Source organism: Prosthecobacter fluviatilis (assembly GCF_055388355.1).
This window is the reverse complement of the sequence record NZ_AP043782.1, coordinates 3,216,201-3,331,543: the sequence shown is the minus strand read 5'-3', so window position 1 is coordinate 3,331,543 and position 115,343 is coordinate 3,216,201. Positions and strand designations below refer to the sequence as shown.

General features: G+C 59.9%; 88 protein-coding genes, 1 tRNA gene and 1 other RNA gene (2 of these 90 cut by a window edge). 62 read left to right on the top strand and 28 right to left on the bottom strand.

Translation table 11 applies throughout. The annotated features are described in order from the left end of the window. A protein-coding gene (locus ACZ5WW_RS12795) for a heavy metal translocating P-type ATPase (protein WP_377168143.1) crosses the window boundary here: on the bottom strand, positions 1-389 show its start. 1,861 nt of this gene lie to the left of the window's left edge; 389 of the gene's 2,250 nt are visible here — the first part of the coding sequence; it begins with the start codon at positions 387-389; its stop codon lies beyond the left edge, outside the window. Positions 390-462: 73 nt separating this feature from the next. Here ACZ5WW_RS12795 and ACZ5WW_RS12790 point away from each other — a divergent pair, with 73 nt between their 5' ends. Continuing rightward, entirely contained in the window at positions 463-1,065 is a 603-nt protein-coding gene (locus ACZ5WW_RS12790) for a lysophospholipid acyltransferase family protein (RefSeq protein WP_377168141.1), read from the top strand. On the opposite strand, the gene ACZ5WW_RS12785 is transcribed toward ACZ5WW_RS12790, so the two are convergent. Genes ACZ5WW_RS12785 through ACZ5WW_RS12775 form a run of 3 tightly spaced genes read right to left on the bottom strand, consistent with a single transcriptional unit; the run spans position 1,066 to position 3,914 of the window. Then, complete coding sequence (locus ACZ5WW_RS12785) at positions 1,066-2,475, bottom strand: sulfatase (protein ID WP_377168139.1); 1,410 nt, start codon at positions 2,473-2,475, stop codon at positions 1,066-1,068. Between the two features lie 31 nt (positions 2,476-2,506). Then, positions 2,507-3,250, bottom strand: coding sequence for a GNAT family N-acetyltransferase (locus tag ACZ5WW_RS12780; protein ID WP_377168137.1), 744 nt, complete (start codon positions 3,248-3,250; stop codon positions 2,507-2,509). Positions 3,251-3,275: 25 nt separating this feature from the next. Then, positions 3,276-3,914, bottom strand: a complete 639-nt coding sequence (locus ACZ5WW_RS12775; protein WP_377168135.1) for a 3-keto-disaccharide hydrolase — start codon at positions 3,912-3,914, stop codon at positions 3,276-3,278. 138 nt (positions 3,915-4,052) lie between these two features. Between ACZ5WW_RS12775 and ahcY the strand changes: the two genes are divergently transcribed. The 4 genes from ahcY to ACZ5WW_RS12755 all read left to right on the top strand — a co-directional run bounded on the left by ahcY (position 4,053) and on the right by ACZ5WW_RS12755 (position 11,134). Further along, positions 4,053-5,456, top strand: coding sequence for an adenosylhomocysteinase (ahcY, locus tag ACZ5WW_RS12770; RefSeq protein ID WP_377168133.1), 1,404 nt, complete (start codon positions 4,053-4,055; stop codon positions 5,454-5,456). A gap of 431 nt (positions 5,457-5,887) precedes the next feature. Beyond that, on the top strand, positions 5,888-7,993 hold the full coding sequence (locus ACZ5WW_RS12765) for a PAS domain-containing sensor histidine kinase (protein WP_377168131.1): 2,106 nt from the start codon (positions 5,888-5,890) through the stop codon (positions 7,991-7,993). Then, the gene (locus tag ACZ5WW_RS12760) at positions 7,990-8,442 is read left to right on the top strand and encodes a response regulator (RefSeq protein ID WP_377168129.1); all 453 of its coding nucleotides are present in this window, start codon (positions 7,990-7,992) and stop codon (positions 8,440-8,442) included. The genes ACZ5WW_RS12765 and ACZ5WW_RS12760 overlap by 4 nt, the downstream gene beginning before the upstream one ends. Before the next feature lies 1 nt (position 8,443). After that, positions 8,444-11,134: a PAS domain S-box protein gene (locus tag ACZ5WW_RS12755; RefSeq protein WP_377168127.1), complete on the top strand. Its 2,691-nt coding sequence runs from the start codon at positions 8,444-8,446 to the stop codon at positions 11,132-11,134. A gap of 9 nt (positions 11,135-11,143) precedes the next feature. Here the strand turns inward: ACZ5WW_RS12755 and ACZ5WW_RS12750 are convergent, their stop codons facing one another. From ACZ5WW_RS12750 to ACZ5WW_RS12740, 3 genes are read right to left on the bottom strand one after another with little or no spacing between them, the layout of a single operon-like run. After that, complete coding sequence (locus ACZ5WW_RS12750; protein ID WP_377168125.1) at positions 11,144-12,220, bottom strand: zinc-binding metallopeptidase family protein; 1,077 nt, start codon at positions 12,218-12,220, stop codon at positions 11,144-11,146. A 53-nt stretch (positions 12,221-12,273) separates the two neighbouring features. After that, positions 12,274-13,815: a serine hydrolase domain-containing protein gene (locus ACZ5WW_RS12745; RefSeq protein ID WP_377168123.1), complete on the bottom strand. Its 1,542-nt coding sequence runs from the start codon at positions 13,813-13,815 to the stop codon at positions 12,274-12,276. Next, positions 13,812-14,942 (bottom strand): hypothetical protein, encoded by a 1,131-nt coding sequence (locus ACZ5WW_RS12740; protein WP_377168121.1) that lies wholly within the window; start codon positions 14,940-14,942, stop codon positions 13,812-13,814. Before ACZ5WW_RS12740 ends, ACZ5WW_RS12745 begins: the two co-directional genes overlap by 4 nt. Before the next feature lie 169 nt (positions 14,943-15,111). On the opposite strand from ACZ5WW_RS12740, the gene ACZ5WW_RS12735 reads away from it, so the two are divergent. The 11 genes from ACZ5WW_RS12735 to rpmB all read left to right on the top strand — a co-directional run bounded on the left by ACZ5WW_RS12735 (position 15,112) and on the right by rpmB (position 29,044). After that, a complete protein-coding gene (locus ACZ5WW_RS12735) occupies positions 15,112-16,728 on the top strand; it encodes a formate--tetrahydrofolate ligase (RefSeq protein WP_377168119.1) in 1,617 nt (538 codons plus the stop codon). A gap of 46 nt (positions 16,729-16,774) precedes the next feature. Further along, positions 16,775-18,895, top strand: coding sequence for an ABC transporter substrate-binding protein (locus tag ACZ5WW_RS12730; protein ID WP_377168117.1), 2,121 nt, complete (start codon positions 16,775-16,777; stop codon positions 18,893-18,895). A 62-nt stretch (positions 18,896-18,957) separates the two neighbouring features. Then, the gene (locus ACZ5WW_RS12725; RefSeq protein ID WP_377168115.1) at positions 18,958-20,205 is read left to right on the top strand and encodes an ABC transporter permease family protein; all 1,248 of its coding nucleotides are present in this window, start codon (positions 18,958-18,960) and stop codon (positions 20,203-20,205) included. Between the two features lie 4 nt (positions 20,206-20,209). Then, a complete protein-coding gene (locus ACZ5WW_RS12720; RefSeq protein WP_377168113.1) occupies positions 20,210-21,082 on the top strand; it encodes an ABC transporter ATP-binding protein in 873 nt (290 codons plus the stop codon). A 41-nt stretch (positions 21,083-21,123) separates the two neighbouring features. Next, the gene (locus ACZ5WW_RS12715) at positions 21,124-21,585 is read left to right on the top strand and encodes a hypothetical protein (RefSeq protein WP_377168111.1); all 462 of its coding nucleotides are present in this window, start codon (positions 21,124-21,126) and stop codon (positions 21,583-21,585) included. A gap of 323 nt (positions 21,586-21,908) precedes the next feature. Next, positions 21,909-24,767 carry a valine--tRNA ligase gene (locus ACZ5WW_RS12710; RefSeq protein WP_377168107.1) on the top strand — a complete coding sequence of 953 codons (2,859 nt, stop codon included), beginning with the start codon at positions 21,909-21,911 and terminating at the stop codon, positions 24,765-24,767. 114 nt (positions 24,768-24,881) lie between these two features. Beyond that, positions 24,882-25,292 (top strand): DoxX family protein, encoded by a 411-nt coding sequence (locus ACZ5WW_RS12705; protein WP_377168105.1) that lies wholly within the window; start codon positions 24,882-24,884, stop codon positions 25,290-25,292. A 103-nt stretch (positions 25,293-25,395) separates the two neighbouring features. Beyond that, positions 25,396-26,262: a carbon-nitrogen hydrolase gene (locus ACZ5WW_RS12700; RefSeq protein WP_377168103.1), complete on the top strand. Its 867-nt coding sequence runs from the start codon at positions 25,396-25,398 to the stop codon at positions 26,260-26,262. After that, complete coding sequence (locus tag ACZ5WW_RS12695) at positions 26,255-27,307, top strand: agmatine deiminase family protein (RefSeq protein WP_377168101.1); 1,053 nt, start codon at positions 26,255-26,257, stop codon at positions 27,305-27,307. The genes ACZ5WW_RS12700 and ACZ5WW_RS12695 overlap by 8 nt, the downstream gene beginning before the upstream one ends. Positions 27,308-27,454: 147 nt before the next feature. Further along, entirely contained in the window at positions 27,455-28,699 is a 1,245-nt protein-coding gene (locus ACZ5WW_RS12690) for a hypothetical protein (RefSeq protein WP_464694145.1), read from the top strand. Positions 28,700-28,780: 81 nt separating this feature from the next. Further along, positions 28,781-29,044: a 50S ribosomal protein L28 gene (rpmB, locus tag ACZ5WW_RS12685; protein WP_377168097.1), complete on the top strand. Its 264-nt coding sequence runs from the start codon at positions 28,781-28,783 to the stop codon at positions 29,042-29,044. A 61-nt stretch (positions 29,045-29,105) separates the two neighbouring features. Here rpmB and ACZ5WW_RS12680 read toward each other — a convergent pair whose 3' ends face one another. From ACZ5WW_RS12680 to ACZ5WW_RS12670, 3 genes are all read right to left on the bottom strand, one after another. Then, positions 29,106-29,699, bottom strand: a complete 594-nt coding sequence (locus ACZ5WW_RS12680; RefSeq protein ID WP_377168095.1) for a hypothetical protein — start codon at positions 29,697-29,699, stop codon at positions 29,106-29,108. 192 nt (positions 29,700-29,891) lie between these two features. Beyond that, on the bottom strand, positions 29,892-30,605 hold the full coding sequence (locus ACZ5WW_RS12675; RefSeq protein WP_377168093.1) for a hypothetical protein: 714 nt from the start codon (positions 30,603-30,605) through the stop codon (positions 29,892-29,894). A 101-nt stretch (positions 30,606-30,706) separates the two neighbouring features. Beyond that, on the bottom strand, positions 30,707-31,429 hold the full coding sequence (locus tag ACZ5WW_RS12670) for a sensor histidine kinase (RefSeq protein WP_377168091.1): 723 nt from the start codon (positions 31,427-31,429) through the stop codon (positions 30,707-30,709). A gap of 133 nt (positions 31,430-31,562) precedes the next feature. Between ACZ5WW_RS12670 and ACZ5WW_RS12665 the strand changes: the two genes are divergently transcribed. From ACZ5WW_RS12665 to ACZ5WW_RS12590, 16 genes are all read left to right on the top strand, one after another. Continuing rightward, a complete protein-coding gene (locus tag ACZ5WW_RS12665) occupies positions 31,563-32,456 on the top strand; it encodes an ABC transporter ATP-binding protein (RefSeq protein ID WP_377168089.1) in 894 nt (297 codons plus the stop codon). Beyond that, the gene (locus ACZ5WW_RS12660; protein WP_377168087.1) at positions 32,453-33,298 is read left to right on the top strand and encodes an ABC transporter permease; all 846 of its coding nucleotides are present in this window, start codon (positions 32,453-32,455) and stop codon (positions 33,296-33,298) included. Before ACZ5WW_RS12665 ends, ACZ5WW_RS12660 begins: the two co-directional genes overlap by 4 nt. Continuing rightward, entirely contained in the window at positions 33,295-34,143 is an 849-nt protein-coding gene (gene panC, locus ACZ5WW_RS12655) for a pantoate--beta-alanine ligase (protein WP_377168085.1), read from the top strand. The genes ACZ5WW_RS12660 and panC overlap by 4 nt, the downstream gene beginning before the upstream one ends. Positions 34,144-34,161: 18 nt before the next feature. Further along, the gene (locus ACZ5WW_RS12650) at positions 34,162-34,491 is read left to right on the top strand and encodes a hypothetical protein (protein WP_377168083.1); all 330 of its coding nucleotides are present in this window, start codon (positions 34,162-34,164) and stop codon (positions 34,489-34,491) included. A gap of 155 nt (positions 34,492-34,646) precedes the next feature. Then, complete coding sequence (locus ACZ5WW_RS12645; RefSeq protein WP_377168081.1) at positions 34,647-37,661, top strand: DUF1553 domain-containing protein; 3,015 nt, start codon at positions 34,647-34,649, stop codon at positions 37,659-37,661. A 98-nt stretch (positions 37,662-37,759) separates the two neighbouring features. Further along, positions 37,760-39,979, top strand: coding sequence for a copper-transporting P-type ATPase (locus tag ACZ5WW_RS12640; protein WP_377168079.1), 2,220 nt, complete (start codon positions 37,760-37,762; stop codon positions 39,977-39,979). A 238-nt stretch (positions 39,980-40,217) separates the two neighbouring features. Then, positions 40,218-42,980, top strand: a complete 2,763-nt coding sequence (locus ACZ5WW_RS12635) for a 2-oxoglutarate dehydrogenase E1 component (RefSeq protein ID WP_377168077.1) — start codon at positions 40,218-40,220, stop codon at positions 42,978-42,980. Between the two features lie 38 nt (positions 42,981-43,018). Further along, positions 43,019-44,125, top strand: a complete 1,107-nt coding sequence (sucB, locus tag ACZ5WW_RS12630; RefSeq protein ID WP_377168075.1) for a dihydrolipoyllysine-residue succinyltransferase — start codon at positions 43,019-43,021, stop codon at positions 44,123-44,125. A gap of 104 nt (positions 44,126-44,229) precedes the next feature. After that, entirely contained in the window at positions 44,230-45,099 is an 870-nt protein-coding gene (locus tag ACZ5WW_RS12625) for a DUF502 domain-containing protein (RefSeq protein ID WP_377168073.1), read from the top strand. A gap of 55 nt (positions 45,100-45,154) precedes the next feature. Then, entirely contained in the window at positions 45,155-45,592 is a 438-nt protein-coding gene (locus ACZ5WW_RS12620) for an 8-oxo-dGTP diphosphatase (RefSeq protein ID WP_377168071.1), read from the top strand. 45 nt (positions 45,593-45,637) lie between these two features. Beyond that, entirely contained in the window at positions 45,638-47,089 is a 1,452-nt protein-coding gene (locus ACZ5WW_RS12615) for a sulfatase-like hydrolase/transferase (protein ID WP_377168069.1), read from the top strand. 242 nt (positions 47,090-47,331) lie between these two features. After that, positions 47,332-47,402: transfer RNA gene (locus tag ACZ5WW_RS12610), tRNA-Gly, on the top strand. A 43-nt stretch (positions 47,403-47,445) separates the two neighbouring features. Further along, on the top strand, positions 47,446-48,006 hold the full coding sequence (locus ACZ5WW_RS12605; protein WP_377168067.1) for a hypothetical protein: 561 nt from the start codon (positions 47,446-47,448) through the stop codon (positions 48,004-48,006). 65 nt (positions 48,007-48,071) lie between these two features. Next, complete coding sequence (locus ACZ5WW_RS12600; RefSeq protein WP_377168065.1) at positions 48,072-49,274, top strand: outer membrane beta-barrel protein; 1,203 nt, start codon at positions 48,072-48,074, stop codon at positions 49,272-49,274. A gap of 117 nt (positions 49,275-49,391) precedes the next feature. Further along, positions 49,392-51,590, top strand: coding sequence for a GumC family protein (locus ACZ5WW_RS12595; RefSeq protein ID WP_377168063.1), 2,199 nt, complete (start codon positions 49,392-49,394; stop codon positions 51,588-51,590). A gap of 21 nt (positions 51,591-51,611) precedes the next feature. Next, positions 51,612-52,178 carry a polysaccharide biosynthesis/export family protein gene (locus ACZ5WW_RS12590; protein WP_377168061.1) on the top strand — a complete coding sequence of 189 codons (567 nt, stop codon included), beginning with the start codon at positions 51,612-51,614 and terminating at the stop codon, positions 52,176-52,178. Between the two features lie 87 nt (positions 52,179-52,265). Here the strand turns inward: ACZ5WW_RS12590 and ilvD (ACZ5WW_RS12585) are convergent, their stop codons facing one another. Further along, positions 52,266-53,984 carry a dihydroxy-acid dehydratase gene (gene ilvD / locus ACZ5WW_RS12585; protein ID WP_377168059.1) on the bottom strand — a complete coding sequence of 573 codons (1,719 nt, stop codon included), beginning with the start codon at positions 53,982-53,984 and terminating at the stop codon, positions 52,266-52,268. Between the two features lie 141 nt (positions 53,985-54,125). On the opposite strand from ilvD (ACZ5WW_RS12585), the gene ACZ5WW_RS12580 reads away from it, so the two are divergent. From ACZ5WW_RS12580 to ACZ5WW_RS12570, 3 genes are all read left to right on the top strand, one after another. After that, positions 54,126-54,887, top strand: a complete 762-nt coding sequence (locus ACZ5WW_RS12580; protein WP_377168057.1) for a c-type cytochrome — start codon at positions 54,126-54,128, stop codon at positions 54,885-54,887. 89 nt (positions 54,888-54,976) lie between these two features. Next, entirely contained in the window at positions 54,977-56,413 is a 1,437-nt protein-coding gene (locus ACZ5WW_RS12575; RefSeq protein ID WP_377168055.1) for a UTP--glucose-1-phosphate uridylyltransferase, read from the top strand. A gap of 46 nt (positions 56,414-56,459) precedes the next feature. After that, positions 56,460-57,335, top strand: coding sequence for a leucine-rich repeat domain-containing protein (locus tag ACZ5WW_RS12570; RefSeq protein WP_377168053.1), 876 nt, complete (start codon positions 56,460-56,462; stop codon positions 57,333-57,335). Between the two features lie 25 nt (positions 57,336-57,360). Here the strand turns inward: ACZ5WW_RS12570 and ACZ5WW_RS12565 are convergent, their stop codons facing one another. Continuing rightward, on the bottom strand, positions 57,361-58,227 hold the full coding sequence (locus ACZ5WW_RS12565) for a right-handed parallel beta-helix repeat-containing protein (RefSeq protein WP_377168051.1): 867 nt from the start codon (positions 58,225-58,227) through the stop codon (positions 57,361-57,363). A gap of 14 nt (positions 58,228-58,241) precedes the next feature. Beyond that, the gene (locus ACZ5WW_RS12560) at positions 58,242-59,606 is read right to left on the bottom strand and encodes a Gfo/Idh/MocA family oxidoreductase (RefSeq protein ID WP_377168049.1); all 1,365 of its coding nucleotides are present in this window, start codon (positions 59,604-59,606) and stop codon (positions 58,242-58,244) included. Between the two features lie 157 nt (positions 59,607-59,763). Between ACZ5WW_RS12560 and ACZ5WW_RS12555 the strand changes: the two genes are divergently transcribed. Both ACZ5WW_RS12555 and ACZ5WW_RS12550 read left to right on the top strand, forming a co-directional pair. Further along, positions 59,764-60,369 (top strand): peroxiredoxin, encoded by a 606-nt coding sequence (locus tag ACZ5WW_RS12555; protein WP_377168047.1) that lies wholly within the window; start codon positions 59,764-59,766, stop codon positions 60,367-60,369. 108 nt (positions 60,370-60,477) lie between these two features. Next, positions 60,478-61,911 carry a PhoPQ-activated protein PqaA family protein gene (locus ACZ5WW_RS12550; RefSeq protein ID WP_377168045.1) on the top strand — a complete coding sequence of 478 codons (1,434 nt, stop codon included), beginning with the start codon at positions 60,478-60,480 and terminating at the stop codon, positions 61,909-61,911. Here the strand turns inward: ACZ5WW_RS12550 and ACZ5WW_RS12545 are convergent. Further along, positions 61,807-62,598 (bottom strand): GntR family transcriptional regulator, encoded by a 792-nt coding sequence (locus ACZ5WW_RS12545; protein WP_377168043.1) that lies wholly within the window; start codon positions 62,596-62,598, stop codon positions 61,807-61,809. The two genes, ACZ5WW_RS12550 and ACZ5WW_RS12545, sit on opposite strands and share 105 nt — an antisense overlap. 79 nt (positions 62,599-62,677) lie before the next feature. Between ACZ5WW_RS12545 and deoC the strand changes: the two genes are divergently transcribed. The 8 genes from deoC to pdxA all read left to right on the top strand — a co-directional run bounded on the left by deoC (position 62,678) and on the right by pdxA (position 74,663). Further along, complete coding sequence (gene deoC / locus ACZ5WW_RS12540; protein WP_377168041.1) at positions 62,678-63,460, top strand: deoxyribose-phosphate aldolase; 783 nt, start codon at positions 62,678-62,680, stop codon at positions 63,458-63,460. Positions 63,461-63,516: 56 nt separating this feature from the next. Beyond that, complete coding sequence (locus ACZ5WW_RS12535; protein ID WP_377168039.1) at positions 63,517-63,933, top strand: BlaI/MecI/CopY family transcriptional regulator; 417 nt, start codon at positions 63,517-63,519, stop codon at positions 63,931-63,933. 6 nt (positions 63,934-63,939) lie between these two features. Then, complete coding sequence (locus ACZ5WW_RS12530) at positions 63,940-67,908, top strand: M56 family metallopeptidase (protein ID WP_377168037.1); 3,969 nt, start codon at positions 63,940-63,942, stop codon at positions 67,906-67,908. 88 nt (positions 67,909-67,996) lie between these two features. Beyond that, positions 67,997-70,960 carry a PSD1 and planctomycete cytochrome C domain-containing protein gene (locus ACZ5WW_RS12525; protein ID WP_377168035.1) on the top strand — a complete coding sequence of 988 codons (2,964 nt, stop codon included), beginning with the start codon at positions 67,997-67,999 and terminating at the stop codon, positions 70,958-70,960. Further along, positions 70,957-72,369, top strand: a complete 1,413-nt coding sequence (locus ACZ5WW_RS12520; protein ID WP_377168033.1) for a DUF1501 domain-containing protein — start codon at positions 70,957-70,959, stop codon at positions 72,367-72,369. The genes ACZ5WW_RS12525 and ACZ5WW_RS12520 overlap by 4 nt, the downstream gene beginning before the upstream one ends. Continuing rightward, positions 72,369-72,809, top strand: coding sequence for a hypothetical protein (locus tag ACZ5WW_RS12515; RefSeq protein ID WP_377168031.1), 441 nt, complete (start codon positions 72,369-72,371; stop codon positions 72,807-72,809). Before ACZ5WW_RS12520 ends, ACZ5WW_RS12515 begins: the two co-directional genes overlap by 1 nt. Further along, entirely contained in the window at positions 72,809-73,651 is an 843-nt protein-coding gene (locus tag ACZ5WW_RS12510; RefSeq protein ID WP_377168029.1) for an alpha/beta fold hydrolase, read from the top strand. Before ACZ5WW_RS12515 ends, ACZ5WW_RS12510 begins: the two co-directional genes overlap by 1 nt. Before the next feature lie 16 nt (positions 73,652-73,667). Beyond that, positions 73,668-74,663 carry a 4-hydroxythreonine-4-phosphate dehydrogenase PdxA gene (gene pdxA / locus ACZ5WW_RS12505; protein WP_377168027.1) on the top strand — a complete coding sequence of 332 codons (996 nt, stop codon included), beginning with the start codon at positions 73,668-73,670 and terminating at the stop codon, positions 74,661-74,663. 105 nt (positions 74,664-74,768) lie between these two features. On the opposite strand, the gene ilvD (ACZ5WW_RS12500) is transcribed toward pdxA, so the two are convergent. The 3 genes from ilvD (ACZ5WW_RS12500) to ACZ5WW_RS12490 all read right to left on the bottom strand — a co-directional run bounded on the left by ilvD (ACZ5WW_RS12500) (position 74,769) and on the right by ACZ5WW_RS12490 (position 79,303). After that, a complete protein-coding gene (gene ilvD / locus ACZ5WW_RS12500) occupies positions 74,769-76,445 on the bottom strand; it encodes a dihydroxy-acid dehydratase (protein ID WP_377168025.1) in 1,677 nt (558 codons plus the stop codon). Positions 76,446-76,564: 119 nt separating this feature from the next. Further along, complete coding sequence (locus ACZ5WW_RS12495; RefSeq protein WP_377168023.1) at positions 76,565-77,512, bottom strand: hypothetical protein; 948 nt, start codon at positions 77,510-77,512, stop codon at positions 76,565-76,567. Positions 77,513-78,295: 783 nt separating this feature from the next. Then, positions 78,296-79,303, bottom strand: coding sequence for a hypothetical protein (locus tag ACZ5WW_RS12490; protein WP_377168021.1), 1,008 nt, complete (start codon positions 79,301-79,303; stop codon positions 78,296-78,298). 280 nt (positions 79,304-79,583) lie between these two features. Between ACZ5WW_RS12490 and ACZ5WW_RS12485 the strand changes: the two genes are divergently transcribed. Then, entirely contained in the window at positions 79,584-80,195 is a 612-nt protein-coding gene (locus ACZ5WW_RS12485; RefSeq protein ID WP_377168019.1) for a hypothetical protein, read from the top strand. Here ACZ5WW_RS12485 and ACZ5WW_RS12480 read toward each other — a convergent pair. Beyond that, positions 80,186-81,364 carry an aminotransferase class I/II-fold pyridoxal phosphate-dependent enzyme gene (locus ACZ5WW_RS12480; RefSeq protein WP_377168017.1) on the bottom strand — a complete coding sequence of 393 codons (1,179 nt, stop codon included), beginning with the start codon at positions 81,362-81,364 and terminating at the stop codon, positions 80,186-80,188. The genes ACZ5WW_RS12485 and ACZ5WW_RS12480 overlap by 10 nt on opposite strands. A gap of 3 nt (positions 81,365-81,367) precedes the next feature. Then, positions 81,368-81,931 carry a tetratricopeptide repeat protein gene (locus ACZ5WW_RS12475; RefSeq protein WP_377168015.1) on the bottom strand — a complete coding sequence of 188 codons (564 nt, stop codon included), beginning with the start codon at positions 81,929-81,931 and terminating at the stop codon, positions 81,368-81,370. Between the two features lie 196 nt (positions 81,932-82,127). On the opposite strand from ACZ5WW_RS12475, the gene lexA reads away from it, so the two are divergent. Beyond that, positions 82,128-82,763 (top strand): transcriptional repressor LexA, encoded by a 636-nt coding sequence (gene lexA, locus ACZ5WW_RS12470; RefSeq protein ID WP_377168013.1) that lies wholly within the window; start codon positions 82,128-82,130, stop codon positions 82,761-82,763. Between the two features lie 5 nt (positions 82,764-82,768). Here the strand turns inward: lexA and ACZ5WW_RS12465 are convergent, their stop codons facing one another. Next, on the bottom strand, positions 82,769-84,247 hold the full coding sequence (locus ACZ5WW_RS12465) for a carboxypeptidase M32 (RefSeq protein WP_377168011.1): 1,479 nt from the start codon (positions 84,245-84,247) through the stop codon (positions 82,769-82,771). 116 nt (positions 84,248-84,363) lie between these two features. On the opposite strand from ACZ5WW_RS12465, the gene ACZ5WW_RS12460 reads away from it, so the two are divergent. After that, complete coding sequence (locus ACZ5WW_RS12460; protein ID WP_377168616.1) at positions 84,364-85,626, top strand: Glu/Leu/Phe/Val family dehydrogenase; 1,263 nt, start codon at positions 84,364-84,366, stop codon at positions 85,624-85,626. Between the two features lie 68 nt (positions 85,627-85,694). Here the strand turns inward: ACZ5WW_RS12460 and ACZ5WW_RS12455 are convergent, their stop codons facing one another. After that, entirely contained in the window at positions 85,695-87,710 is a 2,016-nt protein-coding gene (locus ACZ5WW_RS12455) for an ATP-dependent DNA helicase (RefSeq protein WP_377168009.1), read from the bottom strand. 62 nt (positions 87,711-87,772) lie between these two features. After that, positions 87,773-88,687, bottom strand: coding sequence for an FAD:protein FMN transferase (locus ACZ5WW_RS12450; protein ID WP_377168007.1), 915 nt, complete (start codon positions 88,685-88,687; stop codon positions 87,773-87,775). Between the two features lie 42 nt (positions 88,688-88,729). Here ACZ5WW_RS12450 and ACZ5WW_RS12445 point away from each other — a divergent pair, with 42 nt between their 5' ends. Continuing rightward, positions 88,730-89,737, top strand: a complete 1,008-nt coding sequence (locus tag ACZ5WW_RS12445; protein WP_377168005.1) for a metallophosphoesterase — start codon at positions 88,730-88,732, stop codon at positions 89,735-89,737. Here ACZ5WW_RS12445 and ACZ5WW_RS12440 read toward each other — a convergent pair whose 3' ends face one another. After that, a complete protein-coding gene (locus tag ACZ5WW_RS12440; protein WP_377168003.1) occupies positions 89,738-90,202 on the bottom strand; it encodes a hypothetical protein in 465 nt (154 codons plus the stop codon). A gap of 46 nt (positions 90,203-90,248) precedes the next feature. Between ACZ5WW_RS12440 and ACZ5WW_RS12435 the strand changes: the two genes are divergently transcribed. After that, positions 90,249-90,998 carry an FHA domain-containing protein gene (locus ACZ5WW_RS12435; protein WP_377168001.1) on the top strand — a complete coding sequence of 250 codons (750 nt, stop codon included), beginning with the start codon at positions 90,249-90,251 and terminating at the stop codon, positions 90,996-90,998. Between the two features lie 6 nt (positions 90,999-91,004). Here ACZ5WW_RS12435 and ACZ5WW_RS12430 read toward each other — a convergent pair whose 3' ends face one another. Further along, entirely contained in the window at positions 91,005-91,820 is an 816-nt protein-coding gene (locus ACZ5WW_RS12430) for a hypothetical protein (protein ID WP_377167999.1), read from the bottom strand. Positions 91,821-91,975: 155 nt separating this feature from the next. On the opposite strand from ACZ5WW_RS12430, the gene ACZ5WW_RS12425 reads away from it, so the two are divergent. The 5 genes from ACZ5WW_RS12425 to ACZ5WW_RS12405 all read left to right on the top strand — a co-directional run bounded on the left by ACZ5WW_RS12425 (position 91,976) and on the right by ACZ5WW_RS12405 (position 100,992). After that, positions 91,976-97,384, top strand: a complete 5,409-nt coding sequence (locus ACZ5WW_RS12425; RefSeq protein ID WP_377167997.1) for an FHA domain-containing protein — start codon at positions 91,976-91,978, stop codon at positions 97,382-97,384. A gap of 33 nt (positions 97,385-97,417) precedes the next feature. After that, positions 97,418-98,908: an Hsp70 family protein gene (locus tag ACZ5WW_RS12420; RefSeq protein WP_377167995.1), complete on the top strand. Its 1,491-nt coding sequence runs from the start codon at positions 97,418-97,420 to the stop codon at positions 98,906-98,908. Positions 98,909-98,935: 27 nt separating this feature from the next. Next, on the top strand, positions 98,936-99,262 hold the full coding sequence (locus tag ACZ5WW_RS12415; RefSeq protein WP_377167993.1) for a hypothetical protein: 327 nt from the start codon (positions 98,936-98,938) through the stop codon (positions 99,260-99,262). Between the two features lie 33 nt (positions 99,263-99,295). After that, entirely contained in the window at positions 99,296-100,000 is a 705-nt protein-coding gene (locus ACZ5WW_RS12410; RefSeq protein WP_377167991.1) for a pseudouridine synthase, read from the top strand. 107 nt (positions 100,001-100,107) lie between these two features. Continuing rightward, complete coding sequence (locus ACZ5WW_RS12405) at positions 100,108-100,992, top strand: polysaccharide deacetylase family protein (RefSeq protein WP_377167989.1); 885 nt, start codon at positions 100,108-100,110, stop codon at positions 100,990-100,992. A gap of 57 nt (positions 100,993-101,049) precedes the next feature. Here the strand turns inward: ACZ5WW_RS12405 and ssrS are convergent. After that, positions 101,050-101,230: non-coding RNA, 6S RNA (ssrS, locus tag ACZ5WW_RS12400), on the bottom strand. 66 nt (positions 101,231-101,296) lie between these two features. Between ssrS and ACZ5WW_RS12395 the strand changes: the two genes are divergently transcribed. Together ACZ5WW_RS12395 and ACZ5WW_RS12390 are read left to right on the top strand one after the other, a co-directional pair. After that, positions 101,297-102,520 carry a metallophosphoesterase family protein gene (locus tag ACZ5WW_RS12395; RefSeq protein WP_377167987.1) on the top strand — a complete coding sequence of 408 codons (1,224 nt, stop codon included), beginning with the start codon at positions 101,297-101,299 and terminating at the stop codon, positions 102,518-102,520. Positions 102,521-102,603: 83 nt separating this feature from the next. Further along, positions 102,604-104,937, top strand: a complete 2,334-nt coding sequence (locus ACZ5WW_RS12390; RefSeq protein WP_377167985.1) for a sialidase family protein — start codon at positions 102,604-102,606, stop codon at positions 104,935-104,937. A 26-nt stretch (positions 104,938-104,963) separates the two neighbouring features. Here the strand turns inward: ACZ5WW_RS12390 and ACZ5WW_RS12385 are convergent, their stop codons facing one another. Then, entirely contained in the window at positions 104,964-106,286 is a 1,323-nt protein-coding gene (locus ACZ5WW_RS12385; RefSeq protein ID WP_377167983.1) for an ATP-dependent 6-phosphofructokinase, read from the bottom strand. An 81-nt stretch (positions 106,287-106,367) separates the two neighbouring features. Between ACZ5WW_RS12385 and ACZ5WW_RS12380 the strand changes: the two genes are divergently transcribed. From ACZ5WW_RS12380 to ACZ5WW_RS12370, 3 genes are read left to right on the top strand one after another with little or no spacing between them, the layout of a single operon-like run. Next, positions 106,368-107,027 carry a bifunctional 4-hydroxy-2-oxoglutarate aldolase/2-dehydro-3-deoxy-phosphogluconate aldolase gene (locus ACZ5WW_RS12380; protein ID WP_377167981.1) on the top strand — a complete coding sequence of 220 codons (660 nt, stop codon included), beginning with the start codon at positions 106,368-106,370 and terminating at the stop codon, positions 107,025-107,027. Then, positions 107,024-108,055 (top strand): PfkB family carbohydrate kinase, encoded by a 1,032-nt coding sequence (locus tag ACZ5WW_RS12375; RefSeq protein ID WP_377167979.1) that lies wholly within the window; start codon positions 107,024-107,026, stop codon positions 108,053-108,055. Before ACZ5WW_RS12380 ends, ACZ5WW_RS12375 begins: the two co-directional genes overlap by 4 nt. A 19-nt stretch (positions 108,056-108,074) precedes the next feature. Then, positions 108,075-109,868: a M3 family oligoendopeptidase gene (locus ACZ5WW_RS12370; RefSeq protein WP_377167977.1), complete on the top strand. Its 1,794-nt coding sequence runs from the start codon at positions 108,075-108,077 to the stop codon at positions 109,866-109,868. Between the two features lie 13 nt (positions 109,869-109,881). On the opposite strand, the gene ACZ5WW_RS12365 is transcribed toward ACZ5WW_RS12370, so the two are convergent. Together ACZ5WW_RS12365 and ACZ5WW_RS12360 are read right to left on the bottom strand one after the other, a co-directional pair. After that, a complete protein-coding gene (locus ACZ5WW_RS12365; RefSeq protein WP_377167975.1) occupies positions 109,882-110,925 on the bottom strand; it encodes a LacI family DNA-binding transcriptional regulator in 1,044 nt (347 codons plus the stop codon). Between the two features lie 18 nt (positions 110,926-110,943). After that, positions 110,944-112,398, bottom strand: coding sequence for an aminoacyl-histidine dipeptidase (locus ACZ5WW_RS12360; protein WP_377167973.1), 1,455 nt, complete (start codon positions 112,396-112,398; stop codon positions 110,944-110,946). Between the two features lie 145 nt (positions 112,399-112,543). Here ACZ5WW_RS12360 and ACZ5WW_RS12355 point away from each other — a divergent pair, with 145 nt between their 5' ends. Both ACZ5WW_RS12355 and ACZ5WW_RS12350 read left to right on the top strand, forming a co-directional pair. Next, positions 112,544-115,192 (top strand): sialidase family protein, encoded by a 2,649-nt coding sequence (locus ACZ5WW_RS12355; protein WP_377167971.1) that lies wholly within the window; start codon positions 112,544-112,546, stop codon positions 115,190-115,192. Between the two features lie 33 nt (positions 115,193-115,225). Then, positions 115,226-115,343 carry the start of a bile acid:sodium symporter family protein gene (locus ACZ5WW_RS12350; RefSeq protein ID WP_377167969.1) on the top strand. 815 nt of this gene lie beyond the right edge of the window, so 118 of the gene's 933 nt are visible here — the first part of the coding sequence; its start codon is at positions 115,226-115,228; its stop codon lies beyond the right edge, outside the window.

The window sequence follows — 115,343 nt, the reverse complement described above, 5'->3', positions numbered from 1 at the left end:
GCGAGCGTGCGCCATTCGTCCTCGCTTTCCTGCTCGATCTCGTCGGGTTCAGGCCAGGCGAAGTCGCGCCACTTCCAGAACTTGGGTGCGGTGGGGCACGAGGGCTTGGCCAGCACAAAGGCGCCGTCTTTTTCCTGCACATCCAGCATGCCGTGGCTGGGCGTCACGTGGCCGTTTTGCCTGAGCCAGCGGGCGTCCACGGCGCGCAGGATCTCGGAGAGCTTTGCCTGCAGCATTTCGCCGTCCACATGGCCGAGCGTGGCCATTTCCACGCGTCTGGCTTCCGGATTCAGCCGGATGGACTCGACCGACGGTTCGTCCAGGAGGAAGTTCGCCAAAGCGGTCATCCACGTGGAAGCATCAGGAGGGGATGGGGTGGAATTTGGCATGTGCGAAAGAGCAGAGCATTACGAATAAGCAAGGCGCGTGACAACTTGATCTTCTTCACGCATCTTCATGCTCATGATTCGCAGTCTCATCGCGGGTTCGTTGCGCATGTTCTCGGGTTCCGTGGCCCGCTGGCAGGGCTGTGCGCCGGAGCTGGTGCAGCGGGTGTACTTTGCCAATCACACCAGCAACCTTGACGGGCCGGTACTCTGGGCCTCCCTGCCGCCGCCGATCCGGGCCGTGACGCGCCTGATCGGGGCGAAGGACTACTGGTCTGTGGGCCGGGTGCGCCCCTTTCTGGCCTGCCATGTTTTCAATGCCGTGCTGATCGAGCGCAAGAAGCCCACGCCTGATGCGAATCCGCTGGTGGAGATGGTGAATGCGCTGGGGGACCGGCACTCGCTGATCCTCTTTCCGGAAGGTGGCCGCCACTCCGGAGATGAGCCGCAGCCTTTCAAGCCGGGGCTGTATCATCTGGCAAAAAAGCGGCCGGATGTGCAACTGGTTCCGGTGTGGATGGAGAATCTGAACCGCATCCTGCCCAAGGGAGAAGTCCTGCCGGTGCCGGTGCTGGGCAGCGTGACGTTTGGCGAGCCGATCCGGCTGGAGGATGAGGAGTCGAAGCCGGACTTTCTGGTGAGGGCGCGGGAGGCGGTGATGAGACTGAGGCGGGTGTGACTACTGCGTGATCGGCGGCAGCTTCTCTGCCAGACGTGCTCGCAGTTCTTTCAGCACCCCGGCGTGCTGGGGAGCGGCAGCGAGGTTGGTGTACTCGTGGGGATCGTTGTCGTGGTCGTAGAGTTCGAGGCCATTTTTCCCTTCGTCCCATTCGGTGCAGCGCCAGCGTGAGGTGCGGATGGTGCGGCCCCAGAATTCGGCATTCTTGCCACGACGTGCCTGCGTAAAGGCCTCCTGATGGATGGAGGCGGATGGGTCGCGGAGCAGCGGGTTCAGTGAGCGGCCCTGCAGGTGCTTTGGCGCAGGAACGCCGCACAGATCGCAAAGGGTGGGATACACATCCAGCAGCTCGATGAGGCCGCGGCTTTCCTGGCCACCGGTCTTCATGCCGGGGGTGTGCATGATGAAGGGCACGCGTGCGCATTCCTCAAAGAGGCTGCGTTTGTGCCACAGGCCGTGCTCGCCGAGGTGCCAGCCGTGGTCGCTGGTGAAGATGATGATGGTGTTGTCGTCCAGGCCCATCTGCTTGATGGCATTGAGCACCCGCCCCGCCTGGGCGTCCACGTAGCTGACGCAGGCGAGGTAGGCCCGGATGGCGGCACGGCGCTGCTCCGGCGTGCAGGTGAGCGCGTAACCGGGCACCGCGCCATTGCGAGCAGGGGCGGGGATGTCTGCCTCGTCGTCGGCAGTGGCCTCGGGCAGGGTGATTTTTTCGAGGGGATAGAGATCGAAATACTTCGCTGGCGCCACGAGGGGGAGGTGCGGACGGTGGAAGCCGACGGCGAGGAAGAAAGGCTTCGTTTTGTCACGGCGGCCCAGCCAGTCGATGGCGGTTTTGGCGAAGTTGCCGTCCACGAGCTGGTCGTCGTCGCCGGGGATTTCCTGCCAGCCGAGGCCCTGTTTTTTGCCCGTCTTCACCTTGACGCTGCTCTCGCGTTTGGGCGGGTAGGGCAGTTCGTTCTTGAAAGGAGTGCCGAAGTCCCAGGCCTTGGGATCGTCCATGCTTTCGAGGCCGGAGGGCACGCCTAGGTGGAAGATCTTGCCACAGCGAGCGGTGGTGTAGCTGTTGCTGCGAAAGTGGTGGGGCAGGGTGAGGACGTCGGGGAGGTTGGTGTAGAGGTTGTCCTCGTTGTTGGTGACGCGGGTCGTATTGGGTCGCAAGCCGCTCATCATGGAGGAGCGGGAGGGGTTGCAGTGCGGGAACTGGCAGTAGGCACGGTGAAACACCACGCTGCGCTTGGCCAGCGCGTCGAGGTTCGGCGTTTTGGCCTGCGGGTGGCCGTAGCAGCCCAGAGTCGCTGCCAGATCATCCGCCATGAGCAGGAGGACATTGGGGCGTGTGTCGGCGGCCTGGGCGGAGATCAAGGCGCAGCCCAGCAGCAGCAGGAGGAGGACATGGCGGTGGTTCATGGCCTGCTGAAACTGCGGCGCGCGAGCGCATCTATCCGGCAGTTGTGCTGGCGGGCAGGGGCGGTGGCACGGGGTAGCCTGCGTCCGAAAGAAAGGAGGCAAGCTTCTGGCGGTTTTCAGGATGCAAGGATACACCTGCGACGGGATGTGCGCCGCCGTCATGGGAATACCAGAGCCCGAAGCGCCTGAAACCATAGCGCTCATAGTAGCCCACCGAGTCGGCGACTGAATAGATGTGGATAGCAAGTACAGCGCAATCAAAGCGGACCAGGCGGGCCATGAGCAGCAGGCGGCCGATGCCCTGCTTTTGAAAATCGGGATGGATCAAGCCGAAGTGCAATCCCCCGGTGCCATCTTGCAGGGCCGCACCTCCACATGCCAGGATGCGGCCATCCTTCTCAATGACGAGCATCGAACCGCCGTCTTTTTCCAGCAACGCGGCAAATTCCTGCTCCACCTCCTCCGGGAAGCGACCAGGGGCATTGAGGCGGTAGATTTCAAGGCATGACGGGCTGTCCTCCGGCTGGCAGAGGCGCACGGTGAAGCCCTGCGGCAGGGGAGCGGAGGTGAGCTTTTCCACACTGATGGCTGGCAGGACGATCGGAGGCACCAGCCAGACTTTCACGAGGGCATTGAAGACCGAGCGCTGCATCTCCGCCATGCGCCCCTCCCGCACAAAACCCTGTTGCAGCCAGCCTCCCAGCAGAGGCCGCAGAAACATATGGTAGGCGAGCACGCTGTAGATGAGCGTGAGTTGCTGGGGCCAGTCATTCATGGCTGAAAAGTGGCGAGGAAGGCAGCTACTTGAGCTCCTTGATCCGCACATTTCGGTACCAGACACGGAGGGCCTCGTCCTGGAAGGCGATGTGGCCGAGATTAGGGCGGTCGGCCATTTTCATGTCTTCCAGGGTGGTGTTGATGACTTCCTCGCCATTGAAGACGACTTTCACACTGCGACCTTTGACGGTGATGGTGTAGCGGTTCCACTCCCCGGCGGGTTTCACCATGTTTTTGGACGGACCGATGCCGTGCACGATGCCGCCGCAGTCGTGGTGGCCGGGTTTTTCGAGGCCGTAGGTGTCGAGGATCTGGACCTCAAAGCCGGTTTTCACGGGTTCCTTCATGTCGGCCACGCGCATGAAGACGCCGCTGTTGCCCTTGGCATTGATCTTGAACTCGAGATCGAGCACGAAGTCGCCGTAGAGTTTTTCGGTGGCGATGTAGGCATCGTAGCGCTGCCAGCCTTTCTCTCCCTCACGCGGATGCAGGGAAAGGCTGCCATCGGGCTCGACGAGCCAGTTGCCGGTGGTTTTCCAGCCGGTGAGGTCCTTGCCATTGAAGAGCGGGACGAAACCGGGGGCGTCGGCAGCGGGGTGGAGGTCTTCGGCGTGGAGCGAGGCGGCGAGCCCGAGGATCAGGAGGAGGGAGGCGAGTTTCATGGTGGGTGAGCAACAAACGCAGAGTCCGGGATGGATAAATCCCCGTTTGACAGCGAGGCATCCATTTGGAACATATCAACGTATCCTGATACGTTGATTCGTTCTATTTCACCCTAACCTGAACCCACGACACACCTCATGTCCGATTATAAAGTAAAAGACATCGCCCTGGCCGACTTTGGCCGTAAGGAACTCGACATCGCCGAGAGCGAAATGCCCGGCCTCATGGCCACCCGCGAGAAGTACGGCCCCAAGAAGCCCCTCGCTGGCGTCCGCATCACCGGCTCCCTGCACATGACCATCCAGACCGGCGTGCTGATCGAGACGCTGAAGGAACTGGGCGCTGATGTCCGCTGGGCTTCCTGCAACATTTTCTCCACCCAGGACCACGCTGCCGCTGCCATCGCAGCCTCCGGCACCCCTGTCTTCGCCTGGAAAGGTGAGACCCTCGAAGAGTACTGGTGGTGCACCTGGAAGGCCATCATCTTCCCCGGCGACAATGGCCCGCAGCTCATCGTCGATGACGGCGGCGACGTGACCCTCCTCATCCACAAGGGCTATGAGATGGAAAACGGCGACAAGTGGGTCGAGACCCCCTCCGACAACCACGAAGTGAAGGTCATCAAGGACCTGCTCAAGGACATCGCCAAGAACCAGCCCGGCATCTTCCACAAGATCGTCAAGGACCTCAAGGGCGTCTCCGAAGAGACCACCACGGGCGTGCATCGCCTCTATGAAATGGCCAAGGCTGGCAAGCTGCTCTTCCCCGCCATCAACGTGAACGACAGCGTCACCAAGTCCAAGTTCGACAACCTCTACGGCTGCCGCGAGTCCCTGCTGGATGGCATCAAGCGCGCCACGGACGTCATGATCGCCGGCAAGGTCGGCGTCGTCTGCGGTTACGGCGACGTGGGCAAGGGCTGCGCCGCCGCTCTCCGTGGCATGGGCGCTCAGGTCATCGTGACCGAAATCGACCCCGTCTGCGCCCTGCAGGCCGCCATGGAAGGCTACCGTGTGATGCCGATCGAGGACACCCTCGGCACCGGAGACATCTACGTCACCACGACGGGCAACAAGGACATCATCCGTCTTGAGCACATGGAGAAGATGAAGGACCAGGCCATCGTGTGCAACATCGGTCACTTCGACAACGAGATCCAGGTGGACAAGCTCAACGCCCGCACGGACGTCAAGCGCCTCAACATCAAGCCGCAGGTGGACAAGTACACCTTCCCGGCCGGCAACAGCATTTTCATGCTGGCTGAAGGCCGTCTCGTGAACCTCGGCTGCGCCACTGGCCACCCGAGCTTTGTGATGAGCAACAGCTTCACCAACCAGTGCCTGGCCCAGATCGAGCTCTGGGAAACCAAGGATTCCCGCCCTGTGGGCGTGACCGTGCTGCCCAAGAAGCTGGACGAAGAAGTGGCCCGCCTCCACCTGGCGAAGATCGGCGTGAAGCTGACCAAGCTGACCCAGGAGCAGGCCGACTACATCGGCGTGCCAGTGGAAGGCCCCTACAAGACGGACCACTACCGCTACTAAACGGAGCGATCTCTTTTCAAACCCCAAAACCTACGAGGGCGGCCAGCAATGGCCGCTCTTTTTTTGCGCCTACTCCAGTCTTTGGGTTCGCTTCCACATTCGGAGCTAGCCGACCCCTGAGTTGGAAAGCTATGCAATGGCAGCGGCAGGCGCGATAAGCCTCCCGTTTCTTCTAAGCCTTTAATTGGAATCTTTGGTGATCTCGAAATTCGCCTAAGATTGAACTGCTTTCACTTCAGTATTGCATGTTTGATTGGCTTTATGAGAATAGATGTATCTCTCATGCTGTAATAATAATCACGCGCAATCATGCGGGCAAACCCTCGATCAACATATTTAGCTCCCGAAGCCTTGTCCCGAGAAGGGCAGGCGAATTTTGGGCAATCCGTCAGGGTTGATGGTGGAGTCATGCGCAGGACCTTCTGAATCGCATGAAAACTGGGGCCACAAAGCCGAATCATGCAGGCAGCCAGAGCTTTGAAGATGGCGGTTCCAGCCGGACTGAAGAGGCTATCGCGATGCTGGCAGCAATTGTGGACTCTTCTGAAGACGCCATCATCAGCAAAAATCTGGATGGCATCGTGACGAGCTGGAATGCGGGCGCAGAAAGGCTGTTTGGCTTTACGGCAGTTGAAATGGTGGGGCGCTCGATCACACAGATCATTCCGGATGAACGCCTGCATGAGGAGCATGAAATTTTAGCGCAGATCAGGGATGGCGGGCGCATCGGGGCCTTTGAAACGGTGCGGCTGACCAAAAATGGGAGATCGGTGGATGTCTCGGTTTCTGTGTCACCCATCCGCAGCCGGCAGGGGCAGATCATCGGTGCCTCCAAGGTGGTGCGGGACATCACCCGCAACCGGGAGGCTGAGGCTGCGCTGAGGCAGAGCGAGGCGCGTTTTGCGAAGGTCTTCCGTACCAATCCGGGGGCCATGTGCGTGACGACAATCCGCGAGGGGCGGTTCATTGAGGTCAACGAGCGCTACTGCCAGATGTTCGGTTTCAAGCGGGAGGAGCTGATCGGCCAGAATGCAGTGGAACTGAAGCTGTGGGACTCTGCGGAGGAGCGAACGAGCGTGATGATCAGGCTTCTGAGACAGGGGATTGTGCGTGACCACGAAGGCCGGTTCCGCAATCGCAGCCGGGGTCTGCTGGATGCGCTGATCTCCATGGAGATGGTGGATTTTCCGGGGGAGGACGAGCGGGTGGTGATCACGATGTTTGCGGACATCACGGAGCGGAAGCGGGCGGAAGAAGAAGTCCGCCGCCTGAACGCAGAGCTGGAGCTGCGGGTGGCCGAACGCACGGCGCAGCTTGAGGCGGCGAATGCCGACCTGAGAAGCAGCCGGGCGGAGCTGAAGAGCCTCTTTGAATCTCTGCCGGGGCTGTATCTGGTGCTGACGCCGGACTTCAAGATTGTGGCCGCCAGCGATGCTTACCTGAAGGCCACGCTGACCACGCGCGAGGGCATTATCGGGCGCGGGATCTTTGAAGCCTTTCCGGATAATCCGGATGAGCCGGATGCAACGGGCGTGGCAAACCTGCGGGCCTCTTTGGAGCGCGTGCTGCAAAGCGCCGAGCCGGACACGATGGCGATCCAGAAGTATGATGTGCGCCGACCTGACGGAATCTTTGAAGATCGTTACTGGAGCCCGATCAACTCGCCTTTGGTGGGGGAGGGGCGCAGGATCAAATACATCATCCACCGTGTGGAGGATGTGACGGAGTTTGTGCGCAGCCGAGACACCGAGGCAGACAAGGATAGCAGTCTCAGCGCCCGGCTGCAGCAGATGGAGGCGGAGATTTTCCAGAGCTCGCAGAAGGTGCAGGCTGCCAATCAGCAGCTGCAGGCTGCCAACAAGGAGCTGGAGTCCTTTTCCTACTCGGTTTCGCATGACCTGCGGGCACCGCTGCGGGCCATGGACGGGTTTTCCAGAGCTGTGCTGGAGGACTTTGGCGCGCAACTTCCGCCGGACGGGCAGCGCTATTTGCAGATCATCCGATCGAGTGCGCAGCGCATGGGCAATTTGATCGATGACCTGCTGAGCTTCTCGAGACTGAGCCGTGCGGCCATGAGCTGGCGGACGATCGACACACGCGTGCTTGTGCAGGCGGTGCTGGATGAAATGAGCGGCGCGAGAGAGGGCCGACAGGTCGAGTTGCAGCTCGATGACCTTCCTACCTGCGAGGGAGATCCCGCTCTGCTCAAGCAGGTCTGGGTGAACCTGCTTTCGAATGCCTTCAAGTACACCCAGAAGCGTGAGGGCGCCGTCATCGAGATCGGCAGCACAACGGAAGAGGGCAGGCCCGTGTATTATGTGCGCGACAACGGCACCGGCTTTGACATGCGCTATGCGCACAAGCTGTTTGGCGTGTTTCAGCGGCTGCACCGTGCGGAGGACTATGACGGCACGGGGGTGGGGCTCGCCATTGTGCAGCGTGTCATTCACCGCCATGGCGGCCGTGTCTGGGCCCAGGCGGTTCCAGACCAGGGAGCGACTTTTTATTTCACACTCGGAGGAGACAACCCAAGATGAACGCCAACCAAATCATCGAAATTCTGCTGGTCGAAGACAGCCTGGAGGACCTGGAGCTGACGCAGCGTGCCTTGCGCAACGCCAACCTGGGCAATCACATTCATGTGGTGCGTGACGGCGCGGAGGCGCTGGATTTCATCTTTTGTGAGGGGGACTACATCGAGAGAAAAATCGAGGACACGCCCAAGCTCATCCTGCTGGACCTGAAGCTGCCGAAAGTGGACGGCCTGGAGGTGCTGGAGCGAATCAAGGGGGACGAGCGCACCAAGCTGATTCCAGTGGTGGTGCTGACCTCGTCTAAGGAGCAGGCAGATGTCGTCAAAAGCTACCAGCTCGGGGTCAACAGCTACATCGTCAAACCGGTGAATTTCGAGGGCTTTACCAGTGCCGTGCAGGATCTGGGCATGTACTGGCTCCTGATCAACCAACCACCCAAGCTGGAAAAGTAGCATGAGCGAGCCGCTGAACGTCCTGCTGCTGGAAGATGAACCGAATGACGCTGAACTGGTGCTGCGCGTCCTGAGACAGTCCGGCTTTGAGCCCGGCTGGCAGCGCGTGGACACAGAGCAGGGTTTTCAGGAAAAGCTCAGCTCCGGGCTGGACATCATCCTCTCCGACTATGACATGCCTTCGTTCAATGCGCCTCAGGCGCTTGAGCTTCTAAAGCAGAGTCGGCTGGACATCCCCTTTATCATCATTTCCGGCACCATCGGCGAGGATGTGGCGGTGGAAATGATGAGGAAGGGGGCCACGGATTACCTGCTCAAGGACCGCCTTGCCAGGCTGGGCATCTCCGTCCGTCAGGCGCTGGAGCAGAGCCGGTGGCGTCAGGAGCGCAACAAGTCCTCCGAAGCCGTTCTGGAATCCAAGCGCTTTCTTCAGTCCACGCTGAACGCACTCACTTCGCATATCGCGATCCTGGATGAAAATGGCACCATCATCGAAGTCAATGCCGCCTGGGACAGATTTGCCCGCGAGAATGACTTCAAAGGAGCGCGGCGGGGTGTGGGTGACAATTATCTGGAGCTTTGTGATGCCTCGACCGGGAGGTTTTCAGAAGAGGCTGCGCTGGTGGCGGCGGGCATCCGTGCCGTGATGTCCGGAGAGCGGCGGGAGTTTCAGCTGGAGTACCCCTGCCACAGTCCGCGTGAGCAGCGCTGGTTTGTGGTGCGCGTGACCCAGTTTGGCGGTGTAGGGCCGGTGCGCGTGGTGGTGGCTCATGAAAACATCACAGAGCGCAAGCTGGCTGAAGATGCGCTGCGGGAGAGCGAGGAGCGCTTTCGCCAGATTGCGGAAAACATCCAGGAGGTGTTCTGGATCAGTGACATCGAAAAAGGGAAAATATTTTACATCAGCCCTGCCTACGAGCGCATCTGGGGCCGGTCATGCGAGAGCCTGCTCAAGGCGCCCCACACTTGGCTGGAGGCGATTCATCCCGATGACCGGGAGCGTGTGCAGCATGCGGCGTTCACGCGGCAGATGGATGGGGGCTATGATGAGGAGTACCGAATTCTCCGGCCTGACGGTGAGGTGCGCTGGATCCGGGACCGTGCTTTTCCCGTGTGCAATGCTTCCCGGCAGGTGTACCGCATCGTGGGCGTGGCGCAGGACATCACCGAGCGTAAAAACGCAGGGGACCGGCTGCACGAGCAGGCATCGCTTTTGGACAAGGCGCGGGATGCCATTCTGGTGCGTCATCTTGAGCGGGGCATCACCTACTGGAACAAGAGCGCCGAGACGCTCTACGGATGGACTCTGGCAGAGGTTCGAGGGCGGCAGGCGGCAGACTTTATGTATCTGGATCTCACAGCCTACCAGCAGGCTGTTGCCACGGTGCTCAGCCAGGGGGAATGGTCCGGGGAAATCCAGCAGGTCACCAAGTCCGGGAACGCCATCCTCGTGGAGGGGCGCTGGACGCTGGTGCGTGACGAGGCTGGCCGTCCGCAGGCGGTGCTGGCCATCAACAGTGACATCACCGAAAAGAAGAAAATGGAGCAGCAGTTTCTGCGCGCGCAGCGCATGGAGAGCATCGGCACACTGGCGGGGGGTATTGCGCATGATCTCAACAACGTGCTGGCCCCTATCCTGATGTCGATCGACCTGCTGCGGCTCACCAGCCGTGACGAACGTGCGCAGGCGGTGCTCTCGACCATCGAAGCCAGCGCCAAACGCGGGGCCGACATGGTGCAGCAGATTCTGTCCTTTGCCCGTGGCGTGGAAGGCCGGCGCATGCTCATCAATGTGCGTGCCATCATCGAGGACTTGCAGCATCTGGTGCAGGACACATTTCCGAAAGACATCCGGTTCCAGGCTGAATTTGGCAGGGATCTGCCGCTCTTCTCAGGAGACCACACCCAGGTGCACCAGGTGCTGCTGAACCTCTGTGTGAACGCCCGCGACGCCATGCCCAAGGGAGGAACGCTACGTGTGGCCGCCAGCTGTCTGGAAGTGGATTCCAACTACGCCAGCATGACCCAGGACTCCAAGCCCGGGCGCTATGTCATGATCAAGGTGACGGACACCGGCGTCGGCATTCCCCAGAACCTGCTGGAGCGAATTTTCGACCCTTTTTTCACCACCAAGGACCTGGGCAAGGGCACCGGTCTCGGGCTCTCCACGGTGCTGGCCATCGTCAAAAGCCATGGCGGTTTTTTGAATGTGTACAGCGAGCCCGGCAACGGCACCACCTTCAGCGCCTGCTTTCCTGCGGCGGATGGACACGAAGACGCGCCAGCGGACACGCCGGACGACAAGCATCCACGCGGCAACGGAGAACTGATCCTCATCGTCGATGATGAAACCTCCGTGCGCACCATCACGCAGCAGACGCTGGAGCGTTTTGGCTACCGGGTCATCACGGCGGCGGATGGCACGGAGGCTGTCGCGCTTTACTCCATGCACCGGGGCGAGGTGGCTGCGGTGGTGACGGACATGATGATGCCGGTCATGGGTGGCCAGGTGACCATCCAGGTGCTGAAACGCCTGGACCCGGATGTCCGGATCATCGCCGCCAGCGGGCTTTCCAGCGAGAGCAGCTCCACGCGCGCCGAATCTCTGGGGGTGACTCACTTTCTGCTCAAGCCCTTCACGGCACAGACAATCCTGGCTGTGCTGAAGGAGGTGATCCGAGGGCGCTCATGAAAGGCCTGGTCATGCCGTGCCGGTCTTTCTGCCGTTCAAGGCCCATGTTTGCGCATAATAATGCGCGAGGCGCAGCTTCTGCGCCACGCGCACCGAAATGACAAAGGGATACAGTGCCTGCTCGCCCAGGCTGAGCGAGATCTCATTGAGCACGGTGGAGAGGCACATCCAGCGCTGCAGCCATGCGAGAAACTCGCCATCAGCGGCAGGGCTCGAAGCCAGCGTGGCTGGGAGCCTTCCGGACTCCGCCGGTAGCATGACCAGCGGAAGGGCGATGAACTGCACCTGAATGCCCAGGCATTCGCAGGTTTCCAGACCATCAACGATCTGCAGATAGTGCGACCACGTTTCCGCCCAGTCCTCCCAAGGGTGAGAGGCGGCATAAGCGGTGATGTAGTTCAGCTCCCATCCGGCAGGCGCACCGTTCGAGTAATAGGCATTGAGCGCGGCCGAGTAATCATCCCATTCGTTGCCAAAGCGTTCTCGGAAAGCGAGGCGCATGGGATCTCCCCACGCCAGCTCGGACAAATGCCGCTGCCAGAGGTAGTGCGCGCTTTCATGTCGGAAATGCCCCAGCAGGGTGCGGCTGTTTTCACCGAGCTGCTGGCGGTTGATCTGGCGGTAGGTGTCGTCCGCTTCCTCGAGGTTCAGCGTGATCACCCCGTTGAGATGCCCCGTAGTCACCGGTGTGCCCGACTGCGTGCTGACGATGTCAAACGCCAGCCCGTTTTGCGGATCGGTCTTCTTGGTCGGCAGATTCAGCCCCAGGCCCAGCAGTGTGTAGATCAGCCTTCGCTTGGCCATTTCCATGCGTGACCAGAGCATGCGGTTCCGCTCAGAGCCCAAGTTCGGGATGGTGCGGTTCATGCTGCAGGCTACGCAGAACACGGCGGCGGAGCTGGTGGGCAGCAGCCAGTTGCAGATGTTGTGCCGCACGCCGTTGTCGCAGCGTTTCATGGGGCCTCCGGGCTTGATGCCCAGCATCTTGCCTGACTGCGGATCATACCCGACAACCCCATTGCACTTCAGGCAGCGTGAACTGCCGAAGAAAAGCACATTGCCGCAGTCACAGGTGAAACGTTGCATGAAACAAACCCACCCTCGCCGTGAATCAGGGGCTTGTCATGCTCTGCTTACACTCATGCACGTCCCTTTAGCGGCGCGCGCGTATCTCTGGCCTTCGGATTCATGGCAGTGATGCTGTTGAGGAAGCTGAGTGTCACTGTGTCTCCCTCAAACACGCAGGTTACGGTGTCGCTGTGCGGAGTCTCGTAGTAGCGCCACTGCATGACGAGGGTGTGATCGTCAGTCCAGGCGGCGCCGGAGGCGATCTTGGAAGGCACGGGGGATTTTGGTTTGCCGCCGGAGATCAGGCGCGGCGGCGTGCCGGGGAAGGTGGCCTCTCCCCGGTGCCAGGATTCGAGGCCGCAGGTGATGTTCTGGCCGTCGGCGGTGAAGACGCAGGCATTCTCTTTGAAAACGAAGGAGACGGACTTGAGGCCGAGATCGTTGGCTTCGAGGGTGAACTTCTTGTCGGTGGCGGCAGGCGAGGTTTTGCGGCCTTGAGGAAGCGCGAGCTTGAGCGACTTGAGGCGGCTCAGATCGGCGGTCTTTTCGGCTTTGGCATCGATGGCGAGCACGAGATGCTTCCACACGAGGTCGAGCTGACCCTGCATGTTTTTGTTCTCGCTGGTCATGACGATGACGGCGTCCTGCTCCGGCAGCACGATGGTGAACTGGCCGAAGGCGCCGTCGCCACGGAAGGCGGTACCTCCCTGGCAGCGCCAGAACTGGTAGCCGTAACCCTGCAGCCAGTCGTTCTGCGATTTGGGACGGTCCGGCTTGTCGCCGCCGGGCTGCTGGATGTGAAACTGGGTGGCCTCCGTGATCCATGCAGCCGGCAGGAGCTGCTTGCCGTTCCACTGTCCTTTCTGCAGCAGGAACTGGCCAAACTTGGCCAGCCCCTCGGTCTGAATGCTCAGGCCCCAGCCGCCGGTGTTGATGCCGCGCGGGCAGGTCTCCCAGCGCATGCCGGTGATGCCGAGAGGCTCAAACAAACGCGGGGTGAGGTAGTCGAGGACCGTTTGGCCGGTGACCTTCTGCACGATGGCGGAGCACATGTAGGTGGCGGCGCTGTTGTACATGAACTGAGTGCCGGGCTTGTGCGCGATGTTTTGCGCCAGGAAGGTGCGCACCCAGTTCTCCTCCTTCACGCAGGCCTGAGTGGGCTCCTTCTCATTCCCGGTGGACATGGTCAGGAGATCCTGGATGCGCATGGCGGCGAGGTTTTCGCTGATCTGCGCGGGCAGGTCGTCGGGAAAGAAGGAGACGACTTTGTCATCTGCTTTCAGCTTTCCTTCGGCCACGGCGAACCCGACCGCAGTGGAAGTGAAGCTCTTGCTCATGGAGTACATCGTGTGCACGAAGTCCGGGCCGTAGGGCTTCCACCAGCCTTCGGCGATCACGTGGCCGTGCCGTAGCATCATGAAGCTGTGCAACTCAAACTTCTCGCGCGCGACAGCGTCGAGAAAATCGAGGATGCCGCTGCCGGACACACCCTGGGCCTCCGGCGTGCTGCGGGCGAGGCTGGTGGTCGTGGCTGCGGCGTAGGAGGACGGGAGCCAGAAGCTGAGGGTGGCAAGGCTGGCGTGCTGGAAAAAGGAGCGGCGTGTGTGGATCATGGAGCAGAAGCAAAAGAGCGAGTGGAAGCGGCGGGGGTGGCGCTGGCGGTCTTGACACCGCTCATCGGGTACTGAGTTACGGCCTGCCAGGCGAGCTGTTGCAGCAGGGTGTTCAGTTCCTGCGCCTGAGGTGCATCTTTCAGGGCTGCCGGCACAGGCAGCCCCACCGGACTGCGCTGATGGATGGCGGCAAAGTGGCAGTAGGTGACCAGCACGGACAGAGCTTCCCTGGGATGACCGAGATCATCTTTGAAGAGGTCCGCCTGCCGGGAGATGCCGGGTGCCTTGCCTGCGATGACGTGCTCGCGCAGCGCAAAGACGGCGTCTCCCACCGGCACGATGTACACGGCTTCCGAGCCCACGGCGGCGTTGAGAGCCGTCACCTGGGCTTCGAGCTTGGTGTTCCATTGCTCGCGCTGCATCTCACGCAGCTTGCGCAGGCTTTCCACGGTGGCGTCGTTGCGCATGGCGTTATGGAATGCCCCTGTCAGGTTGCCGTCGCGTGCGGGCCATGAGGCCTGCACCAGCACACGCAGCTTGGGGTTTTTCTCCAGGCCGAGCTTGGTGAAGTTGTCGATCCCTTCATCCGGCAGCAGCATGTGGGGAGAGAGCGTGAGCACGTCCACGCCGCCCTCTCGCAGCACTTTTTTGGCGAGGTTCTTTTCATCTGGTGCGTCCCAGTGCTGCTGCGTGCGCGAGCCGCCGATCATTTGCCGCCCGGCGTCTTGATAGCCAATACCCGCAGCCTCGGTCATCTTGGGCAGCAGGCTGGCGGTGAAGATCATGAAGCTGTGCGCGCAGACAAACACGCGCGGCCCAGGCGGCAGACCGGCGGAGGCGGGCGTGGTGTATTCTCCGGGTGTGCTGGTATTGGGGCCGCCGGATTTGGTTTTGGAGGACAGCAGCTTTTTGAGCTCCGGATGCGCCTCGACGTACTTCAGCGCCTCGTCCACGGAGAGGACGCCGTTTTTGTCGGCATCCGCATCCGGGTAGAGCTTCAGTGCCATGGCCAGCCGCGTTTCAAGGCCGCCCTTTTTGCTCATGGCCGTGGTCGCGGTTTGCGCGATCAGCCAGGTGGCGCCCAGCAGGCAGGCAATGATGATCAGAGTGCGAATGGCTGGTTTCATGTCTGTGGCATGGTGAAGACTTGGCGGGCGCTGTTTTATATCAGCGGTTGTTTGAAGACAAGACTGCGGTTCTTTTCTCCATTCTTGAGCAAGGGGAACAATCCATTTTGATTCTGGAAAAGCCTTTGCTTCATCTCAGGCCTTGCCATTCTTCACGCCTCCATCCCGCATGCATCCGGACATCTCTCCCCTCGCCGCCGCACTAGGCATTGCGCCTGAGCATCTCATTCTCCACGGACGCCAAATGGCGAAGATCAGCCTTCAGGCGCTGAAAGACAAGCCGCAGCGGGGGAGGCTGATCCTGGTCTCCGCCATTACCCCGACGCCTGCCGGAGAGGGCAAGACAACCGTCTCCATCGGTCTGGCACAGGGGCTGAAAAAGGCAGGGCAGAGCGTAGCTCTGGCGCTGCGTCAGCCCTCGATGGGGCCAGTGTTTGGCCGCAAAGGCGGCGCAACGGGGGGCGGGAAAAGCACCGTGCTGCCCGCGCACTCCATCAACCTGCACTTCACGGGGGATTTTCATGCCATCACCTGCGCTCACAACCTGCTTTCGGCCGTCATCGACAACCAGCTTTTTCTGGGTGAGACGCGGCTCTCGCCCGAGCACGTGCTCTGGAAACGTGTCATGGACATGAACGACCGTGCCCTGCGCAGTGTGCGTACCGCCGTGGGCAAGCCCACGGAGCGTGCCACGGGTTTTGACATCACCGCAGCCTCTGAAATCATGGCCATCATGTGCCTTGCTGAATCGCTTCCGGATCTGCGCCGCCGGCTTGAGCGCATCGTGGTCGGGTTTACTGCCGAAGGAGATCCTGTCTATGCCAAGGAATTCCGCGTCACGGGCGCCATGCTGGCGCTGCTGCGGGAGGCGCTGCCGCCGAATCTGGTGCAGAGCGTTGAAGGCGTTCCCGCCTTTGTGCATGGCGGACCGTTTGCCAACATCGCCCATGGCTGCAATTCCGTGCTGGCCACGCGCATGGCGCTGGCCCATGCCGACTATGCAGTGACGGAGGCCGGATTCGCGTTCGATCTCGGTGGGGAAAAATTCATGCACATCAAGTGCCGGCAGAGCGGCCTGGCCCCTGCGGCCATTGTCATCGTGGCCACGGTGCGAGCTCTCAAGATGCATGGCGGCGTGCCCTTGGACCAGCTCACTCAGACTGATACCGCCGCCTTGGAGCGGGGGCTGGAAAATCTTGCGGCGCACCTCGACAGCGCCGCCCAGTTCCAGCGTCCCGTGATCGTCGCTATCAATCAGTTTGCCAATGATCACCCTGACGAGCTTGCGCTGGTTCATGAGTTCTGCCGTTCACGGGGCGTTCCCAGCGCTACCGCCAATGTGTTTGGGGATGGGGGCTCTGGAGCCCTCCAGCTTGCCGAAAAAGTGATGGCTGCCCTCCCGCCGGAAACCCCGAAGCTGCCGTTCCTGTATCAGCCAGACGACAGCGTCGAAACCAAGCTCACCGCCATCGCCACCAAGATCTACGGAGCCGACGGCGTGGTGCTTACCGATGAAGCGAAGGCCAAGCTGGCGCTGTTTGCCCGCAGCGGTTTCGACAAACTGCCGCTTTGCATGGCCAAGACGCAGGACTCACTTTCAGACGATGCGAAAAAACGCGGGCGCCCGCGCGGCTTCGTCATCACGGTGCGTGATTTTGAAATTGCCAACGGCGCCGGATTCCTCGTCGCTCTGACTGGTACGATGATGCGCATGCCCGCCCTGCCGAAGGTGCCGGCAGCCGAGCGCATACAGGTCACGGACGACGGCATCATGAGCGGCATCTAGCGATGTCTTGCCGTCATGGGGCGCAAGCTCTAGCTTGGTACTGCGCATGATCCTGGCCCGCACGTTCATCATAGGTTTTCCGCTGCTTGTGGCAGCGGTGGCTGCGTGGGCGGTGCATGTGTCCAGACAAAGCCGCATGGACCGCAAAGGCGGGGTGGTCGTGATGCTGACACAAGGCGAGCCGGTCCTAAATCCTTTCCTCCCATTGACTGAAGTCGAACGTGAGATCACGGATCTGGTGCATGAGCCCCTCATCCGGCTGGGCTCGGACGGCACCTTGCAGCCGGCTCTCGCAGAGTTCTGGCGATGGACGCAGGACGTGACCTGCTGGTTTGCGGATGAAGCCACTGCCAAACGCGCGCAGGAGCTGGTTCAGGCCCAGATCGGTGAAAAAAACCGCTGGGCTGAGTGGCATCTCAGCTCGGCCCGCGTCCTGCAAAACCGGCTCCTGCTCAGTTTCTCGGAGCCCAACTCCGCCGGTGTCCGTCAGGCCTTTGAAGTCGTCGCCGGGCTGGACCTTAAACCGGTCGTGTTCTGGCGAATCGAGCGCCGCACTCCGCTGCGCCAGTCGTGGGACCGCTTCATGGCCGGATCCTCGCAGGCGGGACTGATCCAGCGCGTCTGGTTCGATGGGGCAAATGCTTGTGAGATCGTCGTGGCGGGGGATTCCCACCGCCTGCTTGAAGACCTGCATCGTTTCCTCGATGCCGGGGAAAAAGAACCCGCTTCCATCAATCCGCTCGCGGAAGTCGGTGCCCTGAGCGAGCCCGTGCTCGACCTCGACATCCGTCCCGGACAGCTCTGGCATGATGGCAAACCCGCGACGGCGGATGATGCCAAGGCGACCCTCGAATTCCTCCGAGCCAACGACTGGCCACTGCCAAATCGTGAAGCCCTCAGCAACATCCAGACCATCGAATCTCAGAACAAAGGTGCCCGTCTGCACGTGTCGTTCCGTCGGCGTCAGGGCACCGCTCTCTGCGTGTTCGTCAATCTGCCCATCCTGCCCGCCGCCTGGCTGCGTGCTCATCCTGCAGCGCACGAGTCTGATTTCGCGCAGCATGCACCACCGGGGGCTGGCACGCATCGCATCGCCTTGCGGGACCCTCGTTCGCTTCTGCTCAAGCCCGCGCAGGCGGACAAATCCATGCCGGGATTCTTGTTCAACTTTTCCGCCTCTCCGTTGATGACGCAGATCGGCATGCGCACTCATACCGTGGATCTGGTATGGCCTGCGGCTGATCGTACGCAATTGGAACGGCTGCGCTTCACTCCGCCTCGGCAGCGCCTGGTCGTGCTGTGGAACACCCGGCATCAAGTTTTGCAGCATGAGCGCTGCCGTGAAGCCCTTGCCTTGGCCACGGACACTGAAGAGCTCATCCGCACCCTGCCAGGGCGCCTGGGGCATGTGGATGCCAGCCTGTTCGCCCCCGGCCTCTGGTTCAGCACCCGCGCAAAAAGCCCTCCGTTTCAGCTGGAGCAGGCGCGTCACATTCTCGCTGAGGCGGGCTGGAAGCGTGATGACAAAGGTGTCGCACGCACAGTGGAGCATCCGTTCAAGTTCACGCTGCTCGTTCCCGGCAGCGACGCTCTGCACATGCGTACGGCAGACTTGCTCGTGGCCCAGTGGCGGCAGCTCGGAGCCGAAGTGAAGATCGAGCACGTCGCAGACGCACAATCTCTCTCTCAGCGTCTGCATGAGCATCGCTTTGACGCCGTGCTGCTGGATCAGCGCTTCGAGGTTTCCTGGGATCAGCTCCCATGGTGGCATTCCTCACAGGCCAAAACCGGAGGCAGCAATTTCTGCGGCATTGCGGATCCGCAGATCGACCTCATCCTCGAAGCTCTCTCTGCAGAATTCGATCCTGATCAGGTGCCCAAACGCGTGCGGGAGCTGGAATCCAGGCTGCTTCCCCTGCATCCCATGCTCACCTTGTTCACCACTCATGACGAAGCCGCCGCCATGCCGGGCCTCCGGGCGCAAGGTGCCACGGGCGGCCCTGTCTCCGGCTGGACGCTGCAAAGTCTCATGCTTCCGGCAAGGCACACGCCGCCTGCTCCAGCGCTTCAGCTCAAGCTCCGCTCCCGTGAGGAAGAGCCTGAAATCCAGCGGCCCAAAACGCCGGCGGACCCCATCAGCAAACTCCAAATGCGTCTCCCGGAATGATGAGTCTGCAGCCATTCTCATTGCCGCCGCATTGGCTGCCAGCACGCCTCCTGCTCGGCGGCATGATCCCTGCAGCTCTGATGCTGCTCTTCAAGCGCCACTTCCCGGTGGTGCCATCAGCGAGCTTCTGGGCTCGCTGTGGCTCCAGCCTCATCGTGATTGCCATCGCCCTTCTGCTGGCGCTGTGCATTGGCGTCTTCATCGGCCTGTGCGCCCGGCAAATGGGCCCGCGCATGGAGCGCTTCATCGCGCTGCTGGGCCGTGCGCTTGCGTGTGTGCCCGTGGTGGTTCTGGTCTGGGGTTTCATCAGCGGCTGGATCGGCCGCTTTGGCTGGCCGGTCGAATCCCTGATGCCGGCGCAGTTCCCGGACGGTGAGGACTCCCGGCAGGTGCTGCTCGCACACGCCCTTTGGGAGTATCTGGCTCCCGCACTTGTTCTGGCTCTGCCGCTGTGTGGTGAAATGATTCACGCCGTCATCATGAATGGCAGCGCCGTTCTGGATCTCGATTTCTCGCTGCGTGCTCGCGGTGTCCCCAAAGCATCGCGGCTGTGGCTTCATCATCTCAGCCAGTTGCGGCCCTTGCTGCGGGTGCGCCTGCAGTTCCTCTGCCTCATCGCGCCCGTTTATCTCATCATCATCGAAGACGCCCTTCACTTCATCGGCTGGGGGGAATGGATGGCCCAGAGCCTCCGTGCTGGCGATGCCCCCGGCATCGCCCTGGGATTCGTCACCGCTGGAGCCATGCTCGCGCTCCTTTGCACAGCTCTGTGCCTGCTGCCCGGCAGGCTGAAATCCACCTCCGGCTTCGTGGCCACGCTGGCATGGCAGCCATGGCTCCTCTGGGCGCTCGGCCTGCTCGCGCTGCTGCCTTCCTCCTTCATCGCATGGTTCATTCTCTGGACGGCCGTCCTCCTCTCCGGCAGCACCGGCTGGCATCAGACCTGGAATCGTATCGAGGCAGAACTGCCCGTCGAGGCTGCCCGCGTCTGTGGCGCTACAGACTCCATGATCTGGCGCACTCACATCGCGTCCGTCCTCTTTCGCATGCTCACCGCCTGGCTGTGCACCGTGCTTGCACACACCCTGCTGGCCATGGCCGCCGCCTGCGCCCTGCTACCCCGCTTGATCGATTCCTTGAGCGCGCCTCTCGCCAGACTTTACCGTCCCCTAGCCGTCGCCTCGGCGCAGTCTGCCATGCAGACCCTGGCAGATCCCACCGCGCTGCTCCAGTCCGGCGCCTGCATCGCTCTTGCCGCCTTGTGTTTGATCCAAGTCAGCCGCATCGTACAACCACGACTCTCCTCCTGAGCCCATGTCCGCCGAAGCCTCCTCCTCCAAAGACTCCTTGCTGCTCTGCATCCGCGACTTGCAGATCGAGTTCAGCCGTCATGATGCTGAACCTGCGAAGGCCGTCAAAGGCATCAATCTTGAACTCAAGAAAGGTGAGTCCATCGCTCTCGTCGGTGAGAGTGGCAGCGGCAAAAGCGCCACGGCACTTTCATTTGCCCGTCTCCTGCCCGAGCCCCCCGCCAGCATTTCTGCACGGCAGATGACGCTCAACGGTCACGAAATCCTCGAAATGAACGAGCGCGAGCTCCGAGCCATCCGCGGCAAGGAGATCGCCTACATTTTCCAGGAGCCGACGACATCGCTCAACCCGGTGCTGACCATCCGCACGCAGATCGGCGAGGCACTGGCGCTCCATCGTCCCGATGTCAGCAAGGCGGGGCGCGATGATGAAATCGTGAAGTGGCTGGACAAGGTGGGCATCGTGGACTCACGCAAGCGCCTCAACGCCTACCCCCATGAGCTCAGCGGCGGGATGCAGCAGCGCGTGATGATTGCGATGGCACTGTGTACGCAGCCAAAGCTGCTCATTGCCGACGAGCCCACCACGGCGCTGGATGTCACCATCCAGAAGCAGATCATGGACCTGTTGGCCGAGCTCCGCCGGGATCTCGACATGAGCATCATCCTCATCACACACAACCTGGGCATCATCCGCAGCGTGGTGGACCGCGTGGCCGTGATGTTTCGGGGCAAGATCGTGGAGACCGGCCCGGTGGACGAAGTCCTGCGCAATCCGAAGCACGCCTACACCAAGGCGCTGCTGGCATGTGTGCCGCGCATGGGCCCCAAGCAGCCCAGGCTGAAGTCCATCGACTACGCCGAGCTGGACGCATAATCAGCATTGCACCCCATGTGACGGTCATGTAGCCTGAAGGCATGAGATTCTGGCTCATCCTCAGTGCGGTAGCGATGCCCGTCTGTGCTCAAGTGGTGCTGCCAGCCACAGGAAAGAAGTTTGACTCCCGCACCATCAGCGGCAGTGGCGGAGTGAGTGTTGGAGCTGTCACCAGACCCCCGGCTCCGACGAAGACCCGGCTTACCTCCTACTTCATGCTCGGAGATTCCCGGCAGTGGAAAAGCACGGATGGGAAATCGCTGCTCGGCGCCATTATCATCTTTGAAGATGCGGTGATCGAATTTGACGCCGCCAATCCCGCTGCCGCCAAGGAGGCCGCAGGCAAGGCTCCTCCGCCCAAGATGCCCGAAAAGCCCACCCTCATACGCGAGGGCAAAATCCGCCTGCTGGTGAACCAGAAACCTTTGGAAGTACCGCTCACAAGGCTGAGCGCGGAGGATCGGAAGTACGTGGATGATTTGAACGCCCGGCTTCCCAAATGATCAAAGTCTGCCTGTGTTTCAACTTCATCCCGACTTCCACCATGAAACCAGCACCTATCCTGCCCCTGCTCCTGATCGCAGTCCTTTTATCGGGCTGCGGCGTTCTGTCAGACAAATCGCCGCCTAAAACTGAGCGGGAAATGGAAGAAGAGGCCCGCCGGACTCATACGGTGCCTGACAATATCCGCGATCCCCGGCCTGAAATGCCCCCGGTGGGACCGCTTTCCATGCCCATGCGCTGACCGGGCCGGCGGTTTTGTGGCGGATTGGACGCGCCTCCCCATTTGCAAAGCGGCCGCTTTCCCCCATCTTGGCCGCCCTTTATGCCCGAACTCGACAAGACCTACACGCCCGCGGAAGTCGAAGCCCGCTGGTATCAGCGCTGGCTGGATGACAAATGCTTTGAAGCCGACCCCGCTCGTGTGAGCGCGGCCCGCCCGGCCTACTCCATCGTCATCCCGCCGCCGAATGTGACGGGCATCCTCACCCTCGGCCACGTGCTGAACAACACCATCCAGGACATCCTGGCTCGCCGCGCCCGCATGCTGGGCAAGGAAGTGCTCTGGCTCCCCGGCACCGACCACGCTGGCATCGCCACGCAAAACGTCGTCGAAAAAACCCTCAAAAAGCAGGGCGTCATCAAGCACCGCGACGACCTCGGCCGCGAAGCCCTCGTCGCCAAAATCTGGGAGTGGAAGGAAAAGCACGGCGGCATCATCATCGAACAGCTCAAAAAACTCGGCGCCTCCTGCGACTGGTCCCGCGAGCGCTTCACCTTTGACGACGACTACAACGCCTGCGTCATGCGCGTGTTCGTCGATCTCTACAAAAAAGGCCTCATCTACCGTGGCAAACGCATGGTGAACTGGTGCCCCTCCTCCCTTACCGCGCTGAGTGATGAGGAGGTCGTCATGAAGCCGCAGAACGCCATCATGTACCACTTCAAAGTCGAAGTGGTCGAAGAACCCGGCACCTGGCTCACCATCGCCACCACCCGCCCCGAAGTCATTCCTGGAGACACCGCCATCGCCGTGAATCCCAAGGACGAGCGCTACACCCATCTCATCGGCAAGCACATCCGCCGTCCGCTCCCCGTCGAAAACCAGGCACTCCTCCCCATCATCGCGGATGAGCACGTCGATTTCACCTTCGGCACCGGCGTCCTCAAGGTCACCCCCGCGCACGACAAGGCCGACTTCGAAATCGGCCAGCGCCACAGCCTGCCCGTCATCGACGTCATGCACCCGAACGGCGTGCTCAATGACCTCGCTGGCAAAGACCTCGCCGGCATGGAACGCTTCGCCGCGCGCAAACGCGCCGCCGAGCTCCTCACCGAAATCGGCAGCCTCGTCAAAGAAGAGCCCTATCAAAACAACCTCGGCTTCTCCGAGCGCGCCGACGTCCCCATCGAGTCACGCCTCAGCGAGCAGTGGTTCCTCAAATACCCCAGCGTCAAAGAATCCCAGGAAGTCGTCGCCAATGGCGAGATGAAATTCCACCCCGAACGCTGGGCCAAAACCTACGACCACTGGATGACTGGCCTCCAAGACTGGTGCATCAGCCGCCAGGTCTGGTGGGGCCACCGCATTCCCGTGTGGAGCAAGACTTTCAAGAAAACTGATCAACTCACACATGGATTCGGCCCTCAAGACGAGGCATCGCTAACGCATCAGCGCCAATACTCATGGAATAATATCATTTGGGACAAGCCGTTGGAAACGCCTTGGGCAATGGGCGACAAGCCTGCTGAAATGTGTTATCTGACATGGCGTCAAGTTGACGAAGATAATGGTGTTACTGAAATCGCGACGGACTCTGAAGAAATCGGAAGACAGTTGTCGGCAATGGGCTTCACCCAGGACCCCGACGTCCTCGACACTTGGTTCTCCTCCTGGCTCTGGCCCTTCGCCACCATGGGCTGGCCGGAAAAAACCGCCACGCTCAAAGCCTTCTACCCCACCACCGACCTCGTCACCGGCCCGGACATCATCTTCTTCTGGGTCGCCCGCATGATCATGGCCGGCTTCGAATGGATGGGCGAGCTCCCCTTCAAGAACGTCTATTTCACCGGCATCATCCGCGACAAACAAGGTCGCAAAATGTCGAAGTCCCTCGGCAACTCCCCCGACCCTCTGGAGCTCATCGCCAGCTTCAGCGCAGACGCCCTCCGCTTCGGCATCATGCGCAGCGCTCCGCTGGGTCAGGACATCTGCTTCGACGAAAAGAACGTCGAGCTCGGCCGCAACTTCTGCACCAAGCTCTGGAACGCCGCCCGCTTCCGCCAGATGCAGGGTGGCGAAACCGAAACAGAGATCAGCGCCGCCCTCCTCAGCAGCGACGACAAGTGGATCCTCCTTCGCCTCAACACCGCAATCACGGAGGTCACCGCCGCCCTCGAAGACTACCGCTTCAGCGACGCCACCGCCACCCTCTACCGCTTCTTCTGGAGCGAGTACTGCGACTGGTACATCGAGGCCTCCAAAGCCGTGCTCCAAGGCACCGACGACAAACGCAAGGCCAACACGTTGGCGGTCATCGACTTCGTCCTCAGCAACACCCTGCGCCTTTTCCATCCCTTCATGCCCTTCATCACCGAAGAGCTCTGGCACGGCATGGCCTTCAATGCCGACCTGCCCGCAGACCAGGGCGGCAACAGCATCATGTTCGCCAAATGGCCCAAGCCTCTCGATGCCGATGAACTCGCCTACTTCGGCATCCTCCCCGAGGACGAAAAGACCGCGAACGACAAATACGAAGCCGTCAATCTCGGCCGCGGCCTCAAGAGCACCTTCAACATCAACAAGCGCGTCCGCTTCGTCCTCAAGCCGAACACGGAACTCCCCGCCCACGAAATCGAAGTCCTCCGCATCCTCCTCAATGCCGAGCCTCTCGATGTGGATGCCGCCTTCGCTCCCACCCAAGGCACCCCCAGCGCCCTCACCCCGCTCGGCACCCTCTTCCTCCCCCTCGATGGCCTCATCGACGTCGAAGCCGAGCGCGCCCGCATCGGCAAGGAAGTCGCCAAAGCCGAATCCGAATTGGAAAAGGTCACCGCCAAACTCGCCGACGAAAAGTTCACCTCCAAGGTTCCGCAAAAGGTGCTCGACGAGCACCAGCAGCGCAAAACCGACTGGCAGGAAAAACTGGCGAAGCTGAAGGAAATGATGGCCGCGTTGGGGTGATTTGTGTCCGCAGTGCGGGCTTCAGCCTGTTTTGAGACCAACTTTTATCTTGTCGGCAGGGCCGGGGCATGATCAAGCTCCGGCACCTATCTGCCACCCTGACCCCAAATACGTATGCTCAAGCTCCTGAAACTGCCATTCCTGCCGAAATCGACCGATTTCGGACTGCTCCTGCTGCGTGTGGCTGTCGGCCTCTCCATGCTGATGCTGCATGGTCGCGGAAAGATGATGAACTTCTCGTCCACGGTGGAAAAATTTCCTGCTTTGTTTGGACTTCCCGCGAATGTGAATCTCGGTCTGGCCGTCTTCGCTGAGGTCGTGTGCTCGGCATTGTTGATCGCTGGTCTTTTCACCCGCCTTGCGGCGCTGATGCTCGCCGTCACCATGGGAGTCGCCTTTTTCAAGGTGCATCAGGCCAGCCTGGTGGCCGGTCCTGGGTCTGGCGAGTTGGCGATGGTGTACCTTATCGCCTACGTGACGCTGCTCTTTACCGGCGCGGGTAAATTTTCCGTGGACCGCGCCTGAGTGGGGTTGGATCACACGGGCCAGGCGCACAGGCTGCCGGGCCATTTTTGTACCCATAGCTTTTCTTGCATTCATCGCGTGAGCGGTGAACGGTTCGCGTCTTATGGCAAAGGTTACCCTCGGTCTGGTGCAAAGCCGGGCCTTTTCAAGCAAGGAAGAAAGTGTGCAGCAGCATGAGCGGCTCATCCGGGATGCAGCGGCCCGTGGCGCGCAGATCGTGTGCCTGCAGGAGCTCTTCAACACCCCCTATTTCTGCATCACTCAGGACACGGAGCTGTTTAATCTGGCCGAGCCCGTTCCTGGCCCTACCACCGACCGGCTGGCCCCGCTGGCCAAGGAGCTCGGCGTCGTCATCATCGTCCCCCTCTTCGAAAAGCGCGGCCCCGGCCTCTACCACAACACGGCGGCGGTGATCGACGCCGACGGCACCGTACTGGGCAAGTACCGCAAGATGCACATTCCTCAGGACCCCGGCTTTGAGGAGAAGTTTTACTTCACCCCCGGAGACCTGGGCTACCGCGTGTGGGATACGAAGTTTGGCCGCATCGGCGTTCTGATTTGCTGGGACCAGTGGTACCCTGAGGCCGCCCGCCTCACGGCGCTGATGGGGGCGGAAATCCTCTTCTACCCCACCGCCATCGGCTGGCTGCCCAGCGAAAAGGCCGCCTTGGGAGCCGCCCAGCACTGCGCCTGGGAGACCGTGCAGCGCGGACATGCGGTGGCAAATGGCTGCTACCTGGCTGCTGTGAACCGGGTAGGAACCGAGCAGCAAAGTGAATTTTGGGGACAGAGCTTCGTTGCAAATCCGTATGGAGAAATCGTTGCAAAGGCCTCCGTGAGCGATGAAGAGATTTTGATCGTGCCATGTGACCTTTCAGCGGTGGAAGATTTCCGCCGTATCTGGCCTTTTTTCCGTGATCGTCGCATTGACACCTACGCTCCCCTGACCAAACGCTACATCGATGAGTAAAGCCTCCTATCCCCAAAACTACCGTCTGCCCGCAGAATTTGAGCCGCAGGAGGCGATCTGGCTTTCCTGGCCTTCCAACAAGGAAAGCTGCCCCAAGACCTATCATAAGCTGCAGGACAAGTTTGGTGAGATCGCCAGCGTCATTTCCCGCTACGAACGCGTGCGTATCAATGCACCGATGCTCAGCCACATGAACATCCGCCTCAGCATCGCAGACAATGAAGGCGATCTCAGCCAGGTGGATCTCTACGAGCACCCCACCAATGACGTCTGGTGCCGCGACCATGGCCCCATTTTCATCAAGCATAACGAGACTGGCAAGGTGGCCATCACCGACTGGGAATTCAACGCCTGGGGAGGCAAGTTCCCGCCGTGGGATCTGGACAACGGCATCCCAGAGAAGGCTGCGGCAGCCCTGAAGATGGAGCGTTTCACCTCGAACATGATCCTTGAAGGCGGTGCCATCGAAACCAACGGCAAAGGCACCCTCCTCACCACGGAAGCCGTGCTGCTCAATCCGAACCGCCACGGCGGCAAGCCCGGCAACAAGGCCGAGGTCGAAAAGGAACTCAAAGCCATGCTCGGCGTGAAGGACATCGTCTGGTTCAAGAAGGGCATCGAAGGCGATGACACCGACGGCCACATCGACGACATCGTGCGTTTCATCCGCGAAGACGCGGTGATCTGCATGGTCGAGCCTCGTGATTCCGACCCGAACCACCGCGTGCTCAAAGAAATTCGCGAACGTCTCGATGACGTGAAAGCTCCCGATGGAGGCAAGCTGGAGATCATTGAAATCGAGATGCCCCAGGCCATCGAAATGAAGGACTGGCGCCTCAGCCGCCTGCCGGCCAGCTACGCGAACTTCATGATCATGAACAATGCCGTGCTCGTCCCGCTCTTCGGTCACAAGAAGAAGGACGCCGCTGCGGAAGACAAGATCTCTGAGTGCTTCCCAGGCCGTGAAATCATCTCGATGATGGCCAAGGATCTCGTCACTGAAGGTGGTGCTTTCCACTGCATCAGCATGCATCAGCCGAAGTAAAACGGCTTTCATCTGCCTTGATTATTCAGCGCCGCTTAACAGTGGCGCTGAATTTTTATAAAGAACGTATAAATTTAAAAATAAACCCGTGGGTCTTTAAAAAGACTTACTTGGAGCTTATTTCCGGTTTGGTACCTTTGCCGTTGTATGACGGCTCTGCGAAATCGTGATGTCTCCATTTTTTTCCGGGTGATGGGAGGACTGTCGGCGCTCCTGCTGCTCGTGGCATGTGCTCTGCCTGAAGAGGCTTTTAAAAATTACTCTGCCGCCAACCGGGTCAGCCAGTGGAGTTCTGTGCTGGATGCTCTAGGTGGGGGGAACGTAAAACGGGCTGAGAGCGCGGGCAATACCCCGCTCTACAACGGTGCTGTGTCCATGAATGTGCCGACGCAGGCAGGTTCGATCAATGACATCGCCCGGCTGTTTGCCGGAATGGATTCTTCCTACAACCAGACAGCGGCTCTGGCTGCGCACAGGCTGCGCATGGACAGCCTGTGGGCGACCCATCAGAATGCCCGACGCGGCCCCCTGCAGGCATGGGCCAGTGAAGAGATTGGCGACATCAAAAATGCGAATGCCATGTTCTATCCCTTCAGCGGGCCTGATTTCCTCTTTGCCAGCGCCCTGTTCCCTGCGGCGGAGACCTATGTCCTCTGTGGTCTGGAACCCGCGGAACCCCTGCCACGGCTGAGTGACCTGTCCCAGGCAGAGATTGATTCGGGCCTCACCGGCCTGCGCAACGCCGTCTCAACCATCATGCAGAGCGGTTACTTCATCACCACGGAGATGCGCAGCAATCTGCAGGCCACCCGGTTCCGTGGTGTGCTCCCGCTGCTGATGGCATTCATGGCCCGCACAGGTCACACCGTGGAGTCTGTGGATACTGTGCGTCTGGATGGTGCTGGCAATGTCACGCTGTCCGGCTCTTCGGGGAACACAGGCCTCATGATCCGCTGCCGGAGTGGCTTTGGGTCATCCAAAAGGGTGTTCTATTTCCGGCAGGACCTTTCCAACAGCGGCGTGAGTGCTGGCGGCCCGTTTCTGACTTTTGTCTCCCGTCTGGGGCGGGTCCCAGTGTTCCTGAAAAGCGCCTCCTACCTCATGCATGAAAGCGGTTTTTCCAACATCCGGGATTACCTGCTGCGCCACGGCAGCGCCATCGTGCAAGATCCCTCGGGGGTACCCTACCGGGAGTTCAGCCGCTATGGGTGGAATCTCTGGCTCTATGGCAATTATCAAGGAACGTTGAGCCTTTTTCCCGGCTGCCAGCAGCCGGATCTGATCGCAGCATATTCCTCCGGTCGCTACCCCGTGAAGCCGCTGAATTTCGGCATCGGCTACCTGATGAACCCACAAACGACCAGCCTGATGGTAGGGCGGCCTGGACGATGACGGACGAAAAGCGGACTTTTGGTTGACGCCTGCCAGTCCTCGGCTAGTATCGCGACCCCAAATTTTTTCCCAGTACTCACCATGGCTACCATCTGTCAAATCACCGGCGTCGGCGTTACTCGCGGCCACCACATCCATCGCAGCGGTAAGGCCAAGAAAGAAGGCGGTATTGGTCGTCACATCACCAAGCGTGTGAAGCGTGTGATCCTGCCGAATCTGCGCAGCAAGCGTATCTTCGTTCCTGAGCTCAACAAGTTCGTGGAAGTGAAGCTGACCGCACGAGCTCTCAAGACGCTCGACAAGAACGGCGCCTACGTCACGCTGAAGAAGGCCGGCCTGATCTAATCAGGCTGAAGTTCATTTTCTCTTTTAAAGCGGGCCTCTTTCCGGGGCCCGCTTTTGTTATTTAACGATGAGGCGAGGGCACTGTCGTACCGCCGGGTATTGCTACACCTGGAACTACTGCCGAATGGGGCTGCCCAAAGAAGACGGGCAGGTTGTTGTTTGCATCCGTGTAACCCAAGGTCGGACTGTAGCTGACGCCAGGAAAGCCGTAAAAAGTGTTGCCGTTGCCCTGGGGGACATAGACGCCACCGCTGCCCGCTCCGATCGAAGTGATGCCTGGATTGCTCCAGCCGCGCGGCTGCGGTCTGCCGTGGCCGTAGTGGCCGCCGCCGAAAAAGGTTCCGATCTGCCCCAAGCCCAGCACGGGCGCAAGGCTGCGCATGTAACCACCATTGTCCTGCTGCAGGTAAACCACTGGCTGCTGCGAGGCATATTTGGCCTGCGCGGCGATCATGGCCTCAGCCAGCTTGGTGGCATGTTCACGCCGTGCCTGTGCGGCAGCCTTGCGTGATTCGGCCTGTTCTCTCTCATAGGCATCTGCTTTGACGGCGTCATATCCCAAGGCGTTGCGCATCGGTTCAGACAGGTCTGAAAACAGCACCTTCGCAACTCCCTTGCTGTGGGAGAATGACACGCCATCGGGGTCGCGCTTCATGACTTTGCAACGTTCGTAAACTTTCCCCTGAGCCGTTTCTATTGTGGTGGGTTCCGATGCAGTTGCCGCAAACGCGATCCCCAATTGAATTGTGACAATCAGAAGTGAGAACGTTTTCATAATATTTGTGGATTTGACTCCAAAATGCCGCCAATGCCATCTTTTATTGCTTCGTATAGCCGAAGTAATCTCTCAACGGTGGTGGTGCATGCCACCGAAGTAGCCGCCGCCTATGCCAATGTGGATGCCATGGCCGAGGTTCCATTGACCGCTGATGACAGGACGGTAGCTGGCTCCGTAGCACCCGCCGTAATAGGGGTAGCCACCATATGAGTAGCCGCCGTAAGGGTAACCGTAGCCATTGATGGAGTACCCTCCGTTTGAATAATACCCTCCACCGTAGTACCCCAGCGGATAGCCATAGCCTGAGTAGCTGGTACTGCCATAGGACCGACCTCCCACGGCCGGTCCAGTGATCGGTGTGCCCACCCACGCGGGTGACGGCTGGTTGCCTGCAGACGATGTGGCTGCGAGCTGCCGGGCGGTTGCCAGATAGCTTGCCTCGGCCATCTTGGCCTCCATGAGCTTTTCCTGCATGGCGATTTCCTGCTGCTTCCGGCGATCCTGCTCCGCTTTGCGCAGTGAGGCCTGCTGCTTTTGATACTCCGCTTCCGCTTTTGGGTCATAGCGGAATTCATTGTGGAGATTCTCTGGAAGATCGGCAAAAGGGATTTTGGCCGCGCCATTTCGGTGGGTGAAAGTTACCCCATCCGGATAGATGTGCATCACCTGGCACTCGTAGAAAGACCTGCCGTCACGCGTCGTGATGGTGCCGTAATTTTTGGGTGCAGCTCTGACTGGGAGCGTGCAGAGCAACAATGCGGCTAACAGAATGGAATGTTTCATGAGAGACCTCCCAAAAGGCGATGTTCATCTATGACAACGACGGCGGCCCGCCGTTGCATCTAAATTAAACGTCAAATCTCAAAAAACATTCAGCCCGAGGCTCAGACCATCGGGCAGCTCAGCCAGAAAGTGGTCGTGTTGTTCTCCGAGGCCACTCCCAGCTGGATGTTCATCTGATGGCTCAGCATCGCGGCAATCGTCAGCCCCAGGCCGAGGTGATTGCTGTTCTTGGACCCATGAAACGGACGGAAAACCTCCTGAATCTTCTCCGGGGCGATCTGCGAGCCTGTATTGCTCACGAGAATGTCCACACGGCGCTGCTCAGCGGGGGTGATCGTGCCAGGGCCGCAGATCTTCAGCGCGCAGCGTCCACCGCCTTTGGAGGCCGCTTCAGCCGCGTTTTTGAGCAGCTCGGTCAGGATGTCTTTGAACTTCGTCGGATCCACCAGGATCGGCGGCAGCCCGGCCTGCACGTCCGCTTCGAGCTGCACGCCTTCTTTCTGGAATGGCTCCATCACGGCTCCCTCAATGACGGGCAGATATTCGTTCAAGCCAAGTGACTGCGGTGTGATCTTGGCGCAGCCGCCGGCGGAGCGTATGCGCTCACTCAGATTGGTCACGCCCACGGAAGCCTCACGGATGTGCTGCATGTTTTCGCTGACACTCGGGTCCAGATCGTCCGTCATCAGAATCAGGCTGCTGAAGCCCTGGATCACGGCGAGGAGGTTGTTGAGCTTGTGGGTCAGTCCCCGAAGCAGTTCCTGATGAAAGCCTTCACTGTGTTCTTGGCCGAGATTGAGGGTCGTAGGGAAATAAAACTGCATGACGGGAGTGGGCGTGGACAGCCGGAGTAATGCAGTCGGGCGGCAGCGGTGTAAATGCGAATTTGGCGACTTCTTGTCTGCCTTGAGACTAAAAACTGGCGTCTGTGGCCGCATCTTGCCACTGTCTGTGCCCATGGCACTCCTTGAAGTACGACACCTCACCAAGCGCTGGCCCACCGGCCGTCTGGCGCTGGATGACGTGGGCTTTGAGATGCGGGAAGGGGAGATCCTCGGACTCCTGGGCCACAATGGCGCAGGTAAAAGCACCATCATGGGCATCACCCTCGGCATGGTGCGCCCGGACGCCGGGGAGGTACGCATCGGCGGCCGCAGCGTGCAGAAAGACCGCGGCGCCGCCCTGCGCCAGATCGGTGCCATCTACGAGGCCGCCTGCTTTTACGACTACCTCAGCGGCTGGCAGAACCTGCGTGTGCTCTGCTCCCTCTCCGGCTGGTGGGACGAGGCGGAGGTCAAACGCGTGGTGCAGATGGTCAATCTCAGCCGCGCCATCCATCACAAGACCGCCACCTACAGCCACGGCATGCGCCAGCGCCTCGCCCTCGCCCAGACCCTGCTGCCCCAGCCCAAGATCCTGCTGCTCGATGAGCCTACCGATGGCCTCGATCCCGAGGGCATCCGCGAGTTTCGCGAACTCATTCTCCACCTGCGCAAGCACCACGGCATGACCATCATGCTCAATTCCCACCTCCTCGGCGAAGTCGAGCAGATGTGTGACCGCTGCGTCATCCTCAAGGACGGGAAAAAAGTCTTTGAAGGTGCCGTGCCCTCGCAGGAAAAATCCCGCCGTATGTTCCAGCTCGAAACCAACGACATCGGACTCGCCCGCGAGGTGCTCTCCCGCAGCGGCGCCACGATGGACAAGCACGGCATCGTTGAGGTGCCGCTGGACATGGAGCCGCACGAACTCGTTGCGGCCCTCGTCAATGGCCGCGTGCAGGTCCACTCCTGGCAGCCGCACCGTCGCACGCTGGAGGAGCTTTACATGGGACTGTCCTCACGCTCATGACGCTCTTCCTCCAGCAGTGGTATGGCGAGCTCTTGAAGCTCTTCGCACGCCAGCGCACCTACATCGGTTTTGGCGCGTTTGTCGCGCTGGAGATCCTCATCCTCCTGCTCATCAAAAAATTTGGCATGGGGCCCATCCAAAAGGCTATCGTGGGTTCGGGCCAGAGCTTCGAGTATTATTTCTCCGCGCTTACCGTCGCCAGCACCATCATGGGCTTTGCCATCTTCCTGCTCGGCGCGCTGTTTCTCAGCCTCGTGGCCGGAGACATCGTGGCCAAGGAAGGGGAGGACGGCCACATGCGCCTGCTGCTGGCACGGCCTGTCAGCCGGTTCCGTCTGCTGCTGCTTAAATATCTCACTTGCACCGGCTATGCCTTCCTGCTGGTGCAGTTCTTTGCCTGGACCTCGTTTTTCCTCGGCCTCATTCTGCGCGGCTGGGGTGGCGGCTACTTCGCCATCGTGCCGGAGGTTTCCGTCGTGGCGTTTTATGACTGGGGTCCGGGCTTGGCGCGTTATGCGCTCAGCTCGCTCTACCTCGGTGTCAGCATGACGGTTATCAGCAGCATCGCCTTCTTCCTCTCCTGCTTCCGCATCAAGCCCGCCGCCGCCACCATCGGCGCACTCACCTATGTGCTGGTGGACTTCATCATGCGCAACAGCGGCTTCATGGAAAACTACCAGCACCTGCTGGTCACCAAGCACATGGCCGCATGGGGGCGCATCCTCGCGGAAAACATCGACTGGCCGCTTGTCTGGCGTGGCTATGCGGTGATCGTGGCCGTAAACATCACTCTCTTCACCCTGGGCTATGCCGTGTTTGAATCCAGAGACCTGAAATCATGAATGTCATCAACAACATCCGTCAGATGCGCTCGTGGAGCACCATCAACAAAGGCACCCGCTGCGTCTTCGTGCCCACCATGGGCGCGCTGCACGAAGGCCATGCCGCGCTCATCCGCGCCGCACGCGAGATCGCAGGCCCGAGCGGCAATGTGGCCGTGAGCATCTTCGTCAATCCGCTCCAGTTTGGCCCCAACGAGGATTTTTCCAAATATCCGCGCACTCTCATCGAGGACCTCTCCCTCTGCCGTGATAACGGTGCGGACATGATCTTCGCCCCCAAGGCTGAGGATCTCTACCCTGCCGACCGCAGCATCGTCATGCACGAGACCAGTCTTTCCAAGATGCTCTGTGGCGCCAGCCGTCCGGGCCACTTTGACGGCGTGTGCATGGTTGTGGCCAAGCTCTTCAACCTCGTCCAGTGCGACGACGCCGTGTTTGGCAAAAAGGACTTTCAGCAGTTCGCCATTATCCGCCGCATGGTCCGGGATCTCGACTTCAACGTCGTCCTCCACGGCATCGAAACCGTGCGCGAGGCCGACGGCCTGGCCATGAGCAGCCGCAACCGCTACCTCACGCCTGAAGAGCGCACCCAGGCTCCGGCCATCCGCACCACGCTGCTGGCCGCGCGTGACGCCTGGAAAGCCGGGGAAAGCAATCCCGCCGCCCTGCAGCAGCTCATCACTCAGCAGCTTCAGGAAAAGGCGCCGCTCGGCCGCATCGACTACGTCACCGTGGCAGACGCCGTCAGCCTTCAGCCTGTCACCGCCGAGACCGAGCATGTCGTCATCGCTGCAGCCGTCTTCTTCGGGGCCGCACGTCTCATCGACAACATCGAGCTGAAATAACCTCCGCGCATCCCATCCATGTCCGAGACTTCGCAGAGCCACAGCGATGAAGGTTACGACTTCGAGATCATCCGCCGTGTCTGGGGCCTGGCCCAGGTCATCCCTGGCAACGACCCCGAGGTCTGGCGCAAGGACGAGTTCGGCGCGTGGATCCACCGCTCCGACTACCGCAACCGCCATTCCGACTACGGCTGGGAGATCGCCGATTACGGCTACAGCCGCCGCAGCCTCGGCCTCGCCTCCCTGCGCCCCATGCAGTGGCAGAACTACCTCGATTTCATGGTGGCTGCTCGCAACCAGGCCGTCATCACCGCCGACGGGCTGCGCAACGCCCGGCGGCTTCTCTGAGCCCGGTCATGGCAAAGTAGCCTTGTTCCTGTGGAACAAGGAACCGCTCCGCTAAGGCCAGGGCTCTTAACGACAAAGAACGAACACGGCATTCGCCCGCGCCCGGGTGGACACATTCCGAAAGTCCGTCCTCCCGCTTTCGTTCATACCGCAGCATGATCCGCCTCGCCTCCATCGCGCTGCTCGCCACCGTCACTGCCCACGCCGCTGGCACCGACTTCGTCCGGGACGTCTACCCCGTCCTGCAGCGTGCCTGCTTCGAATGCCATGGCGCGGAGACACACAAGGCCGATCTGCGTTTCGACACTGCCTCCCCGCAGCACCTCAAAATCGGCGCCGATCTCCTCCGCCGTGTCGCCCTGCCCAAGGAGGACAAGGAAGCCATGCCCAAGCGCGGCGACCGCCTCACCCCCGCTGAGATCACACACCTGCGCGACTGGATCGCCGCCGGCTCCCAATGGCCCGACAAACTCGAAACCCTCAGGCACTGGAGCTACATCCCGCCTCAGCGCCCTGCTTTGCCCACAGTCAAAAACCAGGCTTGGCCCCACAACGAGATCGACCGTTTCATCCTCGCCAAACTCGAAGCCAACAATCTCACGCCTTCTTCCCCGGCTTCTCCCGAAACCCTCATCCGCCGCCTCTCCCTCGATCTCACCGGCCTCCCTCCGACTCCCACCGAAGTCACCGCCTTCGTTAAAGAGCACACTCAGAATCCAGCCACCAGCATCGAGCATCTAGTTGACCGTCTCCTCGCCTCCAAGCAGTTCGGCGTACGCTGGGCCCGCCCTTGGCTCGATCTCGCCCGTTACGCCGACTCCCATGGCTTCCAGCGCGATGACCTCCGCGAGGTCTGGGCCTGGCGCGACTGGGTGGTCGATGCGCTCAATGCCAACATGCCCTTCGATCAGTTCACGCTCGAACAAATCGCAGGCGATCTCCTCACCAATGCCACGCCGCAGCAGATCATCGCCACCGGCTTCCACCGCTGCACGCCCACCAATGTGGAGGCTGGCACAGAGCCCGAGGAAAGCCGCATTAATCAAGTCATCGACCGCGTCAACACCACTGGCGCCGTCTGGCTCGGCACCACTCTGGAATGCGCGCAGTGCCATAACCATAAATACGACCCCTTCTCCCAGCGCGACTACTACTCCCTCCTCGCCTACTACAACAACACCGAGAAAGAAGCCGAGCGCACCAATCCAGATGTCCCCGGCTCCATCCAGTTCAAAGGATCGCCGCTCAAGATCAGCGATGCCGCACGCGCCGCCCAGCGCGCACCACTGGCAGCAAAGCTCAAAGAACTCGATGCTCAGATCACAGCTCGCCAGAAGCTGCTCGCCGCCGACAAAAAGGGTGCCCCATCCCAGCCCGCAGCAGCCAGCGTGGCCGCCTCTCGTGTCAAACCCCTCAAGCCCACTGCTTTCATTACCGAGAGCGATGCCGAGTCCGAACTCCAGCCCGATGGAAGCGTGCTGCTCACCGGCCCCGTGCCTGACACAGACACCTACACTTTCGAGGCCGAGCTCAGCGCCGGAGAGATCAGCGGCCTCATGCTTGAGGCTCTTACCCATGCTTCCATTGCTGGAGAGGGGCCCGGTCGTGGCGGCGCTGCTCGGCCCAACTTCGTGCTCCACTCCTTTGAATGCACCCTCACCACACCCGACGGCAAATCACAGCCCGTCACCTTCAAAACCGCGTATGCCGACTACTCGCAGAAAGGCTACGACGTCGTTAATCTGCTCGCCAAAGGAGGGAAGGGGGCCTGGGCCATCGGCCAGCGTTTCCATGAGCCGCATTGGGCCGCCTTTGAGCTGACTCAGCCCGTCTCCGTCGCCCCAGGTTCCAAGCTCAAAATCCAGATGGCGCAGAACTACGGCAAGGGGCTCGTCATGGGCTGCCTTCGCATCTCCAGCATCACCGGAGATGTGGCATCGTGCCTGCCAGAGGTGGCGGAGCCCGCGCCTGTAGTCGCAAAAAACCGCAAAGGCAAAGCCGCTCCCGCCGCAGCCCCCAAGGACCCCGAACTCGCCCGCATCGAGAAGCAAAAAGCCGCGCTGCAAAAGCAGCTCGCCGAACTCGCCGACCCCAGCACCGAAGTCATGCGCGAGCTCCCGCAGCCACGCATGAGCACCATTTTCAAACGCGGTGTCTATACCGATCCCGCCGACCCCGTCGCCGCTGCTGTGCCTGCCATCTTCAATTCCAAGCTCAGCGGCCCCGCCAACCGCCTCACTCTCGGCAAATGGCTCGCCAGCCGTGACAACCCGCTGGCTGCACGCGTCACCGTGAATCGCTGGTGGGCCGAGCTCTTCGGCCAGGGCATCGTCACCACTCTCGAAGACTTCGGCATCAAAGGCGCACCTCCCACGCATCCCGAGCTGCTCGACTGGCTCGCCGTCGAGTTCATGGACAGCGGCTGGGACATGAAGCACCTCCTCAAAAAAGTCGTCCTCAGCGCCACCTACCAGCAGAGCTCCCATGCACCGGCAGGACTCGCTTTGCAGACAGACCCGCAAAACAGCCTCCTCTGGCATGGCCCGCGTTTCCGCCTCGATGCCGAGACCATCCGCGACAACGCGCTGGCCATCGCCGGACTGATCGATCTCAAGCAGGGTGGCCCACCGATTCGTCCACCGCAGCCCGACGGCCTCTGGCAGAAGGTGGGAGGGCAGCAGTACAACTACGTCGTCAGCCGCGGCACCGAGCAGTATCGCCGAGGCCTCTACGTCGTGCTCAAGCGCGGCTCTCCCTACCCGAGCTTCATGAACTTCGACGCCAGCGCGCGCATGGCCTGCGTCGTCCGCCGCTCCCGCAGCAACACACCGCTGCAGGCGCTCACCCTGCTCAACGATCCCGTCTATGTCGGAGCCACCAAGGCCTTCGCCAGACGCATCGTCGCCGAGGCTCCCAGCACCGACCTCGAGTCCCGCCTGAATGAGGCCTTCCGCCTCGCGCTCGCCCGGGCACCGCAGCCGCAGGAGTTGGCCGTTTTGAAGACTCTCTGGGAGACCGAGTTTGACTCCGCCAAAGCAGACACCGCATCCGTCCAGGAACTCAGCACCGGGATCGAGCTGCCTAAAAAACTGTCCCCCGCAGAATTCGCCGCCTGGTATGCTGTGGCCAGCGCCATCCTGAATCTGGACGAGTGCATCACGAAAGGCTGAACGGTAAGCCCCCTTATCCCATCCACAGCTCTGGATGAGCAGCATTCGCCAAGAATGGGCTGGTGATGCCGTTGTTTGTGCGGCTACTTATCGCTGCAATGTCCTCTCCACCTCCGACATCCTGCCCGCACTGCTCCTCGCATGAGAAGAAGCCGGCAGTTGGTGCTGTGACGGAGGACCTGCCATCCGCCGCCTACATCTGCCCCATGTGCGAGGGCGTGCGCTCGGACACACCCGGTGCCTGCCCGCACTGCGGCATGGCGCTGGAAAAAAATCCGCTCGCCCGCCGCAACGAACCCGAATGCTGCGGCGACGGCGGCGATGAAGAAGTACAGGATCTCTGGTGGCGCGTGCGCTGGAGCGCCGCCATGGCCGTGCCAGTGGTGCTCCTCTCCATGGGCATGGACCTGCCCGTCATCCGCGACATCCCTCACGAGGCCTCCGGCTGGATGCAGTTTGTGTGGGCCTCCCCGGTGGTGTTCTGGGTGGGCTGGCCGCTGATGCAGCGCTTTGTCTCCTCTCTTCGCACACTGCGGTTCAACATGTTTACGCTCATTGGCCTCGGTGTGCTGGCCGCGTGGACTTACAGCACCGTGGCGCTGGCTGTGCCGCAGTGGCTGCCGCATCAGGCCGGGCACATGGTCTTGTACTTTGAAAGCGCCGCCGTCATCACCGTGCTGGTGCTGATCGGGCAGTTGCTGGAGCTGCGTGCCCGCCGTGCCACCGGCTCAGCCATTCAGGCTCTGATGGGGCTGGCTCCCAGGACGGCCTTTCGTGTGCGGGATGGAGTCGAGACTGAGACACTTGTGGAGCAGATCCAGCCGGCCGATGTGCTGCGCATCAAGCCCGGCGCGCAGATTCCTGTGGACGGCAGCGTGCTCGAAGGCAGCTCCAGTGTGGATGAATCCATGCTCACCGGCGAGTCCATGCCGCAGGAGAAGTCGGCCGGTGCGGCAGTCATCGGCGGCACGGTCAATGGCAGCGGCACTTTCCTTATGCGTGCGGAGCGCGTGGGTGCAGATACCCTGCTGAGCCAGATCGTGGAGATGACCGCCAAGGCTCAGGCCAGCCGCGCACCCGTGCAGCGTCTCGCGGACCGCGTTTCGGCCTGGTTTGTGCCAGCCGTCGTCGGCGTGGCGCTGCTGACCTTTTTGCTTTGGTGGGCCTTTGGGCCGCAGCCCTCCTTTGCCTTTGCCGTCGTGAATGCCGTGGCGGTGCTCATCATCGCCTGTCCCTGCGCGCTCGGTCTGGCCACGCCCATGGCCGTCACCGTGGGCCTCGGGCGCGGTGCGCAGCTCGGCGTGCTCATCAAAAACGCCGAAACCCTCGAGCGCCTGCAGGACATCGACACCGTCATGCTCGACAAAACCGGCACCCTCACCGAGGGCAGGCCCTCCGTGGTGGAGATCTTCCCGCTGCCCGGTCTCTCCGCGCACGACCTCCTCGCCTGCGCCGCAGCAGTGGAGGTGCCCAGCGAGCATCCGCTTGGCACCGCCATTGTGAATGCCGCCAAAGAGCGCAGCATCCCGCTCGCCACAGTCACCGATTTCCAGTCCATCACCGGTGGCGGTGTGTTGGGCAACTTGGGCGAAAACGAGGTCTTCGTCGGCCAGGAATCCTTTCTTAAAAAGAACGGTATTTTGATCGGTGCCGAATGCCAGGCGCAGTCGCAGAAGATGCAGGCAGATGGTTGTACCGTGGTCGTCGTGGTGCTCGATGAAAAGCCCCTCGGACTCATCGCCATCAAGGACAAGATCAAGGAGTCTGCGCTGCCTGCCATCGAGGCGCTGCACGCGTTCGGCTTGAAGCTGCAGATGATCACCGGAGACCTGCAGGCCACCGCGCGACGCGTGGCCAAAGACCTGAACATCGACGAGGTGGCTGCCGAGGTCTCGCCCAATGAAAAGCTGCTCCAGGTCTATCAGGCGCGTGGAAAAGACCGCCATGTGGCTTTTGCGGGAGACGGCGTCAATGACGCGCCCGCGCTCGCTGCGGCGGATGTGGGCATCGCCATGGGCACCGGCTCGGGCGCGGCCATCCAGAGTGCCTCCGTTACGCTGGTCAAAGGAGACCTGCGTGCCCTGTACCAGGCCTTTGCCCTCAGTCGCGCCACCATGAGGGTGATCCGCCAGAACCTCCTCTTTGCCTTCCTCTACAACGGCCTCGGCATCCCCCTCGCCGCAGGCATCCTCTACCCGCTCACCGGCTGGCTCCTCAATCCTATGGTCGCCAGTGTGGCCATGTCATTGAGCAGCGTGTCTGTCATTTTAAGCAGCCTGCGCTTGAGGCAGTTCACTGAAGGCATGCCTAAAATATGAAAAGACAAAGGTTTGTGTATTTAATTTATGTAAATAGAGTAAAAATGAGAGTTTGGCGATGATTTGTGTGAGTTCGAGCTGCCGCGAGTCCTTAAGGAAAGGGCATCTCTCAAGCCCGAGACCTCTCTCAAACCGGGTAGCCCGGGCAAGGGATGGCTGAATACCCAAAAAAATGACTGGAAATGTGCCTTTCCGCATTTGCACTCGCAACGAATGGGAGCATGCTGCCCGTCCCCTCATGAGTGCTACATTGCCGTACCGCGCAAACGCGGATTTCCTCGAGTCCAAATATGTGGACTGGAAAAAAGATGCTGGTTCAGTCGAACCGCTTTGGTCATCGTTTTTTGAAGGTTTCGAACTGGGCATGGCCCGTCTTGCCGCGAAGGGCGCAGAAGCGTCCGGCGGAGACGGTGCAGCGCTCTCGGAAAAGACCCTGAATTTCCGCATGCGGGTGTCGAACGCGCTGCAAAATTTCCGCGCGCTGGGGCACACTGCAGCACATCTGGATCCGCTCGATCCCGCTGGCCCGGAAGTGCCCTCGCTGACGCTGGCCGGACTTGGATTTACCGCAGATGAGCTGGAGGAGGATGTGCAGACACATCTTTTCCGCAACGGTCAGCCGATGAAGCTCAAGGCGATGCTGGCTGAACTGCAGCGCATCTACTGTGGCAAGACAGGCTTTGAATTCATGCACATTCACCATCCTGAGGTGCGTGCGTGGCTTCTGGACCGAATCGAAGGCCGCGACCTGGATGCAAAGCCTGTGGCCCAGGATCAGATCAATGCGCTGCGCTGGCTCCTGGAGGCGGAATCTTTCGAACGCTTCCTGCACCGTCGGTTTGTGGGGCAGAAGCGCTTCTCTGTGGAAGGCGGCGAGTCGATGCTCGTAGCGCTGGAGACGCTGCTGGAGGCGCTCCCTGCAGCCGGTGGCCGGGAGATAGTGCTGGGGATGGCGCATCGCGGCCGTCTCAGCGTGCTCGCCAACTTCCTGCGCAAGCCGCTGGAGTATCTCTTCTATGAGTTCAGCGAGAACTATGTGCCGAACATGGTTTCCGGGGATGGGGATGTGAAATACCACCTGGGCTTCGAGACGGTGCGTCAAACGAGCAGCGGAGATTCGGTGGGCGTGATGCTGGCCCCGAATCCGAGCCATCTGGAGGCCGTGGACCCTGTCGTTGAAGGCATGGCGCGTGCGCGCCAGCGTGCGCTGAATGACACCAAGGACCGCAAGAAGGTGATCCCGGTGCTGATCCATGGTGATGCGGCTTTTGCCGGACAGGGACTGGTGGCGGAAGTGCTCAACCTCTCCCAGCTGCCCGGCTATCGCACGGGCGGAACGGTGCACATCATCGTGAACAATCAGATCGGCTTCACGACGATGCCGGAGGACGCACGCAGCTCCGATTATTGTACGGACGTGGCCAAGATGATTGAGGCGCCGGTGTTCCATGTGAACGGCGACTGCCCGCTGGAGGTGATGAATGCGACGCGCCTCGCGTTTGAATTCCGCCAGACCTTCGGACGTGATGTCATTATCGACATCGTGTGCTACCGCCGCCACGGCCACAACGAGACGGATGAGCCTGGATTTACGCAGCCGAACATGGCGCGCGCCATCGCTGAGCATCCATCCACGGCGACATTGTTCCGTCTGGATCTGGCAGCCACGGGCGTGCTGGACGAAGCAGGTGCGGCTGCGCTGCAGCGCGAACTGGATGATGAGCTGGAGCAGGGCGTGAAGACGCTGGCTGAACGCGACAAAGGCGAAGGCGGCAATCCCTTTGAGGGCAGCATGGCCATGCCACAGCCTGCCTATGACTACACTCCTGTCAAAACCGGGGTGAGGATGACGACGCTGCAAAGCATCGGCCAGCGGCTGCTGGAGGTGCCGGAGGAATTCAACCTGCACCCGACGATCGCGAAACGCTTCCTGGCGGCCCGTAAAAAGGCCATCGAAGCTGGTGAAGGCATTGACTGGGCCTATGCAGAGTCCCTGGCGTTTGGCTCGCTGCTCACCGAAGGCCATGGTGTGCGCCTGAGCGGTCAGGACGTTCGGCGTGGGACTTTCAGCCAGCGCCACAGCGTGTTCTATGACAGCCAGACACGCGAGCGTTACATTCCGCTGAACAATCTGGCGGCCGAGCAGGGGCGTTATTGTGTTTACAACAGCCTGCTTTCTGAAGCTGCGGTGCTGGGATTTGACTACGGCTACTCACTGCTGACCAGCAACCTGCTGGTGTGCTGGGAGGCGCAGTTCGGCGACTTTGTGAACGGTGCCCAGGTCATCATCGACCAGTTCATCGCCAGTGCCGAAAGCAAATGGCAGCGCCCGAGCCACATAACGCTGCTGCTGCCCCATGGCTACGAAGGGCAGGGGCCGGAGCATTCGAGCGCAAGGCTTGAGCGCTTCCTGCAGCTATGTGCAGGAGGCAACATGCAGGTCTGCAATTTCACCACTCCCGCACAGTACTTCCACGCGCTGCGTCGGCAGATCAAGCGCAGCACGCGCAAACCCCTGGTGGTGATGACACCGAAGAGCCTGCTGCGGCATCCGAAGTGCGTGTCCAAACTCAGCGAGATGGCGGAAGACACCACCTTCAAAGAGGTGCTGGATGACGAACATCTGCTGGCTGCCCCTGAGCGCGTGACTCGCCTGATCCTGTGCAGCGGCAAGGTGTACTACGACCTGCTGGAATTCCGCGAAGAACACAAGATCAAGAATGCGGCCATCATCCGCATCGAGCAGCTTTATCCGCTGAACTACGAGATGCTGAAGGAGATCGTGGCCAGGTACCCTCGTGCGCAGAAGAAGTGGATCTGGTGCCAGGAGGAACCGCGTAACATGGGAGCCTTCTACTACATCCGTCCGCGGCTCGAAGAACTCTCCAACCACAAGCTGCGCTACGCCGGTCGTGAGCGCAGTTCCAGCCCTGCTGCAGGTTCCAAAGCCATTCACACCCTCGAACAAGAAAACCTGGTCGAGTCGGCATTCAGCGTTTGATTCGTCCATCCCCTCCAGATTTTTCCTCCAATACCGTCATGCCCTCAGACATCAAAATACCCGCACTCGGCGAATCCGTCGCTGGTGGTCAGATTGCCAAATGGCACTTCAAAGAAGGAGACTTCGTCAAGACTGGCGACATCCTGCTGACGCTGGAAACCGACAAGGTTGCCGCTGAAGTCACCGCTGAAGCCAGTGGTGCACTGCACATTGGCAAGCAGGCGGGTGAAGACGTCGAGGTGGGCGCTGTGGTGGGTCAGATTGATGAAAGTGCTGCGGCACCTGCTGCGAAGGCTGAGGCACCGAAACCTGCCCCGGCCGCCGCTCCTGCACTCGCGCCTGCGGCGAAGGAGGCTGAGAAGCCTGCGAACGTGACAGAATTTAAAGTGGTGCCTAAGCCTGAGCCCGCACCGGCTCCTGCGCCGAAGGCAGCACCGGCCCCGGAAGGCCGGGTGACTCGCAAGAAGATGACGCCGCTGCGCAAGAAGATCGCCGACCAGCTGGTGAGCGCGCAGCGCACGGCTGCGATCCTCACGACCTTCAACGAGTGCGACATGAGCAACATCATGGCGCTGCGCTCGCAGCTTCAGGACAACTTTGTGAAAAAGAACGGCGTGAAGCTGGGCTTCATGAGCTTTTTCATCAAGGCCGTGGTCGAAGCGCTGAAGGCGGTGCCTCAGATCAACGTGCGTGTGGAAGGCGACGAGATCGTGCAGCAGCACTACTATGACATTGGCGTGGCAGTGGGTACGGAGCGCGGGCTGATCGTGCCGGTGCTGCGTGACGCGGACCAGAAGAGCTTTGCGGACCTCGAGAAAGACATTCTGGGCTACGCGGCTAAATCCAAGGAAGGCAAGATCCAGGTGAGCGACCTCACAGGCGGTGTTTTCACCATCTCCAACGGCGGTGTGTACGGCTCCCTGCTCAGCACGCCGATCATCAACCCGCCTCAGAGCGCGATCCTGGGGATGCACAGCATCCAGCAGCGTGCGGTAGTGGTGGATGGACAGGTGGTGGTGCGTCCGATGATGTACCTCGCACTGAGCTATGACCACCGTGTGGTCGATGGCAAGGAAGCGGTGACATTCCTGATCCGTGTGAAAGACTGCATCGAAAATCCTGCTCGAATGCTGGTGGGAGCTTGATTCTGCAAGAACGCAATTTTTTGCTGAACAAAGCCCCTGCCATACGTTCTGATCTCTAGATTGAAGTTGTTTAAATGGCACTTGATACCCCCAGTACTATCCCAATGCCCGAGGTGCATGCACCGAAGGGCTGGGCTGTGTGGCTGCGGAACAAGTTTCTGGCCGGTCTGGCTCTGGCTTTGCCGCTGATCATCACGTTCTGGATCTTGTTTTCGATCTATGACCTGCTGCATGCATGGAGCAAGCCTGTGCTGGCGCAGATGGTGAACTTGGTGAACGAGTTTTCAGAGGAGCCGGTGCTGGACATCGGGAACCCGAATCTGGAGAGCCTCACCAACTTCATCGGGTTCTTGTTTTCGGTGCTGGCGATACTGGGGCTCGGCTTCATGGCCACCAATGTGATCGGAGTGCACATTGTCACCGCCGTTGACAAACTTTTGCTGCGAATCCCTCTGGTTGCGGTCATTTACAAACCGCTTAAGCAGGTGATCGACGCCTTTCGGAGCCTTGGAGGCGGTGCAAAGCAAAACTTCAAACGGGTTGTGTACATCGACTATCCTGTTCCTGGCATGCGCATGATTGGTTTTGCCACAGGCCAGTATTGTGACCCCCAGACCGGCAAGGCGATGACCTGTGTCCTGCTGCCCACAGCGCCGAGCCCGATGACCGGCTTTCTGCTTGTGGTGGATTCAGACAAGCTCACGGATGCGCCGATCTCCATTGAAGAGGCGATGAAAATGATCATTTCAGGCGGGCTTGTCTCGCCTTTGAATGCCGTGGCGCCGCTGAATCAAAAAACTCTCACGACACTGGCACCTGAACCGCAGCCTGAGCCTGAATCTGTGTTTGACCTGCCTGCGGGCCTGCCAAGGGCCGAAGATTTTGACGCCGGTGACACAGAGATCCTGGCGCAATCCATGGACATCAAGAGTGGAAAGCGCTGGTTGCGCGCCCTGCCATGGAAGAAACGCTGAAAGCACAGTGATCATTGATTGGAATACATGGCAGCCGGGCGTTCGCGCCACACTGATGTTCATCATTGATGAGGCAAAGCGTCAGGTTTTGCTGATCCGCAAAAAACGCGGGCTGGGCGCCGGAAAAATCAACGGGCCTGGGGGCAAGATGGATCCTGGCGAAACCGCCGTGGAATGTGCCGTCCGTGAGACCCAGGAGGAACTTGGCGTCACAGCGCTGAATCCGGAGCATCATGGCGAGCTATGGTTTCAGTTTGTGGATGGGCTGTGCATGCATGTTGACGTCTTCGTGGCCAGCCAGCACGAGGGGGAAGCCGTCGAAACCCCTGAAGCAGTGCCGCTGTGGACCTCACTGGATGCGCTGCCGTTTAACGAGATGTGGGCTGATGATGTTCACTGGCTGGGGCAGACTCTCGTGGAGCGCCGTCACTTCATAGGGCGCTTTACTTTTGATGACGACACCATGCTTTCTCACGAAGTAAGCTGGCTGTGATTTTTTTGATTCCCGGCTGGAGGCAATCATGGATATCATGGGCCCATGAAATTTCTTTTGCTTCTGTGCGGAGTTCTCGGGATTCAACAGGCATGCGAAGCCGCGCCGGACGAGCCGCCAAACATCGTGCTGGTGATGGCGGATGATCAAGGGTGGGGAGACATGGGCTACAATGGGCATCCTCATCTGAAGACGCCGAATTTTGATGCTCTGGCGAGGGAGGGCATCCGCTTCGACGAGTTTCATGCGGCGGCGCCGGTATGCTCGCCCACACGGGGGAGTGTGATGACAGGACGCACTCCGAACCGTTATGGCTGCTTTTCCTGGGGGCATCCGCTGCGTCCGCAGGAGATCACAATCGCGGAGGCTCTGAAGACAGCAGGGTATGCGACCGGGCACTTTGGCAAATGGCACCTGGGATCTGTGCAGAAAGAAAGTCCGGTCAGCCCAGGCTCCAGCGGATTCGACGAGTGGGTCTCGTCTCCCAATTTTTTTGATCTGGATCCGGTGCTGAGTGTGCAAGGCAAGGCGGAACAGTTTCAGGGAGAAAGCTCCGACATTACCGTGGAAGCGGCGCTAAAATTTATCCGCGGGTGCGCCGGCAAAAAGCAACGCTTTCTTGCGGTGGTGTGGTTTGGCTCTCCGCATGACCCCCATCAGGCGCTCGAGTCAGACAGGGCGCCCTATTCCGGCCTGCCAGAGAAGCAGCAAAACTTCTACGGTGAGATTTCGGCCATGGATCGTGCCTTTGGCCGGCTGCGGGCGGAACTGAAGCAACTGGACCTGCGCGACAACACCCTCCTGTGGTTTTGCAGCGACAACGGCGCGCTGCCGAAAGTCGGATCTTCCGGAGGCCGCCGGGGGGGCAAAGGACAGATCTATGAAGGTGGCCTGGCGGTTCCAGCTCTTCTGGAATGGCCCGAGGTGTTTCATGAGCCCAGAGTCATCAAGGCACCATGTGTCACCTCGGACATCTATCCCACCCTTTTGGCTCTGGTGGGGGTGAGCATGGAAAAGCAGCCCCCTCTGGATGGCATAGACATCATGCCATTGCTGACCGGGCAGGAGCAAAAGCGCACGAGTCCCATAGGTTTTTGGGACTCAGGCAAAAAAGGCATCAGCACACCCTCCAAAGTTTGGATGGACGAGCTGCTGACCGCTCAAAAGAAGGGGGCGGAACCGGCTGATCCCGCTCGGGTGCTCCCTGATGCGGCAGTCATTGGCGAACCTGTCTCACTGACTGAGTTTCCTGGGCATTCTGCCTGGCTGGACTGGCCGTGGAAGCTTCACCGAATCGAAAACAAAAAGACCCATGAGGTGACCTGGGAACTGTACAACCTGCTCAGAGACCCTGACGAGAGCACCGTACTGCTCGCGGAACAGCCTGAACGGGTGCCTCAAATGCAGAAAAGTCTCGAAGATTGGCTCGAAAGCGTGGCGAGAAGCTTGAATGGCGAGGATTATCCGAGCGAAAAAGCCGCAACCAAGAACCCATGATCGCCTGAAAGGGTTTTCCGCGCTCGGCGCGAAGCCCCATGAGGGTAAAAGAAAGAGTCCTTTCTACTACAAGCTTGCCAGGTCATTATTGAGTGCTAATTAATGGACAGACTTGAAAAGCGAAAATGCTGAAAGTTAAGGATTCTGAGTTCATCAGCAATTCTGGAATTTCAAAATTTTTTCTTTAAATTCTAAAAATATCTTGCGGCAACAGGATGTTTCGTGTTACTATAACTTCAATTGCGGGTATAGCTTAGTGGTAAAGTTCCAGCCTTCCACGCTGGCCATGTGGGTTCGATTCCCACTACCCGCTCTGAGGACACGTCCACATCTGTAAATTTACCTTTATGCCGCTCATGAAAGCTGTCCCTTTTTCTCGCCTTGCGAGCTCTTGCGCCTGTCTTTTCATTTTGGCTGTATCCTCTGCTTCGGCTCAGTCGGCATCAAACTGCAGCGAAATTTCGAATGATGTGCGTGTCGCTGTAGAAAAAGATCCCTCCAAAGTCCTTATGGTGGTGGAGGATGCACTCGTTATCAACGAAGGCTGCGCGGGCGAGATCGTGAAGACAGCCATTATTGCATCCAAAGCGGACGCCACACTTGCAGGTCAAATTGTTCAGACAGGCGTGTCTGTGGCGCCCAAAATGGCTGGCGTCATCAATGACGCAGCGATCGCGTTGGTGCCTGGTCTCGCAGCCACTTCGCCAGTCCCTGCCATTGAACGGCCCATTGCTGTCTCTGAGAAAAACCCGGTGAAAAATCCCGGCAAAAACCCGATCATGCCACCGGCTGAAGAAGAGGATTTCTTCGTTCCATCCTCCATTCGAGGAGTGTTTCTCATCCAGCCGCCTGCGTCAGGCCCGTTGCCGCCACGCACGACGACCAATCCGGTGTCCCCATCCAACTCCATTCCGTGATTGATGCTGAAGCCTGACCCAGGTGGCTCATCCTGAATTGAAATCCGAAACTGCTCCTGACTTTCATGCGCTTCAAACTGGCAATGCTTTTCCTGGCCGTCGCTGTTCTCAGCCCAGTTGCATTGCGTGCGCAGGGTCTGGTGGCGATTCAGAACTACTCGGCAGATTTCAAAAACGAGGAGCCTTTGACTTTCTCCTTCAATGCCACATCAGGATATGACCGGCTGAAGTACAAGGTCATATCACCCACTTTGAGCGACATCGACTCTTGGTACGCGCAGGGTGGTGCCGGGGTGTCCTACACACGTCCCGATCAGACCACCCCCTTCAGTTTCAGTTTGGAGAGCAGCGTCCTGCAGTACGTGAAAGGGGTGCCGACATACGGCAGCACTTTTTACAATGGCCGTGCGAGCGTCAATTTTGAGCATCAGTTCTCCGAGAGGCTGAAGATAAGCAATAATTTCTACCTGACTTACGGCACCAATCCCACAAGTGCTTTTGGCTATGGTGCGACCAGCGCCCTGTGGAACGGGCAGTTTCTGTATGGGTACAACAATTTCAATGTGAGCTATGCCTGGTCTCCACGGTTTTCGACGACGACATCCTACACCTTTGACGGCATTGCCTATCAGGACTCTCTGGTCGCGACTTCCCAAGACCGCTATTCTCATCTGGTTGCGCAGCAGTTTGCCTATAAAATTGGGAAGCGGACGAGCCTGACTGCCGAGTATCGCTACCGTCTGACGGACTACACCAAGAGCGCCTTCCAAAACTATCACTCACATTTCGCGCTGGCCGGTGTTGATCACGCCTGGAGTGAGAACATGTCCACCTCCGTCCGGGCAGGTGCCGAACTCTATGAGAACGCGCGCGGAAGACAAACAAAGCCTTACGCCGAAGCCGCGCTCAACTATGCGGTGGCCAAGCAGACGCAGCTGCGCTGGTTTTCGATGCTGGGCTTCAATGGCGCGCTGCTGGGCAACTACAGCAGCAGCTACGGCGTGAACACGGGCGTGCAGGTGAATCATCAGGTGACCAAGCGGTTTAGCGTCAACAGTGGTGTCAGCTATGCTCACTCCGTGCTCTCAGGGGGCACCGCTCCGGATCAAAAGCAAGACTCTGTGTTTCTCAATGCGGGCATTGGCTACCAGCTGATGGACAACCTGAACGTGAACGCCAATTACTCATTTTCCACGCAGCTGTCCAACAACCCTCTGGTTGAGTTCAACCGCAATCGTGTCTCTCTCGGTGCCACGGCCAGCTTTTAGTCCCAACAGCCCAGAAAACAATCCGCCGGCGGGCAGATTCGGACACCACGAATCTCCCGCTGGCGGCATTTCAAGAGCATTTTCTTAACTCCTTCAAATTATCAAACCAGAGCAGTCATGAACGAGTCCGGTACCGAACTGCAGAAGCATGCGATGGACACCTGGCAGGTGATCAAGAACCGCTTTGGGCTCATTTCTCTGTCGTTCATCCTGATCTTCGCAGCGGCGGCCGTGCTCACCTACATTATGCCGCGCAAGTACCGCGGGCATGTGGAGATGACGATTGAGCGCATCACGCAGGACATTAATGTGTTTGACCGCAACCGCAGTGACGGGCTGGCCTTCACGCAGGAATACATCAAGACTCAGTTTGAGACCATCACCAAGCCAACCACGCTATATCCGGTGATCGAAAAACTCGAGCTCGCCAAAAAATGGGAGCTGCCCAGCCGTCAGGCGGCATTGGCGAGGTTGCGCTCCAATCTCGACACACAGTCGATGCTGAGGTCGGATTTCGTCATCATCGACTACTATGACCAGGATTCGCAGCTTGCGGCCACCATCGCAAATGAAGTGGCAAAGAGCTACATGGAGCAGCGCAACCACATCGAGAGCAGCAAGAAGCAGAAGGCCCTCGATGTGCTGAATCAACAGATCACCGATCAGGAGGCACTTCGTGGTCAGGCTCAGGTGCGCGCCCAGGAAGCAAGGCGCAAGGCCGGGATTGTGGGGGACTGGATCGTCGGAGGTGGCAGTTCTCTGAATCCAGGCGGTGAGTTGCGGAGTGAAAAAGACTCCATGGTCATCTCACGTGAACAAGCGCTGATGATCGCCGACCAGGAGATTCTGACTTTGCAGTCAGACATTGACCAGGTGAGCAAGCTTTCCCCCGACGAACTCATCGAGCAGGCATCTGGTCTCAAGCTGGAGAATCAAAACATTACAGCCATCACCATGAAGCTGCAGGACCTCAAGGTGGCGCGGGAGGGGCTGGTTAATGAAGGACGTGGACGCCTGCATCCGCAGGTGCTCAGCGTGGACAGCCAGATGGCTGAATACCAGTCTCTGATTCTGGGAGCTGCCAAGGCGCATGTGGCCGGCCTGCAGAACCGGCTGGATGCCGCAAGGAAAAAGAGGGAATCCCTCAAGGTTTACAATGAAGACGCAAAGCAGGAACTGCAGAACATGCAGGCGCTTTACACGGAGTACAAGACTGCCAAGGACGAGGTGACTTATCTGGAGGACTTGCTGGTAAAAATGCGGTCGCGCTTTTTTGAAGAAAAGGCGGGCATCGAACTCGTGAAGTCTCCGGCGACCATCTACTCAGAAGCGGAGCCGGAAAGCAAACCCGCCAAGCCCAATGTGCCCTTGCACCTGGCTCTCGGAGGGGTGCTGGGTCTCATGTTTGGACTTGGGCTCGCCTTTTTCCTGGAATACATGGATACGACGGTGAAGAACTTGGATGACGTCGAGCGCTACCTTGGCGTTCCTGTCCTTGCGGTGGTGCCCAAAGACGTCGGAGTTTTGCACCGCTCCAGCGGCTTTAATCCCGATGCCGAGGCCTACCGCATCCTCCGCACGAACATCGAATTCAACCGCAGAACACCTGAGGCCAACTGCCTGAGCGTGGTGAGCGGCGGGGCTGGGGAAGGCAAATCGACCACGATGGTGAACCTCGCCTATGTCTGCGCTCAGGGAGGCTACAATGTGCTGCTGATTGATGCTGATTTGCGTCGGCCGAGTCTGCATACGCATTTTGATGTCAGTCATGCGACTGGGCTGACCAACTACCTGACCACTGACATCCGGCTGGAGGATGTAGTGCTGCGCACGCCTGTGGAGAATTTATTTTTCCTGCCGAGCGGGCTCCTGCCGGCGGATAGTGCGGGACTGCTGAACTCGCAGCGCATGGTGGACCTGATCACCGAAGTCAAAAGCCGGTTTGACCTGGTTCTTATCGACTCACCGCCTATTCTTGGAGTCAGTGATGCGTCCGTGCTCGCCAATCTGGCAGACATGACCATGATTGTGGTGCAGCACCGCAAGCTGCCCCGCCACATGCTCATGCGTGTGAAGCAGAGCGTGGAAAACGTCGGTGGCAAGGTGGTGGGGGTGGTCCTCAACAATGTGGACCTGCGCAGCGACGCGCAGTACCAATACTACACGAGCTACTACACGTATTACTCACCGACGAATTCGCCCAACGGCGCCGCTGGTGGAAAATCCCGTCGCCGCAAGATCAAAGCTGAAACCACTGCCACCGTGCTGGGCGGCTCCCAGGCCGTCTCACGGCTGGATGGTGACGATGTTTTTTAAAACCACAGAATCACAACTCCTATGAACACACGCTCTGTCTCCTGCTTCCTTGCCGCATGTGTCTGTGCAATGGCACCCGTGCATGCTCAGAATGGCGAGATCGCCCTCAAGGCCAACAACCGCATCACGATTTCCATTGGGGGCATTCCAGACAATGAAGTGCCGCAGATCAGCAAAGTTTACACGATCAGCGACAACGGGACCGTGAACCTGCTCCACATCGGCGAAGTGCGCGCAGCAGGACTGAAGCCTTCCTCATTGCAGCGCACAATCGAGCAGACCTATATCGCCCGTGAAATTTACACCAGGCCCACTGTGACCGTTACCACGGACGACAATGCCACCACCGCACGCATGATCTACGTCGTAGGGGGCATCAAAGGCAACGGGCAGGTCCCATACAATTCGAGCATGACGGTGCTGAAAGCCATTTCCGCAGCCGGTGGGTTCACTCCCTTTGCCAAGCCCAGCAAAACCAAGCTGATCCGCAACGGCGTGACCACCGAGATCAACCTCAAGGACATCAGTGCCGATCCTTCCAGGGACATCCAGCTTCAGCCTGAGGATCAGATCATTGTGCCAGATTGAGGCGCGACTGTCTTACGGTGCGCTGTACGCAAATCCGGCATGAAGGAATGCTTCATGCCGGAGAGAAGGATGCGTTGCTGATGCCGATTACAGACCGAAGTCGGTGACCGCGCCCTGGCTGGCGCTGGTGGTGAGCTTGGCGTATTTGGCGAGGACGCCGCGGGTGTAGCGGGGCTTGGGCTGCTTCCACTTGGCGAGGCGGGCCTTGAGTTCCTTGGCTGGGATGCCGAGGGTGATGGCGCGCTTTTCGGCGTCGATGGTGATGGGGTCGCCATTTTTGATGATGGCGATGGGGCCGCCGACGAAGGCCTCCGGAGTGACGTGGCCGACGACGAAGCCGTGGCTGCCACCGCTGAAGCGGCCGTCGGTGATGAAGGCGACGTCCTTGCCGAGGCCCTTGCCCATGATGGCGGAGGTGGGGGAGAGCATTTCACGCATGCCGGGGCCGCCTTTGGGGCCTTCCATGCGGACGACGATGACGTGGCCTTTTTTAACCTTGTCATTGAGGATGGCCTGAAGGGCGGTCTCTTCGGATTCGAAGACGATGGCCTTGCCTTCGAACTTGAGGCCTTCCTTGCCGGAGATCTTGCCGACGGCGCCTTCGGGGCAGAGGTTGCCTTTGAAGATGACGAGGTGGCTGTCCTTCTTGAGGGGGGCGCTGAGCGGGCGGACGATCTGCTGATCTTTGGGCCAGACGATCTTGGAGTTTTTCATGTTCTCCTTCATGGTCTTGCCGGTGACGGTAAGGCAGTCGCCGTGCATGAGGCCTTCAGCGACGAGCATGCGCATGAGGGGGACGGTGCCGCCGATCTTGACGAGGTCGTTCATGAAGTATTTGCCGCTGGGCTTGAGGTCCGCGAGGACGGGGGTCTTCTTGCCGATGCGGACGAAGTCTTCGATGCCCAGCTTCACACCGGCGCTGTGGGCCATGGCGATGAGGTGGAGGACGGCATTGGTGGAGCCGCCGAGGGTGATGATGAGGGTGATGGCGTTTTCGAAGGCCTCCTTGGTCATGATGTCGCGAGGGGTGATGCCCTTCTTGATCATGTTCATGACGGCGGCGCCGGCGTCGAAGCAGTCGATGAGCTTGTCGGTGCCGACGGCGGACTGAGCGCCGGAATTGGGGAGGCTCATGCCGAGGGCCTCGATGGCGGAGGCCATGGTGTTGGCGGTGTACATGCCGCCGCAGGAGCCTTCGCCGGGGATGGCGTGCTGCTCGATGTCGATGAGCTCCTTGTCATTGATCTGGCAGTTGGCGTGCTTGCCGACGGCTTCGAAGACGGTGACGATGTCGGCGTCTTTTTTCTCGGGGCCGACGCAGCCGGGGAGGATGGTGCCGCCATAGACGAAGACGCTCGGGCGATTGAGGCGGGCCATTGCCATGAGGCAGCCGGGCATGTTTTTATCGCAGCCACCGATGGCAACGAAGCCGTCCATGCCTTCGCAGCCGACGACGGTTTCGATGGAGTCAGCGATGACTTCGCGGGAGACGAGGGAGTATTTCATCCCTTCGGTGCCCATGGAGATGCCGTCGGAGATGGTGATGGTGTTGAAGATGACGCTCTTGCCACCGGCGGCGTCCGCACCTTTGGCGGCCTCCTTGGCGAGGCGGTCGATGTGCATGTTGCACGGGGTGACCATGCTCCAGAGGGAGGCGATGCCGATCTGGGATTTTTTGAAGTCCTCGCGCTTGAAGCCGACGGCGTGCAGCATGGCGCGGGAGGCGGCGCGGTCCACTCCATCGACGACGATGGCGCTGTGTTTGCGATGGAGGTCGGATTTGGCGGCGGAGGCTTTCTTGGGCATGGCTGAGTAGGATTAAAACGAGCACGCAAAATGGCAGACATGCCCGGTGACGCAAGCTGCCTTTGAGGGCAGGACAGGCGCAGGAAATGGCAATCGTGGTGTGGTTTCCGGCGCGTAAAGAGCGATAAGGAAAGGGTGAACTTGTATTTTCGATGCATCTTTGTTTTTCTGGCCCTGGCTGCTGCGCTGAGAGCGGCGGACGGGGCTGTGCCGCTGGACTTCAACCTCTATATGCAGGGGAAGTTTGTGTATGAGCGGAACTGCGTGGTGTGCCATGGGCCGCGCGGGGATGGCAACGGGGAAATGAGCCCGACGCTGAAGCCGAAGCCGAGATCGTTCCGGGAGGGGATGTTTAAATTCCGCACGACGCCGTATGGCAAGCTGCCGACGGATGATGATCTGCGGCGGACGATCACGCACGGGTTGAGCGGGACGGCGATGGGGATTTTCAGCCATCTGCAGGCGGACGAGATAGAAGCGGTGATCGTGTATGTGAAATCGTTTTCGCGCCGGTGGAAGAAGGAGGAGAACTATGCGCCTGCGATGGAGTTTCCCACCGAGCCGGAGTGGTTTCAAAAACCGGAGGCGCTGAAGATGCGCGCGGAGGCTGGGAAGAAGCTCTTTATGGCAAACTGCATGGCGTGCCACGGCGAGAAGGCGGATGGCAAGGGGGCTGCGGCGGTGGCGCTGAAGGATATCTGGGGCCTGCCGGCTGCGCCTGCGGATCTGAGGCAGCCGCATCCGCGCTGTGGGGACGGGCCGGCAGATCTCTTCCGGGTGCTGGCCACGGGGCTGAATGGGACACCGATGGTGAGCTTTGAGGCGACGCTTTCGGCAGAGCAGCGGTGGGAGATCATCGCGTATCTTCTGAGCATCCGGCTGCCGTCTGTGCCGGTGCTGTGAGGGGCAATCGGACGGGGAGTGGATGGTGCGAGTTGTCTTACGAATGTTTGTTTGCCTCGGCAGATGGTTAACTTTAGCGTGGGGGCTGCATGAGTCATCCCCCCCTTACATCCGAGAGCCTTGAAGCAGCGTTTGCCCCATTTCGACAGAAGATGCAGGCCGAGGGCCTGAATGAATCCGCGATCCGTGCCTTTCGGGGCAGCTATGCGGCGCTGCTGGCGGGAGAGACGGGCATGATCCCTGAGACGACGATCAAGCCAGCGCAGAAATTGCCGCGTGCGGATGATCTGAAAGCACCGGCCGCAGAACGTGCGGCGGAGCTGCTGAAGCAGACGGTGCTGATCAAGCTGAACGGCGGACTGGGCACGGGCATGGGGCTGGAGAAGGCGAAGTCGCTGCTGCCGGTGCGGGGAGAGGACACGTTTCTAGATTTGATCGCGAGGCAGATCCTGCTGCTGCGGTCGAAGACCGGTGGCGAGGTGCCAATGTTTATGCTGATGAACAGTTTCAGCACCTCGGCGGACACGGCGGCGCATCTGGCAAAGCGCTTTCCGCAGCTGGGCGGAACGGAGACGTGGGAGCTGATGCAGAACAAGGTGCCGAAGGTGCTGGCGGGCAGCCTGGAGCCTGCGACCTGGGCAGCGAGCCCGGATGCCGAGTGGTGCCCACCAGGGCATGGGGACATCTATGCATGCCTGGCCGGATCTGGCTGGCTGGAGCGGCTGCTGGGCAGCGGAGTGAGGTATGCATTTGTGTCGAACTCGGACAACCTGGGTGCCACGCTGGACCCGGCGATCCTGGCGTGGTTTGCGGACAGCGGGATGCCGTTTGCGATGGAGGTGACGCGCCGTACGGAGTCTGACAAAAAGGGCGGGCACCTGGCTGTGAGGCTGAGCGACGGGCGCTTTCTGCTGCGTGAGTCGGCGCAATGCCCGAAGTCTGACGAGCACCTGTTTCAGAACATTGACGAGCACCGGTATTTCAACACGAACAACCTATGGATCGACCTGCAGGCGCTGCAGGCGGCGCTGGAGGCGAATGACGGACTGATCCCGCTGCCGCCGATCATGAACAAAAAGACGGTGGATCCGCGTGATGGCAGCTCGCCCGCAGTGGTGCAGCTGGAGACGGCGATGGGTGCGGCGATCGAGTGTTTTGAAGGAGCGGGTGCGATCGAAGTTTCGCGCGTGCGGTTTGCGCCGGTGAAAACGACGAGCGATCTGCTGGCGGTGAGGTCTGATGCCTATGAACTGACGGAGGACTTCTGTCTGAGGCTGCACCCCAGCCGCAACGGGCAGCCGCCGCACCTGCATCTGGACCAGAAGCTGTGCAAGCTGGTGGACGGGCTGGAGCATAACTTTCCCCACACGCCGAGCCTGCTGCACTGCCGCAGCCTGCTGGTGCATGGGCCGGTGGAATGCGGGGCGAATGTGGTCTTCAAAGGTGATGTGGTGATCCACAATCACACGCAGGCGGCGGTGAAGCTGCATGCGGGGGTGCATGAGGGGCCGATCAGCGTGGGGTGATGAATTTATGATTTACGATTTTTGATTTATGATTTGAGATGGGGGTATGAAACTCTTCCTGCTGATGTTCGGTTTGCTTTGTGGTGGTCTTTGCTCGGCTGATGTGGCGGCGCTGCAGAAGCTGGGGGCGAAGGTGACGGAGGCGGGAGGCGTCGTGACGCAAGTGCAGGTGAAGTGTGATGCATTCACGGCGGATGATTTCCGGACGCTGGGGAGTTTTGCGACGATCAAGAATTTGAGCATCAGCGGGAAGACGATCACGGATGAGACGATGGCTCTGTTGACGGGGCTGAAGTCGCTGGAGATGCTGAGCACGGACGGCATCCAGCTGACAGATGCGGGGTACAAGCATTTTGCGGCGTTTCAGAATCTGAAGTCGCTGGCGTTTTTCCACCCGGCGTTTCGCTCGAAGGATTTTACGGGGAGCGGATTGGCGGAGCTGAAGGCGCTGCCGAAGCTGGAGAGGCTGACGTTTGCGGGATCGACAGCGGGGGATGTTGCGATGGAGGCGATCGGGCAGCTGTCGCAGATCAAGGAATTTCGGACGTGGCACACGGCGCAGACGCAGACCGGGAATGCGGCGCTGCTGAAGCTGACGAACCTGACGGCGCTGAGGCTGGGCCAGCGGCTGCCGGAGTGGGGAAAGGATACGCCGGTGAGCTTTGATGAATCCACGATGGAGGTGGTGGGGAAGCTGAAGACGCTGGAGTCTCTGGAGCTGACGGAGGCGAGGCTGAGCGCGAAGATCATTCCGCAGCTCAAGGGACTGCCAAAGCTGAAGCGACTGAAGCTTGAGACGGTGGATATTTCGGAAGCGGATGTGGATGCGGTGAAGGCGGCGCTGCCGGAGTGCAAGGTGGAGTGGAAAGAGATGAGCGCGGAGGAGAAGGAGGCGCTGCTGGTGAAGAAGCTGCGGCTGTGAGGGGCGGGTGTGCGAAGGCGCGGGCTTACGGTTTTCGCCACTCGTTGTCATGTTGCTCAACCACTGCGTCTCCGCGCACAGCGATGTCTAGTGACTGGTGGTGGATGAGGCAGTGGGTGATGCGGTGGTATTTGCCTTCTAGGAAGAAGCCTGCGCCGAGGTTGTGATGGACCTCACAATTGGTGTAGGTGGTGACGCAGTCGTTGACGTCGGCCACACCACCTGCATTGGAACCGTTCCAGGCGATCTCGGAATCGAAGACGTCCATCTGCACGGTTTCGTGGGCGCTGATGCCTTCGTCGCCGTTGGAGAAAGCTTTCACGTTTTCCAAGCGGATGCCGACGCGGGGGCCGTGGATGTTGAAGCCGTCGTTGGCGGCGTGCAGGGCGGTGATGTTTTTGATTGTGATGTAGGAGCAGGCGATGTTGACGCCGCTGGCCAGCCCTTCAGGCGGCAGGTAGATTTTGGCTGAGCCGGGTGTCTTGCCTGCGGGCCAGCGGAAGTAGATGGAGCCATCGGCTTTGAAACCCATCTGGCCGGTCTGAAGCGTCTCTGGTGCTGCGAAGATGACCTTGCCTTTTTCACCGCTTTTTTGTTCGGCGGCACGGTCTCGAACGATGCGGATGGGGACCTCCTCGATGAAGAGCGCGGCACGCTGGACGTCATCTATGGGCGGGTGTTTTTCGAAGGGGCCGCGGGAGGTCCAGAGATCGCCGTGCTTTTCCCAGTCGTGGGAGGTGACGTCGATGCCGAGATCGATGATCAAGCCATGACCGTCGAAGACGGCGGGTTTGTCCGGAGTGCCGCCCTGCGTGAGAGTCAGTGGGGTGTGGCGGGTTTCCTGGGCGTAAGCGGTGAAGGCGAGGGCGAGAAAGATGAGGAGGCGGTGCATGCGTGTGTGCTTCTTTAAGCATTCCAGAGGTCTTCGCCATAGCTCCAGCCGTCGCGGACAGGTTCTTTGATCCAGGCGTCGAATTCGGGGGCGTTTTTGACCTTCATGTTTTCGGCGTCCCATTCGATGGTCTTGCCAGAGCGGATCGCCATGACGCCGGTGCTGACGAGTTCGGTGAGGGGGCAGGCGTAGTCGAAGTGGGAGCCTGCGTGAGGGATGGTGCCGCGGATGGCGGCGAAGAGCTCGCCGATGGGCTCGCCAGCGATGGAGCGGGGGAGGGGCTTGCGGCGGAGGATGTCGATGATGGGCGTCATGCGCTCGCGTGGCCAGAGCTGGGGGCTCTGCACGCGCATGCCTTCGGAGAAGAGCGTCTCCTTGCTGCCTTTCATGATCATGCCGTTGTCGGGGAGGCCTTTGGTCATGCCAGGGAGGGCCTCTGGGAGAAGGCCGCCTTCATACCAGTGGATCTGCACCGAGGGCATGGTGCCGCGTGCGGCGAAGTGGAAGATGATGTGGGATTTAGGAGCGGTGTAGCCTTTGAAGTCGCCAGGCTGCTGCTGGACGACCTCGACTTTCTCGGGCATGCCGAGCTGGAGGGTCCAGAAGGGCGCATCGAGGCAGTGGCAGCCGATGTCGCCAAGGCCGCCGCAGCCGTAGTTCCACCAGCCGCGCCAGAATGCCGGCAGGTACTGCGCGCTGTATTCGGCCTCTGCGACGGGGCCCTGCCAGAGCTGCCAGTCCACGTCTTTGGGAACGGGTTCGCCGGCAGGGATCTGGGTGGGGAACTGCTTCAAAAAGCCGACTTTGCTGATGGGGCGGTCGGTCCAGCAGTGGACTTCGCGCACCTCGCCGAGGACACCGGCTTCAAACCATTCTTTGACGAGGCGGATGCCCTCCCAGCAGTGGCCTTGATTGCCCATGACGGTCTGCACGCCGTATTTTTTGGCGGCCTTTAGCAGGGTGCGGACCTGCCAGATATTGTGGGCGAGGGGCTTCTGCACGAAGACGTGTTTCTTTGCCTGCATGGCGGCCATGGCTGCGGCGAAGTGGGTGTGGTCGGGAGTGGAGATGAGGACGGCGTCGATTTCGGAGCCCTTTTTGTCGAGCATCTCGCGGAAGTCGGTGAACTTGGGGACGGTGGGGTGCTTTTTGGCAATCTCTGCAGCGCTGCGGCCGCCGAGGTCGCGCCAGTCCACATCGCAGAAGGCGACGATTTCTTCGCCCTGGGATGCCTGCACCGCGCCATTGCCCATGTTGCCGATGCCGACGCAGGCGACGCGGATCTTTTGCTTGTTGTCGGCGGCGCGGAGGATGTTGGGGCCTGCGAGAGAAGCGAGGGCGGCAGTCTTGAGGAAGTGGCGGCGGGGTTGGGTGGACATGAGGGTTTAACGGAGAATCAGCGGACAGATTTCAAACGGTGCCGAGGATGTGCAAACGCTTTGCCTTAGTGTTTGACCCGGGACTTTTGGGCGGCAAAGGTCGCGGTCCTGGCGTAATCAGAAGCGCCTGCAACCCCACCACCCCGCATACTCACTCATGGAAACAACTCTCGCCTCGGTCGGCTCCAATGTGCCCGACTTTGAAATGGAAACTTACGAGCCTGCACATGGTGACTTCGGCAAGGTCTCCCTTGCTGACATCAAGAAGGCCGGCAAATGGACCGTCCTCGTCTTTTATCCTGCGGACTTCACCTTCGTATGCCCGACGGAGCTGGCGGACCTGGCCGACCAACAGGAGAAGCTGGCCGCCTTGGGCGCGCATGTGATCGCGGTGTCCACGGACACGAAGTTTGCCCACATGGTGTGGCGCAACACGGAAGGCCTCATGAAGAACGTGAAGTACACGCTGGCTGCCGACACGACGGGCGCGGTGAGCCGCCTCTTTGGCGTGTATGACAGCGCCACTGGTCTGGCACTGCGCGGCACCTTCATCATCAATCCTGAAGGAAAGCTGGTCTCCTCCGAAGTGAACTTTTACAACGTGGGCCGCGATGCCGGTGAACTGGTGCGCAAGATGGAAGCCAATGTGCACCTGATGGCGAACCCTAGCGAGGCCTGCCCTGCGAAGTGGACGCCGGGCTCCAAGACGCTGAAGCCGGGCAAGGACATCGTGGGCAATGTGGCCTCGGTGATGAACGGCTGAGGTGACTGACAGCTGATTTTGCAGCCTTGCGGATGAGCTCCGCAAGGCTGTTTTTATTTTGAGCTTTAAGGATGGCAGAACATGGCTGCGGTGGACGTAGTGTGAGGCATGCAACGTGCCATTCTCCTTGCCTCATTTCTTTTCTCCCTCGCTCCGGCTTTTGCGGAGATCACCATCGGGAAGTATGACATGGCCTCGATCAGGGACACGGGGAACCTGGAGACGAAGGTGATCATGGACTGGCATGCGAACCCGAAGGATGCGGCGATACGGCAGAAGCTGGTGGAGATCACGGTGTGCGAGTGGTGGCCGGGGCTGAAAGTGAGGCTGCCGGTGACCTTCCTCGCGCCTGCCTCGGGTGTGTGCACGAATGTGATCATCGAGAACACGGGGCTGCAGATGAAGCCTGCGGCGGTGGCAGGGGCCAAGCTGCGGCTGCTCAAAGAGCAGGGCGTGGGCATCGTGCTCATCGGGATGGTGCCGATCAATGACATGGAGCCGGTGGGGAAGCTGCACCTGATGATGGAGGAGCATTTCATCCAGACGAAGGACACGCGCTACACACCTGCGTGGATCTGGGGCATCAGCGACATGCGGGCGCTGACGGCGGCGGTGGCGGAGAAGGAGGTGTTTCAACCGAAGAAGGTGCTCGCCACGGGAGGCTCGAAGCGCGGGGTGGCCACGGCGGCGGCGGGGATCGCAGATGACCGGGTGACTGCCATCATGCCGGTGGTGGCGCCGGTGATCGAGAGTCCTGGAGGCCCCTATGTGGAGGGCATGCTGGCACCGGAGATCACGAAGATGAACGAGGAATTCATCGCGAAGATGTCAGACCCGGTGGGGCGTGAGAAGCTGCTGATCCGCCAGAAGGCGAGATCGGATGAGCGGATCACGGTGAAGATGGCACGGGATGCGGGGTGGAGCGACGCGGAGATGAAGACAGCCTGCAATGCCGCGTGGGAGGCGTGCCGGACGACGAACTACCTGGACGTGCTGAAGAAGCGTGGCACGGAGGTTTTTTACAACCAGGGCTCCAATGACAATGTGAGCCCGGGGCTGGTGGAACTGGGGAGAAAGTTTCCGCAGTTGCCGGTTTTCATTGTGCCGGGAGGGCAGCATGGCGGTGCGAAGGAGGCGGGATTTGTGAAATCGGTGGGAGGCATGCCGGAGGTGGATGAGAACTTGCGCGCGTTTGCGCTTCATCACTTCTTTGGCACACGGCATATGGTGGCTCCGCCGAAGGTGACCGCGAAGTGGGATAAGGCAGCGCACAAGCTGGCGGTGAAGGTGGTTTTTCCAGATGGCAGCGAGCCGCAGGAGAACACGGTGTGGTGGTCGGTGAACCGGCATCCGGATTACTCGATTGCGATGGAGTTTGATGCGTGGGCCTCAGCGCCGCTGAAAGAAGGCGGAGCTGATGCCTACAGCGGTGAGATCTCAATCGAGGGAGAGGTGAAGACGATTGATTTGATCACGGTGCACGCGCAGGAGGAAAACGGCAGCACGCTGACGGTTTCGAGTCCGGAGATCCGGCTGGAGTAGAGTCTCAGCGCATGTGTCCGAGTGCGGCTTGGGGGCTGAGAGGCCGCCGAGTTGGTTGCGGAATTCGTAGACGTCGCTGCAGTAGAGGGTTTCCTCGTGCCAGAGGGGAGTGCTGGCTGCGAGGAAGCCGGTGGTGATGACGAGGAGGCAGGCGGTGTGTGGAGAGATGCCGAGGGCGGCGGCCTTGGGTGCGGTGGCGTTTACGGCACGGATGGATTCATCGGCGCCGGAGATGGTGAGGCGGCACTTCTTGGTCCAGAAGGCGTAGAGGGAGCCGACGGCGAGGCGGACGCGCTCGATGAAGAATAGTGGATCGGAGGGCTGTGCCTTCAGTGCGTGCATGACGACGGCAGGTGCGTCTGCGGCGGTGATTTTCCGGAAGGCAAGAACGCGGGTGCCGGGCTTTCTCCCGGCGGCGGCGGCTTTCTCTGTGAAGCTGACGAGGCGCTGAAGATCGTAGTCCAGGACGCTCGCGCGCACAAAGATGCCAGCGCCTTGGCGGAATTCCAGCAGGCCGGTGGAGACGAGGCTGCTGAGGGCCTTGTTGGCGGTGGGGCGGCTGGTGCCCAAGCGCAGGGCGATCTCGCGCTCGGTGAGGAACTTGGCTCCGGGCGTGAACTGGCGGCTGCGGAGGAGTTTCCGCAGCTTTTCGATCAGTTGTTCATGAAAGGACGCCGGTCTGGCCACGGGGCGCAATCTGAGACAAAAACGGCCTTTGATAAGTGGCTAAGCCAATTTAGAAAATGGCTAAGCCAATCAATCCACCATGAAATACAGCTATTCTGAACTCGCCAAGATGATCGACCACAGCCTGCTGCACCCGACGATGACGGATGCGGAACTGGAGGCCGGGTGCAAACAGGCGGTGCAGTACCAGGTGGCCTCGGTGTGCATCAAGCCCTATGCGGTGAGGCAGGCGGTGGAGTGGCTGAAGGGCTCTGACGTGATCGTGGGCTGCGTGATCGGCTTTCCGCATGGGAACAGCACGACGGAGTCGAAACGCTATGAGACCGAGCTGGCCTGCAAGGACGGGGCCAAGGAGATCGACATGGTGGTGAACCTGGGCAAGGCGCTGGGTGGAGACTGGGGCTATGTGGAGGCTGATGTGAAGGCGGTCTGTGATGAAGCCCACAAGCATGGCGCGAAGGTGAAGGTGATTTTGGAAAACGACTTCCTGACCAACGGCGGAGCGGGGCTGAGCAGCGATGGCCTGAAGCGCAAGCTGTGCGAGATCTGCGAGAAGGCGGGCGCTGACTGGGTGAAGACGAGCACGGGCTACGGCTTTGTGAAGCAGGCGGACGGCAGCTACAACTACAAGGGGGCCACGGAGCATGATCTGGCGCTGATGCGCGCTGCATGCAGCCCGAAGGTGCAGGTGAAGGCGGCGGGTGGTGTGCGTGATCTGGCGGGACTCGTCAAAGTGCGTGACCTGGGTGGTTCGCGCTGCGGTGCCTCCGCGACGGTGGCGATGATGGAGGAGTATCGCAAGCGGGAGGCGGCGGGCACGCTGGACGGGCTGGAAGGAAAGATTGGTGCGGGTGGGTATTAAGCGGTCATTAAAATAGTTGTTTACAAATGTAAGCAAATATGACTACAGTTGTAGTCATGAGCAAAAGACGTGTTCAGAAATCCTCGCCTCCGGCTGCTGAGGCGGTAGCCATCACGGAGGCTGAGTGGGACATCATGGAGCTGCTGTGGGAGAAGTCCCCACGGACCTCGCAGGAGATCGTGGCCCTGCTGGAGGAAGGCAGGGGCTGGAAGCGTGCCACGGTGGTGACACTGCTGGCCCGGCTTACGAGCAAGGGTGCGCTGGTCACCGAGCCGCAGGGGAACCGCTTTCTCTACAGTCCTGCGGTGGAGCGAAGCGCCTGCGTGGCGGAGGAGACGCGCAGCTTTGTGGAGCGGATGTTTGGCGGGGCGCTACAGCCGCTGGTGGCGCATGTGGCGGAGCATCACTCGCTGTCGAAGAAGGACATCGCCGAACTTAAGGCGCTGCTGGACCAGATCAAACCCAACGCATGAACCTTTATGAACACGCTGACCCACCTCATCGAACTGTGGCTTCAATCGTTAATGCTTTTAACTTGGAAGGGCGCTCTCCTGACGCTGGTGGCTGGGGCGGTGGTGCTGCTGCTGCGGCATCATCTCTCGGCTGCGTGGCGCCATGGCCTCTGGCTCCTAGTTCTGCTGCGCTTTACGGTGCCAGACCTTGGACTTTTTTCCGGCTCGCTGGACGGGCTGGTGGATGTGCCAGCACTGATCGCGCCAGGAGCGACACCCCATGAAGTCGAGTCCGGTGTCTTTGAAGCGCCCCTGGAGCAAGGTGGTGAAACCTCCGCAATCATGGCAAGCAATGCACCACAGCCCCTGATGTCAGCAGCGGCCCAGGCTCTGCCCGCTAGCAGCGAAATTTCCGTGCTGGCAGCAGATCAAGCACCTTCCTGGTCGTTGGCGCAAAAACTTTTCGCTGTCTGGCTCTGCGGAGCCCTTACGGTGGTCTTGGCGATGGTGGCGTTGCATCTTCGGCTGCAGCGACGCATCCGCCGGGATGCGAGCGAGGCGTTCAGCGAAATCAGCAGCGTTTTACTTGAGGCGTGTCGCATGGCCGGTGTCCGGCGCGTGCCAAGGCTGCTGGTGACGGAAGCGGTGCGCGCTCCTTCTTTGTTTGGCCTGCTAAATCCGGTGATCCTGCTGCCCAGGCAGGTGGCGGCTGGGAGAGATGCCGCCACTTTGAAGCTGATCCTGCTTCATGAGCTGGCGCATCTCAAAAGGCATGATCTTTGGGCGCAGGTTCTTTCGTCCTGCGTGATCGCTGTTCATTGGTTCAACCCCCTGGTGTGGATGGCGGCTCGGCGGCTGCGCGCGGAGGCGGAGATGGCAGCAGATGCGCACGCCCTGAGCTGCACCGATGTCACCGAGGCGCACCGGTTTGGAGAGATGCTGCTGGGCTTCACACGATTTGGCACCACGGGTTGGATGATCTGGCTGGCCTCGGCCACGCTGCTGGGCATCTCTGAAAACAAGAACGATCTGCGCCGTCGCATTGAGGGCTTGATGGACATTGCACGAGGACGGCGCACGCGCTGGCTTGTCGGCATGGCGGCTTTCATAGTGCTGGCGGCTGTAGGACTCACGCGCTCACCTGCGGAAGATGCAAAAAAGGTGACCGCAGAGACTCCGGCGGACAATCTGGCAACGACAGTGGTAAGGGGCATCGTGGTGGACGAAAAGGACAAGCCGGTGAGCGGAGCCGTGGTGAAAATATCCATCAATCAGCTCAGCCGCTCTGAAAGTCTGGAGCGGGTGACGGGGGCTGACGGTAAGTTTGTCTTTGAAGACGTGCCAAAGGCGGCCTCGCTTAACCTGCGCGCCAGACATAGCGAGTATGCTGAGTCCAATTTCATCGTTTTTTCGGGAGTCAGCGTGAGTCAGGAGCGACGGCTTGTGCTGCCCGGAGTTTCTTGGATCCGAGGCAAGATCACGGACAAGCGCGATGGCAGACCCATCAAAGACGCCCGCGTTTTCTTTGGGGTGGAAAACAAGGTCGCCATTGTGAGCCGTTATGACTGGAAACATCCGTTTGCCCATACGAATGAAGCTGGAGAATACCGCCTGCCGGTGAAAGTGGCGGATGTGAACGGCATCATCGTGCGAGCCTGGGCTCCTGACATGACCGTGCAGTCCAGAGCGATCAAGTTCTCGGGGCACGACGCGGAATTTGACGCCGCCTTGGAGCCTGCACAGCGCGTCCCCGGCAAAGTGGTGGACGCGTTGGGCGAGCCCGTCAAAGACGCGATGGTCTGGGTCGTGGAGGATGCTGTGAGGCTCGACGAAAGCTTCAAGCCAATCACCTTGGAAATGATGCGATCCAGTGACCGGGTTAACATGACGCAGGGCAAATTTTTTATCAGCCTCGACTACTCCAAAGGTGATGGAAGCGTGCAGATGCCTGAAGCCGACCCCCTGCTGAAGGACAAACTGTGGGTGGTGGCCATGCATCCCAAGGCCGGATTTGCGCGCATGCGCGCAGCCGATTTGAAGGCGGGGGTGGTCTTCCGGCTGGAAAAATGGGTCTCCATGAGCGGAAAGATCATTCGTAGTGACGGCAGTCCGCTGGCAGATGCGACGCTGTTCATTCATGCCAAAGGAGATCCTGATCTGCTGGCCAGGCAGGACACACTCAAGATAGTCCACAACATCAAGGTCACCACGGACATCGGCGGTGCGTACAAGATCGACCACCTGCTTCCTGGTGCGACATTCAACGGCGTGACCATTGACGGGGTTAAGATAAAAAAAGAATATCTGCCAGTCGGGCCGATCACTGTGGGAACAGGGGCGCAAAAGGTGAGGCAGATCACGCTAGGGATGAACCTGGCGATTCGGCGAGAGGGCGGGGTGCGGGCCGTACAAGGACGCATTGTCCTGCCTGAGGGCTTTGCACTTCGAGGGGATGACTATAGCTGCCACTTTTCCATCATCTCCCAAGGCTTGCCGGTGTCCATCATGACGACGCCTGACAAGGAGGGACGCTATATCACTGAAGATCTGCCGCCGGGAACCTATGAACTAAGCGTGAGCGTGATACCGAGGAACACGGGAATGGAAATGGCCCGGGATGTGGGGCGGTGGGTGAGATTTCAGATAACGGCGGGTGCGGACCAGGCACCGTTGCAGGTGCCGGATATTGTCATCACAAAAGAAGACCTCACGCCTAAGCCGCGTTCAGCAAGCGATGCTGCAATGCTGGAATCAGCGGTTTTCAGCGAAGGGCCTGAGGGGAAAATAGAGGTGACCACAATTGATGCTGAGGAGAAACCGGTACCGGGGGTGAAGATCGAAATTCTCGACCTGGTGGACTATGCGCATGTGCCGATGAATCTGGCCAGCGCCCAAGGACGGTCCGTGCAAATGGTGAGCGACGATCATGGAAAAGCGATCCTGTCTTTTCCACGCAATCCTGCGGCAGGAAAACGAGCCTCCGGCGTTCAGGTGGCAGGAACAGCACCAGACGGGGCTAAGGCGCGAATCACCACCATGATGGACTGCAGAAAGTACAAACTGCGGGTCTATCCCGAGACACCCGTGAGACTCGCAGTTTCCACTCCGGCCACGCACTGGGTGGCGAGCACCAGTGCAGGATTGCTTCAGGAGAAGCTGACTTTGGAGGGAGGGGAGCTCAAAGGAAGGCTGGCCTTGGAGCATCGTACGCACTTCATTGTGCAAGGCACCACTGCTGAGGGGAGGGTGCTGTTTTCCCAGGCGATTGGCACCCAGAAGGACCGTGGCCAGGAAGTCAGAGAAACGTTGAAGCTTGAGCCCGGGGTGGAGATTGAAGGCAAGATCGAAGGACTGCCTGCCGATGATGAAGGCACTGGTGGAGTGGTGGCGAATGTTTACGTCAAACCTCAAGAGGTGACAAACGAGGTCATGAAAGGAAACCCGCCGAATGTCCCATGGACTGCATGGGCGCCGGTGGGGCCGGACGGGCGTTTTCGTTTCAAGGGCATGCCACGTGGCATGGTCACCCTGAGAGGATTGGGCAAAGGCTGGATGACCACGGGCCCGCTGAACATCGACAGCACTGCAATAGTGGATATCCGCGGCTCGGCCGAGAAAACCATGGTGACGCTGTCAACCAAGCCATGCATTCGGCGGAGTCTGCGCGTGCTGCTGCCTGATGGCAGTCCGGCGGTCGGTGCCACCGTGCAGGTGGAGGCGCCGGGCATCGGCCTGCTTTCGACCAGCCGGGAGAACATGCATGCCGAAGATGCCGGAAGACTGGCCCAGTTTATGAAGACAGGGTGGATGAGCAGGCTGACGGTGGCCAATGAGAAGGGAGAGGTGATGCTGGAAAACCGGCCTGCTGGCAGGACTTACTGCCAGGTTTTCTGGATGGATCCGAAAACCCTGCATCCACGCTGGGGGACTGCGACGGTCTCCTTTGAAGACACGGAAAAAAGCGGGCCTCTGGAAATCAAGGTGGCGGAAAAGTAGGTGATCAGCCTTTTTCTTGGCCGATCCTGCTCACGGCATGTCTTGTGGTCAGAAAATGCCTGTTCACGGCGTTTCTCCATCCATTGCAATGACACGCCCTGCCCTTCTTTTCTGCCTTGCCCTGCCTGCAGCCGGATTCGCCGTCGATTTCAATCGAGACGTGCGGCCGGTGCTGGCTCAGCATTGTTTCAAGTGCCACGGCATGGATGACCAGGGGCGGAAGGGAAAGCTGCGTCTGGATCTGCGTGAGGCTGCGATCGGCCAAGGGAAATCCGGTGAACTGGCGATCGTGCCGGGGAAGCCGGATGCGAGCGAGGTGATCAAGCGCGTCTTTTCCACGGATGAGGATGAACTGATGCCGCCGCCGCACACCAAGACGGTGCTGCCGGAGAGTGCAAAGAACATTCTGAAAGCGTGGATCGCCGAAGGAGCGAACTATGAGGCGCACTGGGCGTATATGCCGCCGAAGCAGGCTGCGTTACCGATGCCGGGGATGCATCCGATTGATTCATTTATCCAATCGAGGCTGAAACAGGAAGGGCTGAAGCCCTCCGCCGAGGCGGACAAATACACGCTGGTTAGGCGTGTGTTTCTGGATCTGACCGGACTGCCGCCGACGCCAGCAGAGGCGGATGCATTTGTGAATGACCAGTCTGCCGATGCGTATGACAAGCTGGTGGATGCGCTGCTGGCGTCCAAGCAGTATGGCGAGCGCTGGGCAAGGCGCTGGCTGGATCTGGCACGCTATGCGGACACGAACGGGTTTGAGAAAGACCGGCCAAGGCCGATCTGGCCGTATCGCGACTGGGTGGTGCGTGCGCTGAATGAGGACATGCCGTTTGACCAGTTTAGCATCAAGCAGCTGGCGGGTGACATGCTGCCGAAGGCGACGCCGGATGACCTGATCGCCACCGGCTTCCACCGCAACACGATGCTGAATGAGGAGGGGGGCATTGATCCGAATGAGTATCGTTTTTATGCGATGGTGGACCGAGTGGGTGTCACGGGCACGGCATGGATGGGGCTGACGATGAACTGCTGCCAGTGCCACACGCACAAGTATGACCCCATTCTGCACACGGACTACTACCGGACGATGGCGCTGCTGAACAACGCGGACGAGCCGACCTACTTCATCCCCACGCCTGAAGTGGCGGCGCAGCAAAAGGCGCAGGATGCCAAGGTGGCGAAGCTGGAGGCTGAGCTGCCGGGCAAGTATCCTGGGGGGAAGACTGCGATGGAGAGCCGGTTTGCGGGATGGGTGGAAGGGGAGTCTCGCCGGGCCTCGAAGTGGGAGGTGATCAAACCGACGAAGATGGAAACGACCATGCCGCATCTGGAGCAGCAGGCGGATGGATTTATCCTGGGCAGCGGCGACATCTCGAAAAGCGATGTTTATGACCTGAGCTTCAAGGCACCGATCAAGGGAGTGCGGGCGCTGCGCATTGAGGTGACGTCGCATCCGAGCCTGCCGAACAACGGACCTGGGCTGACGAATTACGAAGGGCCGATCGGAGGCTTTTTCATGAGCGAGTTTCAGGCTTCGCAAGGCGGGAAGCGTGTGCAGGTGGCGCGTGCCGAGGACACGAATGAGGATGAAGATGACAAGATCAATGACTCGCCTGCCACACCGGCGAAGGGCAAGGCAAAGGCTGCAGCCAAAGCCAAGAAAAAGAACAATGCGCAGGCGACGCTGGATGGTGAGATGTCGAGCGGCTGGCAGGTGCTGGGCGGCTATGGTGTGCAGCATGCGGCGGTGTTTCATTTTGAGCAGCCGGTGGATCTGACGAACGGGCTGGATTTGAAGCTGCTGTTTGAGAAACACTTTGCCTGTCCGCTGGGGCACTTCCGTATTTCAGTGACCACGAGTGATCATGCTGAGGCCATGGGGTATCCGGCAGAGGTGGAGGAGGCGCTGGCTTCTGGAGAGAAGGGCAAGCATGAGCTGTTGCTGCGCACCTTTCTGGAGAATGCGGAAGAGATGAAGCAGGCGGCAGCACCGCTGCTGGCTGCACGCAAAAATCCGGCGCGTGGTCAGGCCACGCTGGTGATGCAGGAGCGGCCTGCAAGCAATCCGCGCAGCACGCATCGCTACCATCGCGGAGAATACCTGCAGCCGAAGGAGGAGGTGACTCCGGCGGTGCCTGCTTTCCTGCCGCCGCTGCCGAAGGGCGAAGCTGCGAACCGGCTGACTTTTGCGAAGTGGCTTTTTGCGCCTGAGAATCCACTGACGGCGCGTGTGACGGTGAACCGGCAGTGGCAGGCGTTCTTTGGACGGGGGATCGTGAAGTCGCTGGAGGATTTTGGCTACCAGAGTGACCCGCCTTCGCATCCGGAGCTGCTGGACTGGCTGGCGGTGGAGCTGGTAAAGCAGGGGTGGTCGATGAAGAAGCTGCACCGGCTGATCGTGACGAGTGCGACGTACAAGCAGGGCAGCCGAATCACACCGGAGCTGGCGCAGAAGGATGCGGAGAATGTGCTGCTGGCGCGCGGGCCGCGTTTCCGGCTGGAGGCGGAGATCATTCGTGACTCCGCGCTGAAGGCTGCGGGCGTGCTCTCACTGAAGATGGGCGGGCCGGGGGTGTACCCTCCGCAACCTGCGAGCGTGACCTCTGAGGGTACCTACGGCAAAGTGGAGTGGAAGGTGAGCGAGGGTGAGGACCACTTCCGCCGCAGTCTTTACACCTTTACCAAGCGCACTGCGCCGTTTGCGATGGCCACCACCTTTGATGCGCCCACGGGTGAATCCTGCCTGGCCAAGCGTGAGGTCTCCAACAGCCCGCTGCAGGCGCTGACGCTGCTGAATGACCAGATGTTTATGGAGGCGGCGCAGGCGATGGCGAAGCAGGTGATCGCGGAGTCGCGGACGGACGACGAGCGGCTGCAGAATATCATCCGCCGTGCGGTGACGCGGCCTGCGGTGCCTGAGGAACTGGCGATGTTCAAATCCTTCCTGAGCAAGCAGCGCGAACGAAAGGTCGCTGAAGAATCTTTGTGGGCCGATGTGAGCCGCGCCGCCCTGAACCTAGACGAAGCCATCACGCATCCATGAACACCTCGAACATCACCCGTCGTCACTTCTTCCAGGACTGCGCCATTGGCACTGGGAAGATCGCGCTGGCCTCGCTGCTGGCTGATTCGGCCTACGGAGCGACGCAGAGTCCGAATGTGGCTGCGCCAACCCATTTCCAACCGAAGGCCAAGGCGGTGATCCACATGTTCATGGCGGGTGCGCCATCGCAGCTGGAACTCTTCGACAACAAGCCGATGCTGACGAAGTACGAGGGCAAGCCGCTGCCACCTTCGATCATCGGCGGGCAGCGCTACGCCTTCATCCGGCCTGATGCGGCGGTGCTGGGGCCGCGCTACCAGTTTGCCAGGCACGGGCAGTGCGGGGCGGAGCTGTCGGAGATGCTGCCGCATCTGGCGACGGTGGTGGACGACATCGCGATTGTGAAGTCCTGCCGCACAACGCAGTTTAATCACGCCCCGGCGCAGATTTACATGAACACCGGTTTCTCACAGCCGGGGCGGCCGAGCATGGGATCGTGGATCACCTATGGCCTCGGGGCCGAGACGCGGGATCTGCCGAGCTTTGTGGTGATGAGCACGGGCAGCGGCATCAGTGGTGGTGCGGCCTGCTGGAGCAGCGGGTTTCTGCCGAGTGTGTACTCAGGCACACGATTCCGGAACACGGGCGATCCGATTCTGAATGTGAGCACGCCGCAGGGCATTGAAGCGGGGACGCAGCGGGACACGATCGAGCTGATCAATGCGATGAACCAGCGACGTCTGAAACTGGATGGCGATGGTGAGACGGCCACGCGGATCGCGAACTATGAGATGGCGTACCGGCTGCAAAGCTCTGCGCCGGAACTGATGGATCTTTCCAAGGAGGATGAGGCGACGCTGAAGATGTACGGCTGCGATCCGAAGGTGCCGTCCTTTGCGCGGGCGTGTCTGCTGGCGCGGCGGATGGTGGAGCGCGGGGTGCGCTTCATCAACATCTACAATGAAGGGTGGGATGCGCACAGCGATGTGGCGGGGAATGTGAAAAGGAACTGTGGCATCACGGATCAGGCGAGCGCGGCGTTGATCAAGGACCTGAAGCAGCGCGGCCTGCTGGACAGCACGCTGGTGGTGTGGGGTGGTGAGTTTGGACGCACACCGATGGTGGAGGCCAGTGTGTCGCTTGGCCGCAGCCTGGGGCGCGATCATCATCCGCAGGCGTTTACGATGTGGATGGCCGGTGGCGGCATCAAGGGCGGCGTGACGATTGGGGCCACGGACGAGATGGGCTTCAACATTGTCGAAGACGAGACGCATGTGGCGGACCTGCAGGCGACGATTTTGCACTGTCTGGGCATCGACCATGAACGGCTGACCTTCAGCAAGGCGGGGCTGGACTTTAAGCTGACGGGCGTGGAGCCGTGTCATGTGATCAAGCAGATACTCGCGTGATGATTCCTGCCACCATCGTGCAAGGGCATCGCGTGGCCTCCGGCCTGAATGGGAATCCCCGTTTTCCGGGCGGGACGCTGCGGATGCAGCAGCCGTATTTTGCGGCGTTGGGGTTGGACCTGAGCGCGTTTTATCCGGGCACGCTGAATGTGAGCATCGCGCCACGGAGTTACCGGGTGATGAAGCCGAGGCATACGTTTCGTGCGCTGAAGTGGCATCCGGAAGATGCAGCGGAGGATTTTTCGTTTTTTGACGTGACGGTGCACCGAGATGGGGCAGAGCCGGTGATTGGGTGGATCTATTTCCCGCATCCTGACACGAAACCGGTGCATTTTCAGAAGCCGGATGTGATGGAGCTGCTGCTGCCATGGACGGAGGGGCTGGAGTATGGGGTGAAAATCATGCTGGAAGTGCCGGCGGAGCAGATGAAGTTCGAGTGATGAAGAAGCTCTTTTTCTTTCTGCTTTTCGTGGCCTCAGCGGCCTTTGCCGACACTCAGGCAGACATTGAGTATGCGATGGTAGGAGAGCTTTCGCTGAAGCTGGATCTGCACCGGCCGCAGGGGGGGAAACCACCGTTGATCGTGTATGTGCACGGCGGCGGATGGCGGGCGGGTTCCAAGGAGGATGTGCCGATTGTGGACTTGTATGACAAGGGCTACGCGATCGCGAGTGTGAACTACCGTTTGTCTACGCAGGCGCTGTTTCCGGCGCAGGTGCATGACATCAAGGCGGCGATTCGGTTTCTGCGGGGCAATGCGGGTTTGTATCACATCAACGCAGACAAGATTGTGATCATCGGGTCGTCAGCAGGCGGGCATCTGGCGGCGCTGGTGGGTGTGACGAATGGTGTGAAGGAACTGGAGGGTAGTGTGGGGGAGGATCTGGAGCAGAGCAGTGATGTGCAGGGGATCGTGAGCTATTACGGGGCGTCGGATTTGCAGACGATTCTCTCTCAAAGCACGCCCAAGGGGCTCGAATTTCGCATTCCAGCGCTGAAGCTTCTGCTGGGGGACACGCCTGACAAGAAGGCTGAGCTGGCACGGCTGGCGAGTCCGGTGACGCATCTGGACAAAAAGGATCCGCCGCTGCTGCTGATCCACGGCGATGCGGACCCACAGATGCCGCCGCAGCAGTCTCAAGAACTGGCGAAGGCCTATGAGGCGCTGGGGCTGCCGGTGACACTGATCATGATGCCTGGCAGCCTGCATGGCGGGGTGGAATTTTATGATGAGGAACGCACGGCCATCGTTGCCAAGTTTCTCGACAAGGTGCTGCGTTGAGCCAGAGTGAAGGTTCATGCCGAAACCACTCATCGCCATCACCATGGGCGACCCTGCCGGGGTCGGGCCCGAAATCTGTCTGCAGCTGCTCGCCAACGAGGCCGTGCGCGAGCACGCCACGCCGGTGGTGTTTGGTGATGCGCGGCTGCTTTCACGCTGCGCACGCCAGACGGGGCTGCCTGCGCCACAGCGCATCCTCAGCGAGATCGAGTGGGCGGAGAAATGCGGCAGCCTGGAAGAGCCGGCGGTGCTGGATGTGTTTGGTTTTGACGCAGGGGATTTTGCGCCGGGAGTCGTGAGCGCCAAGACGGGCGCGGCGGGGTATCGCTACGTGGAAAAGAGCATCGAAGCAGCGCTGGCCGGGCAGGTGGCTGCGGTGGCCACGGCACCGCTGAACAAGGAAGCGCTGCATGCGGCGGGGATCAAATATCCGGGGCACACGGAGATGTTTGCCGAGAAAATGGAGGCGGAGCGCTCCTGCATGACGTTTTTCTCCGAGGAGATGATCTGCAGCTTGGTGACGGTGCACATTGGCTATCAGGATGTGGTGCCGGCGCTGACGACGCAGCGCATTCTGGATGTGATCGAACTCACCGCTGACTCGGTGCAGCGGGTGCGGGGGAAAAAGCCGCGCATCGCGGTCTGCGGGCTGAATCCGCATGCGGGTGAGCACGGGCTGTTTGGCCGTGGCGAGGAGGAAAAGATCATCGGGCCTGCGATTGAAGCTGCCCGGGCGAAAGGGCACACCATCGAAGGGCCGCTGCCGCCGGACACGGCCTTCATCGCCTCGAAGCGTCGAGCGGTGGACGCCTACATCTGCATGTACCATGACCAAGCCCTCATCCCGCTGAAGGCGCTGGCGTTTGACACGGCCGTGAACACGACGCTGGGGCTGCCGGTGCCGCGCACGAGTGTGGACCACGGCACGGCGTGTGACATTGCCTGGCAGGGCAAGGCCAATGGCAGCAGCCTGGTGGAGGCGGTGCTGCTGGCGGCCAAGATGGCCAGGTAGGGAGCTCCCGAGCGAGGAATTTTTAAAAGTGCACTGCCATGGAGCGGTGCACGGGGCGAGTGGGCGTTTGGGATTGCGGAGGGGCCTTCCTCCGCAGGAACAAGGCTACTTTTTATCAGCGACCCAGCGGGGGACGCAACCCTCGTGGGCCTGGGTGACGGTGGCTGCGAAGTCTGCAAGGTAGCCAAAGGGATGGCTGACAGACACGGGCGCACGCGGACGGGAGTCGAGATCAGCGTTCACGTGGATGGTGCCTGCGAGGAGATCGAATTCGATTTCGTCGCCGTCCTGCACGGCGGCGATGGGACCACCGACGGCAGCTTCCGGGCTGCAATGGACGCCCACAGCGCCGCCAGAAACGCCGGATACGCGGGTGTCTGAGATGAGAGCCACTTTGCCGTAGAGCTCCGGCACGGCGAGAGCCGCGCTGGCCACGTGCATTTCGGGCATGCCAAGTGCGACAGGGCCGACGCCGCGGATGACCACGATGTGGCCGGGACGAATGAGGCCCGCGGCTGCCGCATCGGAGACGCCCTTGGAGTCGTTGAAGCAGATGGCGCGGCCTTTGAACTGGGGCTCGTCCAGCGAGGAGACTTTGAAGACCATGCCGTGGGGGGAGAGATTGCCGAAGCAGATCTGGATGTCGGCGTACTCTTTGAAGGGGGCCTCGACGGGGGCGATGAGGTCGTTGGGGAACGGCACTTCCGCGGCATCGGCCAGATTTTCCGCCAGGGTCTGGCCTGTGACGGTGATGCAGGAGCCATCCAGCAGCCCGGTCTTCTGGATGTGACGCAGCAGCATGGTGGTGCCGCCCAGGCGATGAAGATCGACCATGGTGCCCTTGCCACGAGGGGCGAAATTGCAGAGCACGGGGGTGCGACGGCACACGGCCTGGACATCGCGGAGAGTGAAATCGACACCTGCCTCACGGGCGATGGCGAGCATGTGGAGGACGCCATTGGTGGAGCCACCGATGGCGGCGATGACCGTCATGGCATTCGTGAGCGACTGCTTGGTGATGATGTCGCGCGGGCGGATGTTTTTTTCCAAGAGATTCCGCACGGCCTGGCCGACGCGCAGGCATTCGCTGCGTTTGCCAGCCTCGATGGCAGGCATGGATGAGGTGTCCGGCAGGCTCAGGCCCATGGCCTCGAGCGCGATGCCCATGGTATTGAAGGAGGCGGCGATGCCGCAGCCACCGGGGCCGGGACAGGCGGTGCGGATGATCTGCTCGGACTCCTCAAAAGACATGGTGCCCTGATTGGCCCGGGCGGCGGAGTCATAGACATCGTAAATGGTGGTGGGCTTCCCCTTGTGGCAGCCGGGCATGATGCTGCCGCCATTGACGATGAGGCCGGGGTAGTTGGTGCGCGCCAGAGCCATGGCAAAAGCGGGCCCGTTTTTGTCGCAGTGATGCAGGCCGATGAGCGCATCGTAGCAATGGGAGGTGCAGATCATTTCGGCACCGTTGGTCATGAGATTGCGCGAGCAGAGGGATGCGGCGCCGCCCACGTTGCCCTGAGTGATGTTGTCACTCACAGGCGAGACACCAAAGGGGAAGCCGATGAGTCCGGCGTCCTTGCAACCCTGGGCGATGAGCCGGGCAAGCTCGTGGGCGTGGACGTTGCAGATGTTGCCGTCGAGCAGAGGTGTGCCGATGCCGATCTGCGCCTTGTTGAAATCCTCCTCCTTAAAACCGAGGCCCCAGAAAAAGGCGTTAACGCCGCGCTGCCAGCCGTGGGTGAGATTGCGCGAGTTCCAGTTGAGAGAGTGTTCAGTCATGCGGCGTGAATGCTAGACGGAAAGAAGCTCCGCGCCAAAACAAAAGCTCCCGGTCAGCGAACGAACTGACCGGGAGCATGCCTAGCTAATCAGATTGGAAGGGCGCAAGGCCCCGTGAATTAGAACGCGAAGCTGAGCTTGGTTCCCCAGTAGATTTCGTTCTGGGTGGTGTTGAGCTGAGTGCGAAGCTTTTCGCCGTGGTTCATGGCCACATAGCTGGTCCAGGTCACCGACTTGGTCAGCTTGACTGGGACGGCGAGCGTGTAGAGAACGTGGGTGAAGCCAGATGTTGCAGTCTGCTGCAGGCTCTGACCCTTGTTGCCGACGACGCCGCCGCCAGGGATCGAACCAGAGCCGTTGCCGGTGTAGTAGTCGATGCCGAAGCCGGTGTTAACGGAAGGCACGATGCTCAGCCAATCGGTGACTGCGAAGGTGTAATCAGCACCAAGGGAGATGTACTGACCACTGATGCGGAAGTCATAGTAATAGCCAGCATAGATGTTGAAGCCCTTGATCGGCACTGCAACGGTCCAGCCCAGTTCACCAGCGCCTTTGAGTGCGAACTCAGGGTCGTTAAGTGCGTTGGGGGTGCCGTTGAAAGCGCCACCGTAGTTATCTGGATAGAAGTAATATTGATACTGCATTCCAAATTTGGCCCAACCCGCGTCGTAGGTCAGATTGGTGATGGCATCGACTTCGGAATATTGGAATCCCTGCTTGGAGTAAGTGCCGGCAGGGGCCGTGCTTCCGTTGTTCGGGAAGGGAGTGCCTGCGGTGTTGATGTAGGCACCACCGATGCCCCAGGTCAGCTTCTCAGTGATCGGCACGCTGATGTTGAGCGCGGTCCACATGATGTTGTCGGCGAACCAAAGACCGCGGAAGTAGTAGCGGCTGTCGTAACCGGCATCAAAAGTGGCTCCGATCGATTCGAAGAGGGCGCCTGTTTTTTCTTCCACAGGGACGGGATTTTTAGCGGGGGCAGTGCCAGCGGAGGCGTTCAGCGCTGCACAGGCAGCAAGAACGGTCACCGACTTGGCAATGAATGATGTCATGCTTTTGGGCTTCATGTGTTGGTCGAGTTTAGTTATTGTTGGTGTTGAGGCGCTGATTAGCCTGGAGGACTAGTGCAGCTAATAACCTAGTGAAGCAGGCGGCGTGCCATGTTGCCGCCCTTGCCAAAAATCGTCGTAATTTTATAAATTTAAGAGGCTTGAGGGGCAGTTGGCCTCTTCTGCGGACTCGGCACGCATCATCGGCCGAAAGCCTGTTGGATGAATCTTGTGTGTCTCCAGCCAGACAAAAATTGCCTTAATCTTGCATGCTCACAGCGAGAGTGTCTCTCCACTTGGCAGCAGTGGTTGAGGCTTTGTGCTCTCAACTCACATGTGCTTTGCAGAATGCGTGGGGATGAGCGGATCCAAAATTCCAAGCCCAAATCTACCGAGAGTTGGTTGCTCTGATTTAGGGGGGGGGCTGTTCTCAAAGTAAATCGGTCCTGGCGGCGCATCCATTTGCCTTCTTCAATTCGCAAAGGACTGGCTTTCCAAACCTGCTGATGTGCGATTCAACAAATTCAGAAGTCGCTGTTGCCTAGGGGGAGGGGCATATTATTGATCCGCATCTTCATTTGAAGGAAATATTTTGCGATGCTCGCCCTTTCCGCCATGCGGCAGTCATAGCCTGCGGGTCAGCTGAGTGCGTGTGCGAAGGAAGGAGCAAAAAATCTGCAGGGATGGCTCAACCTAAAAACCCTTGGCAGTTGCCTCAGTGCATAAAAAAACCTCCCGGCGCAAGCCGGGAGGTTTGAAAACCTTGGAAGGTTAAAGTCGCTCAGGAGAGAGCGGCCTGAATTAGAAGCGGACGCTGAGGGTCACGCCGTAGTAGCACACGCTGTGGAAAGCGGTGGCTGGGCCGCCGATAGGGAAGCCAGGGAAGTAGCCGTTCGTGGAGGAACGGGCCATGTTCTTCATCGGGCCCATTGGCAGGTTGAATGCCACGTAGGGGGTAAGGGTCGCACGGCTGTTGAGCTTGATCGGGAGATCGATGCCAACGTTAAGTGCGGTCCAGCCGCTGATGCCGCCCTGAGCAGCGCTCTGGCCGAAGATGCCGCCGCCACCGTAGAGGTTGCGGGAAGCCTGGGTCCAGCCGGCGTTGTAGTTCAGGCCATAGCCCAGACCAGCGTGAGGGACGACGCTGATGGCGTCGGTCACGGTGATGGTGGACTTGGCGGTCAGGTCGAAGTACCAGCCACCGTTGAACAGGTCATAGTTCGCGCTGGAAGCCAGGTTGATGGGGCCCAGGTTGGTGTTGACGCCCAGAGTGAGCTGCTGGATGTCGTTCATTCCATAGCCGCCGCTGTTGGCGAAGAATGGGAGCTGGTTGAGACCGCTGCCGTTGGCAAGGGAGCCCATGTTGTGGATGAAGCTGTAGCCGAAGCTCACGCTGGCAGGACCGAAGTCATGCGAGATGGCTGCACCCAGCTGAAGGCGCTGGAAGGAAGAGGTGTTGCTGATGCCAGCGAACTGAAGGCCGTTGGGGGAGAAATGGTCCTGGTCACCTGCGAGGGAGCCGTAGTTCACGTCCCAGAGGAGGGAGGTGCTGCCAGCGCCGTCTTCAGCTGCGCCGCCCACAAGGAGGAGAGCGCCATTGAGGCCTGCACGGACCCAATGCTGACCGTAGTTGATGCCACGCCACACGTAGTTGGAGTCGTAGCCGATGGAGGCGGTGATGCCCAGATCATCGTCCGCAGGAGCGGGAGCGATGGGGTTTTTCGGGGCGGGAGCGGATGGTCCGGCCACAACGGGAGTGGCGGCCAGTGCCAAGAACCCCAGCGTTTTCAGCAATGCGTTCAATTTCATAGTCTGATTGGGTTGGTATTAGGTTGGTTGGGTTGAGGTCGGACACTCGCATGTTCTGAATCAAAACAAAAAGTTTTGACTCAAAGTACGTGAGCCGTTCAGTTCTTAAACTAGCAGCGACCGTAACTACTGGAAAGCCTTTTCTTTATTTCCCGAGCATTTTTTTGCACTAACAGTAATATCACGTTTTATTAACCTAGCGGTGGCATAGGCGTTGTTGCCGGAATGCCACCAAAGTCTCTATGCCTGAGTGATCTAGCAGGGGGAGGATATTTATTTTATGACCCGTTTGTCAATTTTACTTTTGCTGCTCTTGTGGCTGCAGCCGGTGTCTTCACGTGCATCTTTTCCTCTCATCAGCCTGAGGGTGCGAGTTCACTTGATGCAGTCAGTTACGAATCCCAGATTGCAAACCACGCTTACGGAAAAAGAAGTGGTTAATTTATTTGAAGAGGTCAATGCGATTTGGGGGCAGGCTGGCATTCGATTCGACCTGGAGGCCATTGACAGCCTTCAGGCTCTCGATCTAGCTCCCAAAAGATGGTTCGTAAAAGATCGTAACTGGGTCAAATCGGCAATTCCGACAAATCGGTTCAGCCCTTCCGCCATAGATATGTGCTTCGTCAAAGACATGGGGCCCAATGGCTTCTTCTACGGTGAACCGGTTGTGGTCTGCGAAAATCCTGAGTTTCATAAGGTCTCCGGTGGCGCAAAGAACCCTGTGGCGCGCGTAGCGGCTCACGAACTCGGCCACGTTCTGCATCTCCAGCACCGCCAGGAAGTCACCAATCTCATGGCTTCAGGCAAAAATGGCATCTCTCTGAACGCACAGGAAATCAGGGACGCTAGAAAGCGGGCGTTGGAAATTCTAGGGCAGATGCCTCAGTCCTGAAAATCAAGTGCCTCTCTCAAGGCTTGGCCCAGGGCTTGGATCTGGGGGGCAGTATGACGGGCACTGAGGGTGATTCGCAGTCTGGCGCTGCCACGGGCGACGGTGGGATAACGGATGCAGGGAATGAGGAATCCCGAGTCCCGTAGCCGGCTGCTCACCGCCACCGCCCGTGAGGCTTCTCCGATGATCAGCGGCAGGATGGCTGCCGCGCCTGGTGGTGACGCGACGCCCATGGAGGCAAGAAGGTCATGAGCCTGTTTGGCGATGCCAAGCACCTGAGCTCTCAGGGCCTCGCCCTGCTCACTGCGAATCAGGTTCAAAATGACGTTGAGTGCATGGGCCAGGTGGAAGGGGGGCGCGGTGGAGTAGATAAAGCTGCGCGCGCGGTTGATCAGCAGATCAATGACCTGCCGCGAGGCCGCTAGGTAGCCGCCGCTCAGGCCGAAAGCCTTGCTGAGTGTTCCTAGATGCAAATCCACTTGCTGATCCACGCCGAGGGCTGCTGCGAGTCCACGTCCCTGGGGACCCAAAACACCCACGGCATGGGCTTCGTCCACCAGCAGCCAGGCGCCAAACTTGTTTTTGAGTGCGACGATGTCCTCAAGCGGGGCGGCATCGCCGTCCATGCTGAAGATGGATTCTGTTACGACGAGCACTCGTCCTTTGGCGGTTTGCAGCAGGCGTTCGAGCTTTTCGAGATGGTTGTGCGGGAAGACGCGGATCGTTGCTCCGCTCAAACGTGCTGCATCAACGAGGCTGGCATGGGAGAGTTTGTCCAGAATGATCGTGTCCTCCGCTCCCATCAGTGCGGGGATGGTGCCCAGGGCTACGGCAAACCCGCTGCTGAAGGTGAGCGCTGCCTCTGTTCCCTTGAAGTCTGCCAGAGCCTCCTCGAGTGCGGCGTGTGCGCGATGGCTGCCGCAGACGAGACGAGACGCTCCGGAGCCGCCTCCATACCTGGCGACGCCTTCAGCAAGCGCGTTTTGCATCTCGGCGGAGCCTGCCAGTCCCAGATAATCGTTCGAAGAAAAATTGATCCACTCCTGGCCTGCGGTGCGCACCGTCACTCCGCTTGCCTCATCCAGAGGGCGCAGTTCACGCCAGAGCCCCTGCGCACGCAGTTCATCAAGCTGTCCGGTGATGTTCCATTTGTCTGAGCGTTGCTGCATGCGTCAGTCTTTCAGTCGGCGTTCTACCACATCGTCCTTGGCTACCCCCAGGGCCAGAGCCTTCTCGTAGTGCCTGCGTGCCAGCTCAATTGCGGGCGGGCGGCGTTCCAGAAGCATGAGGGCCATGTTGAAGTGCGCGATGCCGTAATCAGGCTTCAGCTCGATCGCGCGCTGCAACTCCGCTTCTGCTGCGTCCGTCCAGCCAAGCCCTTTGGCGGCGATGGCCAGGTAGTTATGAGCGCGTGCATCTTCGGGCTCTTCATGGATGGCACGTGTGAAGCAGGAAATGGCCCGGTAGGTGTCTCCCTGCTTTTGCAGCAGCAGCCCCAAGGCCGTCCAGGTTTGTGCAAGCTGAGGATTGATCTGCACGGATTTTTCAAAGCATGAGATGGCCTGTTTGGTGTCTCCGGCCTGCTGCTCCACGGCACCCAGATTGGCCCAAATGAGGGCATTGCCATCGTCCAGCTCAAGCATTTCCAGGTAGGCCTTTCGGGCTGCTGGCCAGTCCTGCTTGCCAAAGGCCGCTGCCGCCCGTTCCCCCAGTACTTTGGTAAATGGAGGCAGCATGCCGGTTTTGTCCATTTTGGCCGGGTTTATCTGTGCAGCCTCCTGTGCGTGGCAGATGGTCGCCAGCAGTAGGAATGAGGGGATTTTCAGAAGATTTGAACACAGCATGTGCTGACTATGCGCTGAAATTGCCGCAGGAAAACATCTTGCGTATGGAGCGCGAGAGGGAATGTTCGCTCGAACAGCCCCGCTGACCATGCTCACCGACACTGACTCCCGCCTCACATCCCGCCAGCAGGAACTTCTGGAATACCTGCGCAGCTACCAGCGCACCAACGGCGTCATGCCTTCCACCCGTGACATTCAGCGCCACTTTGGCTTTTCCAGCCAGACGGCAGCGATGAGCCACCTGCGGGCGCTTGAGAAGAAGGGGGTCATCCAGCGGCATGCGCATAAAGCCCGTGCCGTCGTCTTTCCTGAAGACCTGGATCGCGCGGAGATCGTGGACATTCCGGTATTTGGCCAGATTCCCGCCGGCATGGCTGCGGCGGACATGGTGCAGCATGCGGACCGCTGCATCTCGGTGGATGTGAACACGCTGGGCATTCCGCGCACGGCGAAGAGCTTTGCGCTGAAGGTTCGTGGTGAGTCGATGATCGGTGCGCTGATTGGCGATGGAGACATCGTCATTCTTGAAATCCGCGAGCCGAGGCCGCGTGACATCGTGGCCGCGTTGATCGATGGAGAGAGCACCTTGAAGCGGTATCTCATCAAAGATTCCCAGCCTTATCTGCAGGCTGAGAATCCCGAGTTTCCGGACCTGATTCCCGCGCGAGAACTGCTCATCCAGGGCGTGATGATCGGGCTGATCCGGCATGTGCGGCAGGGCTGAGTGGATCAGCCGACGTAGCGCTCGCGCAGGTGCTTGATGTGCCATTTGGCATCTGTCGAAGTGCCAGTGGCTTGGGTGATGATTTCCTGAGGGAGGAAGGCGGCACCCTTGCTATGCACATTTGTGCGGAGCCACTGAAGCAGTGGTGCGTAGTCGCACTTCTCCAGGGCGGAGGAGATTTTCTTCTGCTTCTTGGCTGTGGCGAAAAGCTGGGCGGCATTGAGATTGCCCAGGGTGTAGGTGGCGAAGTAGCCGAGGCCGCCCATGCTCCAGTGAATGTCCTGCAGGCAGCCGCGGCGGTCATCCGGGGGTGTCATGCCGAAGAGTTCGCGGTATTCCTCGTTCCAGACTTTTGGCACGTCCTGCACGGAGAGCTCGCCCTTCACAAGACGGCGCTCGATGCCGAAGCGAAGGAGGATGTGGAGATCGTAGGTGGCCTCGTCCGCCTCGACACGGATGAAGCTGAACTCGCTGCGGAGCATCTCCTTCATGAAGGCCTCCAGCTTCACTTTGCGCAGGTGGGGAAAGAGCTCTTGTGCGCGAGGGAACCACTTTTTCCAGAAGGTGACGCTGCGGCCCACGTGGTTTTCCCAGAGGCGGCTCTGGGATTCGTGGATGCCTAGAGAAGCTGCACTGCCGCTGGGGAGGCCGTAGTCGAGCCCGGGAAGGCCCTGCTCGTAGAGGCCGTGTCCGGCTTCGTGCATGACACCGAAGAGGGAGGAGAGGAAGTCTTTTTCGTCGTAGCGAGTGGTGAGGCGCACATCTCCAGGGCCGAGTGTGGTGCAGAAGGGATGGGCGGTGGTGTCGATACGGCCGGCCTCGAAATCGAAGCCGAGGCTTTGGGCGATTTCGCGGTTTAGGATCTGCTGCTTCTCAATGGGGTAGCGGCCTTTGAGGGTGCCGGGTTTCACCTTGCTGGATCTGGCCACGGCAGCACGGGCGATTTCGGCGAGCTGTGGGCGCAGCTTGGTGAAGAGTGCTGCGACTTCGCGGGTTTTGGCACCACGCTCGTAGAGGTCGAGCAGGGCGTCATAGGGCTCGTCTTCGTAGCCGAAGAGGTCCGCCTTTTTGCGGGCGATGCCGAGCACCTTTTCCAGATGAGGAGCGAACAGGGAGAATTCGGATTTTCCGCGTGCCTCTACCCAGGCGGCCTTGGCGTGGGCGCAGACCTGGCTCTCCTCCTCGACGAGTTTTTGCGGGAGCTTGGTGGCGCGGTCGATGTCCCGGCGCAGGCCGCGGATGTTGGCGGCGTGAGTGGGATTTTCGGCAGGCTCTTTCTCGGCCTGCTCCAGCAGCTTGAGCGTCTTTTTGGAGGTCAGCAGAGAATGGGCCTTGCCGGTGAGGTAGGAGAGCTGACGCGCGCGGTGATCCAGCGCGTGTGCGGGCATGTAGGTTTCCTGGTCCCAGCCGAGCACGGCCTCGGTGGAGGTGAGGAGGGCGATTTCAGAAATGACTTCGCAGAGGGATTGATAGGCGGTGGACATGTGGATGTTCTGGCAGTGGCGTGTGTAGCTGGCAAGCGAAACCACATCGCATAGAATGGTCAGAATCTGCGCTCGAAGATTCTGTGATACGCGTATGTTTTGTCACCATGAGCAGCATGATTCCCCAAGTTTATGATTCGCCGATTTTCCGCATGGCCTGCCAGCAGTTTGATTTGGTGGCCGATTTTTTGGACATTCCTGAAAGCGCCCGTGACCGGCTGAAGATGCCGAAGCGCGCCGTGAGCGTGGCGATGCCGGTGAGGCGTGATGATGGCAGCACGACGGTCTTCATGGGCTACCGTGTGCAGCACCACCTGACGCTGGGGCCGACGAAGGGCGGGGTGCGCTTCCACCCGGACGTGACGCTGGGGGAAGTGGGTGCGCTGGCGATGTGGATGAGCTGGAAGTGCGCGCTCACGGGCCTGCCCTATGGTGGTGCCAAGGGGGGCGTGACGTGCGATCCGCGTGCGCTTTCCATCGGTGAGCTGGAGCGCGTGACGCGGCGCTACACGCAGGAGCTGATTCCGTTCATCGGGCCGCAGATCGACATTCCTGCGCCGGACATGGGCACCAATGAACAGACGATGGCGTGGATGATGGACACGTACTCGCTGCAGACCGGCCACTGCGTGCCAGCGGTGGTGACGGGCAAGCCGGTGGGGCTGGGAGGATCTCTGGGGCGCAAGGAATCGACCGGGCGTGGTGTGGCGTATCTGATCTCGCGAGCGATGGACACGCTGGGCATCAATGCGCAGGGAGCGACTGCGGTGGTGCAAGGCTACGGGAATGTGGGCGGAGTGGCGGCGGCGTCATTGAACCGCATGGGGCTGAAGGTGATCGCGGTGAGCGATGCGTTTGGCGGATTGTACAATCCGAAGGGCATCGACCTGGCGAAGCTGGACGAGCATGTGGCCAAGACGAAGAGCATCGTCGGATTTGATGGAGCGGAAGCGATTACCAACGAGCAACTGCTGACAACTCCATGCGACATCCTGGTGCCTGCGGCGATGGAGCGGCAGATCACCGGAGACAACGCGGCGAAAATCCAGTGTCGCATTCTGGCCGAGGGTGCGAACGGCCCGACGACGCCGGAGGCGGATGCGATCATCGCGAAAAGGCCGGAGATCTTTGTGATCCCGGACATTCTGTGCAACGCGGGCGGAGTGATCGTTTCCTACTTTGAATGGGTGCAGGATCTGCAGAGCTTCTTCTGGGACGAGGGCGAGGTGATGAGCAAGCTCTACCGCATCATGGAGCAGGCCTTTATGCAGACCCTCAATTTCAGCCGCAAGCGGAACGTGAGCATGCGCTTTGCAGCGCTGAGCCTGGGCATCCAGCGGGTGCACGAGGCGAAGCAGATGCGTGGGCTGTTTCCGTGATGGGATGATGGCTTGGATGCCAATCTATCGTTCGGAAATTCTGAACGGGCTGGCCACCGTCTCACGTTTTACTGCATGATCTCCGTCGGGCATTCCGGCAGGGAGGCAAGGAAGGCGCGGCCGTAGGGCTTGGTGAGGATGCGGTTGTCAAGGATGGCGCAGATGCCTTTGTCGGTGGCGGTGCGGATGAGGCGGCCGACGCCCTGGCGGAGCTTGAGGATGGCCTCGGGCACGCTGTATTCGGTGAAGGGATTGAGGCCCTGTGCTTCGAGGTGCTCGATGCGCGAGGCAGTGAGCGGGTGGTCCGGCACGGCGAAAGGCAGGCGGGTGATGATGACGTTGCTGAGGGCTTCGCCGGGGACGTCCACGCCGGTCCAGAAGCTGTCGGTGCCGCAGAGGACGCTGTGGGTGTCGTTTTTGAACTCGGCGAGCATTTGATGGCGGGGCATGCCGCGGCCTTGGACGAGCAGACGCCAGCCGCGCTTGTCGCAGTGGGCTTCGAGCTTGTCGGCCAGCGAGGTCATCTGGCTGTAGCTGGTGAAAAGGATGAAGGCGCGACCGCTGCTGAGATCGACGAAATGAGTGATCCAGTGCTCGAGCTTTTCAAGGTAGCCGGGATCGGAGGGCTGCGGCATTTTCTTGAGCAGATAGAGCTTCATCTGCTTTTTGAAATCGAAGGGGCTTTCGATGCAGGCTGCGCGGGCGTCCTCGGCGCCGACGCGGTTGCGGAAGTAGTTCAACTCCGAGTCGTCGCCGATTCCGAGGGTGGCGCTGGTGAAGACGCAGGCCTTGTGGCTGCTGAAGAAAATCTGCTTCAGGCGGGGTGCCACATCCACAGGGGCGGTGTGGAAGGAGACGATGCGGTTTTCATGGCTGGTGCGCTCGACCCAATGGACATGGTCTTCGTTTTCCTGATCGAGGAAGGCCTTGATGCCGACGCGGATGCTGGTGAGACGTTTGGAGAGGTCCAGGAGTTCGAGCTTGGTGCCTTCGCGGTCCACGGCATCGCCGGCTTTTTGAGCGCGCAGGGAAAGGCGCTGGAGCGGCAGGCTTAGGGTGTCTTCGATGAGGCCGGCTTCGCGGACGCGGAACTCGCGACCGAGGGCGTTGAATTTGCAGGCGGCTTCAGCTTCGCGGAAAAAGGTGTCCACGTTGTCGAGGGTCTGCAAAACTTCGCGAATGCCGTCTTTGTCGCCGAGCAGCTGGAAGAAGCCCTTGCGGGTTTTGGGGTTGTGAAGGCGGCCGAGCTCGAACTTGATGTTGGACTCGCTGATGTGGAGGCCGAAGGCGCGCGCGGCGACGTTCTCAATAGTGTGGGCCTCGTCGAGGATGACGAAGTCGCGCGGGAAGAGGAAGTTGCAGTCCTCGGCGGTGGTTTCGTCTGCGGAGGCCAGCAGTGTGAAGAAGAGCGTGTGATTGAGCACGACGACATCTGCCTGCTCCATGCGGCGTCGGACGTCCTGATACCAGCAGCGGCTGCCGGGCGGGCAGCGGCGGGGAGTGCAGGCGTGGGGCTCGCTGCAGACGAGGGACCAGACGCGGGCGCTGGGGGTAAAGTCGAGATCGCTGAGGGTGCCGTCCTCGGTCTCCGCCACCCAGTCGAGAAGCATCTTCAATTCGCCGGCTTCGGAGGTGGAGAAGAGGTCGGCGGATTCATTGAGGGCGCGCTTGAGGCGGGTGGGGCAGATGTAGTTGCCGCGGCCTTTGAGGATCTCGGCGTGGAAATTGCCCACCAGTTGCCGGACGATGGGGATGTCCTTGGAAATGAGCTGCTCCTGCAGATTGATGGTGTGGGTGCAGATGATGGCCTTGCGCTTTTGCTCCAGGGCAAAGGTGACGGCTGGAACGAGGTAGGCGAGGGATTTGCCGACGCCGGTGGCGGCTTCGCAAACGAGGGCGTGGTTGCCATCCAGCGCGGCACCGACGAGTTCGGCCATGCGCTGCTGCTGCGGGCGGTACTCAAACTGCGGGGAGGCGGCCATCCTGCCCTCGGTGGAGAAAGCATGGTGCATGCGCGGCGCGAGAGGGGGCCGCGAGATGCGGCCTGTCATTCCTTCTTCGTGATCTTCGGCGACGTGAAACATGCAGGGGGAGTGTGATAGCAGAGAGCGCCGGGCTCAGGGCAACGGGCTTTTTAGGACAAGGCTCATTTTTTACGCTCGAACCAGATGACCTGGAGGCCCAGCTTTTCGGCGAACGCACGACCTTCTAGGGGGCCTAGAACAAGAAGCGCAGTAGCGTAGCCGTCTGCCAGGGCAGCGCTGGCGTGAATGACACTGACGGAGGCGAGGGAGTGGGCAATGGGGCTGCCGGTGCGTGGATCGAGGATGTGGGCGTATTCCTGGCCGCCGACCATGAAGTGCTGGCGGTACACGCCGCTGGTGGCGATGGACTGGTCTTTGAGCAGCAGTGTTTGAGCGGTCTCTCCGGGCGGTGCGGCCGGTGTTTGAACGCCGACGCGCCACTCGCCCCGGGCGAGGACTTCGCCGCCGATTTCGAGGAGGAAGTCATGCATGCCTAAGGACCCCAGGTGCTGTGCCAGGTGGTCCAGCGCCCAGCCTTCAGCCACGGCGCTGACATTGATGCGCATTGCCTGGATGTCTTTGCGGAGTGCCGGGGGATCGTGGCGGGTGTGGAGGTGCTGCCAACCAGAGACGGCCTTGGCAGCGGCGATTTCTTCTGATGACGGATACGTGGTGCGCCTGCTCTTGGAGCCGAAGCCCCAGAGGTCAATAAGTGGGGCGAGGGTGATGTCGAGAGCGTGGCCGGTGTTGGCGCTGATGCGTTGTGCGAGTTCCACGACTTCGACGAGCTCGGAGGGGACGGGCAACCAGTCGGTGCTGACGGAGGCATTGAAGCGGGAGACGGCGGAGTCAGGCTGCCAGTGGCTGAGAATGGACTCCCAGCGGTCGAGAGTCTGCTGGAGATCCTGTACAGCGGGCAGGTGCGAACCGGGATGCACGCGCAGGCTCCAGGTGGTGCCCATGGTGTGCCCCCCCACTGTGGAGGGGCTTTCACGTGAGCAGCCGCAGAGAAGCAGGAGCAGAAAAGCGAAACGCATGAGTGAGAGAAAGTGAAGAGGAGTATCGTTTGAGCCAGCACGATGAATTTGACCTCCGTTTCCCGCCGCCGCGCCATTCAGACACTGTTTTGTTCCTCTGCCGCGATGGCTCTGAACCTGCGTCCTGACTCTGCTGCCGCAGAAGTGGGCAAAGAGGGATTGCACATGCTCATGATTGGCGATTTTGGCACGGGCGGTGTGGATCAGGTCAAGGTGGCGGGAGCGATGCAGAAGTTCGTGACTGCCAACGGCATCAAGCCTGAGGGACTGCTGCTGCTGGGGGATAATTTTTATGGCCCTGTCAAAGATGGATTTGCGGTGAACTCCCCTCGCTGGCAGAACGACATCGAGAACATGTACCCCCGGAGTGTTTTCCCGGGGCCCATGTGGAGCGTGCTGGGAAATCACGACTACCATGACAATCCAGGCGGAGAGAAGGTGCAGCTGGCCTATGCGGCGCAGCAGGGGGTGCGCTGGAAGATGCCGGGCAAGTGGTACCGCTTTGACCTGGGGCCTGCGGCCAGTCCGCTGGTGACGTTCATCTGCCTTGATACCAATTTCAGCTCCATCGCAGGTGGTGTGGACAAAAAAACAAAAAAGCCGCGAGGCTCTCTCTCGGTAGCTGAGGAGAGGGAGCAACTGGCCTGGCTCCAGTCAGAAGTGGCCAAGCCACGCGCTCCGTTTACCATCGTGGTGGGGCATCACCCGCTTTATTCCAATGGTGATCATGGCGATACCAAAGCTCTGATTGCCCAATGGGAGCCGCTTTTCCAAAAGCACCGGGTGCATGCGTATCTCTGCGGGCACGACCATGACCTGCAGCATCTCGAGCTTGCTGGGCGCTTTACGACCCACCTGCTTTCAGGCGGCGGCGGGGCGAGGACGCGCAAGCTGGATGGCAAACACCAGGTGCCCTTTGGCCAGGATGTCCATGGGTTTACTCACCTGCACATCGCGGCACAGGCTCTCACTTTCACCCATTACTCTGCGGATGGGGGTGCTCTCCACACGGTGACAAAGCTGCTTGATGGCAGCTTCAGGCTGGCATGATCACTTGTAGCCGGTGACCATTGCGCAGGGGACGGTCTTCCGCTTGCCCTGCTCTGTCTGGTGAATTGCGATCATATACATGCCGGTTTTCTTGGGCTTGTAGAAAAGCACAAAGCCCCAGCCGTCGAGCACGGGTAAAATGTCACCAGAGGGCTTGCCTTCCAGGTCCAGAACTGCGCCAGTGATGTACACGCCGGATTTTTTGGGTGTCGCTATGCAAAAGCAATACTCATTGCCCTTGAACAGCTGCATGCGGGTGGCTTTGCCGAGCTTGGGCTCGAGGAGGTAGGTTTTGACCTCGGCGCGGATGTTGTAGCCTTCGGCTTCCTGGTCATAAGCCAGGGCGCTGGCGGCTTTTTCGGCGTCTTCATTGTCGTCCGCCCGCAGAAAGGTCGCAGGCGCCAGCAGCATCAAAATGCTGAGGGCAAGGAAGACAAAGGGGGATGGGGCAGCTGGAGTGCGCATGACACAGGGGGCGGAGAAATTTCATTCTCACACGCGAACATAGCCGTTGCATCAGGAAAATCCCAAGATTCTGTGCTGTTGTTCGTGCCCCTCTTGGTTTTACGAATATTTACTCCCCTCAATCCCCCCTCTCTTATTCATGGCCTCAGTAGTTTTTTACATGGAGGACGGCACAACGCTCGTTCACAAGTTGGAAAGTGATGTTGCCACGACCATAGGCAGGCACCCTGACAACGATGTCGTGCTCACCTGCCCATCTTCTTCGGGGCGGCACGCGGTCATCAAGGTGTCAGAAAGCGGGGTTTATGTGCAGGATCTTGGCTCAAGCAATGGCACCCGTGTCAACGGTGCGGAGATCGAGGAGGCGCTGCTCAAAGATGGTGATCGCGTGGGTTTTGGGGATGTACAATCCGTTTTCTACGCAGGCGATGCACCTTCTGTGCTCGAAGAAAAGCCAGTCGCGGCCCCCCGGCTGTCCAGTTCCCTGCCGCCGCCAGCGCCCATCAATGCCGATCCCTCACGCCCTGCTGCTGCAGCGGCCAAGCCGTTGCCTGCCGGACGCCCCTTGAGCCCGGTGCGGCGCGCTTATGGCAAACCTGCCGCCGGCAGCTACCCGGACACCTCCGAAAGTGGCTGCATGACCGGCATCATCGTCACAGGCATGTTTGTCATCGCCTTTGTCGTTGGGCTGGCAATGCGTCACTCAAAAGAAATGAACGGCAACCTGTTTGAAGATTTGAAGGACAAGGCCTTCGGCTCCATGCCCAAAATTAAAATCGAACGCAAAGCAGAATAACGTTTTTTAAAGGGGGCGCCTGTAGCTGTCACACCGGTTGTGCCAGCCGGCGAGCCAGCGCTGTTCACGGCGGTCCGGGGGGGCGTTTTCAACCCGGCGGCTGAGCACACGCTTGGCGGCAGCAGCAAACTCCCCGGGTAGTTGCGACGTTGTTTTTGCTTGCGGCATGTCTTCCAGGACCTGCAACAGGCCCCATCCCTCATTATGGTAACGCTCTGTCGGGCTGGTGCCTTCGCCTTTGAAATTCACGTAGTCGATCAGACAGAACGTGCCTTCAGGGGTTTGTTTCAATCCCTCAAAGGCCTGTTGCACGCGCGCTGGTTTTTTTGACTGTGCCAGCATCTTGGGTAGCGCGGCCTCCATTCGGATGATGATAAATTCCGTCTGCTGCCTGACCGTGTTGCTGAGAATTTTGCGCAGTTCCTTCTGGCGTTCCCCATTCCTGTCAGCATCGAAGGCCGCCTTGGTTGGCCATGGGCAGGCACCTCGTGCCCATGCAGGTGTGGCTATGCCACGGGCTTCCAAAAAAGACATCAAAGGTGGAAAACTTTCGGAAAAACGATCATTGTATCCCTGTGGGTACCAAATGAAATGACCTATTCCTAATGAGGCAAAACCCTCGCCTCCATTCCAGCTAGTCAGTCCTGCCAGCGTGCCACCACACTCGTTTTGCCAGATTCTTTGCCCCACGCGGTCCATTTGACCTGGTGATAGACGCGTGCCCGGGCTCGTGCTGGTCGCCGGAACTTCAGCGCACCCTTCCAAACTGCTCAAAACCAGCACCAGAACGCTGAAATATTTGATGAAACGCGTGGCTTTCATATTTTAGAAATCTTAAATGATGCTGTGCAATCGGAGTGGTTTTTGTAACAATAGGTTCTCCGCGCATCTTCCCTATCGACTGATTTCATTAAGTTTGATTCACTTATTTTCCACCCTTATTCTTCAGACCCTTCAGTCCTTTCTGCGCGTCCGGCATGCCGTATCTGGCCTTCAATCTCAATGATGGAAATGAGTTCGTCTTCGACATCCTCGAGGAGCGGCTGTCCATCGGACGTGAAGCCAGCAACGACATTGTCATCGACAATACATTCATTTCCAGCTTTCATGCAGAGTTTATTCGGCAGCCTGACGGCGGCTATGAGATCGTCGATTTGAAGTCGTCGAACGGAACATTTGTCAATGGCAGGCGTGTGGAGCGTTTCCGGGTCAAAGGAGGTGACCGGATCATGTTCGGCCAGCTGGAAAGCCGCTTTCGTGAGCGGGCTCCAAAAGGGCTTGCTTCCGATGGGGGGTCCAAGTCCGTGGCTGCCTCCAAAGGGCAGCCGAGCCGCACTGACGGCAAAAAGGGGGACACCGAAAGCATCCCAGCAAGAGACAAGGACGGGCTTCCAAATACCAGCGCGGAAACCGGCAAAATCGAGGTCACCAAGCCTGTGGTGCAGAGGATCTCCGCCGATGCCCTGCGTTCACCAGGCGGGAGTGCGCCTCCAGTTGCATTGATCCCAAAGCCAACCGCGATCGAGTCTCCGGCGAATGCGCCCACACCGGCGGTTTCCAAAGAGGGGGGCGAGATGAGCAGCGAGGTCCGCGCTCTGGAGGCCACGCTCGCAGCCCGACGCAAAGAACTCACCCAGACCCAGGCCGAGATTAACGGGTTCAAAAGCGAACTCGAAAAATTGAAGGGCCAGGTGCAGAGCGCACGGACGCAGGTGGAAAACGCGAAAGCAGACGCAGGCAAGCTCGACGCCAGACGCCGTGATCTGGGCAATCTGGAGAGCAAGCTGGAATCAACCCGCACGCTTGTCACCAAAGCTGAGGAGGATCTGGGCACCGCGCAGAAAAGCCTGCAAGCTCTGCACGCAGAAGCTGAAAAGCAGCGCAAAGACCGTGAAGCCGTGACTGCCAGGCTCCTGGCTGAGGAGTCGGCCGCGAAGGAGAAAGTGGCGTCCATCAACCAGCTCCTTGCTGCAGCGCAGAAATCAGAAGCTGATCTGGAAGTGCAGCGCAGCGCTCAGCTGCAGACGCTGGATGCCCAGCTCGCGGCCAAGACGACGGAACTGGCAAAAGTTCAGGCAGACCTTGCCCTGGCGCAGGGCAGCCTCACTTCACAGCAGGCTGCTTTGGACAAAACCGCCGAAGAAGCGAGGGCTCGTGAGAGTGCCACGGCTAAGCTTGCTGCGGAGAAACGCTCTGCCGAGCTTCAAGATCTTGAGGTTCAGCTCGAAAACCGGCGTGCCGAACTGCAGAAAGCTCAGCAGGAGCTGGAGAAGGTCCAGACGGATCTCGCAGACCATAAAGATCAGCTTCAAAAGACCGCCTTGGAGGCATCCACTCGTGAAGCCGCTGTCGCCAGGCTCATCTCTGATGAAGCGGCCACGGCAAAAAAACTCGGCGAGCTTCATGAACAGGTCAGCAGCGCGGAAACAGTAGTCCGGCGACTTGTTTCTTTGCAGGCCGATACGCACAAAAGCGAAGCAGAGAAGCATATCAAGCGCAGCGGCGAACTGCACAGACTGGATCAGCAGTTCGAGAAGCAGACAGCCGAGCTGAAAAAAACCCAGACAGATCTGGCGAAAGCTCAAGGCGATCTTACGGCACAGCAAAATGTGCTCAGGCTGGCTACGGAAGATGCAAAAGCTCGTGAAGCCACCGTGACAAAACTGGCTGAGGATGAGAGCGCCGCCTCGCAAAAGCTGGCCGGTTTGCAAAAGCAGATTGGTGAAGCGGATGCCGAGGTCAGAAGACTGGCGCTCTTGCAGGCCGATGCACAAAAATCCGAAGCCGAGCAGCACAGCAAACGTGGGGCCGAACTGCAGGATCTCGACAGGCAGCTGGACTCCAGGCGTGCTGATCTGGCAAACCTCAAGGCCCAGTGTGAAGCCAGGCAGAATGAAGCCGACGCCGTCAATGCGGCCCTGGCCAAGGCCGAGCAACAGCTTCAGCAGGCACAGACTCAGATCGCACAGCTGGGTGGCGAGGAGAAGGCCATCATCGCGAGAGTCAGCGGGCTGCGCGGCAATGAAGACCGCCTCAATGCACTGACACAGACCCTGGCGCAGATGGAAAGCCAGCGAGGCTTGCTGGACACCGCCATCAGCGCTCTGCTTGGCAGGCAGCAGTCCCATGAGGCTGATGCCAGCAGCGCCGAACAGCGCATGAAGGATGTTCGTGCCCGGTTGTCCGAGCTTGAGCAGCAGCATCTTGCCGCTGAGCAGCAGCTCACGATTCTGAATGCCAGGAAGTCGGAAGCGGAAGCCGGCTTTGCCAGCCAGGAGAAGGAGGCGCTGGCAAAACTAGCAGACATTGACCGGCAGGCCAGGGACACGCGAAAGCTGGATGAAGCACAGAGACTGGAGGCAGAGAAACGCAAGGGCGACCTTGATGCGCAGATCGCTGAACGCGGAACACGTCTTGGCGAGTTGCAGGCGCAGGTGAAGGGGCTTGAAGACAAGGCGGCGGATATCACCAACAAGCTCGACGATCTTGCCTCGACGGATTCGAAGCTCAAAGACACCACGGATGCACTGAAGGCGGTCGAATCGCACAAGGCCGAGGTTGTGGCAGCTGTCGCGGCTTTGGTAAAAGATCGCGATGAACGCACTCGTGAGCTGCTCGCCGCCACGGAGCACGGGCGTGCTCAGGCGCTGCTCACACAGACGCTCATCCAGCGTCGGGAGAATTTAGAAAAGGAGGTGCGCCTCATCGAGGAGCAGCAGGCCGAACTCTCCCAGTCCATGGGCCGGCTTCGCGAGCAGGTGCGGGCGGCCGAAGCCGAACTCAAGGAGCGCGAGTCCAGGCTGGCGGCGGCAGAGCAGCGCACCAAAAATCTCGAAGAAACCGCAGCCTCTGCCGAGCAGCAGTTTAAAACTCTGCAGGCAGAGCACAGCAAGGTCGCTGAGCAGCTGGCACTTGCCAATAAAGATCTCGAGCAATCGGCTGCCTCCGCCATCGAAAGGAAAAAAGAGGCTGCCTCTGCCGCAGCCGCCGCTGAGAAAAGCTCGCAGCAGCACCTCATGCTGGTGGAAAAAATCAGCGGGTTGGAGGCTGCCATCGCCACGCTCACGACGGCCCACGCCAGCACTCAGCAAAAGCTGTCCGCAGCGGAAACGGACCATCAAAATCTGCAAGACCGTCTGATCGGACGGCAGAAAGAAATTGCTGCTGCCGAAACCCGCGTGGCCGAGCTCACGCAGCAGACTGCGGGTCTCGAAGACCGCCTGAAAGAGCTGGCGACTGCGAACAGGCAGAACGCCGAGCTCAATGCTGCGATTGCTCTCGCCACGCAGGAAAGAGACAAGCTTCAATCTGAAACACAGCGCATCACCAAGGAAAGGGCCGAGCTCGAATCGGTGCTGCCAGATCTTCGAGGCCATGTGACGCAGACCCGTGCCGAGGCAGACAATTTGAAGGCAGAGCTTGCGGCCCTGATCAAGGAACGTGATGCAGCCGCAGCTACGCTGAAGGAATCAGTTGAACAGCGCAAGGCTGCCGATGCCTCCGTTGAGGCTCTGCGCGTTGAAATGGCCAATCTCGACAAGATACTGGGTGACAGACGCGCCAACCTTGAAGCCGAGACTAAGTCCAAGCTCGCGGAGGTGAACGCTGCTGAAACACGGCTCAAAGGCGTGCAGGAGCGGATCGCATCTGCTGAGAAGAGGCTGGCTGAGCTGGCCGGGGTGGATGAACGCATCATCACAGCCTCCAAGACTCTCAAAGACACCGAAGCGCAGCGGCAGGCGGAAGAAAGAACCTTGGCGGAACTGACCCGCAATCAGGACAGGCTGAAGAAGGAGTGCGCTGCTCTCGAGGCATCATTGAAGACGGAAAATGCGAGGCTCTTGGAGCTGACCAAGGCTGTCAAAACCAATGAAACCAGGGCTGCGGACGCTGAGAAACGTGTGGAAAAGGCCGCAGCCGCTCAGCAGGCGGCCGAACAAAAACGCGCAGAGGCAGATGCCGCTGCAGAGAAGGCACGTGCGGAAGAAAAGAACCTGAGAAAACAAATTCCAGCGCTGACCACCGAACTCGCTGGCATCCAGGCGCAGTTGGTAAGTGTCACCAAGGAGCGAGAGGAGGCTTCTCAGTTCGTTACGCGCCTGAACGTCACCACTGACGGCCAGAACAAAAAGCTGTCCGAGTTGCAGCAGCAGATTACCCAGCTGGAAGAGGCCCATAAAGTCAGGGAAGAACGGGTGATGAAGGCACAGGCGGAAGTGGACAGGGAATCCGCACGCCTGAAGTCAGCGCAGGAGCAGTCTCGTGCTGCGGAGTTGCAGCTCGGTGAACTGGAAAAAGAGGTCAAGGACGCAAGGCTGAGATCCGACGCCGCAAAGAAAGATGCAGCTGCGATCGAGGGAGAGCTGCGACAGCGTCTCGACCGGGTGCAGAACCTCAAGGCAGATGAGGAACGGCTGCTCAAGGTCATGGAGACCCAAAAACTTGAGCTGGCAGAGGCTGACCAGTCTCACAAGGAGCTGCAAACCAAGATCGATGCGCGGAAGACCGAGCTGAGTGAGTATCTTAACGTCGGTGGCAGGGTTCTGGGGCTGGGCCAGGCACTTGCGGGGCTGGAATCCCGCCAGACGGAGATCAACAAGTCCTTGCGCAGTGCTTCGGAGGAAGATTTGGCGATTCAGATCAAGCTCAACGCCGCCCAGGAGGCGCTAAACCGCGAAGCTTCGCGCGCTGAGCAGGCGCGCAAGGATCGTGAGGCTGCCGAGTCCGAATTCAAGAGATTCAGTGCCGATATCCAGAAGCAGGCTGCAGTTTTGCAGAACTATGAACTGGAGCAGAAGAAGCGTATTGCCGAACTGGAAAAGCGCATCACCGACCTCGGTGCCACACACCAGCGTGCTGCGGGCCAGATTGACGAAACAAAGGCTGAACTGGTCCGGCTGGAAGGCAAAAAACAAGAATTTGCCCAGGCGGAGGCCCAGCTGAAGCACTGGCAGGAGATCGAAAAACGTCTGCGAGGCCAGCTCGTCGAGCTGGAGGAAAAACATGAAATCATGCGCCGGGGGCTGCCGACGGAGGAGAGCACGGTGGTCATGTTTGCCAACGACATCATCAAGCGCATCGATCTGATCGACGCACTGGTGGCCCGCTATGTCGCGTCAAACGGCAGCGATGTGCCGCAGCAGCTTTTGACTCTGCGTGCCTCATTTGAGGACATTTTGCACCAGCATGGTGTGACCGAATTTGATGTGTCCCCCGGCACCGAAGTGGACATTGAACTGCGCAAACGAATCGCCGTGGTAGATTCACTGCCGGGCAAATCCAAGCCGCGCGTCACCGAAAGCTGCCGCTCTGGTTTTATCTTCTCGCGTGGCGAAGGACACGAGATTATCCTGCGGAAAGTGGAGGTCCGAACCTCCAGCCAGTAGCCCGCCTTCTGGAACCCTTTTACACTCATTGTTATGGCTCAATACGTTGGAATCGACCTTGGCACCACCCTTTCGGGGCTGGCCTACCTCAAACCTGATGGCAATCCTGAAATCGTGCCAAATGCGGATGGCGAGCGCCTGACCCATTCCGTGGTGTTCTTTGATTCGCATGAGGATGTGAAGCTCGTCGGCAGCGCGGCCCGCGACGGTGGTGAGCCTGACCGCACCATTTTCCAGATCAAACGCCACATGGACGACCCCGAGCATCTGGTGGAAATCGACGGCAAGAAGTGGACGCCTGCAGAGATATCGGCGTTGATTCTTTCCAAGCTGAAGCGCGACTGCTCCAAGATCTGCGGAGATATCAATGAGGTGGTGATCACCGTGCCGGCGAACTTCAACGAGCTGGCGCGCAAGAGCACCATTGCAGCTGCTGAGATGGCCGGCATGAAGGTGAAGCGCCTGGTGAACGAGCCGACGGCGGCGGCGGTCTATTACGCGCACTCCCAGGGGGTGAAAGGCCGCATTCTGGTGTTTGACCTGGGCGGCGGCACGCTGGACACAACCATTCTGGAGGTTGAGGGGGACAACATCAAGATCCTGACCTCCGAGGGGGCAAGACATCTCGGTGGAAGCAACTTTGACGACATCCTGCTGGCGGCCTATGAGGAGCAGTACAAGAAGCAGACAGGTGCTGCGCTCTACAGTGACGAGCGGCACCGCCGCCGCGTCCTGCAGGCCACGGAGGACGCGAAAAAAATGCTCTCCAAGCTCCAGCGTGTGAACGACACCGTGGCCAACGACCAGAACAGCGGCATTGCCCGCATCGACCTGAGCCGTGACCATTTCGAGAAGATGATCCGCCACATGCTTACCCGCTCCATCTTCCTGGTGGAGCAGGCGCTGGACTCCGCGAAGCTGAAGACCTCCGACATTGACCACGTCGTGCTGGTGGGCGGTTCGACGCGCATTCCCAAGGTGAAATCCATGCTCGAGAAGATGTTTGGCAAGACCCCCAAATCATGCGGCAACGTTGATGAGTGTGTTGCCTTGGGGGCTGCGCTTTTTGCCAAAAAATCGGCACGCATTCAGGAGGTGTGCAATGCGAGCTATGGCACCCTGGCGATGGTTTACAATGCGAAGACAAAAGAGGAGAAGCTCATGAACTCCATTGTCATCCCCAAGAACACTCCCATTCCCTGCTCGCGCACCCAGGTTTATCAGACCTCGGAGGACAACGAGCGGGTGATCGAGGTGGACATCACGCAGGGAGAGGATGAAGACGCGAAGTTTGTCGATGTCATCGGCCGTCTGACACTGGAAGTGCCGCCGAACCGCCCGAAGGGCTGCGAAGTGGCCGTGACCTTCAGCTACGATGAGAACCAGCGCGTGCGCGCCCTGGTGGTGGACAAGCAGTCCGGCCGCAGCAAGGAAGTCGCCGTGACCTACAGAGGCGCGGGTGTTCTCTCTGAGGAAGAGCTGAAACGCCGCAGTCATCATCTTCGCAGTATGCGCATCGAGTAACCACCAGCACTGAAGGAACCCAACGCCATGTTCAAGATCCTTAAATCTCTCTCCAAATCCCTGGGGGGCAGCAAGTCTGTTGAAGCCAAGCCTGTGGCCAAAGAGGCCAGCCTGCTTGACAAGGTCAACAAGGGGGCTCCCGTGACCGGCAAAGCTCTGCCACCCAAAAGCCCGGAAGAGCTCTGCGGCATCACGCCCAAGATGCCCAAAGAGGAAATCAAGGCCCGGCTGAAGATGCTCTTCCGTCGTTACAACCGCAGCGCCTCCAGCCTTGATGCCAAACTGCGTGGCGAGGCAGATCAGATGCTTGATGCCATTGTGCAGATGCGTGAGAAGCACTTCGGCGAGATTTGAGCCTTTCGTTCACCTCCTGGATGGATTGAGGGCATGAAGCTGGATCGCCGCATCGCAAGCCATCTGTCCATGGGGCGCCAGGCGGCGCATCGTGCCATCGCCGCCGGACGGGTAAGGGTTAACGGAGTCCGTGTGACAGATGGGCATTGCCCGGTGGACCGCTTCACCCGGGTCGAACTGGACGATGCTGTCATCCAGGCCCCCGAGCGTGTGCTCCATCTCATGATGCACAAGCCCGTGGGCATTCTCAGCGCCACGAAGGATGACGAGCATCGCACCGTGTTGGATTTGATAGATGATCCCGACAAACACACGCTGCACATTGCCGGGCGGCTGGACCGCAGCACCTCGGGTTTGGTTCTGCTGACAAACGACGGTCGCTGGTCAAAACGGCTGATGACTGCAGAGGAGAAAGTGCCCAAGGTCTATCTGGTGGAAACCCTTGATCCGATATCCCCGGCTGCGGTGGCGGCTTTTGCACACGGTTTTTATTTCCATACCGAGGACATCACCACGCTGCCTGCGGAACTCGTCATTTTAGACGAGCGACAGGCGCGTCTCACACTGCATGAAGGGCGCTACCATCAGGTGAAGCGCATGTTTCACAGAGTTGGCAATCGTGTCGTACGGCTGCATCGGGAGCGCATAGGCACGCTGGTTTTGCCCCCCGATCTGCCACCGGGGGCATGGCGGGAGTTGACGCATGATGAGGTGGATGCCGCAGCAGATGCCGGTTGAGTGCTAAGCCAGAACGGGATTCTGGCAGTTGTTTTGTTTTTCAAAAAATCCAGCTTTCGCAGATGAATTTCACCCCTTAATCTCTTCTCCTTGTGATCCCCCCACGCATGTACCTTAGCATTTGGTTTGGCATCATGTTGGCAGCCCAGTCGGGCTGTACAACCCAAAAGGCTGCAAAGCCGGAAAAGCTCGCCTTGGAAGAGGCGCGTAAAGCGCTGCCACTCGAAGAGAAGGAAAATCCGCTTGTGAAGAGGCTGAACAATCCCTCATCCATGCCTGTGGTGCCGCCTGCGGGCGCCCGTCTGTCTTATTCCTCCGTCAAAATAGAGCAAAAGACCCTTGCGATGACTTTTGATGACGGCCCGCATCCTAGCCTGACTCCCAAACTTCTCGACTTGCTCAAGGAGAGGAACATCAAATGCACCTTTTTCCTCATTGGTCAGCAGGTGAAGATGTATCCTGATATCGTGCGCCGTATCATAGCGGAGGGGCATGAGATTGGTAATCACACCTGGACTCACTGCAGCCTGACCAGCCGCTCAGACGATCAGATCCGCACTGAGCTGAAAAAATCCGAGGACGCTGTTTTCGAGGTGGCCGGAGTGCGCCCGCATCTGGTGCGCCCTCCTTACGGAGCCATCAATACACGCATCAAAAATCTGATGTTTACCGAGTTTGGCTACTCCACCATCATGTGGTCCGTTGATCCTCAGGACTGGCGCCGTCCGGGTGTGGCTGCAGTGACCAGCCGTCTGGTTAATGGGGCGCATCCGGGAGCCATCATGCTCTCTCATGACATTCATCCGCCCACCATCACGGCCATGCCTGCAATGTTCGACCAGCTGCTGGCCAAAGGATATCAATTCGTCACGGTAAGCCAGCTTCTGAACATGGAGAAAGCTTCGATGCCCGTGGGGGTGATTGTACGCCCTGCGGAGCCTGTGGGTGACAAAGACCCGAAGCCCCTGCCGGAGAAAAAGCCTAGCGCGTGATGTGGGCGCAGGCTTGTGCCTAAAAAAGGAAAGCGCCCCGGGCGGAGCCGGGACGCTTTCAGACCCACCTGTGCCGTCCGGTGCAAAGGGCTCACGTATCCCATGAGTCCAGGTGGGGACCCGCGTTATGAGGCTCTGTCTTCCAGTAAAGGCATGACATGTCACCTCAGCGCGTAGCCCCCGGGTTAGATTAATCGGGCCGGGCCGCAAAGCTCGAAAACGAACACTGCAGGAAATTCAAATGCCACCAAGGCGGCAAATTTCAAAGAGCAGGACACGGCTGCATGAACCGTAACCTAGATGCTTGAGATTACTCCCGGACATGGTCTGGATCAAGGCCGGTGTCATAGAGCCTTTGTGGGAGAAATTTGCCTGCGGAGGGCGTTTGTTCATCCCCACCATCATGACCCGGTTTCTTTGTCTTTTTCTTCTCGTGTGCACGGCGGATGCCGTTGCTGCTTCCAACATTCAGCGCCTGTGGCTGAGCTTTCAGCGTGCTGAGCCGAGCCATGTGACGGTGAACTGGGAAACCGCACAGCCGGGTGATTCCGTGGTGCTTTTTGGTGTCAGCGCGGCGCTGGGCGGCAGGATTTCAAAAGAGGAAAAAGTCACACTGCATCATGTGGAGATCCCGATTCCGCAGAAGGATGCAGTGTATCACTACCAGGTGCGCTCGGGAGGGGAGGCGTCTGCGGTCTGCACGTTCAAAAGCATGCCATCGAAAGAGCTCCGCATCGCCGTGCTGGGAGACTGGGGTTTTGCTCAGCCGGATCTGGCTGCCCTGATCAAGGATGACGTGCATGTGCTGATGACTGCGGGGGACAATGTCAGCAGCCTGCATCAGCAGGGGAAAGAGGGGGCGAAGGCGTTCAGTGCTTTGATCGACTCGCAGCCGGAGCTTTTCCGCAGCGTGCCTTTCATGCCGATCCTGGGGAACCATGACCGCGAGATCCGTTCGCGGGGGCCAAAACCGCCGTCCGAGGCGGTGTATGATGTGGAGGCGGCTGCGTATCGTGAGTTTTTTGCGCTGCCAGGAAATGAGTGGAACTGGGTGCTCAGCTTTCCAGATTTTGCCGCACGGTTTGTCGCGCTGGACCTCGAGCATATCCAGGACATGGGAACGACCTGGCAGACGGGGCATCCGTTTGACGAGGGCTCAGAGCAGCTGGCGTGGTATCGGAAGCAGATGGAGCCTGCGCACGCGGGGCATACGGTCACACTGCAGAATGAGCGCAACGCGACCATGAGAGGCCAGCTCCAGGGGGAATGGGGACGCTTGTTTCAGCAGGGCTCTGCTGTCATCACCGGATTTGGCTATTTTGCAGAGCGGGCGGTGGTGGACGGTTTTCCGTATTACAATACGGCGCTGAAAGGAAACGGGGATCGTTATCCTGATCCGAAGTCGGCCTTCTTTGCCAGTGAGCACAGCTATGTGTTGCTGAGTTTCAAACCAAACGCGGCGATGAAGATCCAGATCAAGAGCCTGGCTGGCAAGATGCTGGATGAGCAGAGCTATCCTGCAAAGTAATGGGTGTTAACATAACACCGTGATTTGCAAGCCTGGAGCTGTGAAGAGGGGGCTAGCAGGCGTTTTGGTAAGCACATCCAACCATGAAACTCACGCTCCTGCTTCTCTCACTGCTCGTTGCGACTGCCGTCGCTCAGGACAACAAAGCCCTGCTGGACCTTGCGCTTGAGGCGCCGGTCATCAACATGCAGCCGGGGCCGGAGTATGATGCGGAGAAGCGCCCGGGGAACATGATCATTGGCCTGGACCGCACGCCCAAAGGGCGGCTGTGGGCGGCGTGGGTGGGAAACGGGGATTCGCCGAACGGGTTCTTCATGCTGGCGACGAGTGATGACGACGGCAAAACATGGAGCAAACCGCGGGTGGTGATCGATCCACAGGATGGTGAGCTGAACGGGGTGAAGTATGAGCGCCGTGCGTTGGTGGGCAATCTGTGGACCGATCCGCTGGGCCGCCTGTGGTGCTTCTTTGACCAGAGCCTCGGCTACTTTGACGGACGTGGCGGCGACTGGTACATCCGCTGCGACGATCCTGATGCTGCGGAGCCGAAATGGACTGCGCCGGTGCGCTTTGCGGACGGCTGCACGCTGAACAAGCCCACGGTGCTGAGCAATGGCGACTGGCTGCTGCCCGTTTCTCTTTGGACACGCGACCGCATGCACGGCCCCGGCGTGGACAAAGAAGCGCACAAAGACCTGGATGTGATCCGCATGGCGAATGTGTTTGCCAGCACGGACCAGGGGAAGACTTGGACACGGCGCGGTGGGGTGGCGTTTCCAGGCACGGACTTCGACGAGCACATGATCGTGGAGCGCAAGGACGGCAGCCTGTGGATGCTGGCGCGGACGAAAGACGGGATCAGCGAGAGTGTCTCTGGTGACAAAGGTGCGACATGGAGCGAGCCACAGCCGTCTGCGATCCAGAACTGCAGCGCGCGGTTTTTCATCCGCCGTCTGGCATCGGGGAAACTAATCCTCGTGAAGAACGGACCCATCAATGTGAGGCTGCCGCGCCGCTCGAACTTGAAGGCTTTTCTTTCCGACGATGATGGGAAGACCTGGGGAAAGGGTTACCTGATCGATGACCGCAGCGAGGTGTCCTATCCAGATGGCTTTCAGGCACCGAATGGGGACATCCACATTCTCTATGATTGGAACCGGCACAGCGATGCGGAGATCCTGCACGTTAAATTCACCGAGGAGGACATGCAGAAGCAGGCGGAGATTGGCAAGCTGACGATGGACCCGGAGGAGATCAAACGCCGGTCCAAGGTGGGCAAGGATCTGGTGAACAAGGCGCTGGCACCGAAGCTGCCGAAGGCTATCACGCCGGATCCGAAGTGGGCCGTGCAGGCGCTTGAGGATGCGAAGCAGGACTTCAAGAGCATTCCATACGATGGGGTGACTCCAAACAAGATGGTTTGCGACACCACACTGCGCGAGCTGCCGGACGGCTCCTGGATTCTCTTCATACTGGCCGGTGGCGATACAGAGCCGAGTCCGCTGAACTACACCGGCGTGACCCGCAGCCATGACATGGGCAAGACTTGGACGCCGCTGGAGCGTTTTGACGTGGGCTTCCCCCGTGAAGGCAAGACCATCGGTCAGGGCCCGACAGAGCTCATGATTTTGGGACAGCGCAGCACGCTGTTTTTCTCCACGCATTCCAAGCACTGGGCCAACGACTGGCGCTCGTGGTTTCTCACCAGCGATGATTCGTTCAAGACCTGGAGCAAGCCGTATGAAGTGCCAGGGCGTCTGAAAGAGCGCACGTTCATCCGCAAGCACATCGTCTGCAAAGACGGCCGCATCATGATTCCCTTCCAGCACTACATCGGCCCGGATGACCAGCAGGACCGCCCGCCGCTGGAGCGCGACTTCACCAATCCGCGCAACGGGGTGCTGATCAGCAAGGATGGCGGCAAGACCTGGAGCGAGCATGGCAACATCCGCCTGACGCCCAACAGCCGCTACTTTGGCTGGGCGGAGAATGACCTCTTTGAGCATCCGGATGGGCGTATCACGATGGTGATCCGCGGGGATGGGCTGGGTGGCATGCTCTACAAGGCGGAGAGCAAGGATGGCGGCCTGACGTGGCCGGAATTTGCGAGCATCACGCCGATCCCGAATCCGGGCAGCAAGACCACGCTCTACAATCTGGGCGGAGATACCGTGGCGATCCTGCACAATCCCAACAGCAAGCACCGCAGCCCGATGGCGCTTTGGATCAGCTTTGACGGGATGAAGACCTGGCCCTACCAGCGAGTGCTGCAGCAGGAGTCCGTGGACGGGCCAAAGGGGCGCATGAACTACCCGGACGGCTTTGTGAGCCAGGACAAGCAGTGGCTGCACTTTGCCTTTGATGATAACCGCCACCGTGCGGTGCATTACAGTGCCAAGCTGCCGCCGCTGAAGTAGCGGCGGTAGGCAGGATGCAGAGCGTTTTATTTCATGACGGCTGGCTGGCCGGTGCATTCGAGAACGCTGTGCCAAAGCTCCTGGGTGGGGTCCACCTTGCGGCGGCCATTGATGACGAGATCCAGGGGCAGGTGAACGAATGAGCCGTGCCAGCGGCCGACAAGCATGTTGGTCTTGCCGGCCATGGCGGCGTGCACGGCGTTCTGAGCGAGGCGTGAGCAGTAAACGTTGTCCTGGGCATTGGCGGGGACGCTGCGGACGATGTAGCTGGGGTCGATGTATTTGAGGTTCACCTCGGTTTTGCGCGTCTTGAAGAAGGCATTGATGCGGTCTTTCAAGAAGGGGCCGATGTCGCCGTAGCGCTTGTTGCCACTGGCGTCGGTCTCGTCGCTGGTCTGCATGAGATGCTGGCCGGCGCCCTCCGCCACGACGATGACGGCGCTGCCGCGCTTCATGAGGCGCTGGCGCAGGAACTCGAGGAGGCCGCCTTCGCCATCGAGCTCGAAATGCACCTCGGGAATGAGGACGAAATCCACATTGCTGCCGGCGAGTGCGGCGTAGCAGGCGATGAAGCCGGAATCACGGCCCATGAGCTTGACGAGGCCGACGCCATTGACGGCACCGGTGGCCTCCACATAGGCGCATTTCACTGCCTGCACAGCGGCATCGAAAGCGGTTTCGAAACCGAAGCTTTTATCGAGATAGCGGATGTCGTTGTCGATGGTTTTGGGAATGCCGACGATGGCTTTCTTCAGGCCGCGCCGCTCGATTTCCTTGGCGATCTCCGCCGCACCCCGCAGGGTGCCGTCTCCACCGATGACAAAGAGAATGTCCACCTTCATGTCCTCCAGGGTGTCCACCATTTCGCCGATGTCCTGCTTGCCACGGGAGCTTCCGAGCATGGTGCCGCCGAAGTGGTGGCCCTGGTCCACGGAAGAGGGCTTTAACAGGAGGGGTGTGTGGCCGAAGCGCTGGACGAGCCCTTCATACCCATAGCGGAAGCCATAGACACGAGCCACGCCGTACTGGTGGTGGCAGCGGTGGACGATGCCACGAATGATGTCGTTCAGGCCGGGGCAGAGCCCGCCGCAGGTGACGATGCCAACGGTAGTTTTGGGGGGATCGAAATATACCATCTCACGCGGTCCTGCTTCTTCGTAGCTGGGGCTGGAGACATCACGTCCTTCCTCGAGTAGATGGCTGTGGTACAGGATGCGGTCCACAGCATCCACTTTGAAGGGGGCATCGACGCCGCCGATGCGGTGGAGGGGCGAATGGATCAAGCAAGGACCAAGCGTGGGGATGGTCGTGTCTGAAGGAGCTGGTGTCATGGCTGGGAGAAGGTTCATAGAGCAGGAGAAGTGCCATTCTGCGTGCCGAGAGGTGTACAAGGGGGTTGCAAAAAGTCGATCCCCCGCCTGCTTCCACGAATGAATCCCGCCTTTCCTGACAACCTCCGCCTCCAGCTCCGCCAGACCGGCGTGATCGCCGTCCTGATGATCGACCGAGCCGAGGATGCGGTCCCGCTGGCGCGGGCTCTGCTCGCGGGCGGGGTCAATGGAATCGAGCTAACATTGCGCACAGATGCGGCGCTGGAATCACTGCGGCGCATTCGGGCAGAAGTGCCTGAGATGACCGTGGGAGTGGGGACGATTCTGACACCGAAGCAAGCCAATGAAGCCAAGGAGGCCGGAGCGAGCTTTGGCGTGGCTCCGGGTATGAACCCACGCGTGGTGGCCGAGGCGATCCGCATTGGGCTGCCCTTCGCCCCTGGTGTGTGCACGCCGACGGATATCGAGATCGCCATCGAGGCAGGCTGCCGGGTGCTGAAATTTTTCCCCTCGGAGCCGTGCGGTGGGCTGGGCTATCTGCGCAGCATCATGGCTCCGTTTATGCATCTCGGCGTGCAGTTCATTCCGCTGGGCGGTGTGGGTGCTGGAAATGCAGCGCATTACCTGAGCGAGCCGGCGGTGCTGGCCCTGGGGGGCTCATGGCTGGCACCCAAGGACATCGTGGCCAAGGGCGGCTGGGATGTGATCACCGCGCTGGCACGTGAGGCCACGGACATCGTCAAGCAGGTCCGCTCATGAGCCGCGTCGTCACCTTTGGGGAAATCATGCTGCGCCTGGCCACGCCGGGCTTTGCGCGTTTTCAGCAGGCCATGCCGGGCGGCATGCAGGCGAGTTTTGCGGGTGCGGAGGCCAGCATCGCCGCGGCGCTGGCGTATCTCGGTGCAGATGCGGCATTTGTCACCGCGCTGCCTGCCAATGCGATTGCGGACGCGTGCGTGGCGGATCTTCGCAGCCTTGGCGTGGAGACAAAGCATGTGCTGCGCACGGCGGCCGGACGCCTCGGAGTCTACTTTCTGGAGCATGGAGCCAATCAACGCGGGGGAAATGTGATCTATGACCGCGAGGGCTCTTCGGTGGCCATCACCCCGGCCAATGAGTATGACTGGGCGGCGATCTTTGCCGGGTGCGAGTGGTTTGTGATCTCCGGGATCACGCCGGCGATTTCGCGCAACGCGGCCGAGGTGGCACGCGTGGCCATGCGGGAAGCGCAGGGGCGCGGGATCAAGATCGTGTGCGACATGAACTACCGCACCAAGCTCTGGAACTGGGAGCCGCCGCTCTCTGCACGCGAGCTCGCCACACGCACCATGCGGGAGCTGCTGCCGATGGTGAGCGTGTTTGTGGGCGGGGTGAGCGATGCGACTGCGATGCTGGGCATCGAATCCAGCGGAGATTTGCAGGCGCTGGCCAGGCAGATTGCCAAAGAGTTTCCCAATCTCAGCCATGCGGCCTTCACCCTGCGCGATGGCAGCACTTCGGCGGCGCAATGCTTTGGCGGCGCGCTCTACGAAGCGGCAACTGACGCACTGCATACCGCACCACGCCACACCATCACCCAGGTGATCGACCGCCTCGGCGCCGGGGATGCCTTCACCGCAGGGCTGGTGTTTTCGTTTCTGCAAAACTCCGACCCGCAGACCACCGTCGCCTTTGCCACCGCAGCCGGCTGCCTGGCGCATTCCATCGAAGGCGACTACAACTACAGCACGCGTAGCGAAATCGAAGCCCTCATGCAGGGCGATGGTGGAGGCCGTGTGAGCCGCTGATTCATCCCTATTTCCACTCATGTCCCATCCTGCACCCACCACACCTGATCGCTGGTCCCTTGAATCCTGGTTCTCCGGATTCGGCCAAGCCGACTACACTGAATTTAAAGCCACGCTCGTGCGTGATGTGGAGGCGCTCAAAAAGCAGGCGGCGGCGTTGAGCATCGACACCGTCGAGATGGCGCAGGTCATCAATGCGCTTGAGGCTCTGAGCGACCGCCTCGGCCATCTCTCGGCCTATCTCGGCTGCTTGTCCGCCGACGATGCTAACAATGAAGCGGTGAAGGCCGACGAGGCCTGGATCTCTACGCTCGAAGCAGAAAGCACCAAGCTCATGGCATCGCTGCGCTCGGCGCTGGCTGCGCTGAGTGATGATGCGTTTGAATCGCTGCTGGCAGATCCCTCTTTGAAAAATGCAGAGCATGCCGTGAAGCGCATGCGCCACGAGGGGCAGCACCAGATGAAGTCTGAGATGGAGGCGCTGGCTGCCGATCTCAATGTGAACGGTCTGCACGCCTGGGGTCGGCTGTATGACACGCTGACCGGGAAGATGGAGTTTGAAATGACCTTTCCTGATGGACACAAGGAGACCGTGGAGATGTCCCGCCGCCGCGCGCTGATGTCCGAACCTGACCGCAAGCTGCGTGAGGCGGCCTTTCATGACGGGCAGAAGCCGTGGAATGACCACGCGGTGACGCTGGCTGCCGGGCTGAACGGCATCGCGGGAACGCGGCTGAGCCTGTATGGACGTCGTGGCCTGCCGCACTTTCTCGACGCGCCATTGTTTGACGGTGCCATGAGCCGGAAGTCGCTGGATGCGATGCTGGAGGCGATCCACGCGCACATCGAACTGCCGCGTCGTGCCCTGCGCAAGGCGGCGAAGCTGCAGGGAACCTCTGCGCTGCATTACTTCGATCTTGAGGCACCGCAGATTGCGCCTCCCGACGAGAAAGAACTCACCTGGGACGAGGCCTGCGCCACGGTGGACCAGGCCTTCAGTGCCGCGTATCCAAAGCTGGGCGAGTATTTCCGCGAGATGCTGGCGCAGCGCTGGATCGAGGCGCAGCCGCGTGCAGGCAAGCGGCCGGGAGCCTTCTGCACAGGCTCCCAGCTCAAGCATGAGGAGCGCGTGTACATGACGTTTCACCGCACGGTGCATGACATGGTGACGCTGGCGCACGAGGTGGGGCACGCCTGGCATTCCTGCGTGCTGCGTCCGGCGCGTTCGTTTGCAGCAAACTACCCGATGACGCTTGCCGAGACTGCATCGAATTTTGGCGAGATGATCCTGCTCAACGGGCTGATGAACGACCCCGGCCTCACGGAAGCCACCAAGGCCTACCTGCTGGATCAGGAGATGCTGCGCGCGCACGCCTACCTGATCAACATCCCGATGCGTTACGAGTTTGAGAAGGCCTTTTACAAGGAACGTTCGAGCGGCGAGGTGAGCGTGAGCCGCCTGAGCTCGCTCATGAATGAGGCGCAGCGCAAGCTCTACGGAGACACGCTGCTCGAAGACGGTACGGACCCGATGTTCTGGGCCTCGAAGATGCACTTCTTCATCAGCGGCATTTCGTTTTACAATTTCCCGTATGTCTTTGGCTATCTGCTCAGCCAGGCGCTGTTTGCCCGCTTCAAGGCAGAAGGCGCGTCCTTCCTGCCGCGCTACGAGGCCTTCCTCTCCATGACGGGCAGCGCGACCTGCGAAGAGGTCGTGAAACGCAGCCTTGGGGAGGACATTACCAAGCCTGAGTTCTGGGCCACGGCACTGAAGGCCATGGAGCCGGCGCTGAAGGCCTACGAAGCGCTGTAATCAGGCGAGGTGATCAATCAAGCGACCGCACGCTGGGGCCCTCCACCCAGCGCGGGGGGATCATGATCTGGCGCGGCACTTCCGGCACGCCGTGCTCATGCTGCGAGAGCTGGGTGACGATGAGATCGACGGCTGCTGCTGCAAGGTGTTCGCGCTGCTGATAGATGCCGGCAAAGTCCGGCATTCTTGGTGTCCAGTCGTGCACCACAAAGCCAATGTCCTGCGGGATGCGCAGGCCCAGCCGCCGCAGCCAGCCGGGCACGTGGGTGTCGAAGGTGACGAGTGCGTCCGGCTGGTGGGCATTCATCCACTTGGAAAAAGCCTCGAAGCCTTGGCTGATGTCGTTGCTGGGAAAGAGCAGCAGTGGCACACGGTCCGCAGGCGGCAGGCTCTGCTGCCAGTGAAACAGTCCGCCACTGTAGCCAAACTGGGAGCGGTTCACGATCCACTGTGTGACCGCCACGCCGATGCGCTTATAACCGCGTGTGGTGAGCTGGTCTGCGGCCATGTGGATGCCCAGCGTCATGTTTCCTGCGCACATGTGCAGGGAAGGGCTGCTCATGGCATTGCCAAAGGTCGCTGCGGCGAAGGGGGAGTAGTCGATCTTGCTGCACGGGAGCTGCATGCTCTGTGGCGAGACGATCACGCCCTCGATGCCACGTGCGTGCAGGATCTTCTGCAGTCGCTTGGGCGTGAGCCCGTCCTTCCCCAGCCAAAACTCCTCCACCGCATAGCCGTGGCCATGGGCGCGGCTGCGGATGTCATCGATGGGCACGTATTGATACGAAGAGCTGAGAAGGCCATCCTGCGGCACGTGCTCGCGGATGACAGCGATGACGGCGCGCACGCGCTGCTGCTTCCTGCCGCGTACGGCCTGCATCATGCGCGCGAGATGCGGGTCTGGCTGGTAGTTCAGTCGTTTCGCCTCCTTGAGAACGATTTCACGCTTTTCCGCTGAGACCTTGGGAGCGCCGCGCAGCACACGAGACACCGTCATCAAGGAATACCCGGTGGCACGGGCGATGTCCTTGAGCGTGGGCGCTTGAGTGGCGGGCATGGCTGGCGGTGAGCGAGACTACAGGTCTGCCAGTGTCGTGGTGAGCAGCCTCCAGAACTTCTGCGCGGAGGAGATGCTGGCGCACTCTTTTTCGGAGTGGGCCTCGTGGATGTTTGGGCCGAAGGAGATCATGTCGAGGTCCGGGTAGGCCATGGAGATGACGCCGCACTCCAGCCCTGCGTGGCAGGCGCTGACCTTGACCTCGTGATCGAAGAGTTCACGGTAGATCTTTTTCATCTTGTCCAGGATGGGCGACTCGGCGCTGGGGCTCCAGCCGGGATAGGGGTCACCCGAATGCGCCTCTGCGCCGATAAGCTCAAAAGGAGCGCGGAAAGAGCGGACCACATCGATCTTGCTCGACTCCACGGAACTGCGCTGCAGGCTGCCGATCACGGCTTTGCCATGAGCGAGGTCGATGGTGGAAAAATTGGTGGATGCCTCCACCAAGCCTGGGACGACGGGGCTCATGCGATAGACGCCATTGACCAATGCCTGCAGGGCCAGCAAGAAAGCGCGCTGAGCTTCTGCGGCCATGACCTGCACCGGTCCGCTCGTGGCATCCACTGCCGTTGAGGTGATGCTGAGGCTGGGTTCTATCAGGCGGAACTCTTCGCGGATGCCGGCAGTCTCCTGCTCAAAGCGCTCTTTAAAACGTGCCTGGTCCAAAACAAGCACGCTGGCAATGCATCGGGCCGGGATGGCGTTTCGTGCGCTGCCGCCGCGCATGGTGGAGAGCGCCACGACCTGTTCTCCGCAGGCGCTTAGAATACGGGCCATGAGCTTGTTGGCATTGGCGCGGCCTTCGTGGATCTGCAGGCCGGAGTGCCCGCCGCGCAGACCGGAGATTTGGATCTCAACCAAGGGGTGGGCGGAGGCATGCGTGATCTCGCTGTAAGTGTAGGTGACGTGTGTGTCGATGCCCCCTGCGCAGCCGATGGTGAAGGTGTCGTCCTCTTCGGAGTCGAGATTCAGCATGGTTTTGCCAGTCAGCAGTCCCGGCTGAAGGCCCAGCGCGCCGCCCATGCCCTGCTCCTCGTCCAAAGTGAAGAGCGCCTCGATGGGCGGATGGGAGAGGTCCTTGGATGCAAGCACCGCTAGGATGGCGGCAACACCGAGGCCATTGTCCGCACCGAGGGTGGTGCCACGTGCGCGTACCCAGTCGCCATCGACCCACATCTCGATGCCCTGTTTGTCGAAGTCGAAGATCACGCCGTCAGCGGCCTTGTGCACCATGTCCAGATGAGCCTGCATGATCACTGCGGGGCGGTCCCTGCGGTCTGCGCTGGCCTGTTTGCGGATGATCACGTTTCCGGCGGAGTCGATCTGGTGCTGCAGGCCGTGCTGCCGCGCAAAGGCCACGACAAAAGCGACAACGCGCTCCTCGCGCTTGGAAGGACGTGGAACAGCATTGAGATCGGCAAAGCAGTTCCACAGGGGCTTGGGTTCAAGGGAGCGGATTTCGGAGGAGGACATGTATGAATGGATGGAGAGTGAATGTGCGGCGCAGCCTGTCAGGAACAAGAGCAACGGCGGGCAGGGGGGAGGAGCATGTTAACATAACACCTCTTCGGCTTAATCCAGGGTGAAATCACACCTCACGTCACGTTTGATAAAGCCGATGAATCTCCGCCAATTCTGCACCCTGCTTTTTCTCGCCACCGTCTGCGCCCAGGCAGTCGAGCCGATGGGCGAACGTCTTGAAACGTGGCAGGGTATCCCGGGACTGGAGCGCACTGCTCGTGGGCGTGTGTTTGCGTCCTGGTTTACGGGCGGGCCCAAGGAGCCTTCGCCGGAGAATGCGGTGCTCCTCTGCTACAGTGATGATCAGGTAAAGTCATTCACGCGGCCGCAGGTCATGGCTGCTCCAGGAAATGGAACGCGCTGCTTTGACCCCACGCTGTGGATTGATCCCAAGGGACGGCTTTGGTACATCTTCAACCGCGGCAACAAGGACACCGCGAAGCACGATGTATGGGCGCGCATCTGCGATGATCCAGATGCCACGCCGCCCGTCTTTGGAGCCGAACTCCGGGTGGGATATGAAGGGCCTTATGCCTTTCGCATGAACAAGCCCACAGTGCTTTCCTCAGGCGAGTGGATCATGCCGGTGACGCATGCCATGGAACCGGTGCGTGAATGGTTTGCCGGACCGAAGCAGTTGCAGGGCGTGGGCATCTCCACCGATGAAGGAAAGACATGGAGGCTGCATGGGGCGCTCAAAGCACCAGAGTGGGCGCTGGAGTGCATGATCACCGAACTGAAGGATGGTCGGCTTTGGCTGCTGACACGAACGGGGGGCGGCTTTTTGTGGGAGAGTCATTCATCCGACAATGGCCTCACCTGGAGCGAGGCCAAGGCCAGCACCATCCCCAATCCGGGCTCCCGCTTTTTCATCCGCCGTCTTGCCTCCGGCAATCTGCTGCTGGTGAATCATCACGGTTTCACTGGCAAAACACGCAGCCACCTCACCGCGCAGATTTCCACGGATGACGGCAAGACCTGGAACGAGGGCCTGCTGCTGGATGAGCGCAAGGGTGTCTCGTATCCCGACGGCGTGCAGGACCGTGATGGCCTGATCTGGATCACGTATGATCATGATCGGCAAGGTGAGGGCGAGATCCTGCTGGCAAAGTTCCGCGAGGAAGATGTCGAGGCAGGCAAGAATGTGTCTGGTGCTGTGAGTCTCAAGCAAACGATCAGCAGACTGGAGAAACCTCAGATCATACCGGCGAAGTGGGATCCGGCACTGGCTGGAGATGTGGTGATGCAGCGTCTGGTGAACACCACGGCGCCGCAGGTGAAGGGTGCGCACGATGCGGAGTTTGCGTGCGTGGGAGATCGTGTCTACATCGTGGTGGAGGCCAATGACCTGAAGGCGGGAGAAAGCGCCGGATGGCCGTTCATCTACGCCACGATGTCCATCGTGAACTTGAAGACTCTCGCGCTGGAAAAGGTGATCGACTTTGCCAAAGGCGGACAACGGTTTGAGAACGAGACGCTGCCTGAGGGCGCGTGCTTTGTACCGCGCATCCTGCAAAAGGATGCGAACACGCTGCGCTGCTACTTTACCAGCGAAGACCCAGGAAAGAGGCAGTCGCAGATGTGGTATCGCGACTTTGACCTGAAGTCCGGTGCTTTCCGTGACACAATCCACAAGGCGAAGCTGAAGGCCGCAGCAGGCACGTTTGACTTTCAGCCGCAGTATTTCCATGCGGACGCAGCGGCTCAAGGCTTTGCCAGGCCGGCGGTGGATTCATCATTCTTCATCTTTGATTCCTTCAAGAAGTTCGATGGCAAGATCTACGTGGCACTGAACAATTTCACCGGAAAGCAGAACGCGCTCGCTCTGATGCATGATGATCTGGAGACCCTGGAAGTGCTCGGCCATTACAACGAGCCGCAGGCCGAGGCGCTGAGTGAATCGGCAGTGAACCGACTGCTGGACGGCACGTGGATGGCGATCTGCCGCAATGACAAAGGGAACTATTACTTTTCCGCCAGCGCCGATGGCAGGACATGGAGCGCTGGCAAGCCGCTGCCAGTCGTGCTCAATGGCGGCAACTCCAAGCCGACCTTCGACAAATTTGGCGGCATCTATTATCTGGGCTGGCAGGAGTCCACGCGTATCCAGGGCGTGAGCCGCAGTGTGTTCAATGTGGATGTCTCTCGCGATGGTAAAACCTGGGAGCGTAAATACCGCTTTGAGACGCCGAAGTCCTTCCAGTATCCCACCTTCCACGGACATGAAGGCGTGATCTGGCTGGTGGTCACCCAAGGTGACAAGGACGCGAGCCGAAAGGAGCGCATCATGTTTGGAAAGCTAGAGGATGTGGGTGGCTTTGAATCGCAGCAAGGGCAGAAGCGCATCGTCTGGCCTGCGCACGCTCCCGCAGAGGCAGCAGAGATGAAGCTGGGAACCAGGCTTTTCACAGACCGGGATTATGTGATCGAGGCCATGCCAGAGCAGGTGCGGGGACTGCCGTTTCTGCGCACGAGCATTGAAATGATCGACGCGGAAGTCGTCAAGGCAGGAACGCTGTACGCACTGACACCTGCCTCGCGACCTGGGGCTGCCTGCCAGGAGGAGGCTCTGAAAAGCGCAGGCTTTGCCAAGGTCGAAGTGCCTGAGACGCAATTGTTCCCGGGTGACATCAATCGTGTGAACCTATACAGTAAAGATGTCATCAAGGGAGAGCGGCTGCGTTTCAAAAAACTGGTGCTGCTCATCAGCGGATCAGGAGTCGTCATGCGTGACACTCATCCTTGATCTCCGCCCCTTCAACCAACTGCACGACCTCCCATGATCCGCTTCTTCAACTGGTTTAACAATCTCTATCCCGTGTGGCTCGTGAGCCTCGCTGTGCTCGCCTTCTTCAAGCCGCAGACCATGCTGTGGTTTGACAAGCCATGGATCTTCT

What these genes read in the sequence shown, in the direction of transcription:
- ACZ5WW_RS12410 (WP_377167991.1), top strand. Translation starts at nt 99,296, where the DNA reads ATGAAGCTGGATCGCCGCATCGCAAGCCATCTGTCCATGGGGCGCCAG.
- ACZ5WW_RS12755 (WP_377168127.1), top strand. Translation starts at nt 8,444, where the DNA reads ATGAGCGAGCCGCTGAACGTCCTGCTGCTGGAAGATGAACCGAATGAC.
- ACZ5WW_RS12530 (WP_377168037.1), top strand. Translation starts at nt 63,940, where the DNA reads ATGAACACGCTGACCCACCTCATCGAACTGTGGCTTCAATCGTTAATG.
- ACZ5WW_RS12670 (WP_377168091.1), bottom strand. Translation starts at nt 31,429, where the DNA reads ATGCAGTTTTATTTCCCTACGACCCTCAATCTCGGCCAAGAACACAGT.
- ACZ5WW_RS12425 (WP_377167997.1), top strand. Translation starts at nt 91,976, where the DNA reads ATGCCGTATCTGGCCTTCAATCTCAATGATGGAAATGAGTTCGTCTTC.
- ACZ5WW_RS12490 (WP_377168021.1), bottom strand. Translation starts at nt 79,303, where the DNA reads ATGAAATTGAACGCATTGCTGAAAACGCTGGGGTTCTTGGCACTGGCC.
- ACZ5WW_RS12465 (WP_377168011.1), bottom strand. Translation starts at nt 84,247, where the DNA reads ATGTCCACCGCCTATCAATCCCTCTGCGAAGTCATTTCTGAAATCGCC.
- lexA (WP_377168013.1), top strand. Translation starts at nt 82,128, where the DNA reads ATGCTCACCGACACTGACTCCCGCCTCACATCCCGCCAGCAGGAACTT.
- ACZ5WW_RS12365 (WP_377167975.1), bottom strand. Translation starts at nt 110,925, where the DNA reads ATGCCCGCCACTCAAGCGCCCACGCTCAAGGACATCGCCCGTGCCACC.
- panC (WP_377168085.1), top strand. Translation starts at nt 33,295, where the DNA reads ATGAATGTCATCAACAACATCCGTCAGATGCGCTCGTGGAGCACCATC.
- ACZ5WW_RS12520 (WP_377168033.1), top strand. Translation starts at nt 70,957, where the DNA reads ATGAACACCTCGAACATCACCCGTCGTCACTTCTTCCAGGACTGCGCC.
- ACZ5WW_RS12455 (WP_377168009.1), bottom strand. Translation starts at nt 87,710, where the DNA reads ATGTTTCACGTCGCCGAAGATCACGAAGAAGGAATGACAGGCCGCATC.
- ACZ5WW_RS12695 (WP_377168101.1), top strand. Translation starts at nt 26,255, where the DNA reads ATGAGTAAAGCCTCCTATCCCCAAAACTACCGTCTGCCCGCAGAATTT.
- ACZ5WW_RS12615 (WP_377168069.1), top strand. Translation starts at nt 45,638, where the DNA reads ATGAAATTTCTTTTGCTTCTGTGCGGAGTTCTCGGGATTCAACAGGCA.
- deoC (WP_377168041.1), top strand. Translation starts at nt 62,678, where the DNA reads ATGAAATACAGCTATTCTGAACTCGCCAAGATGATCGACCACAGCCTG.
- ACZ5WW_RS12560 (WP_377168049.1), bottom strand. Translation starts at nt 59,606, where the DNA reads ATGTCCACCCAACCCCGCCGCCACTTCCTCAAGACTGCCGCCCTCGCT.
- ACZ5WW_RS12660 (WP_377168087.1), top strand. Translation starts at nt 32,453, where the DNA reads ATGACGCTCTTCCTCCAGCAGTGGTATGGCGAGCTCTTGAAGCTCTTC.
- ACZ5WW_RS12570 (WP_377168053.1), top strand. Translation starts at nt 56,460, where the DNA reads ATGAAACTCTTCCTGCTGATGTTCGGTTTGCTTTGTGGTGGTCTTTGC.
- ACZ5WW_RS12690 (WP_464694145.1), top strand. Translation starts at nt 27,455, where the DNA reads ATGACGGCTCTGCGAAATCGTGATGTCTCCATTTTTTTCCGGGTGATG.
- ACZ5WW_RS12790 (WP_377168141.1), top strand. Translation starts at nt 463, where the DNA reads ATGATTCGCAGTCTCATCGCGGGTTCGTTGCGCATGTTCTCGGGTTCC.
- ACZ5WW_RS12645 (WP_377168081.1), top strand. Translation starts at nt 34,647, where the DNA reads ATGATCCGCCTCGCCTCCATCGCGCTGCTCGCCACCGTCACTGCCCAC.
- ACZ5WW_RS12575 (WP_377168055.1), top strand. Translation starts at nt 54,977, where the DNA reads ATGAGTCATCCCCCCCTTACATCCGAGAGCCTTGAAGCAGCGTTTGCC.
- ACZ5WW_RS12775 (WP_377168135.1), bottom strand. Translation starts at nt 3,914, where the DNA reads ATGAAACTCGCCTCCCTCCTCCTGATCCTCGGGCTCGCCGCCTCGCTC.
- ACZ5WW_RS12785 (WP_377168139.1), bottom strand. Translation starts at nt 2,475, where the DNA reads ATGAACCACCGCCATGTCCTCCTCCTGCTGCTGCTGGGCTGCGCCTTG.
- ACZ5WW_RS12740 (WP_377168121.1), bottom strand. Translation starts at nt 14,942, where the DNA reads ATGAAACCAGCCATTCGCACTCTGATCATCATTGCCTGCCTGCTGGGC.
- ACZ5WW_RS12620 (WP_377168071.1), top strand. Translation starts at nt 45,155, where the DNA reads ATGTTCATCATTGATGAGGCAAAGCGTCAGGTTTTGCTGATCCGCAAA.
- ACZ5WW_RS12635 (WP_377168077.1), top strand. Translation starts at nt 40,218, where the DNA reads ATGAGTGCTACATTGCCGTACCGCGCAAACGCGGATTTCCTCGAGTCC.
- ACZ5WW_RS12355 (WP_377167971.1), top strand. Translation starts at nt 112,544, where the DNA reads ATGAATCTCCGCCAATTCTGCACCCTGCTTTTTCTCGCCACCGTCTGC.
- ACZ5WW_RS12550 (WP_377168045.1), top strand. Translation starts at nt 60,478, where the DNA reads ATGCAACGTGCCATTCTCCTTGCCTCATTTCTTTTCTCCCTCGCTCCG.
- ACZ5WW_RS12460 (WP_377168616.1), top strand. Translation starts at nt 84,364, where the DNA reads ATGATTCCCCAAGTTTATGATTCGCCGATTTTCCGCATGGCCTGCCAG.
- ACZ5WW_RS12595 (WP_377168063.1), top strand. Translation starts at nt 49,392, where the DNA reads ATGAACGAGTCCGGTACCGAACTGCAGAAGCATGCGATGGACACCTGG.
- sucB (WP_377168075.1), top strand. Translation starts at nt 43,019, where the DNA reads ATGCCCTCAGACATCAAAATACCCGCACTCGGCGAATCCGTCGCTGGT.
- ACZ5WW_RS12750 (WP_377168125.1), bottom strand. Translation starts at nt 12,220, where the DNA reads ATGCAACGTTTCACCTGTGACTGCGGCAATGTGCTTTTCTTCGGCAGT.
- ACZ5WW_RS12535 (WP_377168039.1), top strand. Translation starts at nt 63,517, where the DNA reads ATGAGCAAAAGACGTGTTCAGAAATCCTCGCCTCCGGCTGCTGAGGCG.
- ACZ5WW_RS12600 (WP_377168065.1), top strand. Translation starts at nt 48,072, where the DNA reads ATGCGCTTCAAACTGGCAATGCTTTTCCTGGCCGTCGCTGTTCTCAGC.
- ACZ5WW_RS12360 (WP_377167973.1), bottom strand. Translation starts at nt 112,398, where the DNA reads ATGTCCTCCTCCGAAATCCGCTCCCTTGAACCCAAGCCCCTGTGGAAC.
- pdxA (WP_377168027.1), top strand. Translation starts at nt 73,668, where the DNA reads ATGCCGAAACCACTCATCGCCATCACCATGGGCGACCCTGCCGGGGTC.
- ACZ5WW_RS12370 (WP_377167977.1), top strand. Translation starts at nt 108,075, where the DNA reads ATGTCCCATCCTGCACCCACCACACCTGATCGCTGGTCCCTTGAATCC.
- ACZ5WW_RS12640 (WP_377168079.1), top strand. Translation starts at nt 37,760, where the DNA reads ATGTCCTCTCCACCTCCGACATCCTGCCCGCACTGCTCCTCGCATGAG.
- ACZ5WW_RS12730 (WP_377168117.1), top strand. Translation starts at nt 16,775, where the DNA reads ATGATCCTGGCCCGCACGTTCATCATAGGTTTTCCGCTGCTTGTGGCA.
- ACZ5WW_RS12735 (WP_377168119.1), top strand. Translation starts at nt 15,112, where the DNA reads ATGCATCCGGACATCTCTCCCCTCGCCGCCGCACTAGGCATTGCGCCT.
- ilvD (WP_377168025.1), bottom strand. Translation starts at nt 76,445, where the DNA reads ATGACTGAACACTCTCTCAACTGGAACTCGCGCAATCTCACCCACGGC.
- ACZ5WW_RS12760 (WP_377168129.1), top strand. Translation starts at nt 7,990, where the DNA reads ATGAACGCCAACCAAATCATCGAAATTCTGCTGGTCGAAGACAGCCTG.
- ACZ5WW_RS12525 (WP_377168035.1), top strand. Translation starts at nt 67,997, where the DNA reads ATGACACGCCCTGCCCTTCTTTTCTGCCTTGCCCTGCCTGCAGCCGGA.
- ACZ5WW_RS12475 (WP_377168015.1), bottom strand. Translation starts at nt 81,931, where the DNA reads ATGCTGCCTCCATTTACCAAAGTACTGGGGGAACGGGCGGCAGCGGCC.
- ACZ5WW_RS12375 (WP_377167979.1), top strand. Translation starts at nt 107,024, where the DNA reads ATGAGCCGCGTCGTCACCTTTGGGGAAATCATGCTGCGCCTGGCCACG.
- ACZ5WW_RS12780 (WP_377168137.1), bottom strand. Translation starts at nt 3,250, where the DNA reads ATGAATGACTGGCCCCAGCAACTCACGCTCATCTACAGCGTGCTCGCC.
- ACZ5WW_RS12680 (WP_377168095.1), bottom strand. Translation starts at nt 29,699, where the DNA reads ATGAAGCGCGACCCCGATGGCGTGTCATTCTCCCACAGCAAGGGAGTT.
- ACZ5WW_RS12565 (WP_377168051.1), bottom strand. Translation starts at nt 58,227, where the DNA reads ATGCACCGCCTCCTCATCTTTCTCGCCCTCGCCTTCACCGCTTACGCC.
- ACZ5WW_RS12700 (WP_377168103.1), top strand. Translation starts at nt 25,396, where the DNA reads ATGGCAAAGGTTACCCTCGGTCTGGTGCAAAGCCGGGCCTTTTCAAGC.
- ACZ5WW_RS12440 (WP_377168003.1), bottom strand. Translation starts at nt 90,202, where the DNA reads ATGCGCACTCCAGCTGCCCCATCCCCCTTTGTCTTCCTTGCCCTCAGC.
- rpmB (WP_377168097.1), top strand. Translation starts at nt 28,781, where the DNA reads ATGGCTACCATCTGTCAAATCACCGGCGTCGGCGTTACTCGCGGCCAC.
- ACZ5WW_RS12625 (WP_377168073.1), top strand. Translation starts at nt 44,230, where the DNA reads ATGCCCGAGGTGCATGCACCGAAGGGCTGGGCTGTGTGGCTGCGGAAC.
- ACZ5WW_RS12385 (WP_377167983.1), bottom strand. Translation starts at nt 106,286, where the DNA reads ATGAACCTTCTCCCAGCCATGACACCAGCTCCTTCAGACACGACCATC.
- ACZ5WW_RS12605 (WP_377168067.1), top strand. Translation starts at nt 47,446, where the DNA reads ATGAAAGCTGTCCCTTTTTCTCGCCTTGCGAGCTCTTGCGCCTGTCTT.
- ahcY (WP_377168133.1), top strand. Translation starts at nt 4,053, where the DNA reads ATGTCCGATTATAAAGTAAAAGACATCGCCCTGGCCGACTTTGGCCGT.
- ACZ5WW_RS12765 (WP_377168131.1), top strand. Translation starts at nt 5,888, where the DNA reads ATGAAAACTGGGGCCACAAAGCCGAATCATGCAGGCAGCCAGAGCTTT.
- ACZ5WW_RS12380 (WP_377167981.1), top strand. Translation starts at nt 106,368, where the DNA reads ATGAATCCCGCCTTTCCTGACAACCTCCGCCTCCAGCTCCGCCAGACC.
- ACZ5WW_RS12430 (WP_377167999.1), bottom strand. Translation starts at nt 91,820, where the DNA reads ATGAAAGCCACGCGTTTCATCAAATATTTCAGCGTTCTGGTGCTGGTT.
- ilvD (WP_377168059.1), bottom strand. Translation starts at nt 53,984, where the DNA reads ATGCCCAAGAAAGCCTCCGCCGCCAAATCCGACCTCCATCGCAAACAC.
- ACZ5WW_RS12480 (WP_377168017.1), bottom strand. Translation starts at nt 81,364, where the DNA reads ATGCAGCAACGCTCAGACAAATGGAACATCACCGGACAGCTTGATGAA.
- ACZ5WW_RS12650 (WP_377168083.1), top strand. Translation starts at nt 34,162, where the DNA reads ATGTCCGAGACTTCGCAGAGCCACAGCGATGAAGGTTACGACTTCGAG.
- ACZ5WW_RS12445 (WP_377168005.1), top strand. Translation starts at nt 88,730, where the DNA reads ATGAATTTGACCTCCGTTTCCCGCCGCCGCGCCATTCAGACACTGTTT.
- ACZ5WW_RS12665 (WP_377168089.1), top strand. Translation starts at nt 31,563, where the DNA reads ATGGCACTCCTTGAAGTACGACACCTCACCAAGCGCTGGCCCACCGGC.
- ACZ5WW_RS12705 (WP_377168105.1), top strand. Translation starts at nt 24,882, where the DNA reads ATGCTCAAGCTCCTGAAACTGCCATTCCTGCCGAAATCGACCGATTTC.
- ACZ5WW_RS12420 (WP_377167995.1), top strand. Translation starts at nt 97,418, where the DNA reads ATGGCTCAATACGTTGGAATCGACCTTGGCACCACCCTTTCGGGGCTG.
- ACZ5WW_RS12710 (WP_377168107.1), top strand. Translation starts at nt 21,909, where the DNA reads ATGCCCGAACTCGACAAGACCTACACGCCCGCGGAAGTCGAAGCCCGC.
- ACZ5WW_RS12415 (WP_377167993.1), top strand. Translation starts at nt 98,936, where the DNA reads ATGTTCAAGATCCTTAAATCTCTCTCCAAATCCCTGGGGGGCAGCAAG.
- ACZ5WW_RS12390 (WP_377167985.1), top strand. Translation starts at nt 102,604, where the DNA reads ATGAAACTCACGCTCCTGCTTCTCTCACTGCTCGTTGCGACTGCCGTC.
- ACZ5WW_RS12725 (WP_377168115.1), top strand. Translation starts at nt 18,958, where the DNA reads ATGATCCCTGCAGCTCTGATGCTGCTCTTCAAGCGCCACTTCCCGGTG.
- ACZ5WW_RS12590 (WP_377168061.1), top strand. Translation starts at nt 51,612, where the DNA reads ATGAACACACGCTCTGTCTCCTGCTTCCTTGCCGCATGTGTCTGTGCA.
- ACZ5WW_RS12495 (WP_377168023.1), bottom strand. Translation starts at nt 77,512, where the DNA reads ATGAAGCCCAAAAGCATGACATCATTCATTGCCAAGTCGGTGACCGTT.
- ACZ5WW_RS12405 (WP_377167989.1), top strand. Translation starts at nt 100,108, where the DNA reads ATGTACCTTAGCATTTGGTTTGGCATCATGTTGGCAGCCCAGTCGGGC.
- ACZ5WW_RS12555 (WP_377168047.1), top strand. Translation starts at nt 59,764, where the DNA reads ATGGAAACAACTCTCGCCTCGGTCGGCTCCAATGTGCCCGACTTTGAA.
- ACZ5WW_RS12745 (WP_377168123.1), bottom strand. Translation starts at nt 13,815, where the DNA reads ATGATCCACACACGCCGCTCCTTTTTCCAGCACGCCAGCCTTGCCACC.
- ACZ5WW_RS12720 (WP_377168113.1), top strand. Translation starts at nt 20,210, where the DNA reads ATGTCCGCCGAAGCCTCCTCCTCCAAAGACTCCTTGCTGCTCTGCATC.
- ACZ5WW_RS12515 (WP_377168031.1), top strand. Translation starts at nt 72,369, where the DNA reads ATGATTCCTGCCACCATCGTGCAAGGGCATCGCGTGGCCTCCGGCCTG.
- ACZ5WW_RS12715 (WP_377168111.1), top strand. Translation starts at nt 21,124, where the DNA reads ATGAGATTCTGGCTCATCCTCAGTGCGGTAGCGATGCCCGTCTGTGCT.
- ACZ5WW_RS12485 (WP_377168019.1), top strand. Translation starts at nt 79,584, where the DNA reads ATGACCCGTTTGTCAATTTTACTTTTGCTGCTCTTGTGGCTGCAGCCG.
- ACZ5WW_RS12675 (WP_377168093.1), bottom strand. Translation starts at nt 30,605, where the DNA reads ATGAAACATTCCATTCTGTTAGCCGCATTGTTGCTCTGCACGCTCCCA.
- ACZ5WW_RS12510 (WP_377168029.1), top strand. Translation starts at nt 72,809, where the DNA reads ATGAAGAAGCTCTTTTTCTTTCTGCTTTTCGTGGCCTCAGCGGCCTTT.
- ACZ5WW_RS12450 (WP_377168007.1), bottom strand. Translation starts at nt 88,687, where the DNA reads ATGCGTTTCGCTTTTCTGCTCCTGCTTCTCTGCGGCTGCTCACGTGAA.